The organism is Enterobacter sp. BNK-18, from assembly GCF_047456135.1.
GTDB lineage: Bacteria > Pseudomonadota > Gammaproteobacteria > Enterobacterales > Enterobacteriaceae > Enterobacter > Enterobacter ludwigii.
This window is the reverse complement of sequence record NZ_CP179899.1, coordinates 1,200,074-1,313,958: the sequence shown is the minus strand read 5'-3', so window position 1 is coordinate 1,313,958 and position 113,885 is coordinate 1,200,074. Positions and strand designations below refer to the sequence as shown.

At 55.7% G+C, this 113,885-nt stretch carries 109 protein-coding genes, 3 pseudogenes and 1 riboswitch (2 of these 113 running past the window's edge); of the genes and pseudogenes, 50 read left to right on the top strand and 62 right to left on the bottom strand.

Annotation, left to right across the window (positions count from 1 at the left end):
• Positions 1-338, top strand: partial view of a DUF1348 family protein gene (locus ACMGG3_RS06335; protein WP_014169951.1) — the 3' portion only. Its footprint begins 130 nt before the window's first position; 338 of the gene's 468 nt are visible here — the last part of the coding sequence; the start codon falls outside the window, past its left edge; its stop codon occupies positions 336-338.
• Between the two features lie 110 nt (positions 339-448).
• Here the strand turns inward: ACMGG3_RS06335 and ACMGG3_RS06330 are convergent, their stop codons facing one another.
• From ACMGG3_RS06330 to ACMGG3_RS06320, 3 genes are all read right to left on the bottom strand, one after another.
• Positions 449-988: an ester cyclase gene (locus tag ACMGG3_RS06330; RefSeq protein WP_044868496.1), complete on the bottom strand. Its 540-nt coding sequence runs from the start codon at positions 986-988 to the stop codon at positions 449-451.
• A gap of 72 nt (positions 989-1,060) precedes the next feature.
• Positions 1,061-1,783, bottom strand: a complete 723-nt coding sequence (locus tag ACMGG3_RS06325) for an SDR family oxidoreductase (RefSeq protein ID WP_232946691.1) — start codon at positions 1,781-1,783, stop codon at positions 1,061-1,063.
• The gene (locus tag ACMGG3_RS06320) at positions 1,780-2,892 is read right to left on the bottom strand and encodes an alkene reductase (protein WP_086463402.1); all 1,113 of its coding nucleotides are present in this window, start codon (positions 2,890-2,892) and stop codon (positions 1,780-1,782) included. The genes ACMGG3_RS06325 and ACMGG3_RS06320 overlap by 4 nt, the downstream gene beginning before the upstream one ends.
• Positions 2,893-2,991: 99 nt before the next feature.
• Here ACMGG3_RS06320 and ACMGG3_RS06315 point away from each other — a divergent pair, with 99 nt between their 5' ends.
• Positions 2,992-3,927 (top strand): LysR family transcriptional regulator, encoded by a 936-nt coding sequence (locus ACMGG3_RS06315; RefSeq protein ID WP_414149703.1) that lies wholly within the window; start codon positions 2,992-2,994, stop codon positions 3,925-3,927.
• Positions 3,928-3,963: 36 nt separating this feature from the next.
• Here ACMGG3_RS06315 and ACMGG3_RS06310 read toward each other — a convergent pair whose 3' ends face one another.
• A complete protein-coding gene (locus ACMGG3_RS06310; RefSeq protein WP_414149702.1) occupies positions 3,964-4,332 on the bottom strand; it encodes a MerR family transcriptional regulator in 369 nt (122 codons plus the stop codon).
• A 96-nt stretch (positions 4,333-4,428) separates the two neighbouring features.
• On the opposite strand from ACMGG3_RS06310, the gene ACMGG3_RS06305 reads away from it, so the two are divergent.
• The 4 genes from ACMGG3_RS06305 to ACMGG3_RS06290 all read left to right on the top strand — a co-directional run bounded on the left by ACMGG3_RS06305 (position 4,429) and on the right by ACMGG3_RS06290 (position 10,375).
• Positions 4,429-5,247, top strand: a complete 819-nt coding sequence (locus ACMGG3_RS06305) for an SDR family NAD(P)-dependent oxidoreductase (RefSeq protein WP_414149701.1) — start codon at positions 4,429-4,431, stop codon at positions 5,245-5,247.
• A 273-nt stretch (positions 5,248-5,520) separates the two neighbouring features.
• Complete coding sequence (locus ACMGG3_RS06300; RefSeq protein ID WP_121339714.1) at positions 5,521-6,135, top strand: TetR/AcrR family transcriptional regulator; 615 nt, start codon at positions 5,521-5,523, stop codon at positions 6,133-6,135.
• 74 nt (positions 6,136-6,209) lie between these two features.
• Positions 6,210-7,319, top strand: coding sequence for an efflux RND transporter periplasmic adaptor subunit (locus tag ACMGG3_RS06295; protein WP_059306173.1), 1,110 nt, complete (start codon positions 6,210-6,212; stop codon positions 7,317-7,319).
• Positions 7,316-10,375 (top strand): efflux RND transporter permease subunit, encoded by a 3,060-nt coding sequence (locus ACMGG3_RS06290; RefSeq protein WP_153852398.1) that lies wholly within the window; start codon positions 7,316-7,318, stop codon positions 10,373-10,375. Before ACMGG3_RS06295 ends, ACMGG3_RS06290 begins: the two co-directional genes overlap by 4 nt.
• Here ACMGG3_RS06290 and ACMGG3_RS06285 read toward each other — a convergent pair.
• Positions 10,298-11,278: a LysR family transcriptional regulator gene (locus ACMGG3_RS06285; RefSeq protein ID WP_113656177.1), complete on the bottom strand. Its 981-nt coding sequence runs from the start codon at positions 11,276-11,278 to the stop codon at positions 10,298-10,300. The genes ACMGG3_RS06290 and ACMGG3_RS06285 overlap by 78 nt on opposite strands.
• 128 nt (positions 11,279-11,406) lie before the next feature.
• Between ACMGG3_RS06285 and ACMGG3_RS06280 the strand changes: the two genes are divergently transcribed.
• The gene (locus ACMGG3_RS06280) at positions 11,407-12,801 is read left to right on the top strand and encodes an amidohydrolase family protein (RefSeq protein WP_414149700.1); all 1,395 of its coding nucleotides are present in this window, start codon (positions 11,407-11,409) and stop codon (positions 12,799-12,801) included.
• Here ACMGG3_RS06280 and ACMGG3_RS06275 read toward each other — a convergent pair.
• A complete protein-coding gene (locus ACMGG3_RS06275) occupies positions 12,798-13,085 on the bottom strand; it encodes a DUF1330 domain-containing protein (protein ID WP_221716340.1) in 288 nt (95 codons plus the stop codon). The genes ACMGG3_RS06280 and ACMGG3_RS06275 overlap by 4 nt on opposite strands.
• A gap of 149 nt (positions 13,086-13,234) precedes the next feature.
• Between ACMGG3_RS06275 and ACMGG3_RS06270 the strand changes: the two genes are divergently transcribed.
• Positions 13,235-14,140, top strand: coding sequence for a LysR family transcriptional regulator (locus ACMGG3_RS06270; RefSeq protein WP_014169938.1), 906 nt, complete (start codon positions 13,235-13,237; stop codon positions 14,138-14,140).
• 193 nt (positions 14,141-14,333) lie between these two features.
• A complete protein-coding gene (locus ACMGG3_RS06265; protein ID WP_014169937.1) occupies positions 14,334-15,272 on the top strand; it encodes an omptin family outer membrane protease in 939 nt (312 codons plus the stop codon).
• Positions 15,273-15,366: 94 nt separating this feature from the next.
• Here ACMGG3_RS06265 and paaY read toward each other — a convergent pair whose 3' ends face one another.
• The 13 genes from paaY to paaA form a co-directional block, all read right to left on the bottom strand.
• Positions 15,367-15,963 (bottom strand): phenylacetic acid degradation protein PaaY, encoded by a 597-nt coding sequence (gene paaY, locus ACMGG3_RS06260; protein WP_020884237.1) that lies wholly within the window; start codon positions 15,961-15,963, stop codon positions 15,367-15,369.
• Positions 15,964-15,972: 9 nt separating this feature from the next.
• The gene (gene paaX, locus ACMGG3_RS06255; protein ID WP_014169935.1) at positions 15,973-16,908 is read right to left on the bottom strand and encodes a phenylacetic acid degradation operon negative regulatory protein PaaX; all 936 of its coding nucleotides are present in this window, start codon (positions 16,906-16,908) and stop codon (positions 15,973-15,975) included.
• A 130-nt stretch (positions 16,909-17,038) separates the two neighbouring features.
• Positions 17,039-18,355: a phenylacetate--CoA ligase PaaK gene (gene paaK / locus ACMGG3_RS06250; RefSeq protein WP_014169934.1), complete on the bottom strand. Its 1,317-nt coding sequence runs from the start codon at positions 18,353-18,355 to the stop codon at positions 17,039-17,041.
• A 26-nt stretch (positions 18,356-18,381) separates the two neighbouring features.
• Entirely contained in the window at positions 18,382-19,587 is a 1,206-nt protein-coding gene (pcaF, locus tag ACMGG3_RS06245; protein WP_414149699.1) for a 3-oxoadipyl-CoA thiolase, read from the bottom strand.
• The gene (gene paaI, locus ACMGG3_RS06240) at positions 19,587-20,009 is read right to left on the bottom strand and encodes a hydroxyphenylacetyl-CoA thioesterase PaaI (RefSeq protein WP_020884240.1); all 423 of its coding nucleotides are present in this window, start codon (positions 20,007-20,009) and stop codon (positions 19,587-19,589) included. Before paaI ends, pcaF begins: the two co-directional genes overlap by 1 nt.
• Complete coding sequence (gene paaH, locus ACMGG3_RS06235; RefSeq protein WP_395014606.1) at positions 19,999-21,426, bottom strand: 3-hydroxyacyl-CoA dehydrogenase PaaH; 1,428 nt, start codon at positions 21,424-21,426, stop codon at positions 19,999-20,001. Before paaH ends, paaI begins: the two co-directional genes overlap by 11 nt.
• Position 21,427: 1 nt before the next feature.
• Positions 21,428-22,216: a 2-(1,2-epoxy-1,2-dihydrophenyl)acetyl-CoA isomerase PaaG gene (gene paaG, locus ACMGG3_RS06230; RefSeq protein WP_025204280.1), complete on the bottom strand. Its 789-nt coding sequence runs from the start codon at positions 22,214-22,216 to the stop codon at positions 21,428-21,430.
• Positions 22,216-22,983 (bottom strand): 2,3-dehydroadipyl-CoA hydratase PaaF, encoded by a 768-nt coding sequence (gene paaF / locus ACMGG3_RS06225; protein WP_014169929.1) that lies wholly within the window; start codon positions 22,981-22,983, stop codon positions 22,216-22,218. Before paaF ends, paaG begins: the two co-directional genes overlap by 1 nt.
• Entirely contained in the window at positions 22,980-24,050 is a 1,071-nt protein-coding gene (gene paaE, locus ACMGG3_RS06220; RefSeq protein ID WP_041162586.1) for a 1,2-phenylacetyl-CoA epoxidase subunit PaaE, read from the bottom strand. Before paaE ends, paaF begins: the two co-directional genes overlap by 4 nt.
• A 7-nt stretch (positions 24,051-24,057) precedes the next feature.
• A complete protein-coding gene (gene paaD / locus ACMGG3_RS06215) occupies positions 24,058-24,555 on the bottom strand; it encodes a 1,2-phenylacetyl-CoA epoxidase subunit PaaD (RefSeq protein ID WP_025204283.1) in 498 nt (165 codons plus the stop codon).
• A gap of 14 nt (positions 24,556-24,569) precedes the next feature.
• Positions 24,570-25,316, bottom strand: a complete 747-nt coding sequence (gene paaC / locus ACMGG3_RS06210) for a 1,2-phenylacetyl-CoA epoxidase subunit PaaC (RefSeq protein ID WP_025204284.1) — start codon at positions 25,314-25,316, stop codon at positions 24,570-24,572.
• 8 nt (positions 25,317-25,324) lie between these two features.
• Entirely contained in the window at positions 25,325-25,612 is a 288-nt protein-coding gene (gene paaB / locus ACMGG3_RS06205) for a 1,2-phenylacetyl-CoA epoxidase subunit PaaB (protein WP_003857353.1), read from the bottom strand.
• An 11-nt stretch (positions 25,613-25,623) separates the two neighbouring features.
• Positions 25,624-26,553: a 1,2-phenylacetyl-CoA epoxidase subunit PaaA gene (gene paaA / locus ACMGG3_RS06200; protein ID WP_014169925.1), complete on the bottom strand. Its 930-nt coding sequence runs from the start codon at positions 26,551-26,553 to the stop codon at positions 25,624-25,626.
• Positions 26,554-26,837: 284 nt separating this feature from the next.
• Between paaA and paaZ the strand changes: the two genes are divergently transcribed.
• The 3 genes from paaZ (at position 26,838) to ACMGG3_RS06185 (ending at position 32,675) form a co-directional block, all read left to right on the top strand.
• On the top strand, positions 26,838-28,865 hold the full coding sequence (paaZ, locus tag ACMGG3_RS06195; protein WP_414149698.1) for a phenylacetic acid degradation bifunctional protein PaaZ: 2,028 nt from the start codon (positions 26,838-26,840) through the stop codon (positions 28,863-28,865).
• A gap of 165 nt (positions 28,866-29,030) precedes the next feature.
• Entirely contained in the window at positions 29,031-31,307 is a 2,277-nt protein-coding gene (gene tynA / locus ACMGG3_RS06190) for a primary-amine oxidase (RefSeq protein ID WP_414149697.1), read from the top strand.
• Positions 31,308-31,568: 261 nt separating this feature from the next.
• Positions 31,569-32,675: a GGDEF domain-containing protein gene (locus ACMGG3_RS06185; RefSeq protein WP_410379381.1), complete on the top strand. Its 1,107-nt coding sequence runs from the start codon at positions 31,569-31,571 to the stop codon at positions 32,673-32,675.
• A 41-nt stretch (positions 32,676-32,716) separates the two neighbouring features.
• Here ACMGG3_RS06185 and ACMGG3_RS06180 read toward each other — a convergent pair whose 3' ends face one another.
• On the bottom strand, positions 32,717-34,216 hold the full coding sequence (locus tag ACMGG3_RS06180; protein ID WP_014169921.1) for an aldehyde dehydrogenase family protein: 1,500 nt from the start codon (positions 34,214-34,216) through the stop codon (positions 32,717-32,719).
• Positions 34,217-34,457: 241 nt separating this feature from the next.
• On the opposite strand from ACMGG3_RS06180, the gene feaR reads away from it, so the two are divergent.
• Positions 34,458-35,366, top strand: a complete 909-nt coding sequence (gene feaR, locus ACMGG3_RS06175) for a transcriptional regulator FeaR (RefSeq protein WP_014169920.1) — start codon at positions 34,458-34,460, stop codon at positions 35,364-35,366.
• Here feaR and ACMGG3_RS06170 read toward each other — a convergent pair whose 3' ends face one another.
• The 3 genes from ACMGG3_RS06170 to ACMGG3_RS06160 are packed head-to-tail and all read right to left on the bottom strand — an operon-like array spanning position 35,367 to position 38,519.
• Positions 35,367-35,684, bottom strand: a complete 318-nt coding sequence (locus tag ACMGG3_RS06170; RefSeq protein ID WP_014169919.1) for a YdbL family protein — start codon at positions 35,682-35,684, stop codon at positions 35,367-35,369.
• Between the two features lie 7 nt (positions 35,685-35,691).
• Complete coding sequence (locus tag ACMGG3_RS06165) at positions 35,692-35,883, bottom strand: YnbE family lipoprotein (RefSeq protein WP_414149696.1); 192 nt, start codon at positions 35,881-35,883, stop codon at positions 35,692-35,694.
• On the bottom strand, positions 35,880-38,519 hold the full coding sequence (locus ACMGG3_RS06160) for a YdbH family protein (RefSeq protein WP_410379382.1): 2,640 nt from the start codon (positions 38,517-38,519) through the stop codon (positions 35,880-35,882). Before ACMGG3_RS06160 ends, ACMGG3_RS06165 begins: the two co-directional genes overlap by 4 nt.
• Before the next feature lie 210 nt (positions 38,520-38,729).
• Here ACMGG3_RS06160 and ACMGG3_RS06155 point away from each other — a divergent pair, with 210 nt between their 5' ends.
• Positions 38,730-39,719 (top strand): 2-hydroxyacid dehydrogenase, encoded by a 990-nt coding sequence (locus ACMGG3_RS06155; RefSeq protein WP_014169916.1) that lies wholly within the window; start codon positions 38,730-38,732, stop codon positions 39,717-39,719.
• A 36-nt stretch (positions 39,720-39,755) separates the two neighbouring features.
• Here the strand turns inward: ACMGG3_RS06155 and ACMGG3_RS06150 are convergent, their stop codons facing one another.
• A complete protein-coding gene (locus ACMGG3_RS06150; protein WP_078773997.1) occupies positions 39,756-40,952 on the bottom strand; it encodes an MFS transporter in 1,197 nt (398 codons plus the stop codon).
• Between the two features lie 219 nt (positions 40,953-41,171).
• Here ACMGG3_RS06150 and ACMGG3_RS06145 point away from each other — a divergent pair, with 219 nt between their 5' ends.
• From ACMGG3_RS06145 to iraP, 3 genes are all read left to right on the top strand, one after another.
• Positions 41,172-41,780, top strand: coding sequence for a TetR/AcrR family transcriptional regulator (locus ACMGG3_RS06145; RefSeq protein WP_414149695.1), 609 nt, complete (start codon positions 41,172-41,174; stop codon positions 41,778-41,780).
• A gap of 51 nt (positions 41,781-41,831) precedes the next feature.
• Positions 41,832-42,737, top strand: coding sequence for an alpha/beta fold hydrolase (locus tag ACMGG3_RS06140; RefSeq protein ID WP_020884252.1), 906 nt, complete (start codon positions 41,832-41,834; stop codon positions 42,735-42,737).
• Positions 42,738-42,872: 135 nt separating this feature from the next.
• On the top strand, positions 42,873-43,208 hold the full coding sequence (gene iraP, locus ACMGG3_RS06135; protein WP_014169912.1) for an anti-adapter protein IraP: 336 nt from the start codon (positions 42,873-42,875) through the stop codon (positions 43,206-43,208).
• 88 nt (positions 43,209-43,296) lie between these two features.
• On the opposite strand, the gene asd is transcribed toward iraP, so the two are convergent.
• From asd to ACMGG3_RS06120, 3 genes and pseudogenes are all read right to left on the bottom strand, one after another.
• On the bottom strand, positions 43,297-44,415 hold the full coding sequence (gene asd / locus ACMGG3_RS06130) for an aspartate-semialdehyde dehydrogenase (protein ID WP_414149694.1): 1,119 nt from the start codon (positions 44,413-44,415) through the stop codon (positions 43,297-43,299).
• A gap of 234 nt (positions 44,416-44,649) precedes the next feature.
• Positions 44,650-44,844, bottom strand: a pseudogene (locus ACMGG3_RS06125) (M3 family metallopeptidase); the annotation flags it as partial.
• 37 nt (positions 44,845-44,881) lie between these two features.
• On the bottom strand, positions 44,882-45,334 hold the full coding sequence (locus tag ACMGG3_RS06120) for a cyclophilin-like fold protein (protein ID WP_414149693.1): 453 nt from the start codon (positions 45,332-45,334) through the stop codon (positions 44,882-44,884).
• Between the two features lie 225 nt (positions 45,335-45,559).
• On the opposite strand from ACMGG3_RS06120, the pseudogene ACMGG3_RS06115 reads away from it, so the two are divergent.
• Positions 45,560-45,684: pseudogene (locus ACMGG3_RS06115) on the top strand (LysR family transcriptional regulator); the annotation flags it as partial.
• A 222-nt stretch (positions 45,685-45,906) separates the two neighbouring features.
• Positions 45,907-46,653 (top strand): SDR family oxidoreductase, encoded by a 747-nt coding sequence (locus tag ACMGG3_RS06110; RefSeq protein ID WP_414149692.1) that lies wholly within the window; start codon positions 45,907-45,909, stop codon positions 46,651-46,653.
• A gap of 162 nt (positions 46,654-46,815) precedes the next feature.
• On the opposite strand, the gene ACMGG3_RS06105 is transcribed toward ACMGG3_RS06110, so the two are convergent.
• The 5 genes and pseudogenes from ACMGG3_RS06105 to dcp form a co-directional block, all read right to left on the bottom strand.
• Positions 46,816-47,388: a site-specific integrase gene (locus ACMGG3_RS06105; protein ID WP_414149908.1), complete on the bottom strand. Its 573-nt coding sequence runs from the start codon at positions 47,386-47,388 to the stop codon at positions 46,816-46,818.
• A 334-nt stretch (positions 47,389-47,722) separates the two neighbouring features.
• The gene (locus ACMGG3_RS06100; RefSeq protein WP_138013797.1) at positions 47,723-48,298 is read right to left on the bottom strand and encodes a hypothetical protein; all 576 of its coding nucleotides are present in this window, start codon (positions 48,296-48,298) and stop codon (positions 47,723-47,725) included.
• Positions 48,299-48,552: 254 nt separating this feature from the next.
• Positions 48,553-48,948 carry a VOC family protein gene (locus tag ACMGG3_RS06095; protein ID WP_414149691.1) on the bottom strand — a complete coding sequence of 132 codons (396 nt, stop codon included), beginning with the start codon at positions 48,946-48,948 and terminating at the stop codon, positions 48,553-48,555.
• A 124-nt stretch (positions 48,949-49,072) separates the two neighbouring features.
• Positions 49,073-49,362 (bottom strand): annotated as a pseudogene (locus tag ACMGG3_RS06090) (DUF4113 domain-containing protein); the annotation flags it as partial.
• Between the two features lie 85 nt (positions 49,363-49,447).
• Positions 49,448-51,481 carry a peptidyl-dipeptidase Dcp gene (gene dcp, locus ACMGG3_RS06085; RefSeq protein ID WP_414149690.1) on the bottom strand — a complete coding sequence of 678 codons (2,034 nt, stop codon included), beginning with the start codon at positions 51,479-51,481 and terminating at the stop codon, positions 49,448-49,450.
• A gap of 142 nt (positions 51,482-51,623) precedes the next feature.
• Between dcp and ydfG the strand changes: the two genes are divergently transcribed.
• The gene (gene ydfG / locus ACMGG3_RS06080) at positions 51,624-52,370 is read left to right on the top strand and encodes a bifunctional NADP-dependent 3-hydroxy acid dehydrogenase/3-hydroxypropionate dehydrogenase YdfG (protein ID WP_068794576.1); all 747 of its coding nucleotides are present in this window, start codon (positions 51,624-51,626) and stop codon (positions 52,368-52,370) included.
• A 91-nt stretch (positions 52,371-52,461) separates the two neighbouring features.
• Positions 52,462-53,148, top strand: coding sequence for a GntR family transcriptional regulator (locus tag ACMGG3_RS06075; protein WP_014169893.1), 687 nt, complete (start codon positions 52,462-52,464; stop codon positions 53,146-53,148).
• A gap of 35 nt (positions 53,149-53,183) precedes the next feature.
• On the opposite strand, the gene ACMGG3_RS06070 is transcribed toward ACMGG3_RS06075, so the two are convergent.
• Positions 53,184-53,615: a universal stress protein gene (locus tag ACMGG3_RS06070; protein WP_014169892.1), complete on the bottom strand. Its 432-nt coding sequence runs from the start codon at positions 53,613-53,615 to the stop codon at positions 53,184-53,186.
• A 289-nt stretch (positions 53,616-53,904) separates the two neighbouring features.
• Here ACMGG3_RS06070 and ydfZ point away from each other — a divergent pair, with 289 nt between their 5' ends.
• The gene (gene ydfZ / locus ACMGG3_RS06065; protein WP_013096785.1) at positions 53,905-54,108 is read left to right on the top strand and encodes a putative selenium delivery protein YdfZ; all 204 of its coding nucleotides are present in this window, start codon (positions 53,905-53,907) and stop codon (positions 54,106-54,108) included.
• Between the two features lie 43 nt (positions 54,109-54,151).
• Here ydfZ and ACMGG3_RS06060 read toward each other — a convergent pair whose 3' ends face one another.
• The 5 genes from ACMGG3_RS06060 to ACMGG3_RS06040 form a co-directional block, all read right to left on the bottom strand.
• Entirely contained in the window at positions 54,152-55,615 is a 1,464-nt protein-coding gene (locus ACMGG3_RS06060) for a mannitol dehydrogenase family protein (protein WP_414149689.1), read from the bottom strand.
• 220 nt (positions 55,616-55,835) lie between these two features.
• Positions 55,836-57,215, bottom strand: coding sequence for an MFS transporter (locus ACMGG3_RS06055; protein ID WP_414149688.1), 1,380 nt, complete (start codon positions 57,213-57,215; stop codon positions 55,836-55,838).
• Positions 57,216-57,288: 73 nt separating this feature from the next.
• Positions 57,289-58,308 (bottom strand): Zn-dependent oxidoreductase, encoded by a 1,020-nt coding sequence (locus ACMGG3_RS06050; RefSeq protein ID WP_025204304.1) that lies wholly within the window; start codon positions 58,306-58,308, stop codon positions 57,289-57,291.
• A gap of 14 nt (positions 58,309-58,322) precedes the next feature.
• Positions 58,323-59,537 carry a starvation-sensing protein RspA gene (gene rspA / locus ACMGG3_RS06045; RefSeq protein WP_020884262.1) on the bottom strand — a complete coding sequence of 405 codons (1,215 nt, stop codon included), beginning with the start codon at positions 59,535-59,537 and terminating at the stop codon, positions 58,323-58,325.
• Positions 59,538-59,650: 113 nt separating this feature from the next.
• Complete coding sequence (locus ACMGG3_RS06040; protein ID WP_040017363.1) at positions 59,651-59,977, bottom strand: YnfA family protein; 327 nt, start codon at positions 59,975-59,977, stop codon at positions 59,651-59,653.
• Between the two features lie 152 nt (positions 59,978-60,129).
• Here ACMGG3_RS06040 and ACMGG3_RS06035 point away from each other — a divergent pair, with 152 nt between their 5' ends.
• On the top strand, positions 60,130-60,468 hold the full coding sequence (locus ACMGG3_RS06035; protein WP_020884264.1) for a DUF1283 family protein: 339 nt from the start codon (positions 60,130-60,132) through the stop codon (positions 60,466-60,468).
• Positions 60,468-61,028, top strand: a complete 561-nt coding sequence (speG, locus tag ACMGG3_RS06030; protein ID WP_020884265.1) for a spermidine N1-acetyltransferase — start codon at positions 60,468-60,470, stop codon at positions 61,026-61,028. The genes ACMGG3_RS06035 and speG overlap by 1 nt, the downstream gene beginning before the upstream one ends.
• A 16-nt stretch (positions 61,029-61,044) precedes the next feature.
• Here speG and ACMGG3_RS06025 read toward each other — a convergent pair whose 3' ends face one another.
• A complete protein-coding gene (locus ACMGG3_RS06025) occupies positions 61,045-61,791 on the bottom strand; it encodes a YnfC family lipoprotein (RefSeq protein WP_032670404.1) in 747 nt (248 codons plus the stop codon).
• A 386-nt stretch (positions 61,792-62,177) separates the two neighbouring features.
• On the opposite strand from ACMGG3_RS06025, the gene catA reads away from it, so the two are divergent.
• The 6 genes from catA to dmsD all read left to right on the top strand — a co-directional run bounded on the left by catA (position 62,178) and on the right by dmsD (position 68,062).
• On the top strand, positions 62,178-62,876 hold the full coding sequence (gene catA, locus ACMGG3_RS06020; protein ID WP_414149687.1) for a type A chloramphenicol O-acetyltransferase: 699 nt from the start codon (positions 62,178-62,180) through the stop codon (positions 62,874-62,876).
• Positions 62,877-63,043: 167 nt separating this feature from the next.
• Entirely contained in the window at positions 63,044-63,337 is a 294-nt protein-coding gene (locus ACMGG3_RS06015) for a DUF1161 domain-containing protein (RefSeq protein WP_014169881.1), read from the top strand.
• A gap of 145 nt (positions 63,338-63,482) precedes the next feature.
• On the top strand, positions 63,483-65,921 hold the full coding sequence (gene ynfE, locus ACMGG3_RS06010) for a selenate/tellurate reductase subunit YnfE (protein WP_414149686.1): 2,439 nt from the start codon (positions 63,483-63,485) through the stop codon (positions 65,919-65,921).
• A 10-nt stretch (positions 65,922-65,931) separates the two neighbouring features.
• Positions 65,932-66,549: a DMSO/selenate family reductase complex B subunit gene (locus ACMGG3_RS06005; protein WP_014169373.1), complete on the top strand. Its 618-nt coding sequence runs from the start codon at positions 65,932-65,934 to the stop codon at positions 66,547-66,549.
• Position 66,550: 1 nt separating this feature from the next.
• Positions 66,551-67,405: a dimethyl sulfoxide reductase anchor subunit family protein gene (locus ACMGG3_RS06000; RefSeq protein WP_020884269.1), complete on the top strand. Its 855-nt coding sequence runs from the start codon at positions 66,551-66,553 to the stop codon at positions 67,403-67,405.
• Positions 67,406-67,447: 42 nt separating this feature from the next.
• Positions 67,448-68,062 (top strand): Tat proofreading chaperone DmsD, encoded by a 615-nt coding sequence (gene dmsD / locus ACMGG3_RS05995; protein ID WP_020884270.1) that lies wholly within the window; start codon positions 67,448-67,450, stop codon positions 68,060-68,062.
• 18 nt (positions 68,063-68,080) lie between these two features.
• On the opposite strand, the gene atzF is transcribed toward dmsD, so the two are convergent.
• The 8 genes from atzF to ACMGG3_RS05955 form a co-directional block, all read right to left on the bottom strand.
• The gene (atzF, locus tag ACMGG3_RS05990; RefSeq protein ID WP_047357370.1) at positions 68,081-69,880 is read right to left on the bottom strand and encodes an allophanate hydrolase; all 1,800 of its coding nucleotides are present in this window, start codon (positions 69,878-69,880) and stop codon (positions 68,081-68,083) included.
• Positions 69,877-73,479: an urea carboxylase gene (gene uca, locus ACMGG3_RS05985; protein WP_414149685.1), complete on the bottom strand. Its 3,603-nt coding sequence runs from the start codon at positions 73,477-73,479 to the stop codon at positions 69,877-69,879. Before uca ends, atzF begins: the two co-directional genes overlap by 4 nt.
• Before the next feature lie 152 nt (positions 73,480-73,631).
• Positions 73,632-74,264, bottom strand: coding sequence for an urea amidolyase associated protein UAAP2 (locus tag ACMGG3_RS05980; RefSeq protein ID WP_025204312.1), 633 nt, complete (start codon positions 74,262-74,264; stop codon positions 73,632-73,634).
• Positions 74,265-74,275: 11 nt separating this feature from the next.
• Positions 74,276-74,983 carry an urea amidolyase associated protein UAAP1 gene (locus tag ACMGG3_RS05975; RefSeq protein WP_040019021.1) on the bottom strand — a complete coding sequence of 236 codons (708 nt, stop codon included), beginning with the start codon at positions 74,981-74,983 and terminating at the stop codon, positions 74,276-74,278.
• A 13-nt stretch (positions 74,984-74,996) separates the two neighbouring features.
• Positions 74,997-75,773 carry an ABC transporter ATP-binding protein gene (locus ACMGG3_RS05970; RefSeq protein WP_014169870.1) on the bottom strand — a complete coding sequence of 259 codons (777 nt, stop codon included), beginning with the start codon at positions 75,771-75,773 and terminating at the stop codon, positions 74,997-74,999.
• Positions 75,770-76,585 (bottom strand): ABC transporter permease, encoded by an 816-nt coding sequence (locus ACMGG3_RS05965; RefSeq protein WP_414149684.1) that lies wholly within the window; start codon positions 76,583-76,585, stop codon positions 75,770-75,772. The genes ACMGG3_RS05970 and ACMGG3_RS05965 overlap by 4 nt, the downstream gene beginning before the upstream one ends.
• 17 nt (positions 76,586-76,602) lie before the next feature.
• Positions 76,603-77,661, bottom strand: a complete 1,059-nt coding sequence (locus ACMGG3_RS05960) for a putative urea ABC transporter substrate-binding protein (RefSeq protein ID WP_032681129.1) — start codon at positions 77,659-77,661, stop codon at positions 76,603-76,605.
• Positions 77,662-77,718: 57 nt separating this feature from the next.
• A riboswitch (guanidine-I (ykkC/yxkD leader) is annotated at positions 77,719-77,817 on the bottom strand.
• Positions 77,818-78,033: 216 nt separating this feature from the next.
• A complete protein-coding gene (locus ACMGG3_RS05955; RefSeq protein ID WP_014169866.1) occupies positions 78,034-78,486 on the bottom strand; it encodes a MarR family winged helix-turn-helix transcriptional regulator in 453 nt (150 codons plus the stop codon).
• A gap of 68 nt (positions 78,487-78,554) precedes the next feature.
• On the opposite strand from ACMGG3_RS05955, the gene ACMGG3_RS05950 reads away from it, so the two are divergent.
• From ACMGG3_RS05950 to clcB, 8 genes are all read left to right on the top strand, one after another.
• A complete protein-coding gene (locus tag ACMGG3_RS05950) occupies positions 78,555-78,848 on the top strand; it encodes a DUF1330 domain-containing protein (RefSeq protein ID WP_014169865.1) in 294 nt (97 codons plus the stop codon).
• 106 nt (positions 78,849-78,954) lie between these two features.
• The gene (locus ACMGG3_RS05945) at positions 78,955-79,578 is read left to right on the top strand and encodes a glutathione S-transferase family protein (protein WP_414149683.1); all 624 of its coding nucleotides are present in this window, start codon (positions 78,955-78,957) and stop codon (positions 79,576-79,578) included.
• Positions 79,579-79,734: 156 nt separating this feature from the next.
• Positions 79,735-80,478, top strand: a complete 744-nt coding sequence (locus tag ACMGG3_RS05940) for a YoaK family protein (protein WP_068794564.1) — start codon at positions 79,735-79,737, stop codon at positions 80,476-80,478.
• A gap of 273 nt (positions 80,479-80,751) precedes the next feature.
• The gene (osmY, locus tag ACMGG3_RS05935) at positions 80,752-81,462 is read left to right on the top strand and encodes an osmoprotectant ABC transporter permease OsmY (protein WP_068794563.1); all 711 of its coding nucleotides are present in this window, start codon (positions 80,752-80,754) and stop codon (positions 81,460-81,462) included.
• Positions 81,463-81,480: 18 nt separating this feature from the next.
• Positions 81,481-82,380, top strand: a complete 900-nt coding sequence (osmX, locus tag ACMGG3_RS05930) for an osmoprotectant ABC transporter substrate-binding protein OsmX (protein ID WP_414149682.1) — start codon at positions 81,481-81,483, stop codon at positions 82,378-82,380.
• Positions 82,381-82,388: 8 nt separating this feature from the next.
• Positions 82,389-83,036 carry an osmoprotectant ABC transporter permease OsmW gene (gene osmW, locus ACMGG3_RS05925; protein ID WP_108648367.1) on the top strand — a complete coding sequence of 216 codons (648 nt, stop codon included), beginning with the start codon at positions 82,389-82,391 and terminating at the stop codon, positions 83,034-83,036.
• Complete coding sequence (gene osmV / locus ACMGG3_RS05920) at positions 83,036-84,184, top strand: osmoprotectant ABC transporter ATP-binding protein OsmV (RefSeq protein ID WP_047357361.1); 1,149 nt, start codon at positions 83,036-83,038, stop codon at positions 84,182-84,184. The genes osmW and osmV overlap by 1 nt, the downstream gene beginning before the upstream one ends.
• A 168-nt stretch (positions 84,185-84,352) precedes the next feature.
• A complete protein-coding gene (clcB, locus tag ACMGG3_RS05915; RefSeq protein ID WP_108648369.1) occupies positions 84,353-85,663 on the top strand; it encodes a voltage-gated ClC-type chloride channel ClcB in 1,311 nt (436 codons plus the stop codon).
• Here the strand turns inward: clcB and bioD are convergent.
• The 3 genes from bioD to ACMGG3_RS05900 all read right to left on the bottom strand — a co-directional run bounded on the left by bioD (position 85,598) and on the right by ACMGG3_RS05900 (position 88,671).
• Positions 85,598-86,293, bottom strand: coding sequence for a dethiobiotin synthase (bioD, locus tag ACMGG3_RS05910; protein ID WP_014169857.1), 696 nt, complete (start codon positions 86,291-86,293; stop codon positions 85,598-85,600). The genes clcB and bioD overlap by 66 nt on opposite strands.
• Positions 86,294-86,423: 130 nt before the next feature.
• Positions 86,424-87,644: a sugar metabolism global transcriptional regulator Mlc gene (gene mlc / locus ACMGG3_RS05905; protein ID WP_044857727.1), complete on the bottom strand. Its 1,221-nt coding sequence runs from the start codon at positions 87,642-87,644 to the stop codon at positions 86,424-86,426.
• Positions 87,645-87,738: 94 nt separating this feature from the next.
• Complete coding sequence (locus ACMGG3_RS05900; RefSeq protein WP_414149681.1) at positions 87,739-88,671, bottom strand: LysR family transcriptional regulator; 933 nt, start codon at positions 88,669-88,671, stop codon at positions 87,739-87,741.
• Positions 88,672-88,792: 121 nt separating this feature from the next.
• On the opposite strand from ACMGG3_RS05900, the gene ACMGG3_RS05895 reads away from it, so the two are divergent.
• Positions 88,793-90,046, top strand: coding sequence for an MFS transporter (locus ACMGG3_RS05895; RefSeq protein WP_032681138.1), 1,254 nt, complete (start codon positions 88,793-88,795; stop codon positions 90,044-90,046).
• Between the two features lies 1 nt (position 90,047).
• On the opposite strand, the gene ACMGG3_RS05890 is transcribed toward ACMGG3_RS05895, so the two are convergent.
• Positions 90,048-90,410, bottom strand: coding sequence for a cell envelope integrity protein TolA (locus ACMGG3_RS05890; protein WP_333096642.1), 363 nt, complete (start codon positions 90,408-90,410; stop codon positions 90,048-90,050).
• A gap of 155 nt (positions 90,411-90,565) precedes the next feature.
• Between ACMGG3_RS05890 and ACMGG3_RS05885 the strand changes: the two genes are divergently transcribed.
• From ACMGG3_RS05885 to ACMGG3_RS05875, 3 genes are all read left to right on the top strand, one after another.
• Entirely contained in the window at positions 90,566-92,053 is a 1,488-nt protein-coding gene (locus ACMGG3_RS05885; RefSeq protein ID WP_063925030.1) for a carboxypeptidase M32, read from the top strand.
• A gap of 177 nt (positions 92,054-92,230) precedes the next feature.
• Positions 92,231-92,620 (top strand): acid resistance repetitive basic protein Asr, encoded by a 390-nt coding sequence (gene asr / locus ACMGG3_RS05880; RefSeq protein ID WP_032670412.1) that lies wholly within the window; start codon positions 92,231-92,233, stop codon positions 92,618-92,620.
• 278 nt (positions 92,621-92,898) lie between these two features.
• Positions 92,899-93,720, top strand: coding sequence for a trypsin-like serine peptidase (locus ACMGG3_RS05875; RefSeq protein WP_020884292.1), 822 nt, complete (start codon positions 92,899-92,901; stop codon positions 93,718-93,720).
• A gap of 1 nt (position 93,721) precedes the next feature.
• Here the strand turns inward: ACMGG3_RS05875 and ACMGG3_RS05870 are convergent, their stop codons facing one another.
• The 3 genes from ACMGG3_RS05870 to mdtJ all read right to left on the bottom strand — a co-directional run bounded on the left by ACMGG3_RS05870 (position 93,722) and on the right by mdtJ (position 96,648).
• Positions 93,722-95,884 (bottom strand): bifunctional diguanylate cyclase/phosphodiesterase, encoded by a 2,163-nt coding sequence (locus ACMGG3_RS05870; protein ID WP_020884293.1) that lies wholly within the window; start codon positions 95,882-95,884, stop codon positions 93,722-93,724.
• Positions 95,885-95,969: 85 nt separating this feature from the next.
• Positions 95,970-96,299, bottom strand: a complete 330-nt coding sequence (mdtI, locus tag ACMGG3_RS05865; RefSeq protein ID WP_014169849.1) for a multidrug/spermidine efflux SMR transporter subunit MdtI — start codon at positions 96,297-96,299, stop codon at positions 95,970-95,972.
• Positions 96,286-96,648 carry a multidrug/spermidine efflux SMR transporter subunit MdtJ gene (gene mdtJ, locus ACMGG3_RS05860; RefSeq protein ID WP_032670478.1) on the bottom strand — a complete coding sequence of 121 codons (363 nt, stop codon included), beginning with the start codon at positions 96,646-96,648 and terminating at the stop codon, positions 96,286-96,288. Before mdtJ ends, mdtI begins: the two co-directional genes overlap by 14 nt.
• Before the next feature lie 421 nt (positions 96,649-97,069).
• Here mdtJ and ACMGG3_RS05855 point away from each other — a divergent pair, with 421 nt between their 5' ends.
• Complete coding sequence (locus ACMGG3_RS05855; protein WP_014169847.1) at positions 97,070-98,113, top strand: AI-2E family transporter; 1,044 nt, start codon at positions 97,070-97,072, stop codon at positions 98,111-98,113.
• An 89-nt stretch (positions 98,114-98,202) separates the two neighbouring features.
• On the opposite strand, the gene ACMGG3_RS05850 is transcribed toward ACMGG3_RS05855, so the two are convergent.
• Entirely contained in the window at positions 98,203-99,228 is a 1,026-nt protein-coding gene (locus tag ACMGG3_RS05850) for an LLM class flavin-dependent oxidoreductase (protein WP_014169846.1), read from the bottom strand.
• Positions 99,229-99,406: 178 nt separating this feature from the next.
• On the opposite strand from ACMGG3_RS05850, the gene yajD reads away from it, so the two are divergent.
• Positions 99,407-99,754, top strand: a complete 348-nt coding sequence (yajD, locus tag ACMGG3_RS05845) for an HNH nuclease YajD (RefSeq protein WP_014169845.1) — start codon at positions 99,407-99,409, stop codon at positions 99,752-99,754.
• Between the two features lie 56 nt (positions 99,755-99,810).
• Positions 99,811-100,080 (top strand): hypothetical protein, encoded by a 270-nt coding sequence (locus ACMGG3_RS05840; protein ID WP_014169844.1) that lies wholly within the window; start codon positions 99,811-99,813, stop codon positions 100,078-100,080.
• 120 nt (positions 100,081-100,200) lie between these two features.
• On the opposite strand, the gene ACMGG3_RS05835 is transcribed toward ACMGG3_RS05840, so the two are convergent.
• On the bottom strand, positions 100,201-100,968 hold the full coding sequence (locus ACMGG3_RS05835) for an arylamine N-acetyltransferase family protein (RefSeq protein ID WP_025204325.1): 768 nt from the start codon (positions 100,966-100,968) through the stop codon (positions 100,201-100,203).
• Positions 100,969-101,004: 36 nt separating this feature from the next.
• Here ACMGG3_RS05835 and ACMGG3_RS05830 point away from each other — a divergent pair, with 36 nt between their 5' ends.
• Positions 101,005-102,513, top strand: coding sequence for a PLP-dependent aminotransferase family protein (locus tag ACMGG3_RS05830; protein WP_414149680.1), 1,509 nt, complete (start codon positions 101,005-101,007; stop codon positions 102,511-102,513).
• Positions 102,514-102,579: 66 nt separating this feature from the next.
• On the opposite strand, the gene ACMGG3_RS05825 is transcribed toward ACMGG3_RS05830, so the two are convergent.
• Positions 102,580-103,635, bottom strand: a complete 1,056-nt coding sequence (locus ACMGG3_RS05825; protein ID WP_414149679.1) for an SDR family oxidoreductase — start codon at positions 103,633-103,635, stop codon at positions 102,580-102,582.
• Positions 103,636-103,732: 97 nt separating this feature from the next.
• On the opposite strand from ACMGG3_RS05825, the gene ACMGG3_RS05820 reads away from it, so the two are divergent.
• Complete coding sequence (locus ACMGG3_RS05820; RefSeq protein WP_104440210.1) at positions 103,733-104,614, top strand: LysR family transcriptional regulator; 882 nt, start codon at positions 103,733-103,735, stop codon at positions 104,612-104,614.
• A 7-nt stretch (positions 104,615-104,621) separates the two neighbouring features.
• On the opposite strand, the gene umuC is transcribed toward ACMGG3_RS05820, so the two are convergent.
• The 3 genes from umuC to ACMGG3_RS05805 form a co-directional block, all read right to left on the bottom strand.
• Positions 104,622-105,884 (bottom strand): translesion error-prone DNA polymerase V subunit UmuC, encoded by a 1,263-nt coding sequence (gene umuC / locus ACMGG3_RS05815; RefSeq protein WP_025204329.1) that lies wholly within the window; start codon positions 105,882-105,884, stop codon positions 104,622-104,624.
• Complete coding sequence (gene umuD, locus ACMGG3_RS05810) at positions 105,868-106,302, bottom strand: translesion error-prone DNA polymerase V autoproteolytic subunit (protein ID WP_014169838.1); 435 nt, start codon at positions 106,300-106,302, stop codon at positions 105,868-105,870. Before umuD ends, umuC begins: the two co-directional genes overlap by 17 nt.
• A 233-nt stretch (positions 106,303-106,535) precedes the next feature.
• Entirely contained in the window at positions 106,536-107,402 is an 867-nt protein-coding gene (locus ACMGG3_RS05805; RefSeq protein ID WP_414149678.1) for an aldo/keto reductase family oxidoreductase, read from the bottom strand.
• Positions 107,403-107,546: 144 nt separating this feature from the next.
• Here ACMGG3_RS05805 and tcp point away from each other — a divergent pair, with 144 nt between their 5' ends.
• Complete coding sequence (gene tcp / locus ACMGG3_RS05800) at positions 107,547-109,208, top strand: methyl-accepting chemotaxis citrate transducer (RefSeq protein ID WP_014169836.1); 1,662 nt, start codon at positions 107,547-107,549, stop codon at positions 109,206-109,208.
• Positions 109,209-109,245: 37 nt separating this feature from the next.
• On the opposite strand, the gene smrA is transcribed toward tcp, so the two are convergent.
• Positions 109,246-109,809: a DNA endonuclease SmrA gene (smrA, locus tag ACMGG3_RS05795; protein ID WP_020884302.1), complete on the bottom strand. Its 564-nt coding sequence runs from the start codon at positions 109,807-109,809 to the stop codon at positions 109,246-109,248.
• A 353-nt stretch (positions 109,810-110,162) separates the two neighbouring features.
• Complete coding sequence (locus tag ACMGG3_RS05790; RefSeq protein ID WP_414149677.1) at positions 110,163-111,074, bottom strand: LysR family transcriptional regulator; 912 nt, start codon at positions 111,072-111,074, stop codon at positions 110,163-110,165.
• A 175-nt stretch (positions 111,075-111,249) separates the two neighbouring features.
• Here ACMGG3_RS05790 and ACMGG3_RS05785 point away from each other — a divergent pair, with 175 nt between their 5' ends.
• Complete coding sequence (locus ACMGG3_RS05785) at positions 111,250-112,560, top strand: M20 family metallo-hydrolase (protein ID WP_414149676.1); 1,311 nt, start codon at positions 111,250-111,252, stop codon at positions 112,558-112,560.
• On the top strand, positions 112,560-113,885 hold the 5' portion of the coding sequence (locus tag ACMGG3_RS05780) for a M20 family metallopeptidase (protein WP_414149675.1). 120 nt of this gene lie beyond the right edge of the window; the window shows 1,326 of its 1,446 coding nt (coding positions 1-1,326); its start codon is at positions 112,560-112,562; its stop codon lies off the right edge, out of view. The genes ACMGG3_RS05785 and ACMGG3_RS05780 overlap by 1 nt, the downstream gene beginning before the upstream one ends.

Genomic DNA, 113,885 nt, shown 5'->3' with positions numbered 1-113,885 from the left:
GGCGAAACCGCGCGGAGTTTGCCACTAACCGTCAGGAAGCGCAGGCATTCCTGGAGCGCAAATGGAAAAAAGAGCTGGATTATCGTCTGATCAAAGAGCTGTGGGCATTTACGGAAAACCGTATCGCCGTGCGCTATGCCTATGAATGGCATGATGATTCGGGCAACTGGTATCGCTCTTACGGTAATGAAAACTGGGAATTCGAGCCGGATGGTCTGATGAAGCGCCGCTTCGCCTGCATCAACGATATGCCGATAAAAGCGTCTGAGCGCCTGTTTCACTGGCCGCTGGGCAGACGTCCTGATGACCACCCTTCACTGAGCGACCTGGGGCTGTAGGTTTGTCAGGATCATGCTTCGCCATTACGGGGGGTCATACGCTCCGGGTAACCTTGCGGTTACCCGGGCGGGCTTATCTTTTACATCATGAAAAAGAGGCAGACTATTATTTAAATCACACCCAACTGTTTCATCAGCGTCAGATTATCTTCAATATGCCAGTTGGACACTATTTTACCGTTGCCGATCTCATAGATATCCGTCGCGATAAAATCCACGTTCTGACCCTGCCCTTTTATTTTGCCAAATGTCCCGCTGAAATGACCGTGGAAATGCAAATGGGACACGACACGATTACCCGTAACGATCATTTGTTCCACCTCGCAGCGTAAATCCGGCACCGCGGTGCGAAATACCCTCGAGGCCATAATGGCGCCCTCTGGCCCCTGTTTACGGCCTTCCGGTGGGGTTTTATCCACAAAATTAACCGCCAGCGCTTCCCGCGCCAGAGACTCTTTGCCGGTATCCCAGAACGTGGCATACGTAACGGCCGCATGTTCGCTCGCCGTTAATTGCGTTTGCGACAGCGTGTTATCCACGATTAGAAGATTCGGTTTCACCCGGTCGCTCTGGGCCGAATAAGCCACGCCGGATACGCCAGCCAGAATTAACGCCAGCACAGCTGGACGTGCATATGTTGAATATTGCATAAACGCTTACAACCTGTGATTAAGTTTCCGCCAGCATGTTCACTGCCGGAATCAATTCGGATCAACACGGGGTCAGTTAAGTAATGCCCCGCCCTCAATATCAATCACCGAGCCCGTAACAAAGGCATTATCGATGGCGAAGAGATAGCCCTGAGCAACGTCTTCCGCTCGTCCCCACGCTTTAGCGGGCAACGTCTGTGCTGCAACAGTCAGCATTTTTTCTCGCGCAGCCGCATCCATCCCGGCGTGGGCTTCGGTATCGGTCAGACCCGGGCTGATGACGTTTACGCGACGCGGTGAAAGTTCTTTTGCCAGCACTTTTGTTGCCGCCTCGATGGCGGCGTTCATGGTGGTTTTGACTATGGCACCGGCTACCACGCGGCGTGCAACAAATCCGCTGGTCAGCGTCAGCGTACCGCGGGGCGAAATATTCCCGCTCAGATACCTGGCGACATGCATGCTGCCCCAAAATTTGGTATCAAAAGCCAGTTTCGCCGCGCCAGAGTCGAGGCTGGAAAGCGGCCCTCCCGGTGCCTGAGAGCCGGCCGTGACAATAATATTGTCGACCTCACCCAGCGTTTCGCTTAACGCGATCACCTCTGCTTCATTGCTAATATCGAGGACGAGGGTCTCAACAGAGGCGGGAGATGGACTCAGCCGCGCGCGGGCAGCGTTCAGTTTCTCTTTATTGCGTCCCGCGAGAATAATGGCGTCGCCGCGTGCTGCCAGGGCACGGGCTACAGCAAAACCAATACCGGACGCGCCGCCAATAATTAACGTTTTACGGGTCATCATTTTTCCTCACACAGGTTGTAGGTGGGGTAATCGGTATACCCCACCGCTGTACCACCAAAGAGCGTGGCGGGATCGCTGACGTCATTCAGCGGCCAGTGATGCGCCAGCCGCTGTGGTAAATCGGGGTTGGCAATAAACGGGCGTCCAAACGCAATCAAATCGGCATACCCTGCTGCGAGGATTTTTTCCGCCTTTTCGGGGGTATAATTTCCTGCCACGATCAGGGTGCCACGGAATGTTTCGCGCAGTTTTTTGCGGAAACTCTCCGGAACCTGTGGCGCATCATCCCAGTCGGCTTCCGCCAGGTGAATAAACGCAATGCCTCGTTGCTGGCACCAGGCCGCGAGGGCGAGAATGGCTTCGATGACCTGCGGATCGTTCATTCCCCGCTGTGTAATAAACGGCGAAAGCCGGATACCGGTGCGCTCAGCGCCAATGGCCTCTGCAATGGCATCGAGCACCTCCTGCGCGAAGCGGATCCGGTTCACGAGACTGCCGCCATACTCATCCGTACGGATGTTTGACGTGGATCTCAGGAACTGATCAATCAGATAGCCGTTTCCGCCGTGCACCTCCACGCCATCAAACCCGGCCTGAACGGCATTAAGCGCCGCCTGTCGGTACTGATCGACGACGCGCACGATCTCTTTTCGCGACAGCACGCGTGGCGTCGGGCAGTCAACCATTTGACCTTCGCCATGTTCATTCACCACCCATACTTTCGCATCGGGTGCCAGCGCGGAGGGCGCGACGGGCAGTCCGTCCTCGTGAAAACGGGCATGAGACATCCGCCCCACGTGCCAGAGCTGGGAAAAAATCACCCCTCCCGCCTGATGGACCGCACCGGTAGTGAGTTGCCATCCCGCAACCTGCTCTGGCGTATGGATCCCCGGAGTCCATGAATAGCCCTGGCCCTGAGGCGAAATCTGCGTGGCTTCGGTGATGATTAAGCCCGCACTGGCCCGCTGTCGGTAATATTCAGCCATCAGCGTCGAGGGAATATTTCCCGGCTGATGAGCGCGGGCACGGGTCATGGGTGCCATGACGATGCGATTTTTCAGGTTGAGATCCTCTAACCTGTAGCGTTCAAAAAGTGAGGTCTGGTTCATCTGGACGTCCCTTGTGGTTACGATGAAATCACTTTACAGGCGGCATCTGATTTTGATAATTACACTAAAATCAGATGCACTTTTCGGTAAATATGAATAATGGGTAAACTCGAAGATATGGCGCTGCTGGTTGAAGTGGCCGAGGCTGGCGGGCTTTCCGCCGCTGGCCGCCGCCTGTCACTTTCCCCGGCCACCATGACCGCCCGCCTCAAGGCGATTGAAGAACGCTACCAGACGCGCCTGTTTCACCGTTCCACGCGGGCTATATCCCTCACCCGGGCGGGCGAAGAGTTTTACCATGCGGCACTGCGCGTGCTGGAAGAGATGCATCATGCCGAGTCGTTACTGGCACAAAAAGAGGGCGTGCTCAGCGGCAACATTCGTCTTTCCGCCCCCTCTGACTTTGGCAGGCAGTATCTCAGCCCCGCCGTCATGGCATTTTCCCGCCTGCATCCGGAAATCAAATTTTTCATTTACTTAAGAGAACACGTAGAGGATCTGGTCGCTAACCGGCTGGATATGAGCATTCGCTTCGGCAACCTGCCAGACAGCAGCCTGGTGGTCAGAAATATCCGTCCCAATCACCGGGTGCTGGTCGCGTCAGCAGCGTATCTTAACGACCAGGGTATCCCTGCCTCCTGTGACGCGCTGACGGACCACCGCTGTCTGGTGCTGGAGTCGCAAGGGGTGGTGATGAATGAATGGCGGTTTGAGGTTGAGGGGAAAGAGCGCGTCGTTCGCGTAGAGCCTGCCATGGTCTGTGATGACGGGGCGCTGCTTCGTCAGTGGGCCCTCGACGGGGCTGGCATTGCGGGCAAATCGTGGTGGGACGTGAAGGACGATGTCGAGAAAGGTAGGCTGAAAGTGTTGCTTGCCGGGAGCTTCACCGGCTTTAGCCGGTTTGATCGCAAAGATGTCGGGCTACAGTTTGTCTACCCGCAACGGAAACTCCAGCCGCTTCAGGTCACCGCATTTAGCCAGTTTTTTATCGACTGGCTTAAAAAGACTGAACGCGGTGAGCTGATGACGTCGTGAAGCCGCCGGTTGCGTTAAACGGCCCGCGTCAGCCGGTTAAAATACATCAACACACGTCTGACCGACTTTATGAAGGGCATCGGTCAAGCGGGTCCGAAGTTCATTCAGCACCGCTTCTTTCTCCGCCAGTTGCGCCAGTTTGCGCCGCAAAGCGGCCTGTTTTTCCTCCGCGGTAAAGCGGTCATCAACCCAGACCGCCAGAACATCGGCGATTTCAGCCAGGGTAAACCCCAGCATTTTGGCATGCCCGATCAGCTTCAGCCGTTGTAAATCCACAGCCGAGTAGACTTTGTAGTTATTACTGCCGTTTGGCTGCGGAATTTTTTCCAGCAAGCCCGCCCTTTCATAATAACGCACCGTCTCTTTCGATAACCCCGTTCTGGCACACAGCTCGCCGATCCTCATCGCGTCGTTCTCACCTTGTAAAAATCACGCTTGACCGTGTACCTGAGTACACGGTTTATCCTGTGCCGCACAGACAGGGAAAACGGGATTTATGTTATGAATTCTTTTGATTATACAGGAAAAACAGCACTGGTTACCGGTGCATCCTCGGGCATAGGACGGGAGTTCGCCCGCCAGCTCGCGGCCCGTGGCGTGGGGTTGATCCTGGTTGCCCGCTCCGAGGCAACGCTGCAGGCGCTTGCGGCTGAGCTACACAAAACGCACAGCGTATCACTCACCGTTATCGTGCAGGACTTAACGCTGCCTGAGGCCATTACCCACATTGTGGAACGGCTGGAAGCGTTACGGCTTTATCCCGATATTTTGATTAATAGCGCGGGGTTTGCCACCTACGGGCGATTTGAAAAGCTATCTCTGGCGCGCCAGCGTGAAGAGATCAACGTCAACTGCGTCGCCCCCGTGGCACTCGCGCACGCCCTGCTGCCCGCCATGCTGCGTAAAGGTTCAGGCGTGATGATTAACGTGGCCTCAACCGCTGCCATGCAACCGGATCCGTATATGGCAATTTATGGGGCAACAAAGGCATTTTTACTCTCCTTTTCGAACGCGCTGTGGGGAGAATACCGCGCTCACGGCATCCGCGTGCTGGCGCTTTGCCCCGGCGCAACGGATACCGCCTTTTTTGAGGTGGTGAACGCCGAGGAAGCGTCAGTGGGCAAAAGAATGCCAGCGCAGAACGTGGTCGCGCTGGCGTTACGGGCCGTGGATACGCAACGCAACACGCTGATCCCCGGCTGCGGCAACTGGCTGCTGGGCCAGTTACACCGGTTTGTCACCCGCCGACGTCTGGCGATCATTGCTGAAAAAGTATTACGACCTAAGCCCGCCGGTCAGGGGTCGCGCTCAGACGCATAATCCCGTTCAGGCCAAAGCGTGACGTTTCAGTGCCGCGCAATTGCACTGAAACGCGCGCAATCTCTCGCAAAGACTGACAATATCCCGCGAAAAACAGTGATACACTTAGCCGACCTGGTTGATGATGCAGTCTTAACGGCTCAGGGCTAACGAGTATTATCCCTCGGGTTCCACAGACGACTGTGCATGTGCCATCTGCCCACTCAACCATGTGACCCAATTACCAAATGGTCACACGTTGTCAATCGGAGCCTGTCACGCTAAGCTGAAATAATGACTAAAGACATGAACACCCCATCCACACGTGGTCCACTCGATCACACGGTCCGAGAGCAAATCGTCGACGCTGCGTATGAGCATTTCGGCCATTACGGCTATGAAAAAACCACCGTCGCCGAACTTGCCAAAGCCATCGGTTTTTCAAAAGCCTATATCTATAAATTTTTTGATTCCAAGCAGGCAATCGGCGAGGTCATCTGCGCGAACCGTCTTGATATGATCATGGCGGCGGTCAATGCAGCCATCGCTGATGCGCCATCCGCCAGCGAAAAGCTGCGTCGTCTGTTCAGGGCGCTCACCGAGGCGGGAAGTGAACTGTTTTTCCATGAGCGTAAACTCTACGACATCGCCGCCGTTGCCGCGCGGGACAAGTGGCCTTCAACCGAAAGGTATTCAGAACGTCTGCTGAAGCTGATTGAGAGCATTGTTGTCGAGGGCAGAAAAGCCGGTGAGTTCGAGAGAAAAACCCCTCTGGACGAAGCTACACTGGCGATCTATATGGTGATGTGCCCTTTCATTAACCCTGTTCAGCTGCAGTACAACCTCGAAGCCGCCCCGACCGCGGCGGTTGTCCTCTCCTCTCTGATTTTGCGAAGCCTGGCCCCCTGATTAGTGACCATTGACTTTATTGGTCACTAGAATGAGAATGCGGATACCGTCCTGTTAATGTAATAAGGGTTCCCATGCTCAGGCTTCATTCAGCCCGCCTTGCCGTATGCCTCCTGCCGTTTGCCCTGGTGGCATGCGGCGATAACCACGCCAGTGACGATCCGCGCACGCAGCCACCGCTTGTCAGGTTTGCGTCCGTGATCCCTGCGAACGAGACGTCACGCGCCTTTACCGGCGTGGTGGTGGCAAGAACGCAAAGTGATTTAGGCTTCAGGGTGCAGGGCAAAATTCTCGAACGTCTTGTCGATACGGGTCAAACCGTTAAGCAGGGCCAGCCTTTAATGCGTCTGGATCCTGTTGATCTGAAATTACAGGCGCAGGCCCAGCAGCGAGCGGTGGATGCTGCCCAGGCGCGCGCACGTAAAGCGTCCAGCGATGAGGCGCGTTATCGCGGCCTTGTGGCATCCGGTGCAGTGTCGGCGTCAGAGTACGACCAGATTAAAGCCGCAGCCGACAGCGCCAGAGCGGAGCTCAGCGCTGCCCGGGCACAGGCAGGCGTGGCGCAAAACGCCACCGGTTATGCCGTGCTACTTGCCGATTCAGACGGCGTGGTGATGGAGACGCTTGCCGAGCCTGGACAGGTGGTCAGCGCCGGGCAGGCGGTGATCCGTCTGGCCCGTGCAGGGCAGCGCGAGGCGCTGGTCCAGTTGCCGGAAACCCTGCGCCCTGCCGTGGGAAGTACAGCTCTGGCAACGCTCTACGGTAACGAAAAGCAGCCCGTTAGCGCGAAGCTGCGCCTGCTGTCTGATTCAGCCGATGCGACCACCCGTACCTTTGAGGCCCGATACGTGCTGGATGGCGCGCTGGCGAACGCGCCGCTGGGGGCGACCGTGACGCTGAGCATCGAACACGGCAAAGGCGACAGCCGCGTGATGCAGGTTCCCCTGGCGTCTCTCTACGATGCGGGGAAAGGGCCTGGCGTCTGGCGTATTTCCGCTCAGCCGACAAAAGTCGTCTGGCAGCCTGTCAGGGTGCTTAGCGTAGGGGATGATATCGCCAGAGTGACCGGCGGCGTGCAGCCCGGAGAGAAGATTGTTGCGTTAGGCGTCCATCTTCTGCACGAAGGCGAAGCGGTCCGGCTGGCGGAACAGCGCGATGCCACTCAGGCGGGGATGACACCATGAGTGGAGGTCGTTTCAACCTGTCAGCGCTTGCGGTACGCGAGCGCTCGGTCACGCTGTTCTTGATTATTCTGGTTACCCTTGCCGGTATTTTCTCGTTTTTTGGCCTTGGCCGCGCGGAAGATCCCCCCTTCACGGTTAAGCAAATGACGGTTATCACCGTCTGGCCCGGGGCAACCGCACAGGAAATTCAGGATCAGGTCGCCGAGCCGCTGGAAAAACGTCTGCAGGAACTCAAATGGTATGACCGTACGGAAACGTATACCCGCCCCGGTATGGCGTTTATCACGTTGTCATTGCAGGACAAAACCCCGCCTTCTCAGGTTCAGGAAGAGTTTTACCAGGCGCGAAAGAAACTGGGGGATGAAACCAAAAACCTTCCGGCAGGCGTCATGGGGCCGATGATCAATGATGAGTTTTCCGATGTCACCTTTGCCCTTTTTGCACTGAAAGCGAAAGGCGAACCACAGCGTCTGTTAGTGCGTGACGCCGAAGCCCTGCGCCAGCAGCTTTTGCACGTTCCGGGCGTAAAGAAAGTGAACATCATCGGGGAACAGGCCGAGCGGATTTACATCTCCTTCTCGCATGACCGTCTGGCAACACTGGGACTCTCGCCGCAGGATATTTTCACCACGCTCAACAGCCAGAACGCATTAACCGCGGCGGGCTCGATTGAAACGCGCGGGGCGCAAATCTTTATCCGCCTCGACGGCGCTTTCGATAAATTGCAGAAGATCCGCGATACGCCCCTGATCGCACAGGGCAAAACGCTCCGGCTGTCCGACGTGGCAACGGTTGAACGGGGCTATGAGGACCCACCGACCCTGCAGATCCGTAACCAGCAAGAACCCACCCTCCTGCTCGGTATTGTCATGCGTGAAGGCTGGAACGGCCTGGCGCTGGGTAAAGCGCTGGATGCTGAAACGGCAAACATCAATGCCAATATGCCTCTGGGGATGACCCTGACGAAAGTCACCGATCAGTCGGTGAATATCCGCTCGTCGGTCGATGAGTTTATGATCAAGTTCTTCGTCGCCCTGCTGGTGGTGATGGTGGTGTGTTTTGTCAGTATGGGGTGGCGCGTGGGCATCGTTGTCGCGGCGGCAGTGCCGCTGACGCTGGCGGTCGTTTTTGTCGTGATGGAAGCCTCCGGTATAAACTTCGACCGCGTTACCCTGGGCTCCCTTATTCTTGCCCTCGGCTTACTGGTTGATGATGCCATTATCGCCATCGAAATGATGGTGGTAAAAATGGAGGAAGGCTACGACAGAATCAAAGCCTCCGCCTACGCCTGGAGCCATACCGCCGCGCCAATGCTGGCCGGAACCCTGGTGACAGCCATCGGGTTTATGCCGAATGGTTTTGCGCAGTCAACCGCCGGGGAGTACACCAGCAATATGTTCTGGGTAGTCGGCCTCGCCCTGATAGCTTCGTGGTTTGTGGCGGTGGTGTTCACCCCTTATCTGGGCGTCAAAATTCTGCCGGACATCGCAAAAGTCGAAGGCGGTCATGCCGCCATCTATGACACCCCGCGCTATAACCGTTTTCGTCATACCCTGAGCCGCGTGATCGCCCGAAAATGGATCGTCGCCGCGTCCGTCGTGGCCATCTTCACCCTCGCAGTACTGGGGATGGGGCTGGTTAAGAAACAGTTTTTCCCGACGTCCGACCGCCCCGAGGTGCTGGTGGAAGTGCAGATGCCGTATGGCACATCGATTGAGCAAACCAGCGCCGCCACCGCGAAAATCGAAGCGTGGCTGCGCAAACAGCCTGAAGCCAGCATCGTCACCGCCTACATTGGCCAGGGTTCGCCGCGCTTTTATCTGGCGATGGCCCCTGAGTTGCCCGATCCCTCTTTCGCGAAGGTTGTCGTCATGACGGACAGCGAGAAGTCACGCGAGGCGCTTAAGTTCCGCCTTCGCGAAGCGGTAGCCCGCGGGCTGGCTCCGGAGGCACGCGTGCGGGTCACGCAGCTGGTGTTCGGGCCTTATTCTCCCTTCCCGGTCGCCTGGCGAGTAATGGGACCGGATGTCAATAAACTGCGTGACATTGCAGATAACGTTAAAGGTGTGCTGCAGGCCAGCCCGATGATGAGAACCGTCAATACCGACTGGGGTTCACGCGTACCGACCCTGCATTTCACCCTCGATCAGAACCGCCTGCAGGCTACCGGTTTAACGTCGAACGCCGTTGCCCAGCAGCTTCAGTTCCTGCTGTCGGGCGTTCCCATCACCTCCGTGCGGGAAGATATTCGCTCGGTACAGGTTACGGGGCGCGCCGCGGGTGATATCCGCCTTGATCCGGCGAAGATAGAGGGCTTTACCCTGGTGGGTAACGCCGGGCAACGCGTTCCGCTGTCACAAATCGGGGAGATTGAGATCCGAATGGAAGATCCGCTGTTGCGCCGTCGCGATCGTACGCCCACGATTACCGTGCGGGGAGACATTGCCGAAAACCTTCAGCCCCCGGATGTGTCAACCGCCATCATGAAACAGCTGCAACCCATTATTGATTCGCTTCCACCTGGCTATCGCATCGAAATGGCGGGATCGATTGAGGAATCCGGCAAAGCCACCCAGGCCATGGCCCCGCTGTTCCCCATCATGATTGCCCTGACGCTGCTGATAATTATTCTGCAGGTGCGTTCACTCTCGGCCATGGTCATGGTATTCCTGACCGCACCGCTGGGGCTTATTGGTGTGGTTCCTACGCTGCTGCTTTTCAATCAGCCATTTGGCATCAATGCCCTCGTCGGCCTGATCGCGCTTTCGGGGATCCTGATGCGAAATACGCTGATACTCATTGGTCAAATCGATCACAACCAGAAGGACGGTCTCGATCCGTTCCATGCCGTGGTTGAGGCGACCGTACAGCGCGCGAGGCCGGTCTTACTGACGGCCATGGCCGCCGTGCTGGCGTTCATTCCCCTGACACACTCCGTGTTCTGGGGAACGCTGGCCTACACGCTGATTGGCGGAACGCTAGGGGGAACCATTATTACCCTCGTCTTCCTGCCTGCGATGTATGCGATCTGGTTTCGGATCAAGCCCGCCGCCTGACGGTGCCGGGCTGGCGTCCGGGATAAGCCCGGCAATCCAGTCTGCAAAGGCACGCACTGCGGGAGAGAGAAAACGCTGATGGGGATAAAGCAACGTAACGGGCACCGAAGGCGGTTGCCAGTCAGCCAGAACCTCAACCAGCCTTCCCTCCCGCAGATGCGCTGAGACAATACTCTCAGCCAGCTGCGCCAGCCCGAAACCTTCAAGGCACATGTTGATATAAAGCCCGGTGGCATTTACGGCCGCTTCGCCGCGGACAGGGATGGAGACGGTCTCAGTCCCGCGGACAAAGCGTAACGCATCCGCCCGTCGGGTCTGATCGGAAAAATAGTGTATCGCCCGATGCTGTGATAAGTCGTCTGGCGAGCGGGGAGTACCGAACTTCCTGAGATAGTCCGGTGAGGCACAGGTCACCCAGCGAAACCGGCCCAGAGGACGGGCAACAAGAGTCGAGCTATTCAGATCACCCGTTCGGATCACACAGTCCACCCCCTCCTGCACCAGATCAACCTGCCGATCGTTGACGCCCAACATCAGGTAGATATCCGGATAAAGCCGGTAAAAATCTTTCAGGTGAGGCATCACGATGAAATCCGCGATCCCGCCCGGCATATCCACCCGCAAGCGTCCCTGCGGGCGCCGGACTGACGCCGTCAGGCTCGTTTCCGCATGCTCGATTAACGCCAGTATTTCCTGGCATTGCGCCAGATACTGCACACCTTCAGCGGTGAGGCTCACCCGCCTTGTCGTTCTGTTAAGCAGGCGCACCTGGAGGTAATTCTCCAGATTTTTTATGCTGCTGGTGACCGTTGACGAAGGCAGAGAAAGCGTTTCGGCTGCGCGGACAAAGCTTCCGGCCTGCGCTACCCGCATGAAGATCTGCATTGCCTGAATACGATCCATCTTTTCTCCCCCGACCGTCGCTCACATTATTCTTCGTAGATTATGAATAATGAAAACACGTTAAGCATCTTTTTCGCCGTAATCGGGTCGCGTAATTTCTCACCCATGAAGAGACAAAGGACAAGAAGATGAGCGATTACCTGAGAAATATGATTAACAATCAAAGCATAACTCCACCCGCCACGTTGATTAAGGGCGCAACCCTGCTCAGCATGGATGACAGGGTGGGTAATTTTGAGCGCGGAGATATCTTTATCGAAGGCGCAAAGATCGTCGCCATTGGTGAAAATCTGGCAGCAGAAGGCGCCCGCATAATAGATGCCACACATATGATTGCCATGCCGGGCCTGGTGGATACCCATCGCCATGCCTGGGAGGGACAACTGCGCCGCATTAACCCCGACGCCAAAACGCTTGAAGATTACTGCAACGCCACGCACTTCTCATTCGCCAGGTATTATCGCCCTGCCGATATTTATATCGGCAACCTGCTCACCGCCCTGGGGTGTATTGATGCCGGTATCACCACGGTGATTGATAATTCCCATAACAGCCGCACCGCTGCGCATTCGGACGCGGCCGTTGAGGCCCTGCTGGATGCGGGGATCCGCGCCGTACACGCTTCCGGTGCACCGGTGTCCGGAGAATGGGACCGCGCGCACTGGCCCGGTAACTGGCAGCGCCTGCAAGAAAAGTATTTCCAGAATAATCCTGAGAGTCTTGTTTCGCTGGCAGTCATGGCCCAGCTGGAGCCGGAGAGATGGCTGGAGGCCCGCAGGCTGGGGTTGCCAATCGTGACCGAATTCTTTGGGGGTGAAATGGCGTCGCAGCTTGAGGCACTGCATCAACAGGGGCTTCTGGGACCGGACAATATTTTTAATCACTGCACCGCACTGCCGGACGACGGATGGAAAATCCTGCGGGACGCGGGCGTGCGCGTGAACGTCTGCCCCCGTTCCGATGCGCACTATGGGATTGAAGACGGCATGTTTGCCCTTCAGTCCGCGCTGCGCCACGGCATCAGCCCCGGCCTCAGCGTAGACAATGAAACGTCGTACAGCGGCGACATGTTTATGGAAATGCGCGTGGCTTTTTACCTCCAGCGCGTCATGGGCATGCATCAGCAGCGCTGCTGTGGTTCAGCGCACACCGTAAATACGCTTCATACCCAACAGCTCCTGAAAGCAGCCACCGTCGATGGTGCGGCCTGTGCAGGGTTACAGGAGAGCATCGGCAGCCTGACGCCGGGTAAACAGGCCGACCTGGTGCTTATTAACGCCGGCGATCTCAACCTCTATCCGTCCGGCAATGCATTTGGCACGGTGGTCCATGCGGCAGAGCGCAGCAACATCCATACCGTCATGATTGCCGGACGAATCGTGAAGCAAGACGGCAACGTGCTGGGGGTCGACATCACCCGCCTTCGCGAGGCCATTGATGAATCACGTCATCATCTCTTTACCTCAGCCGGGTATGAGCCGGACATATTTGCTGACGCCTTCCTGCCGCTGGCGCAGGATTAAGCCCCTTCAACCACAACAAATGTCCCGGTTGCCGCCCCCGCGCGCAGCTTTCTGGCGGCCACGTACCCGGGACTGTTATAAAAACGTTTGGCCTCAGCATACGAATCAAACTCTAAAACGACGTGGCGTTCATGCGCCTCCCCTTCGAGATTTTCATATTCCCCGGACCAGACGATGACCCGGGAGTTGAACCCCTGCAGCGCTTCCCCGGCAGCGTTCGCATATTCTGCATAGGCAGCAGGATCTGTGACGGTCACGTGGGCGATTAAATAACCTTTATTCATCTTCTTTATCCTTCCTGAGGACTGTTGCCGGTGGTGTAAAACGCATCAACCTGTTTGACAGCGTTACGCGGTATGAAGACACTCTATTAGTCATCAATAAGGGAATAAATCACCCAAAAAATAACGCACTGTTACCCGGAAGGTGAACAATGAAAAACCTGCATGCACTGACTATTTTTGCGCGCGTCGCAGAAATGCAGAGCTTTACTCAGGCGGCGGAGAGCCTGGGCATTAAGAAAGGCCGTGTTTCAACGGTCGTACGTGAGCTTGAGCATGACCTCGGGACGACGCTGTTGCACCGGACTACCCGCGCGGTACAGCTGACCGAAGACGGTCGGGCTTTTTATTCCCGCGCCCGGGATTTGTTGTCAGATGCAGAAGATCTCCAGTCCATGTTTGCGCCTGGCGGCATGTCACTGCGGGGACGTTTACGCGTCGATATGCCAGCAGTGTTGGCCCAAAGCGTAGTGATTCCCGCCCTGCCACAACTGCTGGACGCGCATCCTGAACTTGAAATAGAACTTTCAAGCACAGACCGGCGAGTCGATCTGGTTCAGGAAGGCTTTGACTGCGTCATTCGTTTTGGGCCCATTGTTGATGAGACCCTCATTGCCCGACCGCTGGGTCAGTTACGGATGATTAACGCCGCCAGCCCACGCTATCTGGAGCGCGTCGGGGTGCCCGAGACGATTGACGACCTGCTTCGTCAGGGACACCGTATGGTGCATTACATGCGAAATTTTGGTGCCAGGCCTGATGGCTGGCAGTACCCGGACGGTGATGGCTACCGGTCCGTCATGTTACCCGGCGCCGCACGGGTCAACAGCGTACCGGCCTATCATGAAGCCGGGCTGGCGGGTCTGGGCTTAATTCAGGGCGGGTATTCCGCGCTGGCGCCCCATATCCAGCGCGGCGCGCTGGTTGAAGTGCTTCCCCATTTGCCTCCTGAACCGCTTAATGCCGCTTTCGTGGTCGCCCATCGGCGTAATTTATCGCAGCGTGTCAGAGCTTTTATGCACTGGACGGAAGTCATTTTAAAACCGTACTTTGATTAATATCCTGCTAAAGATATTCACGCTAATTGTCGGAGGCGGGACGGCAATATTATCTCGGTGAGGGACGTTTCTTGTGAAAGGAATACACAACGCAAATGCGAATAATGACTAAAACTGGCAGTTGATTGTTATTTGTGTGGCTTTTAAAATTTAATTGCAAGGTAATTATTAAATTTTAATTAGGGACATAAAAATGACAAGAAATACGCTTTTACTGACGATGATGGCCGCCTTTTCAGGCACAGTATACGCAGGGGAAACGCAATTTACGCCGAATTTCTCACCTGACAGCGTCACCGTTTCAGCCTCGGGCGGGATGCTCAGCGGGAAATCCCATGAAATGGTGTATGACGACGTCACAGGCAGAAAAATCAGCCAGCTGGACTGGAAAATTAAAAACGTCGCCATCCTGAAAGGCGATATTTCCTGGGATGCGTACCCTTTCCTGACCCTGAACGCACGCGGCTGGACCTCGCTGGCATCCGGCTCGGGTCATATGGATGACTATGACTGGATGAACGAAAGACAATCCAGCTGGACAGATCATTCGACGCATCCGGCAACTAACGTCAATTATGCCAATGAATACGATCTCAATGTAAAAGGCTGGATATTGCAGGGCGAAAGCTATAAAGCGGGCGTGACTGCCGGTTATCAGGAAACCCGTTTTAGCTGGACGGCCACCGGTGGCTCTTATAATTATGATAACGGTACCAACACGGGGAATTTCCCGGCGGGCGAACGCGGCATTGGTTATAGCCAGCGCTTCTCAATGCCTTATATTGGGCTTGTGGGGCAGTATCGTATTAATAATTTCGAATTTAATGGCCTGTTTAAATTCAGTGACTGGGTGCGCGCTCATGATAACGACGAGCACTATATGCGCGACCTGACCTTCCGCGAGAAAACCTCAGACTCTCGCTATTATGGTGCGTCAGTGGATGCAGGATATTACGTCACGCCACACGCCAAAGTTTTTGCCGAGTTCGCGTATAGCCGTTACAAAGAGGGCAAAGGCGGCACGCAGATTATTGATACTAACACGGGCGAATCCGGGTCAATTGGCGGTGATGCGGCGGGCATTTCCAACAAAAACTATACCGTTACCGCCGGTCTGCAATACCGGTTCTGATTTCGCGCAACGCATCAGGCCAGCGTAAACATGCACAGGCCCCTGACGGGGCCTTTTTCGATGCGCTGCTTTACTTCCGCAGGTGCGCGCCCCTTCATGACGCCGATTTTGGTCGCAGATCCTCGTCAAACTCCAGACGTTTTCGACCGGGCTCCACTTCGCGCAGGGGTTCGACCTGATGCAGGGTCAGCTTGCAGCGATCCACCAGCACCTGATACTCACGCGTGCCTTGCTTCTTCCAGGCAATTTCCTGCTCACTCAGCACACGAATCGCTTTTGCCGGACTGCCAATGATCAAATGGTTGGCGGGCATCTCCGCTTTCGCTTTCACAAAGGCCGCCGCGCCGACAATGCTGTTTTCGCCAATCACCGCGCCGTCCATGACCACTGCGTTCATCCCTACCAGGGCGTTACGGCGGATAATACAGCCGTGCAGAATCGCGCTGTGGCCGATATGGCCGTCCTCTTCCACCACCGTGTCCTGCTCCGGGAAACCGTGCATGACGCAGTTATCCTGAATGTTCGCGCCGTCTTTCACCACAATCCGGCCAAAATCGCCGCGCAGGCTGGCATTCGGGCCAACATACACGCCTTTGCCCAGGATCACGTCGCCGATGAGCACCGCCGTCGGGTGAACGTAGCTCTCATCAGGCACCACCGGTGTCAGACCGTCAATTTGATAAACGGGCATCTCCACTCCTTATACGATAGTAAGACCACCAAAGCGTTGATAGTAGAGCGTGCCGGGCACAGGCAGTTCGCCGACGGAGGTTTCACCTTTCTCGCTGACAAACGCCAGCGCCCCTGGTGCCACACGCTGATAAATATTAATGCACAGCTGTCGCGCACTTTGTCCGGCCCAGTGTGCAGGCAATAACTCCTCCGGCAACAGCGGGTCTTTCAGCACCACGCGACGGTAAAAATGGATCAGCAACAGCTGGATCTGGAAGCAGCGTTCCGGCGTTAATTCGTCCGGCGCGGCCTCTTTCAGCAGCGGCAGAAGAGGACGGAACGAGTGGATAAACGTCTCGTACATCGCGTTCTGTTCGGTCAACTGCCAGCACTCCTCGACCCGGGCACGCAGCGCCGCGCGGGACAGCGCCAGCGGCGAATGGGCCTCGAAGAAGATGACGTTTTCCGCCACGCCTGCGTCGTGTAAAAGCGACTGCACATCCGCCAGATGCTGCGACGGGGAGGCCATCAGGCTGGGAGCCAGGGTGCCAAAACCCTGCCAAATCAGCTGCTTTTTGACGTCAGCAAGGGTGGTTTTATCCAGGCCTTCCGAGAGCAGCAACAGCCACTTACCGTCCCATGCCGGGAGTTCTGCGCGGTAGATTTTACTCTCCGCGCGGCGGGTCAAACGCAGCCCTTTGTCGCTCAGCCGGTAAAAGCTGCGTCGTCCGATGCGCGACACATCCAGCCAGCCCTCTTTATTAAGACGAAACAGCGCAGTGCGCACAAAGCGCTCGCCAAACCCCATCCCTTCGAGCAGCGCCGCCAGGCTCCCGAGCCAGATTTCACCGCCCCGATGGGAAAGTGCGTCACCGTATAATGAGGAGATAAGCGACGTTCCGCTAACGGGAACCGAGCTAACCGCGTGCTGGATAAAGGCATCGAGTTTATTCATGTGATTCATTCTGTTGTTATTTTTGGTCTGGATGAATCATAGCATATTCCCCTCACCCCGGCCCTCTCCCAAAGGGAGAGGGAGACAACGTCCCTTCTCCCCTCCGGGGAGAAGGTTAGGATGAGGGGGTGAGGGAAACTCAACCGTTAGCCGCAACTTTACGCAAATCAAACACCCGACAGGCTTTGCCCTCTGAGCGTGGGATACTGCCGCAGTTGACAATCATCACGTCGGTGGAGATCCCGACCATCGATTTAATCCGATGGCGCAGCTGATGGCACACCTGGCAGCGCTGCTCGTGGGTCAGGGTCAGACTGCTCTCTTTGAGCTCCACCTTCACGGAAAGTGAATCAAGATGACCGCGGCGGTTGACCTCCAGCTGGTAGTGCGGGGAGAGGTGTTCGAACTTCACGATCTCCTCTTCCAGCTGGGACGGGAAGACGTTGACGCCGCGGATGATGAGCATATCGTCACTGCGACCGCTGATCCTGTCCATACGACGCATGGTGCGGGCGGTCCCAGGAAGCAGGCGCGTCAGGTCGCGGGTGCGATAACGAATCACCGGCAGCGCCTCCTTGGTCAGCGTGGTGAACAGCAGTTCGCCCTGCTCGCCATCATTAAGCGGCGTGCCGTCATTCGGGTTGACGATCTCCGGATAGAAATGATCTTCCCAGATGGTCGGACCGTCGGCGGTTTCGATACACTCCATCGCCACGCCTGGCCCCATGACCTCGGAAAGCCCATAGATATCCAGCGCGGTGATCCCCAGACGTTTCTCGATTTCGCGGCGCATGGCCTGCGTCCACGGCTCTGCGCCAAACACCCCCACACGCAGGGAGCAGGCGCTGGCATCGCCTCCCATCTGACGTTCCAGCTCTTCGATCAGATTGAGGCAGTAGGATGGCGTCACCATGATCATATCCGGCTGGAAATCGCGGATCAGCTGCGCCTGTTTCTCCGTCTGACCGCCGGACATCGGGATAACGGTCGCCCCTAAACGCTCTGCGCCATAGTGCGCGCCCAGCCCTCCGGTAAACAGGCCATACCCATAGGCCACATGAATTTTGTCTTTCGCACTGCCGCCCGCGGCGCGCAGAGAACGGGCCACCAGATTAGCCCAGTTGTCGATGTCATGCTGGGTATAACCGACGACGGTCGGCTTTCCGGTGGTGCCGGAAGAGGCGTGAATACGCACCACCTGCTCCATCGGTACGGCAAAGGTATCGAACGGATAGTTATCACGCAGGTCCTGCTTGGTGGTGCACGGAAACTTACGGATGTCTTCCAGCGTTTTAAAATCGTCAGGGTGAACGCCCGCGGCGTCAAACTTGCGTTTGTACATCGGAACGTTGTTATAGGCGTGATGCAGCGTCCATTTCAGACGCTCGGTTTGCAGCGCCTGTAATTCGTCAATGGAGGCCGTTTCGATCGGATCAAGCTTTGTTGTATTTGTCATTGTAGGGTACTCACACTGTTATTCGCTCAAACACGCTCAAGGATCATGGCAATGCCCTGACCCACACCGATGCACATCGTACACAGCGCATAGCGCCCGTTGCGTCGATGCAATTCATTGCTCGCGGCCAGCGCCAGCCTGGCACCACTCATGCCCAGCGGGTGGCCCAACGCAATGGCCCCTCCGTTCGGGTTAACGTGTTCAGCGTCATCCGGCAATCCCAGCTGACGTAACACGCCCAGCGCCTGAGAAGCGAAAGCTTCGTTAAGCTCAATCACGTCCATATCGTTGATGTTGAGCCCGGCACGTTCCAGCACTTTGCGGGTGGCTGGCACCGGTCCTAAGCCCATCAGACGTGGCTCCACGCCAGCGGTAGCCATCGCCACGATCCGCGTGCGCGGGACAAGCCCTTGCGCGTGCGCCATCGACTCGCTGGCGATAATCAGCGCCGCAGCGCCATCGTTTACTCCGGAGGCGTTACCCGCCGTCACGACACCGTTCTTGCGAAACGGTGTTTTCAGCGCGGCAAGTTGTTCAAGCGTGGTATCAGCACGGGGATGCTCATCTACCGAAACTTCCGTAACCGTTCCTTTTTTGCCGGGCACCTGCACCGGCACAATCTCCTGCGCCAGAATGCCGTTCTGCTGTGCCTGAGCAGTACGCTGCTGGCTGCGCAGCGCGAAAGCATCCTGATCGTCCCGGCTGATATTTAACAATTCAGCTACATTCTCTGCCGTTTCCGGCATGCTGTCAGTTCCGAATTGCTGATGCATGAGCGGATTCACAAATCGCCAGCCAAGGGTGGTGTCGAAAATCTCCGCCTGACGCTGGAACGCCGCCGTGGCTTTACCCATCACAAACGGCGCCCGGGACATTGACTCGACGCCGCCTGCAAGCAGCATGTCGCCATCACCCGCCCTGATTGCCCGCGCGGCAAAGCCAATCGCGTCCAGACCCGAACCGCACAGGCGGTTCAGCGTGGTGCCCGAGACCGTCTGAGGCAGTCCGGCCAGCAGCAGCGACATACGCGCCACGTTGCGGTTATCTTCCCCCGCCTGGTTGGCGCAGCCGAAGATCACATCATCAATCCGCTCGAGGTCGAGCTGCGGATAACGGGCCAGCAGCGCACGCAGCGGCACCGCGCCGAGATCGTCGGCGCGAACGCTGGCCAGCGCCCCGCCATAGCGCCCCACCGGGGTTCGAACGCCATCACAAATAAAAGCGTCACGCATCAGGCTTCTCCTGTCACACTGCCGCCGATGCGGTGAGATTTTCCGCGAAACAGGGCAACGGTTTTCTGTTGTTGGTTCTGAATTTCAATGTCATACACGCCGGTCAGTTTGCCCTGATGCTTAACCCGCGCGGTGGCGGTCAGCGTGTCGCCGGCAAACCCCGGGCGCAGAAAATCGATTGAACAGCCTGACGCCACTGCCGCCAGCCCCTGGCTGTTGCAGGCGTAGGCAAAGGCGGTATCGGCCAGTGAAAACAGCTGTCCTCCGTGGCAGGTTTTGTGGCCGTTGAGCATCTGTGGGGTGATGGTCATCGTCACTACCGCGTAGCCATCGTCCATGTCGATGATGTCGATCCCCAGCGCCTGGGCGCAGGCGTCCTGTTCATACATGGTGCGGGCGTTATGCCAGGCGTTATGACTCATAGCTACTCTCCAGAAGCGCACGCTGGCGCAGCAGTGAACAAGGGCGATAGCGTTCTTCGCCGTAATGGCGTTGCAAATTTTCAAGCAGCGTTAACAGCCGTTGCCAGCCCAGACGCTCACCCCAGGCAATGGGCCCGTTCGGGTAATTCACGCCGAGGCGCATGGCAGTGTCGATATCCTTCTCGCTGGCCACCCCTTTTTGCAGCGCATCCAGCGCTTCGTTGGCGATCATCGCCACCGTCCGCCAGACCAGCAGGCCGGGGTAATCGGCAATGCGCAGTACCCGGTGTCCCTGCTGCTGCAGGTACCAGACGGCTTTTTGCGTGGCGGTATGCGGGTTATCCGATGCGGCTGCGATCACCGCCACGTCGCGTTCGATGCGGTCAATCACCACGACCGGACAGTTAAAACGCCGGGCCAGCGCCTGAGCGGTCTCCCCCTGGGTTTCAATCAACAGGAGCTCATCTATTTCCGTGACACCGTCACCTCTTCGCTGCACGCGCATGGGTGTAAAGCTGTCGTTTACTGCGTCAAGCCACGGCACAGACGGTTTCTCACCGTGCCAGTCGTAAACGCCCTTCCCGCTTTTTTTGCCCAGTCGCCCCGCCAGCACCAGTTCCTGCTGCACCAGCGACGGCAGGAAACGACGTTCCTGCCAGAAGGCATTGAACACGGAACAGGTCACCGCAAAGTTGACGTCCTGACCAATCATGTCGGTCAGCTCCAGCGGTCCCATCGGGAAACCGCCGCCGTCGCGCAGGGCGGCATCAATCACTTCTGGCGCGGCGACCTGCTCTTCCAGGGCGCGCCAGGCTTCAGAATAGAACGGACGCGCAACGCGGTTGACGATGAACCCTGGCGTTGACTGACAGCGAACGGGCTGTTTCCCCCAGTTCAGCGCCAGCTCGCACAGCGCATCGGCCACTTCGGGCGATGTCGCCAGCCCGCTCACCACCTCGACCAGCTTCATGACCGGTGCAGGATTAAAGAAATGCAGCCCCGCGACGCGTTCCGGATGGTGAACATCCGCCGCAATCGCCGTAACAGAAATGGAGGAGGTATTGCTGGTCAGCAAGGTCTGCGGCGGGCAAATCTGAGCCAGTTGCGCAAACAGCGCTTTTTTGACGTCGATACGCTCAGACGCGGCTTCAATCACCAGATCTGCCGCGGCGAGCGCTTCGATATCCGTTACCGGCAACAGCCTGGCAAGAATCTGGCTGCCAGCATCGGCGGAAAGTTTTCCGCGAGTCACCCGGGAGGCGAGACGCTGGCGGATCCCGTCAATCGCGCGTGAAATCGCGTCTGAAGCAATGTCATACATCAGAACCTGATGCCCATGACTCGCCGCGACCTCCGCAATTCCCGCGCCCATCGTGCCGCTTCCAATGACGGCGACAGTACGAACCGTGATCGCCATCTTATTTCCCCGTGAATGTCGGTGCGCGTTTGGCAAGGAAGGCGCTGACCCCTTCCCGGTAGTCGTCGCTGCGACCGGCCAGACGTTGATAATCGCGCTCCAGGTCAAGCTGGGCGTCGAGGGTGTTGGTCTCTGCCGCGTTAATCGCCTGCTTAATCAGCCCCAGACCAAAGGTGGGCTGAGAAGCAAAGTGCAGCGCCATCTGCTGGGCCGTGGCGGAGAGGTGTTCGTCATCCACCACCTGCCAGATCATCCCCCAGGCGTGTGCCTGTTCGGCGCTGAGTTTGTCTCCGAGTAACGCCAGCCCCATTGCGCGGGCGCGCCCGGCGACGCGCGGCAGGAACCATGTTCCCCCGCAGTCCGGCACTAATCCGAGCTTGCTGAAGGCCATCACAAAGGTGGCAGAACGGGCGGCAATGACCATGTCACACCCCAGTGCCAGCGTGGCCCCGGCCCCGGCGGCCACGCCGTTGACCGCGCAAATCACCGGTTTCGGCAACGTCGCAAGACGGCGAACCAGCGGGTTGTAGAACGTCTCCACGGACATTCCCAGATCCGGCGCCGGACCGTTAGGGTCGACGTTGCGGTCATTAAGATCCTGACCCGCGCAGAAGCCGCGCCCCGCCCCGGTAATAAGCAGACAGCGGATGGTGTCATCGCGCTCGGCCTGCTTCAGGCACTCAGCGAGTTGCTGATGCATCACGTCGTTAAAGCTGTTCAGACGCTCCGGACGGTTCAGCGTCAGGGTCATCACGCCTTGTTCTACATGACTGAGAATAAATTCCACGATTAGCGTCCTTTAAAGTCGGGGGTACGTTTCTGTAAGAATGCGTCGATGCCTTCTCGCCGGTCTTCGGTCGCTGAAAGCAGCGTAAACAGCTGTCGCTCCTGGACCAGTCCGGCCTGCAGGGAAACCTCCTGAGACTGGCGCAGCGCCTGCTTTGCCGCCTGGAGCGCCAGCGGTGAGTGTCGAGCCATCAGCGCCGCCTGTTTCAGGGCATATTCCAGCGTCAATGAAGCCGGGAACACATCGCTGACCAGCCCGGCGCGCTGCGCCTGCTGCGCGGTAATGCTCTCCCCGGTCAGCACCATTTTGCTGGCCAGCGATTTGCCCACGCTACGAATCAGGCGCTGCGTACCGCCCGCCCCGGGCATGATGCCGAGCGTAATTTCCGGCAGACCAAAACGGGCGTTATCCCCGGCAATCACCACGTCGCACAGCAGCGCAAGCTCGCAGCCCGCGCCCAGCGCGAAGCCGTTGACGGCGGCAATCAGGGGTTTGTTGAAGGCGTTGATCCGGGCCCACAGCTGGGGACGGATATCGTTCAGAGTGGCAGGCAGGTCTTTCTCCGCCATTTCGTTGAGATCTGCGCCGGCAGCAAAGCAGCGTGCGTTGCCGTAAATCACGCAAACGGAGAGATCGCGATCGGCCGCAGCGGCGTCGAGCGCGTCAGCAATCTGCTCTAACAGGGCGTTATTCAGCGCGTTGCGTGCCGCCGGACGGTTAAGCGTCAGCTGCAGGACACGACCATGACGGGTGACCATCAGTTCGCTCATGCCATCCCCCTGGAGTCAAAATCGACGATCACGTCAGCGGTTAACGGCAGCGACTGACAGCTCAACACATACCCGGCCGCCAGTTCATCCGGCTCAAGGCTGTAGTTCGTCGCCATATCAACTTTGCCACGCAGCACTTTGCATTTGCAGGTCGCGCATACGCCGCCCTTGCAGGCATAAGGCAGGTCGGCGCCCTGACGCAGGGCGGCATCAAGAATGCTTTCATCGTTTGCCGTGAGGGTAATTTCCCGGTCACGACCGTCCTGACGCACGGTGACTTTCTGCCCTTCAGCCTGCACGCTGACCGTGCGTTTGCCGGTCGAGCCTGGCGTATTAAAACGCTCAAGGTGAATCGATTTCTCTGGCATCCCCAGCGCTTTCAGCGCCGCTTCCGCGTCGTCCATCATGGCGGACGGGCCACAAATAAAAGCTTCATCGTACTGGCGGAAGTTGATCAGGGTTTTCGCCAGCGCCTGCAGCTTCTCACCGTCGATACGTCCATGCAGCAGATCGCTGTCGAGTACCTCCTGGCTGAAGATGGCGACCAGCTGCAGACGCTGCGGGTATTTGTCTTTCAGATCGGCAAGCGCCTCGCGAAACATCATGCTCTGGCTGCTGCGGTTGCCGTAGATCAGGGTGAAATGACTGTTCGGCTCGGTGGCGAGCGTGGCGGATAAGATGGCCAGCATTGGGGTAATGCCTGAACCCGCGGCAATGGCCAGATAGTGTCCTTCCCGGTCGGCGCGCGGCTGGTAACCAAACTGGCCCTGCGGCACCATGACCTCCAGCACCATGCCCTGTTTGATCTCATCCCGGGCATAGCGGGAAAAACGTCCGCCCTCGATGGCTTTCACCGCTACGCTGATCTCACCCGGCGCGGTACTGCGGCAGATAGAGTAGCAGCGACGCAGCTCATCCTCACCCAGCTTCGCTTTCAGGGTCAGGTGTTGTCCGGGACGAAAGCGATAGGCGTCCTGCAACGCCTGCGGTACCGCGAAAGTGATGGTCACCGCGTCGCGGGTTTCGGGTTCCACTTTTGCCACTGTTAATGAATGAAACGTTGTCATGGCAACCTCAAATACATTTGAAATAGTCGAAAGGCTCACGGCAGTCATTGCAGCGATAAAGCGCTTTGCAGGCCGTCGAACCAAATTCACTGATAAGCGAGGTATGTGTGCTGGCACAGCGTGGGCAACTTACCTCGGCCGGGGCATGCGCGTGGCAGCTGTGGCCCACCGGTGGGCTGATGCCATATGCGCGCAGGCGTTCACGCGCATCCGCCGTCATCCAGTCGGTGGTCCAGGCCGGTTCGAGCTGCAGCACAATATGCACTGGCGTAAAGCCGTGTGCGGTCATCGCCTCGCGAATCGCGCCAAGCAAATGTTCCGTCGCCGGGCAGCCTGAATAGGTTGGCGTAAAGCCAATAACCCAGCCTTCGCCCTGCGGCGATACGCTACGCACCATGCCTAAATCGGTGATGGTTAACACCGGCACTTCCGGGTCCGGGATCTGGCTTAACAGCGACCAGATTTGAGGGATCTCCGCGGGTGCAATCCCGGCAAAACGCTGCATCTTCACCTCCGTACTTACCACTGCTGACCCGGATGGGCGCGCTGGAGATACTGCATTTCTGCCAGCATTGGGCCGAGATGTTCGGTATGCAGCCCGCGCTTGCCCCCCGTGCGATACGCCACTTCCGACGGCACGCTCAGGGTGGCCTCCTGCAAACCGGAAAACACTTCCTGCTCCCACGGCTGACGAAGCTCGCGCGGATCAACCGCGACGCCGGAGGCAATCAACGCCAGCTCGACGTCATCGGCTTCAAACAGCTCGGCCGTAAACCGCCACAGGGTGTCGACCGCCTGCTGCATACGCTGTGAAGATGTTTCCGTTCCGTCCCCCAGACGCACCAGCCAGCCACGACTGAAGCGCAGGTGGTAGCGCGCCTCTTTAATGGCTTTCGCGGCTATGGCGGCAAGCTGGCTGTCGCTGCTGTGAGTCAGGCGTTCATACAGCGCTACGTTCCAGGCATCCATAAAGTACTGGCGCGCGAGCGTGTCGGCGAAACTGCCGTTAGGCTGTTCCACCAGCAACACGTTGTGAAACTGGCGTTCATCACGCCCAAACGCCAGGGTGTCTTCATCGCCCTGACCTTCCAGCTCTGCGGCATAGGTCAGGAAATTGCGCGCCTGCCCCAGCAAGTCGAGGCCGATGTTGGCGAGCGCGAGATCGATTTCCAGCTCCGGCGCGTGACCACACCAGGCGCCCAGACGCTGGGAGAGCACCAGACCGTTGTCGCCCAGACGCAGGGCATATGCGGATAATGTTTTCATCCCTGACCTCACATGTGCTCGATGCCATCAGGGATGGTGTAAAACGTAGGATGGCGGTAAACCTTACTTTCCGCCGGGTCGAAGAACTCGCCGCTCTCTTCCGGCTGAGAGGCGACAATCTCGCTCGCCTTCACCACCCAGATAGAGCAGCCTTCACTGCGACGGGTATAGGCATCACGCGCATTTTCCAGCGCCATGCGATCGTCGGCGGCATGAAGACTTCCCACATGGCGGTGGGACAACCCTTGTTTGCTGCGTACGAACACTTCGTACAGCGGCCAGTAGACATTGCTCATCGTGTTTCCTCTTAAGCCACTTTGCGGGCGTGTTGTTTTTCCGCGTGCGCCAGTGCGGCTTCACGCACCCACGCCCCGTCTTCCCAGGCTTTACGTTTGGCAGCCAGACGTTCGTGGTTACAGATACCGCGCCCGTTAATGACCTCATCAAACTCGTGCCAGTCGATCTCGCCAAAGCGGTAGTGACCGCTCTCTTCGTCAAAACGCAGGTCAGGATCCGGAACCGTCATACCCAGCATTTCTACCTGCGGAACCGTGTTGTCGACAAAGCGCTGGCGAAGTTCGTCATTGCCGAAGCGTTTGATTTTCCAGGCGAGGCTGCGGGCGCTGTTCGGCGAGTTGTCATCGTTTGGGCCGAACATCATCAGAGCGGGCCACCAGAAGCGGTTAATGGCGTCCTGCAGCATCTGGCGTTGGGCGTCACTCCCCTGCGCAAGCGCCATACAGGCTTCAAAGCCCTGACGCTGGTGGAAACTCTCTTCTTTACAGATTTTCACCATCGCGCGGGCATAGGGGCCATATGAGGTACGGCAGAGCGCCACCTGGTTGACGATCGCCGCACCGTCCACCAGCCAGCCGATCACCCCGATATCCGCCCAGCTCAGGGTCGGGTAGTTGAAAATGGAGGAGTATTTCATCTTGCCGTCGAGCATCTTCTGGTAGATGTCTTCCCGCGCGCAGCCCAGCGTCTCGGCCGCGCTGTAGAGGTACAAACCGTGCCCGGCTTCGTCCTGCACTTTCGCCAGCAGGATCGCTTTGCGGCGCAGCGTCGGCGCGCGGGTGATCCAGTTTCCTTCCGGCAGCATGCCGACAATTTCGGAGTGCGCGTGCTGACCAATCTGGCGGATCAACGTCTTACGATAGGCATCAGGCATCCAGTCCTGAGGCTCAATCGCCGTCTCCTGCGCTATGCGCTGCTCAAAGCGTTGTTCTTGCGTCACGTCATCACCTTTATGATTCGATTATTTACCACTTAAAGTGAAATGCTGAATCACTTCATTTCTTAAAAGTTACACAAAGGTTAAATATAACCCCAAGAAATGTTTCCCCATTTTGTGATGGTGCTCGCAAGGCTTTTTGCATAAGGCCTGCACAACAGGGCTTCCGGCCTTCCACTTCATTACGCTGGATCACAATGTTAACAATTCATTAAAACTCAGCTTGCTTTTTATGATTCATGATTAAACTATTGATAGTGAAATTACGTAACACTTGGAGATAAGCGATGCAGCAGTTAGCCAGCTTCTTGTCCGGTGCCTGGCAGTCTGGCCGGGGCCGCGAACGTACTATCCATCACGCCATCAGTGGCGAAGCGCTGTGGTCCGTGACCAGCGAAGGGCTGGACATGGCGGATGCACGTCGCTATGCGATCGCGCGTGGCGGCGAAGCCCTGCGCGCCATGACCTTTATCGACCGTGCCGCCATGCTGAAGGCGGTGGCGAAACATCTGCTTAGTGAGAAAGAGACGTTCTATGCCCTGTCTGCCCAGACCGGGGCGACCCGAGCGGACAGCTGGGTGGATATTGAGGGTGGGATCGGGACGCTGTTCACCTATGCCAGCCTCGGGAGCCGCGAGCTGCCTGATGACACACTCTGGCCGGAAGATGAGCTGATCCCGTTGTCGAAGGAAGGCGGCTTTGCTGCGCGTCACGTACTGACGTCAAAATCGGGCGTGGCGGTCCATATCAACGCCTTTAATTTCCCGTGCTGGGGAATGCTGGAAAAACTGGCGCCCACCTGGCTTGCGGGGATGCCTGCCATTATCAAACCCGCCACCGCCACCGCGCAGGTCGCGCAGGCGATGGTGAAAGCGATTGTGGAGAGCGGTCTGGTGCCGGACGGCGCTATCAGCCTTGTCTGCGGCGGCGCGGGCGATCTGCTGAATCATCTCGACAGCCAGGATGTGGTGACCTTTACCGGCTCCGCCAGCACCGGCCAGAGCCTGCGCATTCACCCGAATATCGTGGCGAACTCCATTCCCTTTACCATGGAAGCCGACTCCCTCAACTGCTGCGTTCTGGGTGAGGATGTGACGCCGGAACAGCCAGAATTCGCGCTGTTTATTCGCGAAGTGGTACGCGAAATGACCGCCAAGGCAGGGCAAAAATGTACCGCCATCCGCCGCATAATTGTGCCTCAGGATCGGATGGATGCCGTCAGCCAGGCGCTGATCGCGCGGCTGCAAAACGTGGTCGTCGGCGACCCGGCAGAGGACGGGGTGAAGATGGGCGCGCTGGTGAACGGCGAGCAACGCGCGGACGTGCAGGAGAAAGTCGATCTGTTGATTGCGGCGGGTTGCCAGGTCAGACTCGGCGGAAAGGCTGCGGGGGCATTCTTCCCGCCGACGCTGCTTTTCTGCCCACAGCCAGATGAAACCCCCGCAGTGCATTGCACCGAAGCCTTCGGGCCGGTCGCCACGCTGATGCCCTCCCGCAATTCAGACCACGCGATGCAGCTGGCACGGGCGGGTGGCGGGAGTCTGGCCGGTACGCTGGTCACCGCCGACCCGGCTATCGCCCGCCAGTTTATTGCCGGCGCGGCGCGGGCGCACGGACGAATTCAGATCCTTAACGCCGAATCCGCCAGGGAGTCCACCGGACACGGCTCTCCGCTGCCGCAGCTGGTGCACGGCGGTCCTGGCCGCGCAGGTGGCGGTGAAGAGCTGGGAGGACTGCGTGCGGTGAAGCACTATCTGCAGCGCACCGCCATTCAGGGCAGCCCGACCATGCTTGCCGCCATCGGCAAACAGTGGGTACGGGGTGCTGCGGTTCATGAAGATCGCGTTCATCCGTTCCGGAAATACTTTGAAGAACTGCAGCCGGGCGACAGCCTGCTGACCCCGCGCCGCACCCTGACGGAAGCCGATATCGTTAACTTTGCCTGCCTGAGCGGCGATCACTTCTACGCCCATATGGACAAAATCGGCGCGGCAGAATCCATCTTTGGCGAACGGGTGGTACACGGTTACTTCCTGATCTCTGCCGCGGCGGGTCTGTTTGTTGATGCCGGCGTTGGGCCGGTGATTGCCAACTACGGCATGGAAAACCTGCGCTTTATCGAACCGGTTAAGCCGGGCGATACCATTCAGGTGCGCCTCACCTGTAAACGTAAAACGCTCAAGAAACAACGGACCGCCGATGAGAAGCCAACCGGCGTGGTCGAATGGGCCGTTGAGATCTTTAACCAGCACCAGCAGGCGGTCGCGCTCTACTCCATCCTGACGCTGGTGGCGCGCCAGCACGGCGACTTCTGACACGTTCCTCACTCGCACGTTGACCGGGGTGTGATATTGCCCCGGTCTTTTTTTAACCTGGCAAGACCAACAAATAACCTGGCAGATGCAGGCAAACGCTTTTCTCGGGCGCCTGTCAGGATAAGGCTGTCACAACACAATAAACACAACAAGATGAGGTCTACGATGGGAAGCAATTCTTCTTTTTCTGCCCGTAGAACGGCACTGGCTATGGCCGTTGCGCTGTGTTGCGCCTGGCAATCACCTGTTTTCGCACACGGCAGTGAGGCGCATATGGTCCCGATGGACAAAACGCTGCAGGCGTTTGGCGCCGATGTGCAGTGGGATGATTACGCACAGATGTTTACCCTTGCGAAGGACGGGGCATATGTGAAGGTCAAGCCCGGCGCGAAAACCGCTATTGTGAACGGCAAAACCCTCACGCTGCAGGTGCCGGTGGTCATGAAAGGCAAAAAAGCGTTCATCTCCGAGACCTTCATCAACGACGTATTCCAGTCTGGTCTCGACCAGACCTTCCAGGTTGAAAAACGCCCTCACCCGTTAAATGCGCTAACGGCTGACGAAATTAAGCAAGCCGTAGAGATTGTGAAAGGCTCTGCGGATTTTAAACCGAACACCCGCTTTACCCAGATAGCCCTGGCCGAACCCGAGAAAGCCAAAGTGTGGGACTTTGTGCTCAACGGCACGGCGGTGGACTCTCCCCGCCAGGCGAACATCACCATGCTGGACGGGAAACACGTTATTGAAAGTCTGGTGGACCTGAAGGATAAAAAGATCCTGCGCTGGGACGCCATTAAAGATGCCCACGGCATGGTGCTGCTGGATGATTTTGCGACCGTTCAGCAGATCATCAACGAGAGTGCAGAGTTTGCCGAGATTCTGAAAAAGCGCGGCATTACCGATACGAAGAAAGTGATCACCACGCCACTGACCGTCGGCTATTTCGACGGCAAAGATGGCCTGAAACAGGAAGACCGGCTGCTGAAAGTGGTGAGCTATCTGGACGTGGGCGACGGCAACTACTGGGCGCACCCGATTGAGAACCTGGTGGCAGTGGTCGACCTTGAGCAGAAGAAGATCCAGAAGATTGAAGAAGGTGCCGTTGTGCCGGTGCCGATGACGCCGCGTCCGTATGATGGACGTGACCGCATTAACACGCCGAAAAAGCCGCTCGACATCATTGAGCCGGAAGGCAAAAACTACACCATTACCGGCGATATGATTCACTGGCAGAACTGGGATTTCCATCTGAGTCTGGATTCCCGCATGGGCCCAATGATTTCGACCGTCACTTACAATGACAACGGCAAAAAACGCCAGATTATGTATCAGGGCTCCCTGGGCGGGATGATCGTCCCTTACGGTGACCCTGACGTGGGCTGGTACTTCAAAGCCTATCTGGATTCCGGCGATTACGGCATGGGCACCCTGACCTCTCCGCTGGTGCGCGGCAAAGACGTGCCGTCCAACGCCGTGATGCTCAATGAAACCATTGCCGATTACACCGGTGCGCCGATGGAGATCCCCCGCGCCATCGCCATTTTTGAACGCTACGCAGGACCGGAATATAAACACCAGGAGATGGGTCAGCCTAACGTCAGTACCGAGCGGCGCGAGCTGGTGGTTCGCTGGGTGAGCACCGTTGGCAACTACGACTACATTTTCGACTGGGTATTCCACGAAAATGGCACCATCGGGATTGATGCCGGTGCAACGGGGATTGAGGCGGTGAAAGGCGTACAGGCGAAAACGATGCATGACCCTACTGCCAAAGACGATACCCGATACGGCACATTAATTGATCACAACATCGTCGGGACCACCCACCAGCACATCTATAACTTCCGTCTCGATATGGATGTGGATGGCATCAACAACACGCTGGTGGCAATGGATCCACAAGTGAAACCGAACACCGCTGGCGGCCCGCGAACCAGCACCATGCAGATCAATCAGTACGCTATTGATACCGAGCAGCAGGCGGCGCAGAAATTTGACCCGGGCACCATTCGTCTGCTGAGCAACACCAGCAAAGAGAACCGCATGGGGAACCCAATTTCGTATCAGATAATCCCTTACGCCGGGGGGACGCACCCGGTGGCGACCGGCGCGAAGTTCGCCCCGGACGAGTGGATCTATCACCGCCTGAGCTTTATGGATAAACAGCTGTGGGTGACGCGTTACCATCCGGATGAGATGTACCCGGAGGGCAAATTCCCAAACCGCTCAACCCACGATACGGGGCTTGGCAAATACAGCAAAGATAACGAGTCGCTAAACGATCAGGATGACGTCGTCTGGATGACCACCGGCACAACCCACGTCGCGCGCGCCGAAGAGTGGCCAATCATGCCAACGGAATGGGTGCATACCCTGCTCAAACCGTGGAACTTCTTCGACGAAACGCCGACACTCGGCAGGAAAAAAGACGAGCAGAAATAAAAACAGACCGGGCGTAATGCCCGGTTTTTTATTTGCTGACTGTCTCGTCCTGCTTATCGTTATCTTACTCCAGCCATTCTTTAACACCTTCTGCCGGCTAGTCTTAAGTTCCGTCGTGACAGCGCCCAACGCGATGCCATACTTGGCTGTATGGGTTAGCTCTTATGGTTTAATATTGTGACACCGTAACGGCGATATGTTCGGACGGTTCCTCCGCCCGTTCCTGTCTCACTTGCTCCCAGAAAAGGATAAAGAGCATTTATGGAAAAAAGAAAAAAAACGACGCCAGAGCGGGCTGCCTGGCCGACGCGTCAGGCGATGGTCATGCACGGGCTGGCGATGAACCTGCCGTGGCTGGCATTCGTCAACATCAGCTTCGCCGTGATGATCCTGCTGCGCCACGTCTCGCTTAAGCCCGACGACCCCCTCTACCTCCGGTCGCTTCCTCTGCTGAAGTTTATCGATGCCTCGATGTTCGGCATTATTATTCTGTCAGCTGCGTTAATCATCATGGCCTGGCGACGTATTGCCGGCATCAGCGTGGTGCTCTTTTTCTGTAGCGTCATCTGGTCGATATCCTGTTTCTGGTTTATCACCGATCTGTTGCTGCCTCACGTCTGGCCCCTGTGCGCGATTCTGTTACTCGCCGGGTTGACGGCGCTCTACTTTTACCCCCATGGGTTACTCTCCTTCGTGATCCCGCTCTGGGTCACGCTACCGGTCGCAAGCTGGGTACTCAATGATGGTGTCAACCTTCACTTTGCCGCCGTCTGGACCGTCTTTACGCTGATTTTGCTCTGCGGGCGTTTCATCCTGATAAGCTGGTTTGATGAAGCCTGGCGACGTAACCAGCAAAACCAGCTGTTGATTTCGCGGCTGGAAGCGCTGGCGCATCAGGATCCGTTAACCCAGACCGCCAACCGTCGCAAGATGGAAGTGGTACTGGAGAATGCCGTTGAGCAGAAAAAAGCCTTCTCGCTGATTATGCTGGATATAGATTATTTCAAACTTTACAACGACACCTATGGTCATCAGGCCGGTGACGAATGTTTGACCCGCGTGGCGCAGGTACTCCGGCAGTCGGTGCGAACACCTGACGATGTCGTGTCTCGCTACGGCGGTGAAGAGTTTGTGGTGATCCTCTTTGATTGCCCGGAAAACACAGCCGAAAAAGTTGCCATGCGTATTCAGGACGGCCTGCGCGCGGAGGCAATAGCGCACGATACCTCAAAAGTCAGCGATCACGTCACCGTAAGCATGGGCATTGCAGGAATGGCAGAGGGTCTGGCGGGGACGGAGATTATCGCCCGCGCCGATGAGGCGCTGTACCGGGCGAAAGCGGCCGGACGGGACCGCTGGTCACGATAGCCGTGTCGGGTGGCCGTTGCGCCAGCCCGACACGCTTTGTTTTAATATCGCACACAAACCGATTTGGTTTCACACCAGCCATCCAGCCAGTCCGGGCCGAAATCGCGCCCGGTGCCGGACTGCTTCATGCCACCAAACGGCAGGTTGGCGTCGATCAGCGTATGGCTGTTCACCCAGACGGTTCCCGCCTGCAGCCGGTCGGTGTATTCCAGCGCCTTGCTGATATTTTGCGTCCAGACGCTGGCCGTTAACCCGTATTCGGTGTCGTTGGCCAGCGCCAGCGCTTCTTCGCCATCCGCGACGCGCACCAGGTTGACCACCGGGCCGAACACTTCTTCGCGGGTGAGTCGCAGCGCGGCATCCGGGTTCACCACCAGCGTCGGCGACACGTAATAACCTTTGCCATCCGGCCCCCTGTTACCGGTGATCAACTCCGCATTGCGCGATTTTGCCTCGTCGAGGAAAGTCTGCACTTTATCGCAGTGCGCGCGGGAGACCAGCGGGTTGATGAACGCCTCCGGCGACATGCCCGGCCCGACGCTCAGGGATTTCACCGCCTGTTCAAACCCGCTGACCAGCGTGTCAAACAGCGGCGCTTCAATATAGATACGGGAGCTCGCCGCACAAACCTGCCCCTGATTCAGGAAGCTGCCGGTCATTAGGCCTTCAATTACCCAGGCCGGGTCAGCATCTTTCAGCACGATAGCCGGGTTTTTACCCCCCAGCTCCAGCGTCACCCCCGTGAGCGTATCCGCCGCCGCGCGGGCAATTTGCTTGCCTGTCGCCGTTGAGCCAGTAAAGCTCACTTTGGCAATATGCGGATGTGAGGTCAGCGCGGCACCGCACACCGCACCGCTTCCCGTGACCACATTAAACACCCCGTCGGGGATGCCCGCTTCACTTGCCAGTTCCGCCACGCGCAGCATGGTGAGCGGCGTGGTTTCTGAAGGCTTAATGACAATGGAACACCCCGCCGCCAGCGCAGGCATGACTTTCCACATCCCGATCATCAGCGGGAAGTTCCACGGCACAATCCCGGCCACCACGCCAACCGGCTCTTTGCGCGTCCACGCCTGATAGCGGGCCCCCTGCGGTAAGGGGATGGAGAGGTCGAGGGTTTTACCGGCAATTTTCGTGGTAAGCCCTGCGGTATAGCGCATCCAGTTCAGGGTGCAGCCCACTTCAAAGGCGCGGGAGATATGAATGGATTTCCCCTGCTCCAGCGTCTCAAGCTGGGCCAGCTCTTCGCTGTGCTGCTCAACCAGATCGGCGAAATGCAGCAGGATACGCTCACGCTCTGCCGGTAATTTTCCGGCCCAGCTACGGGCAACAAATGCACGCCAGCCGGACATCACGGCGCGGTCGACATCATCAACGCTGGCATCGGCGGTGGAGGCGATGACGTCGCCCGTAGCCGGATTATAGACATTGAGCCGCTTTTCACTGTCCGACGCGGCCTGACGCCCTTCAATCCACAGGCCATGATGTCGGTCTAAAAACTGCTGTACGGCAGGCTGAACGGCTACCTGTGATTCAGACATAGGGTACTCCTTCGTTTTTATTCGCAGGGTGTTAATGCAGTCTAAGAGGGGTTTTGGATTCTCGCTTTTGTCTCTGTGACATTCGCTTTGCCACCTGTGACAGGCTCCGCAAATCGTGATAATTCCGTCTTATAACGCTGTTACCGGTGAGTGTTCTTTCCTATAGTCAGCCTCATAGCTCTGACAAAATGCAACACAAATGCAACAATGCAAAAACATTGACGGTGCAGCGAGATAAGCGATGGCGTGTGCAAGCGAAGAGGAACAGTATCAACAGTGGCTGGCACAAATTAACCAGGTCTGCGGGCGTTTTAATGCGCGCCCGCTGGAGGGGGAATTCGTCGGCGAGCTGGAAACCAGCTATGCCCGTAGCCTGAAGTTAAGCACCGTAACCGCAGGTGGCGTTAACCTGTTCCGCTCCCGCCATGAGATTAACGACAGTAACGATGCCTGGTTCTACACCGTATTTCAGCTGGAGGGCAGCGCGGAGATTGAACAGGACGACCGCCGCGCGGTGCTGAAGACCGGCGATATCACGCTGCTTGATGCTTCCCGCCCGTGCTCCATTGCCTGGCATGAAAAATCCCGCCAGATTTCGCTGCTGGTTCCGCGCCAGATTATTGAGCAACAGTGTCGTTTTCAGGAGGTAAGCTGCGCGCTCACCCTTTCGCGCACGCTGCCCACCGTTCAGTTAAGCCACCACCTGCTGATGGAAAGTATGGGGAATGCCGATCTGAGTGACCGGGAGAGTGAAGCGGCGCTGGAAGCGATGATCTGTCTGCTTCGGCCCGCGTTCCAGCAGCGCGACGTGGCTCAGCCACGTAAAGAACGCCTGTTCCGCAATGTGCTGTCATTGATTGACGATCATATTCAGTCTGAATCACTGCGACCGGAATGGATTGCCGCACAGAGCGGGATGTCGGTGCGAAGCCTCTACCGCATGTTTGCTGATAAGGGGCTGGTGGTCGCCCAGTACATTAAAAACCGCCGTCTCGACCTGTGCGCACAAGTGTTGCGCTCCGCCAGCGATGATGAAAAGCTGGCGGGCATTGGCTACAGCTGGGGCTTTTCCGACCACAGCCATTTTTCAACCGCTTTTAAGCAACGTTTTGGCGTCTCGCCTGGCGAATATCGTAAGCGCTTTCGCTAACTACTTCTTCAGCCATTTCCCGTTGATGCCTTTCACGTACTCGCCCGGCTGGGCGCGGGCAACCAGCTTTTGCCCTGCCATTTTCGCTACTTCGTCCACCGGCAGATTGTTGCTGTCAGCCAGCTTCTGATAGCTTTCCGTGCGCGCGGCGTTAATGCGATTGACCAGCGCCAGGGTTTCCGCATCCTGTTTGATTGGTGCAAGATAACCGCTCAGGGTTTCCCCCACGCGCCCCTGCGTCCGGGCGTCATTTAAGGTCAGCGTTGCCGCCTGCACGTTCATGCCGAGCGCCAGTAACATCAGAGCTAATCGTTTCATGGCATCCTCAGAACAGATCGCTGCGCGATTTCAGCAGGGTTTCAACGTCTTTATCGACCTTGATGTGGATCTCATGTTCGATTTTGACATTCATATTGATGATAATCGGCTCCTTCGGCGCGGCGACTTCAATGCGCGGCGTACAGCCGGTCAGTAGCGCGGCAACGGCAACGGTGAGCACACCAGCCATCTTTTTCATCGTTGTTCCTCACTTTCCTTGCCAGTCGAACTGCGGATACCAGGTATTGCCGCGTGTTGCTCAAACCAGGTTTGCAGGTTGTCTCCAAAACGCAGGCTACGCCAGAGGGTAAAGACATTCTCTTCATGGGTATAGTTCAGATTAACGTAGCTGCTTTTACCCTCTACCCGGCTGGTTCCCTTAAGGGTCGCCTGCATGGTTAATTCACCCAGATTATCTAAATTGATTCTTGTCCACGAGCGAGAAATTTCCATATAGCGCAGCCAGTTAATTGCGGCGCCCGCCACCATATTATCTTTTACGATAGCGTCCGCCGTGTCTTTATCGATACGCAGCGTCATCGGGCCGGGGTTGGTCAGCCAGCCATCTTTGATGATCCATTTTTCATTGTCCAGCCAGAACGGCAGCGCCCCGCTCACCGGGCCAGACATCGCAAACTGCTTCGGATTAACGGCACTGATCAGCTCGCTGGAGGAGATATTGTCTACCCGCAACAGCGCCGGATCGTGTTGCGGCATCCTCAACTGCTGCATGGTGATTTTTCCGCCGAGGGTTTCCACCTTCACATTGGTGAGCAGAAGCGGGTTCGCCTCACTCCAGGGGTAGTCACCCTGCAGGTCCGCCGTGATATTCCGCGCGGTCACCAGGTTTACCACCTCGCCAATCCGCAAGGTTACCGGGCCGCGCGTTCCCAGCGACCAGGTGCCCTCACTAAACCGGAACGGCAGGACAAAGTCGACGCCGTTGATCTGGTTGTCTGGCATCCAGGCGCTACCGGCTTTCAGCACGCCGTGACCGCCCGCCTCAAAGCCCTGACCCGCGGCGGCCGAGAAGGCCACCTGTGCATACAGTTCGCCGTCACGCAGCGTCATTTTCCAGTCTGGCGGGATCAACGGCTGGAACACGGTGAGGGATTGTTTCGGCCACCAGGCCTGCCCGCGAAGGCGTTCCCCGTCCCAGCGTCCGTTCACCTGTACCGGTCCGATAGCATCAGCATGCAGGTCGCCTTTGAACTGGAACAGTGTCGGGTCTGTTCCGTCTACGCTGAAGGTCAGCACCGACGGCGGCAATACGCTGCCGCCGCTGAAACGGGTTTGCCCGGCATTCAGCGACAGCGCTCCGCTGAACGTCGGCTTGTCAGGATCACGATACCAGCGCACCGGGTTATCCAGCACCAGACGGGGTTTACTGACCTCCATGGCACCGTACTTGAGCTGGTCGAAACCGGTTGAAAGCGCGGTCAGCTCAATAAGTTTGTCGCGCCATTCGCCTTTTCCGGCAACATCCCAGCGCGCATTCATTGGGGTGAAGCCCCCTTTGCCCCAGTAGCGCCACTGCCACAGGCCGTTGTCGGGTAAAAAGTCACTGGCCTGGCCATCCAGATGCAGTTCAAAATCACCCATCTCGTTCTCGTGCGCCCGCAGAATGGCCTGCAGGCGTCCATCGACACCCTTTTGGGTCAGCCTGACGCCCGCCAGCGGCCAGCGAATTTCATCAATATCCAGTGAATCGATAATGCGACCTCGTGAGCGCAGCAGCGCGCCCGGCTCAAAGGAGAGCTGCGGTTCATACAGGCTTCCGGTCAGTTTTGCCGGCAGTCTGGCATAGAGCACCAGGTCGTTATGTTTCGCCTCGCCGCTCAGATGAAGCGGCATGTCGCTTTGTTCCATACTGAGCCTGCCCGGTCCGATATTCAGCACCGCGTTGCCCTTCCCCGCATCCCCTTGAGTGAGCACATTCAGACGCCCGGTCAGGGTCGCTTTCTCAAGCCCCGCCTGCCAGTTATCGACACGAAGGCCAACGCGCCCGCTCAGCGGCATGCCGGAAAGGTTCCAGTTCCAGCGTCCGTCACTGATATTCAGCTGTTCCGCGGTTATTTGCCACGGCAGATCGAGCAGCGGATCGGGGTTATCCCGCGCCATAACCACCAGTTGCCCCTGATTGGCTTCCCAGTCGAGATCGGCATCGACCAGCGAGGTTAACTGTGGCACGTTAAAGGTCGCAACCGCATGGCCTTTAACCGGCACGCCGTCCGGCACCAGCGGCAGGGTGAATTGTCCCACCAGTTTTATCGGCTGTGGCTGGTCGGGAAGTTGTACATCGAACTGGGTGACAGAGAGGGTCTGACCGCGGAGCATCCCTTTAATGCTGACCTGCTCACCTTTGTAGGCAATCTCCTGACGCGCGGGCGTCAGCGACGCCTGAAGTTCTCCCTGCCACTGCTGCCAGGGCGAGAGCGTCAGACGATGGACAGTAAGCCAGGTATTCGGTAACACCGCCTGCCACTGCGCCAGCGTTTTGGGCGCGACCGTGGACGGTGCGGACTGGGGAATTTTATTGAGGCAAACGGAGTTCAGTTCGAGCGCGCCGACATCCAGTTTCCAGCGGCTGGGGTGCGACAGGGTCGCATTATCGACTCGGGCAATTTCGCAGTCATCCACAAGATAGCGAAGATCGGGGATGATCAGGGCATGACGCGTGAGTCTGGGACTTTGTTCAAAGGCGATGCGTGTCCCGACAGGAAGCCAGATCCCGGCAAGGGTTGGTACCCACTGGGCAAGGGTCATCAGCAGCGTCAGCGGCACCAGAATGAACAGCAGTAAGAGCGCGATTGCGGCTTTGTATGTACCCCTCATGGGCAGTTAATATCCTGATTTAGCAAAAGAATTAAGCCGACAGTGCCGATCATTGTCGCATGTTTAGCCAGTCAGTTGAAGAGAATGCTAAATTTAAGGATAGATGCTCTAAAATAATTGATAGAACTTATTGAATTCAATAATATTTCAGAAATTGTAAGATAATTTTAATCATGCTAACGTGAATGCAAAATCACTGGAGAAAGTCTTATGAAACTCGCGGTATATAGCACAAAGCAGTACGACAAAAAGTATCTGCAACATGTTAACGAGGCTTACGGGTTTGAGCTTGAATTTTTCGACTTTCTGCTGTCCGAAAAAACCGCCAAAACGGCGCACGGCTGTGAAGGCGTTTGCATTTTTGTGAATGATGATGGCAGCCGTCCGGTGCTGGAAGAGTTGAAAAAACAGGGCGTGAAATATATCGCCCTGCGCTGCGCTGGCTTCAACAACGTGGATCTTGATGCCGCAAAGGAGCTGGGGCTGAAGGTGGTCCGCGTCCCGGCATATTCTCCGGAAGCGGTCGCGGAACATGCCATCGGTATGATGATGTCGCTGAACCGTCGTATTCACCGCGCTTATCAGCGTACCCGTGACGCCAACTTCTCTCTGGAAGGGCTGACCGGCTTTACCATGTACGGTAAAACCGCGGGCGTTATCGGTACCGGTAAGATTGGCGTCGCCGCCCTGCGCATTCTGAAAGGGTTTGGTATGCGTCTGCTGGCGTTTGATCCGTACCCAAGCGCTGCCGCGCTGGATCTGGGCGTGGAATATGTCGACCTGCCGACGCTGTTTTCACAGTCTGACGTTATCTCCCTGCACTGCCCGCTGACGCCGGAAAACTACCACCTGCTCAACCAGGCGGCGTTTGACCAAATGAAAGATGGCGTGATGATCATCAACACCAGCCGCGGCGGGTTGATTGATTCCCAGGCCGCTATTGAAGCGCTGAAGACCCAGAAGATTGGCGCGCTGGGGATGGACGTGTATGAGAATGAGCGCGATCTGTTCTTTGAAGACAAATCTAATGACGTGATCCAGGACGACGTATTCCGCCGTCTGTCTGCCTGCCATAACGTCCTGTTCACCGGACACCAGGCGTTTCTGACTGCCGAAGCGCTGATCAGCATTTCAGAAACCACGCTGGGGAACTTGCAGCAACTGGAAAAGGGTGAAGAGTGCCCTAACGCTATCGTGTAAACCCGTGTGCCGGGTGTAGCTGCCCTGCCCGGCCAGCTACGCCCGGTCTGGTGTCCAGCGCCGGTGAGCAAAGCGCCACCAGAGCAGGACAGCCAGCAGCGCAATGGCGCTGAGCACACTAAAGGCCGTCGCAAAAGAGTAATGACCGGCAATTGTGCCGGTTAACGCCGGGCTCATTGCTGCCCCGACACCCTGCATCAGCATGACCACACTCTGCCCGGCATTCACGTGCCCACTCCCGCGCAACAGCACCACGATAAACGACGGCACGACAACGCCCAGGATCCCCGCGGCCAGACCATCAAGAATTTGTACCGGGATCATCATCAACGGGGCGTCTGTGGAGGCTGCCAGTGCCGCGCGAACGGGCATGATCAGCAGGGCCAGCATGATGAAACGCCAGTAACCGTAGCGCTCAATTCGACCTGCCACCCCAATGGCAACGGGGATCATCACCGCCTGAGAAATGATGACGGTGGCCGCCGCAAATAATCCGGGATTGATGGTTGCCGGTGCCGCAGCAACCCTCATGCTCAGCATCGGCAGCAGTGCGGCATTGGCCAGATGGAACAGCAGCAGCGTCAGCCCGGTTATCAACAGCGCCCGGTTTTTAATCAGCACCGCGACGCCGGGGACCGGTTGACGGTCTGAAGAGGTCAGCCCCCGCGCCGCATCGTTGTCGATATCTGTATGACGAATGGCAAGCAGCGCGCACAACGTCAGAAGCGTCGTACAGGTCATCAGCAGGAAAATGCCCCCGACGCCCCAGAACCAGGCAATGCCGCCCGCAATCACCGCCGTCAGGAAATTGCCGGCGTGGTTGAACGCCTCGTTCTTCCCCATCTGCGCGCTAAACCCGCTCGGGCCCGTCAGACCCAGCGTAATACCCGCAATCAGTGGCCCCACAAACGCCGCGCAGATACCGGTGATAATTTGCGAGACGGCGACGACGCCGCTCTGCTGACTAAACCAGAGCAGCAGCGTACTCAGCGTAATGGCGATACAAAGCAGTGCCAGAACCGAACGCTTATTACGGGAGGTATCCGTAATAAATCCCGCCGGCAGCGTTGCCAGTAATCCCGCCAGCCCCCCGGCGGTCATCAGGATGCCGATATCATCCGGGGTCCAGTGACGTTCCGTCAGGAAGATGCCGAGAAAGGGCCCGAGGCCATCGCGAACATCAGCAATGAAAAAACTTGTCAGGCACAACGCCCGCAGTGAACGAAGAGACATACTTCCTGCCTTTTGCATATTGGCTGGCTCTGTTAGCGACGGCCTGTACGTTCGACGCCCTGTTAAAATCACGATGCAGTATACCGGAGCGTGTTGAAGCTAAAATGACCTCTCAACTCTTCTGCCGCGGCAAACTCTTTTTATAGAACTTCACGCTTTCCAGATACGCCCATTTATGGGAGTATTTAGGAATCGATTGTTTCCTAAATGATGAGCACAATGTCTGAGAAGCTACAGAACGCACGCGAACGCGGACGTCCGCGGCAATTTGATCTCGATGCGGCCCTGGATCTGGCAATGCCGGTATTCAGAGAAAAGGGTTACCACAGCGCGTCGATAAGTGACCTGAGCGACGCGATGCAGCTCACTGCGGGCAGTATTTATAAAGCCTTTCACGATAAACGTGGCCTGTTCCTGCAGGTATTCGCGCGTTATACCTCCCTGCGCAATCAATCGTTGTGCGAGCGTCTGGCGCGACAACCTGATGGCCGGGCCAAAATAGCCGAGCTGCTGAACTTTTATCTTGAATCGGCCAGCGCTGTCGAAGGGCGCCGCGGCTGCCTGGTGGTCGGCAGCACCCTTGAACTCAGCCAGTTTGACGGCGAAATTGCCGGGCTGGTGCAGAGCGCGCTTGCACGAAATCAGCACGCGATCCTCCAGCTGATTGAACAGGGTATGCAGGACGGTTCAGTTAATTCGCGACACGACGCGCAGGCATTGAGCGGCGTTCTGCTGTGCCTGGTCCTGGGCATGCGTGTGGCGGGCAAAGCCGGAGAATTACCGGCACGCGAACGGCTGGTAGAGACGGTGATGGCGCTACTCGCCTAAAAAATTTATCCATAAAGGAAATGATCATTTCCTAAATAGCTGGAGGTAATAATGTCTGAGAATTCAATCCCCCTTCCGTGGTCGCAGCCTGTCGCGGGCTTGCCCGGTTTTGCGCACTATTACTCAACGGTCGATGGGGTTCGTCTGCACTATGTCAGAGGCGGACAGACGCAAGGTGAAACAATCGTGCTGCTTGCAGGCTTCCCGCAAAGCGGGTTTGCCTGGCATAAGGTGATGGCTCTTTTAGCCGATCGTTACGATATCATCGCACTCGACCTCCCGGGCCAGGGCGACTCCGATAAGCCACAGTCTGGCTACGATACCCTTACGCTTGCCAGTTCGGTTTTTGGGCTGGTGCAGACACTTGGGATCACAAGACATTACCTGGCCGCCCACGATGTAGGTGCATGGGTTGCCTGGCCGTATGCCCTGCGTTATGAACAGCAGGTAATCAAGCTGGCTCTGCTTGATGCCGGTATCCCGGGTATTACTTTGCCGGACGCCCTGCCCGCGACGCCAGAAAAAGCCTGGAAAACCTGGCACTTCGCGTTTCATCTTCTCCCCGACCTGCCGGAAGCCTTAATTAGCGGGCGTGAAGAGATTTACCTCGAATGGTTCCTGCGGCGAAAAACCGCCAGTCCGATGGCCTTTAGCGATGCGGATATCGCCCGATATGTCCGCCTGATGCAGCAAAACGGCGCGCTGCGTGCCGGGCTGGCCCCTTACAGAGAAGCGGCGGTCTCCGCTGTTCAGAACCGGACGCTGGCTGAAACGCAAAAACTTCGGGTGCCGCTGCTGGCCGTCAGTGCCGATCAGGGTTCGATTGCCGATATGGCTGCCCCGCTTCGCCAGTTTGCAGAGACGGTGAGTGGCATTACGCTTGCTCATTGCGGTCATTTCATTCCGGATGAACAACCTCAGGCCCTGAGTGAGGCCCTGGCAGACTTCTTCCGTTAACAGGAAGCGCACGGTGTTGATCACTGCTGGCACCGTGCCCTGCTTCATCAACAAAGACAATTGCTGTCGCCATAAAATAAACCTCGCTCAAAATTTATTAAGGAGTTAATCTCGCAAAGAAAATAAGGGGGCATTATGAAAAACTTGATACTCAGTGTTATCGCAAAAATTTCCAAAATGGACGCTGAAGCTAAAGAGCTGGCGGCCAAAGTAGAAGCACAGTCTTTGTTGATAGGCGCGTTGTTACTGACCATTGGTAAAAATGGCGGTATGAACGAAATGCTCGAGAATGTCAGAAAAGCGATCAACGCGGCGCTTGAAGCAGCAGATACGCCGCTCAAATCCGACGCTGAAATGTTACTGAACGAATTCAATAACCTGATTTTATTAACCCAGCTACTCGAAACTAATGACTCAGAGATAAGTATCGAGTCGTTAAAGGAAGCCCCAGGCGAAACGGCCTCAGATTGAAACCCATTCCTAGAGGCTGGAGTTCAGTCTCCAGCTTCTCGTTAAACCCACGCCTTACGCGCAGCGCGCCATGACCGTGTGAGCGTGATTAGACTTTACCAAGCAGAATATTCAACATCCGTCGCAAGGGTTCCGCAGCGCCCCACAACAGCTGATCGCCGACCGTCAGAACCGAGTAAATAGGGTCATTGTTAAGCGACATTTTCTTGTAACGGCCAATGCCCACCTGCAGCGAACCGCTAATGTTAGCGGGAGTCAATTTACTGACACTGTCATCCTTATTATTGGGCACATAGTTAACCCATGGATGGGAATGCGTCACAAGCTCTGCAAATTCTTCTTCGCTGACTTCACGCTTGAGCTTCAGGGTTATTGCAGCACTATGGCAACGGATCACACCGACCCGAATACACAAGCCATTTACTGCAATCGTACCCGGAGAGAGACCAAGAATTTTGTTCGTTTCTGCCTCACCCTTCCATTCTTCTCTGCTATTACCATCCCCTAAATCGCTGTCAATCCATGGAATAATACTGCCCATTAAAGGCGCGCCGAAATTCTGGATGGGCATGTTAGCACTGTTAATTAATTCACTCACTTTATTGACTAAAGGAAGCACTGAACCTGAGGATTCCAGCTCATCAGAAGATAAATGTTTACTGATATAAGCGCTTTGAGCAATTAATTCCCGGACATATTTAGCACCCGCTCCGGATGCAGACTGATAGGTCATCACACTCATCCATTCTATCAGGTCAGCTTTAATTAACCCTGACAGTCCCATAAGACTCAGCGTAATGGAACAGTTGCCCCCAACAAAAAGTTTAATTCCCTCTTTGATGGCACGATCGATATTTTTGCGGTTAACCGGGTCGAGAATAATGCAGGCTTTTTCATCCATCCGTAGCGCTGAGGCCGCATCAATCCAGTAGCCTTGCCAGCCATGGCTAATCAACTTAGGATAAATTGCTTTGGTATAATCCCCGCCCTGACAGGTTATGATGATATCCATTTCGGCCAGGGCACTAATAGAATTAGCATCTTTGAGTGTGTGGTTGACGCCACCAATGACGGGACCAGCGGCACCTGCACTGGAAGTACTGTAAAAATGCGCGGAAATATTGTCGAAGTCGTTCTCTTCGACCATTCTTTGTAACAAAACAGAGCCCACCATTCCTCGCCAACCAACAATACCAACCTGCTTCATTTGCTTAACCTTAATGACGTTATGAGAATGTTAATTTTTCAAAACATGTTATATCTCATCCCACATTAATGGTCATTACGAATTGCATCACATTCGGCCATTATTAAAATGTTTCATACGGCATCAGCAATATTTATACCTTTTACACGGCATAAATAATTAAAATTGTGGGTAAGACATAATCAAACAAAAACCGGGCCTCACGCCCGGTTTTGTGACTAATCTGAATCAGCGCTACGCACTCAACCCGCGATTCTCCAGCATCGGTTCAATCCTCGGATCGCGGCCGCGCCAGTTCCGGTAAAGTTCAGCTCAATCACTACTGCTCCCGCGCGACAGAATCACCTCGCGGAATGTCTGTCCGTTTTCGCGGGTCAAACCACCCTGCTCGACAAGCCACTGATAGCCATCGTCTGCCAGCATTTGCGTCTATAGGTAATCCAGATTCAGTGTTTGATAATACAGATCAACCTTTTTTATCTGTGGTAAACCTTGCTATTACTTCTTTTTCATCTGCAATTTTACCAAGATTTTCTGGCGCTATTATTCTGCCAACGGGTGTGTATCCGTAGTTTGTCTGAAAGGTCTCATAAAAAAGTACCAGGGTACGATGGCCATATAACATGAGATCGCCCTGATTAATGGTTCCAGGTTTGACCTGGTGGGTCGGTAAGGGACGGGGCAGATCAGCAAATTTCTCGTTCCCGTTAAGTTCCTCCATCGTTAGAGTCAGGGGAAGCTGTTCAATAAATGCCTGTGCGGCTGGATTATTCTTAAGTTCAATATAAAAAGTTTGCTGATTGATAGTCATTTTAATGGTCACGGCTTCTTCCTTGCCTGGCTGCAAAGAATTACTGGCACGAACCGGGAATAAAAAGCTCGCGATGATAATAAATAACAAGAATAATATTTTTTTCATCCAGATTCTCTCCCGCAAATGTGCTGCATCTTTCAGGTGCAGCATCAATGATTATTTTAGATAAGCTTTGAAAAAGAAGTCAATTTATCAAATGGGTTCAGAACCATATGCTTATCTCCGGACTCCTCTCTTACTGGAAATTCTACACGATAGATGTATGCTGACTAGCTAATGATTGCTTAATGGGCTTATAAGCTATAGTTATGTTTTGTGAGTATTTCACTGATGAAACGTAATCTGAATGACCTCCTTTATTTCATTACCGTCACCCGCGAAGGGAGTTTAACCCGTGCGGAGGCTCAACCAGGGGGGCGCAACCGGCTCTCAGCCAGGCAATATCGACGCGGGAATAACGGCTGCAGATCCCCCTGCTCACACGAACTACCCGTAACCTAACTCCAATTAATGAGCTGTACTCATAATCAATATAAGTTTATACGCATTATCGAATTAATGCTCTACTGCTAAGATTATCCCTGTTCAGGAATGTGTCACTGAAGTCTGAAGAGATTGAACCTGATCTCAGTCTGATAGTGGTGACAACAGCCCATCTCCTATCAGGAATAGTAAAAATGACAGATAACATCATAGGCAAAGTAATTGTAATCACGGGCGCATCAAGCGGTATGGGTGAAGCGGCTGCACGTTATCTTGCTGAAAAAGGAGCAAAGGTTGTGATGGCTGCGCGGAGAATAGACCGCATTGAGGCCATTGCGAGTGAGCTCCAAAAGCAGAATAAAGAAGCCATCGCCGTCGCAACCGATGTGACGAAACTTGATGACGTAAACAACCTCATTGAGACTGCGGTCAACAAATTCGATCGTGTAGATGTTCTTATCAATAATGCCGGCCTGATGCCACTTTCCCGCCTTGAACAGGGAAATGTCGATGAATGGAATCAGATGATTGATGTCAATCTGCGCGGGGTTCTACACGGGATTGCTGCGGTGTTGCCTTATATGAAATCACAAAAAACAGGTCATATCATTAACACCGCATCTGTTGCTGCACACCTTATCTTCCAGAGTTCTGCTGTCTATTCGGCGACAAAATTTGCTGTTCGAGCATTAACCGACGGTTTGCGCCAGGAAATGGCGGCGCATAACATTCGCGTCACGTTAGTCTCCCCCGGTGCTGTTAAAACAGAACTGCTGGAGCATATAACGGATAAAGATGTTAAGGCTGCAAACCAGGATTACGTTGAAAATGTTGGCGTGCCAGCAGAAACCTTTGCACGCATGGTAGCCTTCGCAATTAATGAACCAGAAGATGTTGGTGTGAGTGAAATTATTTTCAGACCCACGGCTCAGGAATTGTAATTAGTTTAGTGGCGGCAACTGGAGAAAACTATCAGGATTTAGGCTTTCAGATTCGGCATACCCCTATGCCTTTTCCTAAGCCTAAAAACACGATTTTTCCTGCACCTAACAGCGAGAAATGTCCGCTTCTGGCACAGGCCTGCTGTTGCAGCCCTGACAACCTTAGACTTCAATCGATTCAGAGATCTCTAACGCATCATCTACTTCAATGCCCAGATATCGGACTGTGCTTTCCAGTTTCTTATGGCCCAACAGAAGTTGGATCACCCGAAGATTCTTGGTTTTCTTGTAGATCAGGTAAGGTTTTGTTCTTCTCATGGAATGTGTGCTGTAAAGCGAATCTTCGAGACCAAGCTTTTCTACCCCCCCATGAAAGATTCGGTTGTATTGTCGGGTTGATATGTGCTGATTAGTTCCGACCCGAGACCGGAACAAGAAGTCTTTACTGTGCAAATTGCCAAGTTTTATCAATGCAGCAACAGCTTCTCTTGTTCCTTTGGTTATCTCAAATTGCACAGGACTACCGGTTTTCTGTTGCAACACCGTTGCTCTGCTTGAAAACAAGCTACCATATGCCACATCAGATACTTTGAGTTTAACCAGATCACAGCCTCGAAGCTTACTGTCCAGGGCCATATTGAACAGAGCTAAATCGCGCGTTTTACCTTCCAGTTCAAGCCGGATTCGGATCCCCCAGATATGAGATATCTGAAGTGGTCTTTTTTGGCCAATGATACAGTCTTTGTTCCACGGTTACGTGTTCATACTCAAATCTCCTGCAATGTGGGAGATTTGAGTATGGTTGTCCCTTATGAGCGAGGAGTGGACATAAGTTTTACTTAACTGGTTTATTGGTTACGGTTCAACAATATCCCATATTGAATGTAATAAAAATAATTGGTATAAAAATTAATACTTGGTTTTTATGGTTTCACTTTTAGTTTTCCATTTCAACTATGTGCAGCCTAATAATGATAATGAAAGCCAAAAACTTTAGCGAGGTCTTTTAAAGGGGGATTAACTAGAATTTTCAAAAAGAAAAAGGAAAGAGCTTACATTAATTTAGCTATCAATGTTTACTATACTTCTCGTAGATCTCAGCATAAAAATGAGCTATCCATTCTTCATAGCTACTGAGATGTACAACTAACCCACGAATGTCTGCCACATCGAAAATAACATAAGCAGCAATATCAGCATTAATTTTCCCTCCAAAAACTTTTTTATAATCGTGGGCATCACTTGCAAAAAAAATCATTCCATCTTCATTAGGTATTCTTTTTGCAGCCCAATGTGCAAAGATATTTCTATAATCTCTGCGATATTTTATTTCTTGTAGTTTTCCTGTAACCTCATCAACTTTAGAAGACTCAATAAGGTCTTCACTCACTAACGCTATGAGCTTACCTAAAATATATGGAATGTTCACCTTATCCTTTGGTTTTGTTTTAATAATTCCCGTTGACTCAAGTTTATTAAACAATCTATGCATATTTAGCTCTATAAAACAATACATCTGTATATATTGACCTAAGAGCGTAAAATCCTCGTTTGTTAGGTTCCACAATTCATGTGCTTGATATTTATTTGCTTCTTGCTCTAAATATTCTACTCTTTCATTTCTGTATTCAATCGGCAATGCCATTATAATATCCTTGCTTTATCTCGGATGACTTAGGTAAGAATAGCATACTTCAAGAAGCCATGCATTTCTCTATGCTTATATAGTGCTTGCGCGAGCTATATACGTAAATATAAAATATAGATCTTTATAATCAGTTCCAAATAAGTACTTTTTAAGTCTACTTCTGGCGTGAAGGGTCTGCTTCGAGCGAAAAGAAGACGTAACAACAGTTACCGGCTACATCCTGACAAAGTAGCCGGAAGACAGTTTTAGTCTTACTTGTTCTGATAAAGATCCCAACGGTTGCCGTACACATCCTCAAATACGACAACTGTACCGTATACCTCGTTACGAGGTTCTTCAGAAAACTCTACGTCTTTTGATTTCATAACGTTGTAGTCGCGCCAGAAATCATCAGTCTGGAGGAAAAGAAATACCCTACCGCCGCATTGGTTGCCGATGAAATCTTCCTGCCTCTCATTGGAAACTCGTGCCAGAAGAAGATTGCAATCGCTTTCTGGGTTTGGGGAAACTACTACCCAGCGTTTTCCTGGCTGTGGGATGTCCTCAACTAGGATAAACCCCAATTTTTCCGTGTAATATTCTATTGCCCGGTCATAGTCATCAACCACTATGGCAACATATCCCATACATCGTTTCTGCGTTCGCATTTCCACTCCTGTTAAAGCTTAAATCATAACTAAAGGTAACATCTTTTTAACACATGCAGTCGTGATGTGTCGTCATGCGTAGAGGTCCGCTTCTGGCACATAACGGCCCTGGAAATTGGGAAAATCACCGGACACTTAGCAGATCTGAATATCTGGTCGTATATCTCGGCGACAGCATTTCACGTTTCATCTGCCAATACTGCTATATGCCCTGCCCTGCAAAGTAAAGCGTGCCTTTCCCGTCTTTCGCATTCAGGTGATCGAGCACCCCAATCAACTTTTCGCTGCCAGCATACGGTGCGTTCTCATCGAAAAGGTTGAGCTGGGCCCCCCCTGGCTGAAGAAGCCACCCAACATGATTCCGGCTTTCTGGTAACGATGGCCATCCTTCCAGATTTTATCCAGGCACTTTATGCGGCGTTAATGATTTTGGGGAAGAAAAATCGGTCAAAAAAAACCGGGCATCGCGCCCGGTTCTGTTCCCATACTAAAAAAGCCCTTAAGCATTCAATCCACGATTCTCCAGCATCGGTTCAATCCTCGGATCGTGCCCACGCCACTGGCGGTAAAGTTCAGCTAAATCAGTACTATTCCCGCGCGACAAAATGGCCTCGCGGAATTTCTGTCCGTTTTCGCGAGTCAAACCACCCTGCTCGACAAACCACTGATAGCCATCGTCTGCCAGCATCTGGGTCCACAGGTAGGCGTAATACCCCGCCGCATAGCCGCCGCCGAAGATATGGGCGAAGTAGCTGCTGCGATAGCGCGGTGGAACGGCGGGCAGATCCAGCCCCTCTTTGTGCAGTGCTGCCGCTTCAAAGGCGTCTACATCGTCCACGGGTTCACTGATGCCGTGCCAGTTCATATCCAGCAGCGCAGCGCTAAGCAGCTCGGTCATGTCATAACCTTTATTAAACTGCGTCGCGTTAAGCATTTTATCGCGCAGCGCCTCGGGCATCGGCTCTCCTGTCTGATAGTGGCGGGCATAGTGGGCAAACACCTGCGGATGGCTCGCCCAGTGCTCGTTGATTTGCGATGGGAACTCGACAAAATCACGCGGCGTATTGGTGCCGGAGAGGGAGGCGTAGCGCTGGCTGGCAAACAGACCGTGCAGCGTATGACCAAACTCGTGGAACAGGGTAACCACATCGTCCCAGGAGATCAGCGCCGTCTGACCGTTAGCCGGTTTTTGATAGTTGCAGACATTGTAGATAACCGGGCGCGAGGCAAACTCATACGATTGCTCGACGAAATTCCCCATCCACGCCCCACCGGCTTTCGATTCGCGGGCAAAGAAATCACCATAGAACAGCGCCATCCCTTCGCCGGTGTGGTCGAAAATTTCCCACACGCGGACATCAGGATGGTAAACCGGAATATCGAAACGCTCGACAAAGCGGAGGCCAAACAGCTGGCTTGCAGCCCAGAATACGCCATCCTGCAACACGGTGTTGAGCGCAAAGTACGGCTTAATTTGCGACTCGTCGAGGGCATATTTCGCCTGGCGCACGCGCTCGGCATAAAAGGCCCAGTCCCATGCCTGCACGGTGAACCCGCCCTGCTCGTCATCAATCACTTTTTGGATATCGGCTTGCTCAAGCATCGCTCGGGTGCGTGCGGCGGGCACAATTCCGCGCATAAAAGCCAACGCGGCGGCAGGTGTTTTCGCCATTTGATCGGCGATACTCCAGCTTGCGTAGTCCTCAAACCCCAACAATTTTGCCTGACGCGCGCGCAACGCGGTGAGACGCAGGATCAGTGCCCGGGTATCGTTTTCATCCCCTTTCTGGGTACGCGTCCAGCCCGCGTTAAACAAATTTTCCCGCGTCTGACGGTCACGCAGCGCGGAAAGTGCGGGTTGTTGAGTGGTATTCAGCAGCGGAATCAACCAGCGATCGTTCAGCCCTTTCTCCGCGGCGGCATGGGCAGCCGTCGCAATCTCGTCAGGACTGAGTCCATCAAGCTGATGAGCATAATCCACGACCAGCCCACCGGCTTTGGTGGCGGCCAGCAGACGCTGATTATACTGGCTGGTGAGGGTAGCCGCCTCGGTATTCAGCGCTTTCAGCTCCGCTTTTTCTGCATCATTCAGCCGCGCACCGGCCAGCACAAAGTGCTGGTACGTCTCTTCTGCCAGCCGACGGGATTCGGCGTCCAGCGCAGCACAATCCTGCCAGACGCTCTCCACGCGAGAGAACAGCGTGTCGTTAAGCCAGATATCGTTCGCCAGGGCAGCAAGCTCGGTAGAGATCTGCTCTTCAAGCGCCTGTAAGTCATCATTGGTGTGCGCAGAGGTCATGGCGAAGAAAACGCTGCTGACACGCGAGAGCATGGCACCACTTTTTTCGAGCGCCAGCACGGTATTGTTGAAATCGGGGGCGGCCGTTTGCGCGACAATCGCGTCAATCTCGGCTCGCTTCTGGCGTATCGCTTCATCGAATGCCGGGCGGTAGTGACCGTCGTTGATTTCGTCGAATCGGGGTGCCTGATAAGGCAACAGGCTGCTTTCAAAAAAGGGATTAGTGGCCGACATCTTTCACTCCTGAGTACGGTTATCTTCCCAGAGTAGGCCAGGCCGCCACTGCCTGCAATGCCGTCATACAAATGTTGCCTTAACGCATCCTTCGCGGCCGTGCTATGTTAGTACAACACAAAAAGCGTTGAGGAACAGTGAGATGATTATTTTAGTTACCGGGGCAACGGCAGGTTTTGGTGAAAGCATCACGCGTCGCTTCGTCGCCAACGGGCATAAGGTGATTGCGACGGGTCGTCGTCAGGAGCGTCTGCAGGAGCTGAAAGATGAGCTGGGTGACAGCATCCTGACCGCGCAGCTTGATGTCCGTAACCGTGCCGCCATCGAAGAAATGATTGCTAACCTGCCGGCCGAATGGCGTGCCATTGACCTGCTGGTCAACAATGCCGGTCTGGCGCTCGGTATGGAGCCTGCCCATAAAGCCAGCGTTGAAGACTGGGAAAACATGATCGACACGAACAACAAAGGGCTGGTGTACATGACCCGCGCCGTGCTGCCAGGCATGGTTGAGCGCAATCGCGGCCACATTATTAACATCGGCTCGACCGCAGGAAGCTGGCCTTATGCGGGCGGTAATGTTTATGGCGCGACCAAAGCCTTCGTGCGTCAGTTCAGCCTTAACCTGCGTACCGATCTGCACGGCACCGCCATTCGCGTGACCGATATTGAGCCGGGCCTGGTAGGCGGAACCGAATTTTCCAACGTTCGGTTTAAAGGTGATGACGCGAAAGCAGGCAAAACCTACGAGAATGCGAACGCCCTGACGCCGGAAGATGTCACCGAAGCGGTCTGGTGGGTGGCAACGCTGCCAAAACACGTCAACATTAACACGGTAGAAATGATGCCAGTCAGCCAGAGTTTTGGCGGACTTAGCGTCCATCGTGGCTAACATTGCCCTTCCCGGCCTGCGGGCCGGGTCTGTTTCAGGCCATAAAAGAATGGTAGTATGTTCAGGCTAACTCTCTGAGAAATGACAACTCATGGCCGCTGAATCGCAACTCAATCCTACCCAGCCCGTAAACCAGCAAATCTATCGCATTTTGCGACGTGATATTGTCCATTGCCTGATCCCACCCGGAACGCCGCTCTCTGAAAAAGAGGTGTCCGTGCGGTTTGACGTGTCCCGCCAGCCCGTGCGTGAGGCGTTTATCAAGCTTGCAGAAAACGGTCTGATTCAGATCCGCCCGCAGCGCGGCAGCTATGTGAACAAAATCTCGCTCTCCCAGGTGCGTAACGGGTGTTTTGTCCGTCAGGCCATTGAGTGCGCGGTGGCGCGCCGGGCCGCATCCTTGATTGATGACAACCAGTGCTACCTGCTGGAGCAAAACCTGCATCAGCAGCGTATTGCGATTGACCGCAAACAGCTCAACGACTTCTTCCAGCTTGATGACGAGTTTCACCAGAAGCTGGCGCAAATTGCAGACTGTCAACTGGCCTGGGACACGATTGAAAACATCAAAGCCACCATCGACCGCGTGCGCTATATGAGCCTCGACCACGTCTCACCACCGGAAATGTTGCTACGACAGCATCATGATATTTTCAGTGCGCTGGAAAAACGCGATCAGGACGGTGTAGAAAAAGCGATGACGCTGCACCTGCAGGAAATCAGCGAATCCGTACAGTTAATTCGTCAGGAAAACAGCGACTGGTTTAGCGAAGAGTAAAATACGCCGCCCCCGTTTCGGTTGCGGCGAAGAGATTAGCGAACCACCAGCACCGGAATACTCGCATAGCGCAGGATAGATTCCGCATTTGAACCGAGCAGATGGGTGCTGATGCTCGGGTTTTTCGACCCGATGACGATCACGTCATATTCCCCTTCTTTGCTCAGTTTGATAATTTCGTCACGCACGTTGCCAAAGCAGACCAGGCTGTGGATATTCTCCCCGGGGAGATCAAACAGCCTTTTTAGCTCGTTCATTTTCTTCCCGGATTCTGCGGTCATAAACGCTTCAAACTTTTTGATATCGGCGTTGAATCCGCGCAGCAACGAGCGGCTGCTGTTGGGGAGAATGTTCACCAGCGTAATCGACGCGCCTTCCGCCTTTGCAAGGTTGGCCGCGTGGCGAACCGCTTTGTCGCTCAATTCCATTTCAAATACATCAACAGGCATTAAAATCTTCTTATACATAAGCCTGACTCCTTATTCCTGTGAAAGGGGTATTCCCTGCTTCAAGAATGGCAGCCGGAATATAAACAAACCCTAAACGCTTGCCTGCAGAAACTATCAATAAAGGAAAATAAATGTGGGCTTTGTAAATTGCTGTCGTGAACCGTCAGCACCCACCAATATTGAGAAAAAAGTGTGAGTTTGATCAAAAACAAAAAAATGAGATGCAGACAGGCGTATTTATAGTGCCCCGTGAACGGTGAAACCTGAAATAGCGCCGTAACGGATAAGTGAGAGAGGAGAAAATACCATGATGACATACGACCGTAACCGTAACGCAATTACCACCGGCAGCCGTGTAATGATCAATGGCACAGGACACACCGGCGTGATTAAAGCGATTCACAGCGAAGGGCTGGATGCCGCGCAGGTGCGTCGCAGCAAAACGGTAGAAGTGGAAGGTTGCGAAGGTAAGTTCGAACCGATTGAACTGATTCGCCTGGGTATGCACTGATTCATGCGACATCATGCCGCCGCACGCGGCGGCATGTGATGACTTAGCCGTTCGCCGCGTACTCTGCGACCGTGGCTTTTGCACCTTTTTGCAGTAACGTCTGGTAAGCACGCATTACCGCATCCACAAAGACGGTTTCATGCGGGAGTTCTTTGCCAAAAATGGCCTCAATGCCCAGCAGCGCCTTCACCCGGTCTTCGCCCTCAGCACTTCCCTTCACCGCCGCCTGAATGACCGCCAGCTGCGGGTCGCTCACGTCGATAGCGTTGCCCTGCTCATCGACACCACCGACATACCGCATCCAGCCTGCAATACCTAATGCCAGCAGCGGGAAGCTTTTTTGATGCACCAGATGCCAGCGCACGGAATCGAGCATACGCTGCGGGAGCTTCTGGCTGCCGTCCATTGCGATTTGCCAGGTACGGTGACGTAACGCCGGGTTGCTGTAGCGGGCAATCAACAGGTCTGCATAGTGGCCTAAATCAACGCCTTTCACTTTTAAGGTCGGCGCCTGCTCGTTCAGCATCAGCGCATGGGCGGCAGTACGGTAGTGCGCGTCTTCCATGCAGTCGTTGATATGCGGGTACCCCGCCAGATAGCCAAGATACGCGAGGAAAGAGTGACTGCCGTTAAGCATGCGCAGCTTCATCTCTTCAAACGGAATGACGTCTGAAACCAGCTCCGCCCCGGCCTTTTCCCACTGCGGACGGCCTGCAACAAAGTTGTCCTCAATCACCCACTGACGGAACGGTTCGCACGCCACGCCTGCCGGGTCACGAACGCCGGTCAGCTGTTCAATTTTATCCAGCGTCTCCGGTGTAACCGCGGGAACAATGCGATCCACCATGGTGGACGGGAAAGTGACGCTGGATTCAATCCAGTCTGCCAGCTCGCCGTCAACCGCGCGGGCATAAGCGCAGGTCACATTACGCATGACGTGACCGTTCTCCGGCATATTGTCACAGGACATGACGCTAAACGCGGGCAGCCCGGCAGCTTTGCGTCGCGCGAGTGCTTCCACCACCACACCCGGCGCAGATTTCGGCTGATGCGGGTTTTGCAGGTCGGCGGCGATTAACGGGTGATCGAGCATCAGTTTCCCGGTCGCCGGCGAGTGGCAATATCCCTTTTCAGTAATGGTGAGCGAGACAATCGCCACCTGCGGCTCACACAGTGCGGCCAGCACGCGTTCCAGCCCGTCAACCTGTGCATGCAGTGCGTTCCTGACCACGCCCACCACCCGCGATGTCCACGCATCGGCAGACATTTCCGCCACGCTGTAGAGATGATCCTGTGCGTTCAGATCGGCAATCTGCTTTTCACCGCCAATCAGGTTTACCTCACAGTAACCCCAGTCGCTATTGTGCTCCGCGGCGAGAATGTCGGCGTACACCGCCTGATGCGCACGGTGAAATGCGCCAAACCCTAAATGAACAATGCGTGCCTTGAGGCGTTCGCGATCGTACTGAGGAAGCGTCGCTTTCGCCTGTAATAACCGGTTTTCCATGATTAAGACTCGTTAAGTTATGTACGCTGGGATTCGCTGCCGCTCTAAACGAGCAGCAGCGCCTGCTGACTACACCAACTAGAATGGCAGTCGGGGTAAAAAAGAACTGCCATTAACCATACTGATCCTGCAGTTTGAGATTTTGATTTATATTAACTTTTACGCATGTGGTGTGACATGAACATAAAGTTGTGTGACAGGTCACTCAAGATATAAACCATTACCGCCGCGATGAAACCGCCCCATAGCCAACGGAATCACGTGCCGGCCCCTCCGCCGCATCTTCCGCCACGCTCAAATCACGATCGCAGACCTCTGGCATGCAGATGGCGGCGATCAGCCCAATCACGGAGTAAGCGATCATCATGGCGACAATTGGCCACCAGGAACCGGTCATATTGCAGAAGATTCCGGCGAGCACTGGCCCAAAGCCTACCGCCACCAGCCCGCCCGCCTCTTTTGAGATAGCCATCCGGGTAAAGCGGTTACGCGAGCCAAACATCTCCGCCATCGTGATGTTTTCCAGGGCAAACAGTCCTAGTACGGCGAAATTATGGATAACGATGATGGAAAGCATGATCACGCCCGGCGCATAGCTCTTATCAACGATAATCGACAGCATCGGGTACGCCAGAATAATGGCGGAGATATTGAGCAGTATGTACGGCAGACGACGCCCCACTTTATCGGAGAGCCAGCCCAACAGCGGGATAGAGATAAACCCGAGGATTGAGCTTATCATCAGTGCATCGGTGGGGATCGCTTTATCGAACAGCAGCGTCTGAACCAGATACCCGGCAAGAAACGTCTGGATCAGTCCCGAATTCCCCGCCTGACCAAAACGCAGCCCGGTTGCCAGCCAGAAGGACTTACTCTTCACCATCGCTGCAAATGATAAATCGTGTTTTGTCACCGGTGCGGTTGTCTCAGCCTCGTTCACTTTTTCAAATACCGGGCTCTCCTTGAGGTTCATTCGCAGCCAGATGGCGAAGATCATTACCACCACGCTTGCAAGAAACGGTACACGCCAGCCCCAGGCAACCAACTGTTCGCGGTCGAGGGCGAAGAACATAATTGCCCAGATAGCCGTTGCACTTAGCGTCCCGCAGTTGGTGCCCATCGCCACCAGCGAGGAGATAATGCCGCGTTTCCCTTTAGGGGCGTACTCCGCCAGCATGGTGCCGGCGCCGGAGATTTCAGCCCCTGCCCCCAGCCCCTGGATAATACGCAGCGTCACTAACAGGACGGGCGCGAAAATCCCAATCTGCGCGTAGGTCGGCAAGACCCCGATCAGGGTCGTGCAGATCCCCATCATAGTAATGGTGATAAACAGCACCTTTTTACGGCCAATGCTGTCGCCCATTCGCCCGAAGATAAAGGCGCCGACAATGCGCGCGATATAGCCTGCGCCGTACGTCCCCATCGCCAGAATCAGCGCCATTGCGGCCGATTGTTCCGGGAAGAAGATCTCATGGAATACCAGGGCGGCCCCCAGCGAATAGAGCTGGAAATCCATAAACTCCAGTGCGGTACCCAGCCAGCCGGAAACGGCGGCTTTCACCAGATCTGAAGTCGTTCTTTGTGGTTGTGTTTGCTTCATAATGGCTATCTCTGCAAGGTAAGATGCGTACCACTCAGAGCCTGTCTGCGCAGGCTCTTAACCGCGTGAATTATTATTGCCCGAACGTGAGTAAGACTTTGCAGCACTGCCGCTGATCTTTTTCAAACCGTTCGATGGCGTCTGTTACGTGGTGATAGTCAAAAGTGTGGGTGATCAGTTTGTCCGGGTCGATCAACCCCTTTTCCAGCCAGTCGATGACGACGGGGAATTTGTTGGCATTCAGCCGTGATGAGAATATCGCCAGCTCTTTTCCGGTGATCCCCTGCTGAACAATCTGGCTTGGGTCGCTGGAAAACCCCATCAGCACGATGCGTGCCGCCGGAGAGGCAATGGTGATGGCTTCCTGTAAAATTGTCGGATGACAGGCTGCGTCAATAATAAGCGTCGGTTTGATCCCTTTTTCTTCCAGCGCCGCCTGTAACGACAGCTCCGCGTTGTTGAACACCCAGTCCGCGCCGCTGCGTTGCGCCATCGCCAGCCGTTCATTGATCCGATCCACAACGATAACCTGCTTCACCTTATAGACACCTTTCAGCGCCTGGACGGTGACAAGGCCCATGGGACCTGCGCCGTAGATCAGGGCGATATCCTGCCCGGTGGGTTGTGCGTGGCCCGTCACGTTAGCGGCAATCGTAAACGGCTCGATCATTACCGCGTGTTTATCTGGAATAGCGTCCGGAACAACCCAGGCATTTTTTGCCGGTACGACGGCATACTCACTAAAGCCTCCGTCGCGATGAACGCCCAGCACCACCAGAGAGGTACAGACATTGGGTTTGCCCACGGAGCACGGATAGCAGTGTCCGCAGCTGATCACCGGGTCAACCGAGACGCGCTCGCCCACGCGGGCCGGGTCAACTCCCTCACCAACGGCATCAATCTCACCAAAAAATTCATGGCCAATCACGCGCGGGTATCGCGCAAACGGATTATGCCCGCGGTAAATATGGCTGTCTGAACCGCAAATACCGGCCAGTTTGACGTTGACGCGCACTTCACCTGCCGCGGGTTCCGGGAGTGGACGATCTTCAATCACCAGTGCATTGGGTTGTTGAATCACTACGCTTTTCATCGTTCGCTCCTCGTTTACCAGTTCCACAACGTGCCATCTTCGAGACGGGCAACCGGAAGATAGGCAGGATCGTACGGGTATTTCGCCGCCAGTTTTTCGTCAAATTCAATGCCCAGCCCGGGTTTGTCGCCCGGGTGCATATAGCCATTATCAAAGCGCCAGCTGTGCGGGAAGACCTCCAGCATTTGTTCGGAGTAACCCATATATTCCTGTACACCAAAGTTTGGCACCCACAGGTCAAAATGCAGCGCGGCGGCGTGGCAAACAGGCGACAGATCCGACGGTCCATGTGAACCGGTACGCACCTGATAAAGCGAGGCGAAGTCCGCGATGCGCCGCATGCCGGTGATGCCGCCCGCGTGGGTAATGGTGGTGCGGATATAGTCGATAAGCTGCTCTTCAATAAGCTGCTTGCAGTCCCAGATGCTGTTAAACACTTCCCCAACCGCAATCGGCGTGACCGTGTGCTGACGGATCAGACGGAAGCAGGCCTGGTTTTCCGCAGGCGTAGGATCTTCCATCCAGAACATACGGAATGCTTCAATGCTCTTACCGAATCGCGCCGCCTCAATCGGGGTCAAACGGTGGTGCATGTCGTGCAAAAGATGCTCATTAAAGCCAAATTTACTGCGCACCGCATCGAACAGCTTCGGTGTGAAATCGAGGTATTTTTCAGTGGACCAGAGCTGCTCTTCCGGCCAGTCACCTTTAGTGGCGGGCTCGTAGGCCAGCCCTTTACCTTTCGACATGCCATAGGTGGTTTTCATACCCGGCACGCCGCACTGGACGCGGATTGCCTTAAAGCCCATCTCTTTATGCCGGGCGTAATCTTCCAGCACGTCATCGATGGAGTGCCCGGTGGTATGACAATAGACCATCACCCCTTCCCGGGATGCGCCGCCCAACAGCTGGTAGAGCGGCATATTGGCCGCTTTGGCTTTGATATCCCACAGTGCCATATCCACGGCGGAAATGGCCGACATGGTGACCGGACCACGACGCCAGTAGGCGCCTTTATAGAAGAACTGCCAGATATCCTCAATGCGGTGCGCATCACGGCCGATCAACTGCGGGCAAAGGTGATCTTTCAGATAAGAGGCCACCGAAAGTTCACGTCCGTTGAGGGTGGCATCACCCAGGCCGACGATGCCCTCGTCGGTGGTAATTTTAAGGGTGACAAAGTTACGCCCCGGGCAGGTAACAAAGACTTCAGCCCCGACAATCTTCATAATCCATTTCCTTACATCGCTCATTGTGATGCTGGAAACTTACCCCTCTGCACTACTACCATACAAGTATAATGATCATAAAATCAGCGAGGGGTCACAAAAAAATCGGGCGCTCAGGCGCGCCCCCATCCGGCAACAATAATCAACATGCCGCACAGCGCAACCAGCGCCCCGGCCCAGTCATACGCGCTGAGCTTCACACCATCCACCACGCGTAACCACAGCAGCGCGGTACAGACATAAACGCCCCCATAAGCGGCGTAGACGCGCCCGCTGGCCGCCGGGTGCAGCGTCAACAGCCAGACAAACAGGGCCAGCGCAATGCCCGCCGGGATCAGCAGGAAGATGGTTGCCCCCTTCTTTAGCCAGAGCCACGGAAGGAAGCAGCCGATGATTTCACACAGCGCGGTGGCAAAAAAAAGCAGAGTGGTTTTGAGCATATTTACGGTCATGTGATGATTTATTTAGACATCATACCTGATGATATCGTTTACTTTTCCATACCCGTGTCGCGGGTATGCCGTTATTTCTCTTTGGTGTAGAATCTGAACGGGATAACTTAATTATCTGCGCCCATTTAAAAGGAAACGCTATGACTACATTAAGCAAACGCCTTTGTCTGACAGCCCTGCTGGCGCTGTCATCGTTCGCCTTTGCCGCCTCTGCCACCGCCGAAACCAGCAAACTCATTATTGAGTCTGGCGACAGCGCGCAAAGCCGTCAGAACGCCGCCATGGACAAAGAACAATGGAATGACACCCGTAGCCTTCGTCAGAAGGTGAACAAACGTGTTGAAAAAGAGTGGGACAAAGAAGATGTCGCTTTCGACGCGCGCGATAAGTGTCAGCAAAGTGCCAACGTTAACGCCTACTGGGAGCCAAATACCCTGCGCTGCCTGGATCGTCGTACTGGCCGCACGGTCGCGCCATAATGTCAGTGCAGTGTGACGTTAAGCTCCGCCCGCTGGAGCGTGAAGACCTGCGCTTCGTCCACCAACTCGACAATAACGCCAGCGTGATGCGCTACTGGTTCGAAGAGCCTTACGAGGCGTTTGTTGAGCTGTCGGATCTCTACGACAAGCACATTCACGATCAAAGCGAACGCCGTTTTGTCGTGGAGTGTGAAGGTGAAAAAGCCGGTCTGGTGGAACTGGTTGAGATCAACCACGTTCATCGTCGGGCAGAATTTCAGATTATCATTTCACCTGAGCATCAGGGGAAAGGTCTTGCCACGCGGGCGGCGAAGCTGGCGATGGATTACGGATTCAACGTCCTCAATCTCTACAAGCTTTATCTCATCGTGGATAAAGAAAACGAGAAAGCGATCCATATCTACCGCAAGCTGGGCTTTATGGTGGAAGGCGAACTGGTTCACGAGTTCTTTATCAACGGTGAATACCGCAACACCATTCGCATGTGCATCTTCCAGCATCAGCACCTGGCCGGACACAAACCGTCAGGCGCCAGCCTGCTGAAACCCACCGCGCAGTAACCTGCGCGGCTTTTTCTCAGTAGTATTCAATACTGTTCTTAATGGTGTACTTGCGCTCAACGGCGGGCTTCACGCTGTTGTCCGTGATTGTCAGATCGCAACTCACCGGATTATTGTGTCGATCGTAATCGCAGCTCTGATTGACGTTGCCCAGCGGCTTGTCATTCAGCATGCTCACGGCGGAGTAATCCATTCTTTTGCGAAGGTCTTTAGACGGCGTCGACTGGACGGATAAATGCTGGTCCCCGGAGACGGTGGTTTTCCCCAGCGGATAGCCATCCGCATCATAGCGGTACTTCACTTCCATCTCTTTGCCGTGCGCCGCCACCACAAACCCGTTATCGTCGGTATCCCACGTTACGCCCGCCGACGGCAATTCAGCCAGCTGGCATTTCCCCTGCAGTTTCACTTTTCGCTGCTGGGTTTCCGCATCAAGGTAGTAATTAGCATCCAGTACCAGCGCCACGCCGGTATTGGCCTCGAGGTCGTGCAGTTCGAGGGTATCGAAACACCCTTCCGTCGACATCGTGCCGGTTACCCGTTTGGAGACTTCACCTTTGTCGTTGAACAGTGTCTGGGTAAAGTCTTTTACCGGGCCGCGCAGAGGGTCAAAATCAAATTCATTGGAGAAGCTCGCCATCTCGGGCGTAAACGACAGCGGCGCGGAAGGGTTGTCGCACCCCACCAGTGTTGCTGCCAGTAGCGTTATCGCTGCGTAGTTCTTCACATCATTTACCGAATCAGGGAGAGTATTCCCGATCATATTAGCAAATACCGTTGTTCACACGATAGCAAAATGTCAGGCGAAAAGAGACGTACAATCAATACATTAATCTCTCTTACCCTCTGCAAAACCTCGCCAGAACGAGAAGGCGCTGTGCCCGCTGTTGAACAGGAAACACACCTGCTTTGAGCGCATGACGGATATTCTGTGACATATTAACAACATGAAAGCGCCGGCAGATGGCGCCATCTAACTTTATTCTTTGATATATTAAATGTTTACCATCCCCTTTCTTCCTCTATAAGGATGCGCTACCCTCACAAATGCGTTCGCGTCCAAAACCGCCTGGAATCTCTATGCTTTCTTTATTCATGAAAAAAAGTAGGCAAAACGCTGATTTTTGATTGCTCATCAAAGGTTAAAAAATGAAAAAAACAATCCCAGAATATACGCCTGTTGACTTATCACGTTGGGCCAGAAAAGAACATTTCGAGGTATTTCAGTCCTTTGCTCAATCTACATTTAATCAAACTGTTCAAATAGACATCACCGCATTGCTCAAGGATATAAAAGAACTGGGCTGGAAATTTTATCCGACGATGATTTCCCTCCTTTCTAAAATCGTCAACAACCATTCGGAATTCCGTATGGCCATGAACAACAATGAACTTGTCATATGGAATGAAATTCATCCAAGCTATACCATTTTCCATAATGAAACGGAGACCTTTTCTTCATTATGGAGTCACTTCGATGGCAATATTGATCATTTCCAGAACGTTTATTCGGAAGATGTTGCTCGCTATGGTAATAGCCTTTCTTATTGGCCGAAGGAAGAGTCACGGGAAAATGTATTTTTCGTGTCGGCGATCCCCTGGTCAAGTTTTACCAGTTTTAATATCAACGTAGCCAATATGCAGAACTTTTTTGCCCCCATGTTCACTATGGGGAAATACGTCAACCAGGGTGGAAAAGTATTGTTGCCCCTCGCCGTGCAGGTCCATCATTCCGTGTGCGATGGTTTCCATGTGGCAAGATTGTTCAATGAGTTACAGGCGATGTGTGATGACTTACGGCATCACTCCGGCGAACGCCAGGTGCAGAGCAAAACGCACCGCGCTTAGCGTCGCGATGCCGGGCGGGTATCACCGCCCGCAGGACGTGTTGATGGTAATTGGGGAAAATGAGCGCAGGAAGCCTGTATAAGATTGTTCAGAAAGTTATCCCCAATAACAAAAGCTTACACGAACCCTGCTAAGCTTAACCGACACACAGAGAAAAGGAGCTACAGATGAAACGGTTACCCTGGATTACCGCCCTGCTGTTAATGAGCGCTTCTACAGCGGCTCTGGCTGCCCCGGATTCCTGCGAGCGCGTAAAAAGCGACATTCAGCAGAAAATCATCAATAACGGCGTGCCCGAGTCCGGCTTTACGTTGAATATTGTGCCAAACGATCAGGCTGATCAGCCGGATGCACAGGTAGTCGGTCATTGTGCGAACGATACTTTTAAAATTCTCTATACCCGCACCGGTAGCGGTGCCGCATCAGGGATGCAGGATAATGGTCAGGGCGAACCTCAGTGATTTTAATCACTTTCTCGCGGCCAATTCCCTTTGACTTGATGAGGATTAATATTTAATACCTCCAAATAAGTAACATTCACCCCATCATTAGCCCAGTTGTAATCACGGGCGAAAATAATACGCAATTAAAATGATGGGGTGAGTTATGTCCGATGTCGAAAATCACGGCGGGATCAGCCGTCGAACGTTGGTTAAATCCACTGCAATAAGCTCTCTGGCACTTGCCGCCGGGGGGATTTCACTGCCTTTTGGCCTCAAACGCGCCGCTGCCGCGGTACAAAACGCCGTAAAGCCCGCTGAAGACAAAGTGGTCTGGGGTGCCTGCTCGGTCAACTGCGGGAGCCGTTGTGCGCTGCGTCTTCACGTCCGTGATGAAGAAGTTTACTGGGTCGAAACGGATAACACCGGTGAGGATATTTATGGCAATCATCAGGTTCGTGCCTGCCTGCGCGGGCGTTCTATTCGCCGTCGGATCAACCACCCCGATCGTCTGAACTACCCCATGAAGCGTGTAGGGAAACGCGGTGAAGGCAAATTCGAGCGTATCTCATGGGATGAAGCCCTGGACACCCTTACCCGCAGCCTGAAAGATGTCGTGGAAAAATACGGCAACGAAGCGGTCTACATTAACTACTCCTCCGGCATTGTGGGCGGCAATATCACCCGCTCCTCCCCTTATGCTTCGCTGGTCGCGCGTCTGATGAACTGCTACGGCGGCTTTTTAAGCCACTATGGCACCTACAGCACCGCGCAAATAGCCTGTGCAATGCCCTACACCTACGGCAGCAACGACGGCAACAGCACCTCAGATATTGAAAACACGAAGCTGGTGGTGATGTTCGGCAATAACCCGGCAGAGACGCGAATGAGCGGCGGCGGGATAACCTATTATCTCGAGCAGGCCCGCGAGCGCTCTCACGCGCGCATGATCGTCATCGATCCGCGGTATACCGACACCGCCGCCGGGCGCGAAGACGAGTGGATCCCGATTCGCCCGGGGACGGACGCCGCGCTGGTCGCGGGTATCGCCTGGGTACTGATCGACGAAAACCTTGTCGATCAGCCGTTCCTCGACACGTACTGCGTCGGCTATGACGAAAAAACGCTGCCGGAAGGTGCGCCTGCTAACGGACATTACAAAGCGTATATTCTCGGTCAGGGTGATGATGCCACCGCCAAAACGCCGGAATGGGCCTCGCGCATCACAGGCATACCGGCCGATCGCATCATCAAGCTTGCACGAGAAATTGGCAGTACCAAACCGGCTTACATCTGTCAGGGCTGGGGCCCCCAGCGCCAGGCCAACGGCGAGCTGACCTCCCGCGCCATTGCCATGTTGCCGATTTTGACCGGAAACGTCGGTATCAACGGCGGGAACAGCGGCGCACGTGAATCGACCTACACGATCACCATTGAGCGTATGCCACTGCCGGATAACCCGGTGAAAACGCAAATCTCATGCTTTAGCTGGACCGACGCCATCGCGCGCGGCCCCGAAATGACCGCCCTGCGCGACGGCGTGCGGGGAAAAGAGAAGCTGGATGTGCCGATCAAATTCATCTGGAACTACGCCGGCAACACCATCATCAACCAGCATTCCGACATCAACAAAACCCACGATATTCTGCAGGACGAGAGTAAATGCGAAACCATCGTGGTGATCGACAACTTTATGACCTCGTCGGCGAAATATGCTGACATCCTGCTGCCCGATTTAATGACCGTTGAGCAGGAAGACATTATTCCTAACGATTATGCAGGCAACATGGGCTACCTGATTTTCCTTCAGCCCGTGACCGCACCGAAGTTTGAGCGCAAACCGATCTACTGGATCATGAGTGAAGTGGCGAAACGCCTCGGCCCGGATATTCATCAGCGATTTACCGAAGGACGTACCCAGGCGCAGTGGCTGCAGTATCTGTATGCCAAAATGCTCGAAAAAGATCCGCAGTTGCCGTCCTATGACGAACTGAAAGAGAGGGGTATTTATAAGCGTAAAGATCCGGCCGGGCACTTCGTAGCCTATAAAAAATTCCGCGATGATCCGCAGGCTCATCCCCTCAACACCCCCTCGGGCAAGATTGAAATTTACTCCAGCAAGCTGGCAGAGATTGCGGCTACCTGGGAGCTCGCCGACGACGAAACCATCAGCCCGCTGCCGGTCTACGCCTCGACCTTCGACGGCTGGGACGCCCCGGAACGTCATAAATTCCCGCTGCAGCTCTTCGGCTTCCACTTCAAAGCCCGCACCCACTCCAGCTACGGCAATGTCGACGTGCTGAAAGCCGCCTGCCGTCAGGAGGTCTGGCTTAACCCCGTGGACGCGGCGCAACGCGGCATCAAAAATGGCGATACGGTGCGCGTGTTTAACGATCGCGGCGAGGTACGCATCGAAGCGAAAGTCACACCGCGCATCATGCCCGGTGTGAGCGCGATGGGCCAGGGAGCCTGGCATGACGCCAATATGAACGGCGATCGTGTCGACCACGGTTCATGCATCAACACCCTGACCACGCACCGCCCGTCACCGCTGGCCAAAGGTAACCCGCAGCACACCAATCTGGTGCAGATCGAGAAGGCGTAAGGAGTAACCGATGACAACCCAGTATGGATTTTTTATTGATTCCAGCCGCTGCACCGGGTGCAAAACCTGCGAGCTCGCCTGCAAGGATTACAAAGATTTAACCCCGGACGTCAGCTTCCGCCGTATTTACGAATACGCGGGCGGTGACTGGCAGGAAGACAACGGTGTCTGGCACCAGAACGTGTTTGCCTACTACCTGTCGATTGCCTGCAACCACTGCGAAGACCCGGCCTGCACCAAGGTCTGCCCAAGCGGAGCGATGCACAAGCGTGACGACGGGTTCGTGGTGGTGGATGAAGATGTCTGCATCGGCTGTCGCTACTGCCACATGGCCTGTCCGTACGGTGCCCCGCAGTACAACGCCGCCAAAGGGCATATGACCAAGTGCGACGGCTGCCACACTCGTGTGGCGGACGGCAAAAAGCCGATCTGCGTGGAGTCCTGCCCGCTGCGCGCGCTGGACTTCGGTCCCATCGACGAGCTGCGTAAAAAACATGGTCAGCTGGCGGCCGTCGCGCCGCTGCCGTCCGCGCACTTCACGAAGCCAAGCATCGTGATTAAACCTAACGCCAACAGCCGCCCGACAGGGGATACCACCGGCTACCTGGCAAACCCGAAAGAGGTGTGAGATGGGAAGTGGATGGCATGAATGGCCGCTGGTGATCTTCACCGTCTTCGGACAGTGCGTCGCCGGGGCATTGATCGTTATGGGGCTCGTCTGGCTTACTGAAAAAGACGACGCGGTGAAAACACGCCTTGTCCGCAGTATGTTCTTTCTGTGGCTGGTGATGGGCATCGGATTTTTGGCGTCCGTGCTGCACCTTGGCTCCCCGCTCCGGGCCTTTAACTCGCTCAACCGCGTGGGTGCTTCGGCGCTCAGTAACGAAATTGCCGCGGGATCCATTTTCTTTGCCGTTGGCGGTTTCTGGTGGCTGGTATCCGTTATCGGTAAAATGCCCCCGGCACTGGGTAAAATCTGGCTGGTCGTTAGCCAGATCCTGGGCGTTGTCTTTGTCTGGGCGATGACCCGGGTTTATCAAATTGATACCGTACCGACCTGGTACACGGGTTACACCACGCTGGCCTTTTTCCTGACGCTGGTATTGGGAGGGCCGCTGTTTGCAGCCCTGTTGCTGCGCGTGGCAAACACGACATATAAAAGCACATTCGCGGCCTCTGTCAGCGTGCTGGCACTCCTGGCCTGCGTGGCGGTCATCGTGCTGCAGAGCAATGACCTGGCGACAATCCACAGTTCCGTTCAACAGGCGAGTGCCCTGCTGCCTGACTATGGCGCACTGCAAATCTGGCGTATCGTACTGCTTGCCGCCGGACTCGGCTGCTGGTTGTGCCCGCTGATGCGTCGGCAGGAGCCTAAAGCCCTCGCTCTTTTTGCAGGCGTGATACTGGTCGTCGTGGGTGAACTGATTGGCCGTGGTCTTTTCTATGGTCTGCACATGACCGCAGGTATGGCGATTGCGGGTTAACACAGTCGCGCGGGCTACTCCGCGCGAGCAAGGAAGGTAGTCATGAAAGAAGTCTCACAGCGTGATTCGTTCGCGTTCAGCGCCCGGGTACTGGGCGCGCTGTTTTATTTTGCTCCGGATAGCGAGCAGACTGCGCCACTGGTGCAGGCACTCACCGCAGGCGACTGGATTCAGGACTGGCCGCTGGCGCCGGAAACGCTGCAGCCTGTTGCAGATGCGTTCAAAACGCCATCCGATGAAGCGTTGAAAGATGCCTGGCAACGTCTGTTTATTGGCCCTTACGCCCTGCCGTCACCGCCGTGGGGTTCCGTCTGGCTGGATCGGGAATCCGTGCTCTTCGGCGACTCCACCCTCGCGCTGCGCCAGTGGATGCGTGAAAACAACATTGCCTTCGAGATGAAGCAGAACGAACCGGAAGATCACATCGGTACCCTGCTGTTACTGGCCGCGTGGCTGGCAGAAAATGGCCGCGACGCTGAACGCGACCAGCTTCTGGCATGGCACCTGCTGCCGTGGAGTACCCGCTTCCTGTCCGTGTTTGTTGAAAACGCCGGGCACCCGTTCTACACCGCACTGGGCAAACTCGCACAGCTGACGCTCGCGGACTGGCAGGACACGTTAATTATTCCGGTCGCGGAAAAAACGCTGTACCGCTAACGCCAGCACCTGGCTTGCTCACCGTTTCCGGGCAAGCCAGGCTCTCCAGCCACCAAATTCGGTGATATCCCGTGCCCCCTCCAGGCCATACGCCTCGCAGATAAACCCGGTCAACCACCGTCCATCCTGCAGCTCGATTTTTCCCAGCCCCAGAGGTGCGGGGATCCCGGCGAGAAACGACCCCACTTCGCTGTGCGGTAGCTCCCAGACCTCGACCGCAATCCCGGCCCCCTGGTCTGCCACCCGAACCATTCCGGGACGTTTACCGTCCGCCAGCGCATACAGACGGTAATAAGGTGCGCTGGTGGTCGCGTCGACAAGGCGTGCTCCGCGCTCACGTAACTGAACATTGAGCGCCAGACCGTCCATATGCGCACCGCAGACCACTATCCGCAGGCGGTCATGGGTTGCAGTGCAGGTCGGCGCGTCGTCCAGCATGGCACGATTGCCCGGTAACGTTAATTTTGTGTGACGTTGTAACGCATCGGCCAGACTGAGCAGATACTGATCGGTAAACGCGCGGCCAAATAGCGTGACGCCGGATGGCAGCCCATTGTTCATTTCACCGACCGGGACCGCTACGGCGGCATAGTCGAGCAGGTTCATAAAGTTGGTATAGATGCCCAGCGCCGAGTTGCTTTTAACCGGTTCATCGGCCAGCTCAGCCAGACTCACCGGGCGGGGATACGTCGGGATTAATACGCAATCCAGGTCGGCCATCATGGCATCGCACTCGGCTTTATACCGCTGGAGTTTGTACTGCGCGTCAAACGCCGCCACCGCAGTGGCTGCAGGCGCGTTTTGCAGGACATCACGGATAACCGGCAACACCGCGTCGGGCTGGCGTTCAATCAGCGCACCCGCGAGGTGATAACGCTCGGCGACCCACGGGCCGTCATAGAGCAGTTTCGCAGCCGCCAGAAACGGTGCAAAGTCGAGAGTCACGGGCACGCCACCCAGCGCGATAAGCCCCGTCTTCGCGCGGTGATACAGCGCCTCGCTTTCTGCACAGCCGAGAAACTCCAGCGTCTCCGGCACGCCAAAGCGAAAGCCCGCAGCAGGGGCACCAAAAGCCTGAGGGCCGTTCCACGTCGGGTTGGACCGGCTGTATTCGTCACGCGGATCCTGTCGCGCCGTGAGTGCCAGCAGCTGGCTGGCCTCTGCTGCTGTCGCGGTGAAAAACGTGACGCAGTCCAGCGTGCGGCAGGCAGGCACAACCCCTGCCGTGGAGATGAGTCCTTTGGTTGCCTTGAGGCCGACCAGATTATTCAGCGAGGCCGGTACGCGCCCGCTACCGGCCGTGTCCGTTCCCAGCGCGAAGCTCGCCAGACCCAGGGCGACCGCCAGCGACGACCCCGCGCTGGAGCCACCGGACGGGTAATCCGGATGAACGCTGTTACGACATGGGCCATACGGCGAGCGCGTACCGTTTAAGCCGGTTGCGAACTGATCGAGGTTAGTTTTCCCCAGAGGAATCGCCCCCAGCGCAATCAGCTGCGAAACTATCGTTGCATCCTGTTCTGCCCGATACGCAAATGCCGGACAGGCGGCGGTGGTGTCGATACCTGCCAGATCGATATTGTCTTTGATGGCAAAGGGCACACCGAACAGCGGCAGCGCGTCCGGCGCTACGCCCTCCAGCGCAGCAAGGTACGGCTCCAGCTCTTCAGGGGTGAGCAGATAAATAAAAGCGTTAAATGACGGGTTCAGCGCCAGCGCGCGCTCGCGTAATGCCGTTATCACCTCACGCGGGGCGATCTGGCCTTCACGGTATGCCTCTGCCAGCACAGAGAGACGTAAATCATAAAGAGGCTTCATGCTGTTTTCTCCAGAACGACCACGCACTGGCCCGCCCGCACCGACGACCCCGGCTGGACACGGACCTGACTGACCACGCCGTCCTGAGTGGCAACTAACGGGATTTCCATTTTCATCGACTCCAGCACCACCAGCACATCGCCTTCGCGCACGGTGTTGCCGACCACAACGTTCACCTGCCACAGGTTGCCGGCAACCGGGCTTTCAACACCGGATTCTCCCGACCGTAACGGCACGTCGTCACCGTCATCCGTCGTTTCGTCGCTGCTGTCAAAATGCGCCTGCCCGCCCGCTATCCAGCGCTCACGCTCGGCGTTAAACGCCGCCTGCTGATGCGCACGGAATGCCTCAATCTCAGGTGCTTCGTCAGCCAGAAACTGCTGATACTCCGCCAGTTTCAGCGTGGTGTGTTCAATACGCAGCGGATAACGCCCCAGCGGGAAATCCCGGCGGATGGTTTGCAACTCCCCGGCAGAGACCGGATAAAAGCGAATTTGATCGAAGAAACGCAGCAGCCAGGGCTTGCCGCCGAAATCCTCTACCGTGCGATAGCGATTCCACATCTGTAGGGTTCGCCCCACAAACTGATACCCGCCCGGCCCTTCCATACCGTAGATGCAGAGGTATGCCCCGCCAATGCCCACCGAGTTCTCCGCCGTCCAGGTACGCGCCGGGTTGTATTTGGTGGTCACCAGACGGTGTCGCGGGTCGAGCGGCGTGGCCACCGGCGCGCCGAGGTAGACATCCCCCAGCCCCATCACCAGATAACGGGCGTCGAACACCGTTTTATACACTTCATCGATGTTAGCCAGATCGTTTATGCGACGGATAAACTCCAGGTTGCTCGGGCACCACGGCGCATCGCGGCGCACGGTGGTCATGTATTTGTCGATGGCTTTCTGACACGCCGGATCGTCCCAGGAGAGCGGCAGCCAGACGATGCGCGACGGCACGTCCAGCGAGTCCTGGTCACAAACGCCCTGCCACAGCCCGGCGATCACCTCCAGCAGGCTATCCAGGCGCAGCGTTTCCGGCTGATAATGAATTTGCAGGGAGCGGATCCCCGGCGTGAGATCGATAACGCCTTTCAGCGCCCGGCCCTCCAGCGCCTGCATCAGCGCGTGGCCGCGAAAACGCAGCACCAGATCCAGCTCAGGCTCGCCAATCTCCAGCAGCAGATGGGTATCACCCGACACTCTCGCCACCAGACGTTTATCGTCCGTCCCCTGCGTCAGCACAATCGGTGAGTCCAGAACAGCAGGTTGCCACGTGACTGATTGCGGGGTCAGGCTGGCGATTTGGCGCGCCTGCGCCTGCGCCAGCCGTCGCGCGGTGGCAATATCCACCGGCACAAAGCGAACGTAATCTCCCGCCTTCAGTTGCCCTACCGCGTGCAGATCGGCCTCGATGATGGTGACCGGACAGACAAACCCGCCCAGGCTTGGGCCATCCGGGCCGAGGATCACCGGCATATCGCCGGTAAAATCCACCGCGCCGATAGCATACGGATTGTCATGAATGTTCGACGGATGCAGGCCCGCCTCGCCGCCGCTGTCGCGAACCCACTCCGGTTTCGGGCCAATCAGGCGAACCCCCGTCCGGCTGGAGTTGAAATGCACCTCCCATTCGGTGGCGAAAAACGTCGCGATGTAATCCGGCGTGAAATACTCCGGCGCACCGTGCGGGCCGTAAATCACCCGCAGTTCGCGCACCGCGTCCAGCCTCGTGTGCAGCGCCTGCGGCAGCGGCGCATCCGCAACCGGCTCGGTTAACGGCGCCAGGTGCAAAATGTCACCTGTGCGGAGCGCCCGTCCGGCGTGCCCCCCGAACTGCCCCAGCGTGAAGGTACTTTTACTGCCCAGATATTCCGGCACGTTAAACCCGCCGCGCAGGCAAAGATAGCTGCGCACGCCCGCACCGCGGATCTCTCCCATACGCAGCGTCATGCCCGCACGTACGCGAAAAACGTGATTATTGGCCAGCGGTTCACCGTCCAGCGTGAGCGCAATTTCAGCGCCCGTCACCACCAGCTGCGCATCGCAGTTGAATTTCAGCGTCGGGCCGCTGAGGGTGATCTCAAGCGCGGCGGCATCGTCTTTATTGCCCAGCAGACGGTTACCCAGACGCAGCGCCAGGCTGTCCATTGGCCCGGATGGCGGAACGCCAACCGCCCAGTAGCCTGTGCGTCCCGGGTAATCCTGTACCGTGGTCTGCGTACCGGCGCTGAGCACCTCCAGCGTGGACGCCTGGTACATCAGGTGCTCAAGACAGCGGGTCCAGGGCTCACCTGCGGCAAACGGTGCGAAGGTCATGATCTGCTGCAGATAGCTGCGGTTGGTTTCAACGCCATAAAGACGGGTCTCCCCCAGCGCGGAATGCAGCACGCGGATGGCGGCTTCGCGTGTCGGCTGCCAGGCGATCATTTTGGCTAACATGGGGTCAAAAAACGGCGGGACTTCGCATCCGGCCTCAACCCAGCTGTCGATGCGCAGCGTAACGCGGTCATCGGGCGGGAAAGCCACGTCGGTGAGCAGTCCCGGTGAAGGCTGGAACTGACGGCCCGGATTCTCGGCATAGATCCTGGCCTGAATGGCATGCCCCTTCGGTTTCAGGGTGTCACGCAGTGTCGTCAATGGCGGCAACGTTCCGGCGGCAAGTTCGATCATCCAGCGTACCAGATCCACGCCCCACACCTGTTCGGTCACGCCGTGCTCCACCTGCAAACGGGTATTCACCTCAAGGAAGTAAAAGCGGGCGGCGTCGCTGTCATAGACGAATTCAACGGTGCCCGCGCTGCGGTAGTTGACCGCTTTACCGAGCGTTATCGCCGCCTCGCACAGTGCCTGCGCCATGCCCGCCGGCAGGTTTGGCGCGGGCGTCTCCTCCAGCACTTTCTGGTTACGCCGCTGCACAGAGCAGTCGCGCACGCCGAGGGCAATCACCTCGCCCTTGCCGTCGCCAAACAGCTGTACTTCCAGATGACGCGCCCGCTCGATGTACTTTTCGATAAATACACCCGCGTCGCTGAAGTTATTTTTCCCCAGACGCACTACCGCATCGAACGCGTCACGCAGCGCTTCTGCGTCATAGCAGACGCGCATACCGATACCGCCGCCTCCCGCCGTGCTTTTCAGCATCACCGGATATCCCACCCCGGCGGCAGCGTTGACGGCCTGGTTAACATCGGCCAGCAGGTCGGTGCCCTCCAGCATCGGAACCCCGTGCGTTTTCGCCAGCGCGCGAGCGGTATGCTTTAGCCCAAACAGACGCAGCTGTTCCGGCGTGGGGCCCACAAAGGCAATCCCCGCGGCGTCACACGCTTCGGCGAACGCGGCGTTTTCCGAGAGAAAACCGTACCCCGGATGAATGGCCTGTGCGCCGCTGGCTTTCGCGGCGGCGATGATCTTCGAGCTATCCAGATAGGTATTCGCCGCCGGGCCATCGCCCAGACTCAGCGCTTCATCGGCCTCGCGAATATGCAGGCTGCTGATATCCGCCTCGGAATAGACTGCCACACCACGGATTTTCATGGTGCGCAGGGTGCGTAAAATGCGGCAGGCTATCGCCCCGCGGTTCGCAATCAGGAGTGTCGTCAACATAGGTCAGACTCAATCGTGGCGGGTCGTCCCGCCGAAAATCGGCTCACCCATGGTCGTCCATGGGGGAAAAAGCGGTTACGGCAGAATGCGTCCGGCACGAACTTCAAACAGGCGGTACAGCGCCTGGCGCAGTCGCTGCCAGCGGGTGGGCGTCAGTTCCATACCAGCACCTCAGCAGGCGTTGGGTTCCAGCCGTTGCAGGGGTTATTCAGCTGTGGACAGTTGGAGATCAAGACAATGACGTTGCACTCGGCGCGCAGGTCGACGTATTTCCCCGGCGCGGAGATGCCATCTTCAAACGTCAGCCCACCCTCTGGCGTCACCGGCACGTTCATAAAGAAATTGATGTTGGCCGTGATGTCGCGTTTTTGCAGACGGCCATCGTGCAGACAGGCGCAGAGGAAGTTATCGCGGCAGCTGTGCATATGGCGTTTATCGAGGGCGTATCGCACGGTGTTGCTCTCCTGGGCGCAGGCCCCGCCGAGGGTATCGTGACGCCCGCAGGTATCGTCGATAATGGTCAGCAGGGGGTTACCGAGGCTGGAGTACAGGACGCTGCCCCGCGTGAGATAGGCGTTGTTCTGACGGCGCAATGTGCGCTGCGCATCGTAACGTTCACGCGGGTTATCGGCATTGTAGAACAGCGTGTCGACCGCCTGGTTACCTTCCAGGTCGAGCAGGCGCAACGTCTGCCCTTGTTTCACCTCGAACAGGTACGGTTCACCTGCCGGGATCACGTGGCGAAATACCGCGTCTTGCACATGCTTTTCAGAGATCATGGTCATTTTACTGCTCCTTACAGGGCGAAAAGCCGGGTATTGGTCATGGCGCGTTCGTTTTCCGGGCGCGTCAGAAGCGCGTTAACGGCCCCCTCTTCATCCTCAGCCTGTCGCCAGCTCAGCGCGACCGGTCGTGGGGCATATTCCCGGGACGGATCCATCGGATGCTGCAGCGCGGTCATCACCACAAGCGTGTCCATGGGGGCGTACAGCTCCACGTAACTGCCCGGCTGCGAATAACCGCCGTGGAAGGTGAACTGACCGCGGTCATCGACGGTGACTTTGCTGAAGAAGTTGACCACCATCAGCAGATCTTCGAGGTTGAGATCCCACTTACCCATCTCCACCAGCAGGTTGTCCGTTCCGTTTCGGTAAAACCCGTTACGCAGTTCCTGATAGCGTCCCTGGCCATACTTTTCAGTCACCTCGGCGGCGTTCAGTACGCCGCCAAACGGGTCATGCCAGCCGCAGGTATCTGCGGTGATGCCTGCCAGCACGCGTCCCATGTCGGAGTAAAAGCAGTGTCCGGCGGTCAGACGCGCGGTGTGCTGACCTTTCAGGGTGTCGGGAAGGTTCAGACGTTCACTTTTCTCGTGCGGATTCAGCATCAGCAGGCTGACGTTTGCTCCACCTTCAATGTCGGTCATACGCAGGATCTGCCCGCGCTTAAGCACAAACGAGAGGTGACCGCCGCCGGGCAGGATCTCTTCGCGTAACATGGTCATGGTATTCACGGTGTTAACCCCTTAATGCATAAACGTTATCGGGAGCCGTTCCACTCAGCGCGGAGAGCCGCGTCTCGTTGAGCGGAATGTCGTAGGTAATACGGGCGCCAAAGGCGTTGGGCGCCTGCGGGTCGAGGCGTACTTTGTCGAACACCAGTAAGCGGGTGCCGAGGTTAAAGCCTTCCGAAAGATCGTGGGTGACCATAAAGACGGTCATGCGGGTCTCCCCCCACAGCTGAAGCAACAAGGCGTGCATATCTTTACGGATACCCGGGTCCAGGGCGCCAAACGGCTCATCCAGCAGCAACACGCGCGGCTGCATGATGAAGGCCTGCGCAATGGCTAAACGTTGCTGCATACCCCCGGAAAGCTGGGCCGGGTATTTGTGCATCGCATGCCCGAGACCAACTTTTTCCAGCATCCCGGTGGCCCGCTCACGCGCCGCGCGTTTCTTTGCCCCAAACAGGCGCCCGAACAGCGGCGCTTGCGGCAGTTCGAGCCCTATGGTGACGTTATCCAGCACGCTGAGATGCGGGAAAACGGAGTAGCGCTGAAACACCACGCCCCGGCTGCTGTCCGGCTCGGCGCGCAACGGTTTACCGTCGAGCGTAATGGACCCTCGGCTGGGCGCTTCCTGACCGAGCAGCAGGCGCAAAAACGTGGATTTTCCGCAGCCAGAGGCCCCCACCATTGAGCAGAACTCGCCCTCTTTCACCTGCAGATTGAGGCGCTCCAGCACCACGTGGTCGCCGTACTCCTGCCAGATATTGTTGATGGTGATAAAGCTCATGCCTTCCCTCCTTCCGCCCAGGGAAACCAGGTTTTATGTAACTGGCGCAGGGCCAGATCCATCAGCCAGGCCAGCAGCGTGATCCACAGGACGTACGGAATGATCACATCCATCGCCATATAGCGGCGCACGAGGAAAATGCGATAGCCCAGCCCGGCGGTTGAGGAGATGGCCTCTGCCGAAATGAGAAACAACCATGCCGACCCCAGCAGCAGACGCAGCGAGGTCAGCAGCCGCGATAGCAGCTGCGGAAGTACCACGCGCAACACCAGCGTCCAGCTGTTGGCACCCAGCGTCTGGGTTTTGATCAGAATCTCCGGGGGGATTTCGCACGCGCGATGCTCCAGATCGCGCGCCAGCATCGGCGTGATGCCGATGACAATCAGCATCACTTTCGACAGTTCATCCAGCCCGAAAACGATAAATAGCACCGGCAGGATCGCCAGCGGCGGGATCATCGACAGCACCGTCATCAGCGGCGAGAGCGACGCGCGCCACAGCGGGAAAACACCGGCGGTGACGCCAACACAGAGGCCGATGATCGAGGCGATGACCAGCCCCGTCAGAAGACGGGCAAGGCTCACCAGCGTATCCACCCAGAACAGATAGTCACCGCTGCGTTTATCCGGGGTCAACGCCATGCGTGATAGCGCGTCCAGCATCTGCTGCAGGCCAGGCAGCAGCTTGTCCTGCGGGTTAGCCTCCAGCCTGACCGCGGAACCGAAAAAGTACGCGGCCAGCAGCAGGACGAAAGGCAGCATCACGAGCATCAGCCGCATGCCGGGCGTGGGATGGCGATTAATTTGTCGCATGGATGTTCCGTCCGTTATTACAGCGTGCCGGCAGCGGCCATTTTCACGAAGCTGTCATCAAAGCGCAGCTTCACGTTGCTGGCATCGCCCTGGGTGACATTGCCCGGGAAGCGCATGCCGATGAAATCCGCGCTTTGCGCCCCATCGCCCAGCAGCCCTTTATCGAACGAAAACGTGGCCACGCGCTGCATGGTTTTCGCCAGCTCCGGCGACGTTAAAAAGGCAATATTGTCCTGCGGGGTATAGAACAGGTGGGTTGTTTTCAGCTGCGCCTGATAACCGGCCAGATCGGTACCGGAGGCGGCGGCCATTGCATTGAGCACGGTGGCATCCTGCGCTTTCATCAGCCCCATCATCTCGTACCATGCGCCGGTTAATGCTTTGCCAAGCGCCGGGTTGTCTTTCAGGGTTTCGCTGTTGACCACCATCATGTCGATAAGCTCACCCGGTACCTGAGAGGAGCTGAACACTTCAGTCGTTTTTGGTGTGCCTTTGATGACCGACAGCTGCGGGTTCCAGGCTACCGCCGCCTGCACATTTGCCGTGCCAAAGGCAGAGACGATGTCCGCGTCAGACGTGTTTACCACGGTGACGTCTTTTTCGGCCAGGCCGGCTTTTTCCAGGCCGCGCACCAGCAGATAGTGGGAAACAGAGAGCTCAGGCAGGTAGACTTTCATCCCTTTCAGGTCGTTGAGCGTTTTGCCCTCGCCCTTCATCACCACGCCGTCGTTGCCTTCTGAATAGCTGCCAAGGATCAGCGCCGTGGTATCAACGCCGCCAGCGGCCGGTATGGTCAGCGCATCCATATTGGTCATGGTGCAGCCGTCAAACTGGCCCGCAGTGTACTGGTTGATGGATTCGATATAGTCGTTGAGCTGAACAACATTGATTTTGATGCCGTATTTATCGGCCCATTTATCGATGATTTTGCTACTGCTGAGGGTGCCCCAGGGCATCCAGCCGGCGTAGATGGTCCAGCAGACGTTGAACTCTTTCTTCACCGCAGCAAAGGTGGGGAGACTGACCAGCATCGCCAGGGAGAGTACCAGGGTGCGGAATAATGGCGTTTTCTTCATGCTTGACCTCTGAGTGGCACAAAATTAGGGGGCAGCGCGACACCTTCAGGTGCTGCTGTCTCCCGGGCTTTTGTCCCGCCGTGTAACCTCTCAGAGGTCGCCAGCTCTTGGACCAGCCATTCACCGCAGTGAACCGGAACCCTAGCCAGCTATTTTTCAAATTGTGGTGTGCTGCCCTTCAGTGTTAAGCGTTGCAAGGGATATGCCAGAATTTTTTATGTTAATTATTAAACTGTTAAGTCTGCCTGTGCAGGCTGTTTCACCGTTTTGGTGAGACAAGGCGAGTTAAGTGCACCGTGCTGGTGCTCTTTGGGATGACGCGTGGTGCTGACGGCGTTGCCCACAGAACGTGTCTGCGACAGCAGGAAAGGCTCAAAATGATGTGCTGGTTTTTGCCAGGTCTTTCATCATCGTCGTCGTCAGGCTGAGCTGCTCGCTTCCCATTTTACGTGACAATTCCTCTCTCGCGGACTGCCATACGGGGATCACGGATGTCAGAAGCGCCCACCCCTGCGCGGTCAGGCTAAGTTGTTTTCCACGGCGTCCGCGCCCCCCCGTTGATTCAATAACCCCACGGGACTCCATAATCCGTATGTTTCGGCTCAGTGTGGTTGCATCCACCCCGGCCTTTGATGCAAGCCCTGCCACCGTTTCATTTACGCCACCGCCGATCCCCACCAGCAGGCTGAACTGTTCTGCCGTCAATTCATAAGGTCTGAAGCAGGCGTTGTAATAACGCGTAATAGCCCGTGCTGTTGCACGTGCCTGATACGCCGGACAGGTCTCGGGGATGGTTTTTAGTAACGCCAGATCAACAGTGTTCATACTTTACGCTCGACAGATACGGTGAGATAAAATAGTGTATATACACTATTAACGCTATTCAAGGTATCATGATGCCCGCATTTATCCATATCAATTTACGTGTTATCGACCCTGCACGGCAGGCCAATCTTGCCCCTCGCTTCAGACTGGCACTTGAAGAGGCCGGCGGCAAAATTCTGCATTTTGGTCCTGTTGTCGAACTCCTTGAAGGCGATGAAGAACCGCTACCCTTTGCTGGCATTTTTGAGTTCCCTTCACTGCAGCAGGCGCTGGCGTTTTACCATTCGGAAAAGTATGCCCCGATCAAAGCTGAACGCCAGCTGGCACAGCAGGCAAAAATGTTCGTTGTCACCACTGACTAAGCGTTTCGTTTCCTTGCCTGCGATATCGTTTCCAGATTTCTCCACCCGTTCGCCAGAACCGGTGTAGAGTTTTTAAACACTGCATCTCTAAAAGGACACCGGCATCATGTTAAGCATCCTGGGCAAGACAACCTCGATCAACGTGCGTAAAGTGCTCTGGACCTGCGAAGAAACGGGTATCGAGTATCACCAGGAAGACTACGGCAGCGGTTTTGCCTCCACGCAAACCGCTGCCTTCCGCGCTCTGAATCCCAACGCCATGGTTCCCGTACTGCTCGATGACGAGTTCGTCCTCTGGGAATCTAACGCAATCTGCCGTTATCTGGCACGTAAAGCCGGCCGTGAGGATCTCCTGCCAACGGAACCGCAGGCCTGCGCCAACGTCGAACGCTGGATGGACTGGCAGGCAAGCGAATTCAACAATGCCTGGCGGTATGTCTTTCCGGCACTGGGACGCAATAACCCGGACTATAACGACCCGGAGCGTATTGCCGCCGGAATTAAAGCGTGGAACCACTGCATCGCTATTCTGGAGGAGCAGTTGCAACGCACTGCAGCCTATACGGCGGGCGAGGTGTTTACCCTTGCAGACGTGGTACTTGGTCTTTCGGTGAACCGCTGGAAAATGACGCCATTTGATAAGCCTGATGTGCCGGCAATTAACGCCTGGTTCGAACGACTTAATCAGCGACCGGCATTTTTACGTCACGGGAATAACGGTATGGTGTAAGTTTTTCAGCCCACACACATTCAGCAAGGATATTTTATTTAATTACAAAACCCTGAATGCCGTTATCAGGAATAATAATTAAGCAATATCCTGGACAGCCCCTTGCACCGCTTTGCTAGCCTGAATAGTCAGGCAAAGCTCAACCCGGAGGTATTCTTGCTGATTAAACTCAAAAAAGAACGAACGCATCAGGAGGATCGCCTGCTCGCACTCTGGCTGGCGACCTCTGCAGGCTTGCTCAACGCCATCGCCCTCGGGGCATTTGGCTTTTTTCCCTCCCATATGACCGGCAATACCTCCCAATTATCCAGCGAAGTTTCCTCTACCGATCTGAATGATATTTTGTTCTTTGGCACCCTTATTCTGTCTTTTGTTGCCGGCGCAATCATGGCCCGTATCATCGTGTTATGGGGGATTATCCATAATATCAGGCTGGTTTTTTGCCAGATACTGTTGGTCGAGGGATTATTACTGACCGGCGTTTCCTGTTACGAGATGTATTTCCATGCCCTCACGACTAACCGTGAAATTATTATCTTTCTTTGTGGTCTGATGGGGATTCATAATTCAACATCGACCCAGCTTTCCGGCGGCCGGGTAAGATCAACCCATATTACCGGCACGCTGACGGACGCGGGAATATCCCTGGCCTCGGTCCTGGTGGCGATGCTCCGCCGGGATTATTCCAAAGATACGGCAGCGCAAAAAAGTCAGCTTAAAACCCACTTAACCACCATTTTCTCGTTTATTACCGGCGGTATCGCCGGGCTGCTCCTGTTCAGGTGGATTGGGTTTAACGCCATGCTGGCGCTTGGGGTAATGCTCGTCGTTGTCGCCGCCTTTTCCATCATCAGCACCTCAGTGCGCGTTCGCCGGGTGCGCGCCGCCTTCAGCCGATAATGAGGGTCGCAGGCGTGAGGAGACGCTCACGCCATGTGACACTGTCACATTTTAAATTACGCTTTAGGACAATTCTGTCTGCCCCACAGCCAGCCCTTGCTCCATAAGGCTTAACCTAAGGTTGTCACTAATTTCATAGGGTTACTGATTTTCCCCCTTCGCTGGAACCCATCCCAAACGCTTGCTATAGGTCAACTACCCCTGCCGAAACATGGCATAACAACAGGCAACCCGTGGTTGCTATAACGCATGCGCACAGGGAGACACATCGCAATGCACCCATTACTCAAACGTTCGCTGCTTTTTGTCGGCGCCATTATTGTGGTCGTTGCCCTCCTCACCTGGGGAATTGGGCTGGATACAATTAAGGCGCGTCAGGTTGACCTGATTTACCTCGGGCAACAGCATTTAATCCTGGTATTCTCATCCATGTTCTTTGCCCTGCTGATAGGTATTCCCAGCGGCATTTTGTTGAGCCGCCCGTCAGCACGCGGTATCGCTGAATACGTGATGCAGATCTTTAACGTCGGTAATACCCTGCCGCCGCTGGCCGTTCTGGCGCTGGCAATGGTGGTGATTGGTATCGGTGATACGCCTGCGATTATCGCCCTGTTCCTCGCCTCGCTGCTGCCGATAGTGCGAAACACCTATGCCGGACTGTGCTCGGTTCCGGCGTCGTTACTGGAAGCGGCTAATGGCATTGGGATGACGAAATGGCAGCGTCTGCGCCAGGTCGAACTTCCCAACGCCTGGCCGGTAATGCTCTCCGGGATCCGCATTGCCACCGCCATCAACGTGGGTACCGCCCCGCTGGCCTTCCTGATTGGTGCCAGCAGCTACGGCGAACTGATTTTTCCCGGTATCTACCTCAACGACTTCCCGACGCTGATCCTCGGCGCGGCGGCCACCGCCCTGTTTGCTCTGATCCTCGACACCCTGCTGGCTGCGCTGGGTCGCGTGATGAGTCCACATCTCGCTCGATAACAATAACAAGGAGCTTTTATGAGACTGATATCCAGCCTGACGGCGCTGTGTGCCGCGGCACTGTTCACCAGCCAGGCGATAGCGGCCCCGCTGATCCTGGCGACCAAGAGCTTTACCGAGCAGCACATTCTCTCGGCCATGACCGTCCAGTATCTGCAAAAGAAGGGATTTCAGGTCCAGCCACAGACCAATATTGCCACGGTCATTTCCCGCAACGCGATGATCAACAAACAAATTGATATGACCTGGGAGTACACCGGCACGTCGTTAATCATTTTTAACCACATCAACAAGCGCATGTCGCCACAGGAGTCTTACGAGACGGTGAAACGCCTGGACGCGAAGCACGGTCTGGTATGGCTCAACCCCGCCAATATGAACAATACCTACGCCTTCGCCATGCAGCGTAAACGCGCCGAAGCGGAACACATCAACACCATGTCTGAAATGGTCGCAAAGATTGAGCAGATCCGTAAAACCGATCCGGATAAAAACTGGCTGCTGGGTCTGGACCTCGAATTTGCCGGACGCAGCGACGGGATGAAACCGCTGCAGGCGGCATACAACATGGAACTGGATCGCCCGCAGATCCGCCAGATGGACCCGGGCCTGGTCTATAACGCGGTGCGGGACGGTTTCGTCGATGCCGGGCTTATCTATACCACCGACGGGCGGGTAAAAGGTTTCGACCTGAAGGTGCTGGAAGATGATAAAGGCTTCTTCCCGAGCTATGCGGTCACTCCCGTGGTGCGTAAAGACACCCTTGACGCCAATCCGGGTCTGAAAGAGGCGCTGAATACTCTCTCCGCCCAGCTCAATAACGACGTTATCACCGAACTGAATAAGAAGGTGGATATCGACCATCAGTCACCGCAGCAGGTCGCCCGTGATTTCCTGCGTAGCAAACAGTTGCTGTAGGAGGCGCTATGGAGACGATTCACTACATTCTGGATAACTGGGACTATCTGTTAACCCTGACGCTGCAACACCTGTGGCTGGTGGCGCTGGCGGTTGGGCTAGCCATACTCATCGGCGTCCCTGTGGGGATTTTGATTGTCCGCCACAAATGGCTGGCGACGCCGGTGCTGGGGATTGCCACCATCGTGCTGACAATACCGTCCATTGCGCTGTTTGGCCTGATGATCCCGCTCTTTTCGCTGATCGGTCAGGGCATTGGTGCCCTGCCCGCTATCACGGCGGTGTTTCTCTACTCGTTGCTGCCAATTGTGCGTAATACCCATACCGCGCTGGACAGCCTGCCGCCGGGCCTGCGTGAAGCCGGACGCGGTATCGGGATGACCTTCTGGCAGCGTTTGCGCTGGGTTGAAATCCCGATGGCACTGCCGGTGATTTTTGGCGGTATCCGCACCGCCGTCGTGATGAACATCGGCGTGATGGCCATTGCCGCAGTGATTGGCGCTGGCGGTCTTGGCCTGCTGCTGCTTAACGGCATCGGCGGTAGCGATATTCGTATGTTAATTGCGGGTGCGCTGATGATCTGTCTTTTAGCGATTGTGCTCGACTGGCTGCTGCATCGTCTGCAGGTCGTTCTGACTCCAAAGGGGATACGATAATGATAAAACTGGAAAACCTCACCAAACAATTTTCGCAGAAACACGGCCAGAGCGTTAAGGCCGTCGACAACGTCAACCTCAACGTGCCTGAAGGGGAAATGTGCGTCCTGCTCGGCCCGTCAGGCTGTGGGAAAACCACCACCCTGAAGATGATTAACCGTCTGATCGCACCAAGCAGCGGCACGATCCTGATTAACGGTGAAGACACCAGCGGGATGGATACCGTGACCCTGCGCCGCAATATTGGCTACGTTATTCAGCAGATTGGTCTGTTCCCGAACATGACCATTGAGGAAAACATCACCGTGGTGCCGCGCATGCTGGGCTGGGATAAAGCCCGATGTAAAACCCGCGCTGAAGAGCTGATGGATATGGTGGCCATGGACCCGCATAAATTTCTCAACCGCTATCCGCGTGAAATGTCCGGCGGTCAGCAGCAGCGTATCGGCGTGATCCGCGCCCTGGCGGCGGATCCTCCGGTACTGCTGATGGATGAACCGTTCGGTGCGGTGGACCCGATAAACCGCGAGGTGATCCAGAACCAGTTCCTGGAGATGCAGCGTAAACTGAAAAAGACCGTGATGCTGGTCAGCCATGACATCGACGAGGCCCTGAAGCTTGGGGATCGTATCGCCGTCTTCCGCCAGGGGCGTATTGTCCAGTGCGCCAGCCCGGACGAACTGCTGGCAAAACCGGCGAACGAGTTCGTCGGCTCGTTTGTCGGCCAGGACCGTACGCTCAAGCGTTTGCTGCTGGTATCGGCAGGTGATGTCACCGACCAGCAACCGACCCTCACCGTGCGGGGCTCTACCCTGCTTTCTGAGGCCTTTGCAACCATGGATGACAACGATATTCGCGCCATTACCGTCGTGGACGATCGGGGTAAACCGCTGGGCTTTGTGAAGCGTCGGGAAGCGCGTAATGCCAGCGGCACCTGTGCCGATATCCTGCATCCGTTCCGTATGACCGGCAAAGCGGAGGATAACCTGCGCGTGGTGCTTTCACGGTTGTATGAGAGCAACACCAGCTGGATGCCGATTGTCGACGAAGAGGGCCGCTATAACGGTGAGATCTCGCAGGATTATATTGCCGAGTATCTCAGCTCCGGCCGTACGCGCCGGGCGCTGAATATTCACAGCGAGAGTTAAGCGAAAACACTCCGCCGGGCGGGCCAGACGTATGGCGCTGACCTGCCCGGCGACACGCTCCCCCACAGCGCATTTGCTCAGGCCGACACGGTTCATCGCACGCATACCTTTTGCTAACCCCGCGATTTCCCCTCACAATATTGTATCTCCCACGTTTAATTGCGGCCCATGCAACGTCTTCACGCTTATCCCGACATCCGCGCGATGTTTCGCAGACTTCTGATTGCCACCCTTACCGGCATACTGGCCGCGCTGGCCGTCGCGGTGTTCCGCCACAGCATGTATCTGCTGGAGTGGCTGTTTCTCAGTAACAACAGCGGCAGTCTGGTGAATGCCGCGGCGGCGTTATCTCCGTGGCGTCGCGCGTTGACGCCCGCGCTGGGAGGGCTGGCGGCGGGGTTACTGTTGTGGGGATGGCAGCGGCTTACGGCGCAACGTCCTCATGCGCCGACAGATTATATGGAAGCACTGGAGACGGGCGACGGCCAGTTTGATTATGGCTCGAGCCTCGTAAAATCCCTTGCGTCACTGCTGGTTGTCTCCAGCGGGAGCGCCATCGGCCGCGAAGGTGCCATGATCCTGCTTGCGGCGCTGGCCGCCTCCTTTTTCGCCCAACGCTTTACGCCGAAATCCGAATGGAAATTATGGATTGCCTGCGGAGCCGCGGCCGGGATGGCCAGCGCCTATCACGCGCCCCTGGCCGGCAGCCTGTTTATTGCCGAAATTCTGTTTGGCACGCTGATGCTGGCCTCGCTCGGGCCGGTGGTGATTGCGGCGGTGGTAGCCCTGCTTACCACGCGACTCTTAGCGCCCGGTGCCGGTACGCTCTATGACGTCCATCTGAGTGGCCTACTCAGTGCGACAGATTATGGCCTGCTTGTCGTGACAGGCCTGCTGGCGGGACTGTGCGGACCGCTGCTGATGTGGCTTATGGCGTTCAGCCATTCGTTATTTCTGCGTCTCCGGCTCTCGCCGCCCTGGCAACTGGCGCTCGGCGGAGCGATCGTCGGGCTGCTGTCGCTCCTGACGCCTGACGTGTGGGGGAATGGCTACAGCGTGGTTCAGGCTTTTCTGCTCGCCCCACCGCTGCTGTCCGTGATAGCAGGTGTATTTATCTGTAAATTGCTGGCGGTACTGGCAAGCAGCGGTTCTGGCGCGCCGGGCGGGGTTTTCACACCGACGTTGTTTGTCGGCATGGCCACAGGAATGCTGTTTGCACAACTCTTCGGGCTGTGGTTTCCGGGGTCTGAAACGGTGATTTTGCTGGGGCTGGCAGGCATGGCGACGTTACTCGCCGCGACGACCCACGCGCCCATTATGTCTGCGTTGATGGTCTGTGAAATGACCGGGCAGTATTTTTTGCTGCCCGGTTTGCTGATTGCCTGCGTGATCGCGTCCGTCTTGTCGCGGACGTTACGCCACGACTCTATCTACGGACAACATGCGACCGAGGGAAGAGAGATCGATGTACTGCGCTAATTCACGCTGTTCGGCACGTGGCAGATAAGGCAGCTCACCCACCAACGGTCCCGGCAGTTTTTTGCTGAGCACGTCGATGATTTCCGCGTAGTGCGCCAGGCCCGGGTTGATACGGTTTGCGACCCAGCCAATCAACGGCAATCCGTCATTGGCAATCGCCTGCGCCGTCAGAAGCGCATGGTTGATGCACCCTTCCTGAATACCGACCACCATGATCACCGGCAGTTGCTCCTGCACCACCCACTCAGAAAGCGGGCGCAGATCGTTCATCAGGCTGCGCCATCCGCCGGTACCTTCCACCACGACATGATCGGCCATCTCGCTCAGGTTCGCCAGACCGTCGGACAACAGGGTGTAATTAATCAGACCGCTGTGCGCCACGCTGCTTTCATCTTCGCTTAAGGCAATGGGATTGATCGCGTGATATGGCAGTTCCAGTGACGAGACGCTTTGTAACACCAGGGCGTCTTTATTCCGCAATCCTTCGGGCGTCTCTTTACTGCCTTTTGCGACCGGTTTGTACCCTGCAACGCGTTTACCGCTTGCTGCCAGAGCCTGTAGCAACGCGCGGGATACAACGGTCTTGCCGACAGAGGTATCTGTACCCGTAACAAAGAAACGCTTAAGCATGACTCATTCCACCTCTTGGGTATGCTTCGAAAATATAAACCAGAGAAATAATTCAGTGGGGGAAGTCTACGGGATGCGTGCGCTACCCAGCTTGAGATAGCGCAATTTTTCGTACATCTGCGGAAAAGAGTTAACCCTGTAACAGGCGGATCAGCAGCGAGCCGTTATACATGGCGTCCTTGACCAGGGCTGCACCAGCCATGGTGCCCTGATTGGAAAACTGGGTGCTTTCCACGGCAATATTTTTGCTGTAGGCCGGGAGCGCCTGTTGATGAATACAGGCCGAGATAGCCGGGAAGAGGATTTCCGCCGCCTGACTCAGCGGTGAGCCAATCAGGATTTTTTGCGGGTTGAAGAGATTCACCATAATGGCCAGAATGCGGCCAACGTTATTCCCCACTCCGGTAATAATATCCTTTGCCAGCAGATCCCCCTGACGCGCTGCGGCGCAGAGTGAATCGACGGTCAACGGTTGTCCGTGTAGCGAAGAGCTCATGGACTGGCTGAGCCTGACCTGCGCCAGCTCCAGCACGCTTTCCACGCTGGCGATGGTTTCCAGACAGCCATGGTTGCCGCAGTAACAGCGCTTGCCGTAGGGATCGACCTGCGTGTGGCCGATTTCGACCAGGCTACTGCTTCCGGCATGCAGAAGGCGTCCGTCGGTGATGACGCCCGCCCCGACGTTATGGTCAATCACCACCTGAATCACGTCCCTTGCGCCGCGGGATGCGCCAAACAGCGCCTCCGCCATCGTCCAGGCGCTGATGTCATGCTGAATATAGACCGGCACGCCGGTGTGATTTTTCAGCACCTCGCCCAGCGGCATCTCTTTAACATCGTCGTAGAACGGCATGCGGTGCACGATTCCATTTTCGGTATCAATAATACCCGGCATGGTGATCGCAATGGCCGTTAAGCGTTCAAGGCGTTGCTGATGGCGAATAAAGAAGTGATCGATATGGGTGACAATGACATCGAGGAGCGATTGTTCAGCCTTGAGCGGCAGTTCCAGCCGGTCTTCTACCACCAGCTTGCTGCTTAAATCGCGCAGGGCAAGGAAGATCTCTCCCCGGCTAATGCGCAGTGACAGGTAGTGCCACGCTTCGGTCTCCACCACCAGGCCGACCGCCGGACGGCCGCGGCTGCCCGGCTCCTGAATTTCCGTCTCCTGGACCAGGTGGGCTTCCAGCATTTCACGAACAATCTTGGTAATACTGGCAGGTGCCAGTTGTGCCAGGCGCGAAAGATCGATACGCGAAACCGGGCCAAGCTGATCAATCAGGCGATAAACCGCGCCAGCGTTGGTCTGCTTAATCTGATCAATGTGCCCTGGCTGACTATCAGCAACCACCTCGTACTCCCTTATTTTCGAGCATCGAAATAAACTGTGGGCTATGGTGAAGCACTTCAATGGCCGTCGTCAAATATTTACTTAGCCATGTGATTTACTGCACATTTTTACCCACTTTTCCCTCTAAATATCGTTCTGCAGAGGCGCTTAACAGCTGTGCTTTAAACCGCTGCGCTGCATGGCTCTGCTCATGATGTTTCGACCATACCAGCCACATTTCCGAAACAGCATCGTCTTCGGCGATAGCAACCCAGCGCATTTCACGCAATTGTACCCGTTTAAACGAGGCCGGAAGAATAGAGACACCCAGCCCCGCCGCGACAAGCCCAATGATGGTCATCGCTTCCCCGACTTCCTGCGTAATGATCGGGGCAAGATCGTAGCGTCGTAACAGGCCCAGAATATCGTCGTACAGACCGGTACCTACCTGCGGGTCGAAAAAAACAAACGGCTCTTTTGCCAGCTCTGCCAGCGTGACCGCCGAACGCGAGGCGAGCGGATGATCGTGCGGGATCATTGCCATTAACGGTTCGCGCAGAATAACCTGCCACGCCAGCGTATCCGGGAGATGGGTGTTACGCATCAGACCTAAATCAAGAGAACCTTCATTCAGCGGAGCGATTTGCTCGCGGGTATTAATTTCGCGCGTCTGAATATGCACATCCGGAAAATGCCGGCGAAACGACGACAGGGTCTGCGAAACAGCGCTGATAAACGGTGCAGACGAGGTAAACCCAATACGCAACTCTCCGGTTTCCCCGAGATAAAGCCGCTCTGCCCGGGCTGCCGCCTCATCCACCATACTGAGAATTTGTCGGCTGTCGGCCAGAAATTGCTTCCCGGCCGCCGTCAGGCTCACGCTGCGGTTGGTCCGTGCCAGAAGGCGCGCCCCGACCTGTTGCTCAAGGATCTGGATCTGCTGGCTTAGCGGGGGTTGTGAGATATTCAGTCTTGCCGCCGCGCGGCCAAAATGAAGCTCTTCAGCGACGGCGACAAAGTAGCGCAGATGACGCAGTTCGATATTCATATTTTTAAAGTATCATTTGAGATTATTAATATATTAGACAGAATATTTACATTTTCCTACTCTGATCGTGTGGTCATACCCGTCACCCGAAACCACGGGGATGTTTAAGCAAGGACATTGTGTGAGTCGTACATCTACCATTGATATCGATCCGGCCAGAGATATTGATGATTTACCCGCAGCATCGCAGCCGGTTCAGTTCATTAAACGTGGTACCCCCCAGTTCATGCGTGTCACGCTGGCGCTTTTCTCAGCGGGTCTGGCAACCTTCGCCCTGCTCTATTGCGTTCAGCCGATCCTGCCCGTTCTTTCCCATGAATTTGGCGTATCGCCTGCCAGCAGCAGTATTTCGCTCTCCATCTCTACCGGCATGCTGGCGATTGGTCTGCTTTTCACCGGGCCACTTTCCGACGCCATTGGCCGTAAACAGGTGATGGTTACCGCCCTGATGCTGGCTTCGATTTGTACGTTACTCTCCACGATGATGACCAGCTGGCACGGTATCCTGGTGATGCGCGCGCTGATTGGGTTATCCCTGAGCGGCGTGGCGGCGGTCGGGATGACCTATCTCAGCGAAGAGATCCACCCGAGCTTTGTCGCCTTCTCTATGGGGCTGTACATCAGCGGGAACTCGATTGGCGGAATGAGTGGACGTCTGCTGAGCGGGGTGTTTACGGACTTCTTTAACTGGCGTATTGCGCTGGCGGTGATCGGCTGCTTTGCCCTTGCGTCTGCGCTGATGTTCTGGAAAATCCTTCCGGAATCACGTCATTTTCGTTCCACCTCCCTGCGCCCGAAAACGCTGTTTATCAACTTCCGTCTGCACTGGCGTGACAAAGGGTTGCCGCTGCTGTTCCTGACCGGCTTTCTGCTGATGGGCTCATTCGTTACGTTGTTTAACTATATCGGCTATCGCCTGATGCTCTCCCCGTGGCACCTGAGCCAGGCGGTGGTAGGTCTGCTCTCTGTTGCGTATCTCACCGGTACGTGGAGTTCACCTAAAGCCGGAGCGATGACGGCCCGCTTTGGACGCGGTCCGGTTATGCTGGTCTCTACCGCCGTCATGCTGCTCGGCCTGTTGATGACCCTTTTCGCCTCCCTGTGGCTTATCTTCGCCGGGATGCTGCTTTTCTCTGCCGGTTTCTTCGCCGCTCACTCGGTGGCCAGCAGCTGGATTGGGCCACGCGCTCGCCGGGCCAAAGGCCAGGCGTCATCTTTGTATCTGTTCAGCTATTACCTCGGCTCCAGCTTTGCGGGGACGCTGGGTGGGGTGTTCTGGCATAACTATGGCTGGAACGGCGTGGGCGGTTTTATTGCGCTGATGCTCTGCGGGGCGCTGCTGGTAGGGACCCGTTTACACCAGCGGCTGCACTGATTCAGGGTTTGAAATCGAGCGTGTAGTTTTCCCCGATACGCTCATCAGGTACCACTGGGAGCACATGATCGTCACTGGCAGACTGTAAGGCCGCAATGGCGGCCTTACACAGTTCAGGATCGCTGCCTTTTACCACCTGAATGTTGGTCACATAGGTCGCGCCTTTGGGCTGGTGAATCTTTAACGAGCAGAGCTTCCCTTCATACTGCTCTGTGGTCGTCATCCTTTGTTTCACTGTTTCCACATACGCAAACGCCCATGCGTGCGCAGAGTCTTCTTCGGTGTTGAACGGAATCACCTCATGATGATGTGTCTGGCACCCCGTCAGCAACACTGCAATCCCTACACTCACAACCTTGTTCATTTTCCATCCGGCAGTCGTTTTTTTTAGGGTTATAACACAGCGTTACTGAACGAAATAGCACCAAACTCTAAGGGGTAATGGCTTGGATTCAGGCGGGAATTTTGATACTACTCACTCTTCATGCCTGAAACATCGCCTTGCAAAGAGAAAACGAAATGAGCGAAAACAGCCACTACCAACAACTCACCCGCACCTTCCAGCGCCTCTCCCGTTTCTCCCACCTCTCCTCCATCGCCAGCTGGGATATGTTTACCATGATGCCGCCGGGCGGCAGTGCCGCGCGCGGTGAAGCGCTGGCCGAAATGAGCGTTCTGCAACACCAGATCCTTACCGATAAAAAGGTGGGTGAATGGCTGTCCGCCGCGGCCGGTGAGGACCTGAATGATATTGAACAAGCCAACCTGCGTGAAATGACGCGTCATTACCAGCAGGCGTCGCTGTTGCCGGAAGCGCTGGTGGAAGCCAAATCGCTGGCAGGCAGCAAATGTGAGCACGCCTGGCGTACTCAGCGTCCGGCCAATGACTGGCAGGGGTTTGCCGCCAACCTGAAAGAGGTCGTCAAACTGAGCCGCGAGGAGGCTCGTCTGCGTGCTGAAGCCAAAGGCTGCAGCCCTTACGACGCGCTGCTGGATATTTTCGAGCCGGACATGACCAGTGCGCGTCTGGACGTACTGTTCGCGGATATGAAATCCTGGCTGCCGGACCTGCTGGCAAACGTTGTGGAAAAACAGGCTCAGCAGTCGTTCGTTCCGCCGCAGGGCCCCTTCCCGACGGCAACGCAGCGTGAACTTGGGCTTGAAGCCATGAAGATGCTCGGCTTTGATTTTAACGGCGGTCGCCTGGACGTCAGTGCACACCCGTTCTGCGGTGGCGTGCCGGAAGATGTGCGCATCACCACGCGTTATGATGAGGACGAGCTGCTCAGCGCGCTGTTTGGCGTGATCCACGAAACTGGACACGCGCGCTACGAGCAAAACCTGCCGCGAACGTGGGCCGGTCAACCTGTCGCGCTGGCCCGTTCAACGGCGATCCACGAATCCCAGAGCCTGTTCTTTGAGATGCAGCTGGGGCGCAGCGACGCTTTCCTTAAACATCTCCTCCCTGCGGTTCACGCCCGTTTTGGCAGTCAGGCGGCGTTCAGTGAAGAGAACTTTATTGCCTGGAACCAGCGCGTGAAGCCGGGCTATATCCGCGTCGATGCCGACGAAGTCAGCTACCCGGCACATGTGGTGCTGCGCTATGAAATTGAGCGTGCGCTGATCAATGGCGATATCGAGGTGGATGACATTCCGGCACTGTGGGATGAGAAAATGCAGGCCTGGCTCGGGTTATCAACCAAAGATAACTACCGCAACGGCTGTATGCAGGACATTCACTGGACCGACGGCGGTTTTGGCTACTTCCCGTCCTACACGCTCGGCGCGATGTACGCCGCGCAATTGTTCCATGCGGCCAAAACGGCGCTGCCGGGTCTGCAGTCCTCCATCGCTGAGGGCGATTTCTCCGCCCTGTTTGACTGGCTGCGTCAGAACATCTGGCAGCACGGTAGCCGCTTCACCACTTCGCAACTGATTACCCAGGCGACGGGTGAAGACCTGAATATCCGTTACTTCCGCGAGCATTTGACGTCCCGTTATCTGTAATCCAGCGGCCGGAGTACACTCCGGCCGTTTTCCTTTTGCGCACCCTTTACCGCCCTTTGTACATTCCGTTACACGCCGATACCAATCACTCACGGAAACCCCGAATTTACAGGGATATAGTTCTTTCAACGGCCCCGCAGTGGGGTTAAATGAAAAACCAAATTCGAGGGTATGAACATGAAAAAAGTATTAGCTCTGGTTGTTGCCGCTGCTATGGGTCTGTCTTCTGCTGCGTTTGCTGCTGAAACCACTGCTGCACCGGCTGCTGCTGCGCCAGCTGCAACGACGACTGCTGCTCCGGCAAAAACCGTACACCACAAGAAACACCATAAAGCCGCTAAACCTGCTGCAGAGCAAAAAGCCCAGGCTGCTAAAAAACACCACAAAAAAGCCGTTAAACAAGATGCCGCTAAACCGGCTGTAGAGCAGAAAGCGCAGGCCGCTAAAAAGCACCACAAAAAAGCGACCAAACCTGCTGTAGAACAGAAAGCCCAGGCGGCTAAAAAGCATCACAAAAAAGCAGTAAAACACGAAGCTGCTAAACCAGCTGCACAGCCAGCTGCGTAAGAGTACAAGCTTAACCGTGCCTTTCGGGGCACGTTGGTAAACCGGCGCTGAACCGGAAAGGTCCAGCGCCGTTTTTTTTATCCGGAGGGCGTATGCTGCGGCGCTATCGGTTTGAGCTGATTCTTATCCTGCTTATTTTATGCGCGCTCATCGCAAGCCATTTTTATCTTTCCTGATCGTAGCACGCTGATTTTACTCCCACTTTAGCGCTGTCCCGTCTATAGTATTTTCATAGGGTTCACTTTTAATAATCATAATTGCCCCCACCAGAGTGTGATATGCGTAAATCTGTTGTGTTGTTACTGGGAACGTTTGGTCTTTTTTCTGGATTCTCACATGCGGATGATGGCGGTGATGAAACCATTAGCGCGAAAGAGCTTAAAACGCTGTTTTTCGGTCATGACGATCGTACGCGCGTCGCCGATCCTACCCAGGCACCCTGGGACGCTATCGGGCAACTGGAAACCGCCAGCGGTAATTTATGTACCGCTACGCTGATTACCCCGCAACTTGCCCTGACGGCAGGCCACTGCCTGCTGACACCGCCAGACGGCAAGCCAGACAAAGCCGTTGCCCTGCGATTTGTGTCGCAAAAAGGGATGTGGCGTTATGAAATTCACGGTATTGAGGGACGGGTTGATGCTTCCCTCGGCAAACGTCTGAAGCCTGACGGTGACGGCTGGATAGTGCCTCCGTCAGCGGCATCCTGGGATTTTGGCCTGATCATTTTGCGCTACCCGCCCTCTGGCATTACCCCGCTTCCGTTATTTGACGGAGACAAAGCCGCGCTCACTGCCGCACTGAAAGCCGCCGACCGTAAGGTGACGCAATCAGGCTACCCTGTCGATCATCTAGACGCGCTTTACACCCACACGGACTGTATTGTCACAGGATGGGCGCAAAACAGCGTGCTCTCGCATCAGTGCGATACGTTACCCGGTGACAGCGGCTCGCCGCTGATGTTAAAAACGGATAACGGCTGGCAGCTGATTGGTGTTCAAAGCTCTGCGCCAGCGGCAAAAGACAGATGGCGTGCAGATAACCGGGCCTTAGCCGTGACCGGTTTTCGTGACAAGCTGGAAGCACTGGCGCAGCAGTAATTCAGCACTGTCTGACCTGACGTAACGCCCTGATTGATTCAATCGGCATCGGCTGGCTGAACCAGAATCCCTGCAGCTGATCGCAGCCAGCCAGCCGTAACAATTTCATCTGCTTTTCGTTTTCCACCCCTTCAGCGACCACCGCCATGCCCAGGGCATTGGCGATCCTCACCGTCCCGCTCACCAGCGCCGCTGCCTGCTCATCGTTGTCCACCAGCCCGGCCAGTGATTTATCAATCTTAATGGTGTCGAAATTAAAACGCCGCAAATAGCCAATACTCGAATAGCCCGTGCCAAAATCATCCAGCGCCACCGCGGTGCCCAGCGCTTTAAGGTTGGCAATCGCCGTGCGGGCACGCTCGGGGTTTTCCAGCACATAGGTCTCCGTGACTTCGAGCTGGAGTCGCCTGGCCGGGAAACGGGTGCTTTCCAGAACCCAGGCCACTTTTTCTTCGAATTCAGGGTCGCGAAACTGCGCCGGGGAGATATTAACGGAGAGCTTTAATTCGCTGTACGGCTCCAGATCCTGGCAGGCACGCTGCAAAACAAACTGGCCCAGTTTGTAAATCAGCCCACTCGTTTCCGCAATGGAAATGAAGGTATCTGGACCGAGTTCGCCTTCCGGACGACGCGGCCAGCGAACCAGCGCTTCCACACTGCTCATTTTCTGACTGCGGGCGTCAATAATCGGCTGGTACCAGACCTCAAACTCGTCTCGCTCCAGTCCGTTACGGATCTGGTTTTCAATCGCAAGCTTGCGTTCCCGGGCGTTATTCAGCGCCGCGTCATAGTGGGTGACACGCCCTTTCCCGCTAATTTTGGAATGGTACATGGCGATATCGGCGCGGCGAAACAGCTCGGAACTGGTGCATTCAATCAGGGTTCCGCTGGCAATCCCGATGCTGGCGCCGATATGAATGGTGCGCTCCCCCAGACGAATAGGGGTATTGAGAAAATCCAGTACGGATTCAGCAAAGGTGGTCGCCAGCGCTTCTGCCCCTTCACCGCCGATGGTCATGGCAAACTCATCGCCTCCCATGCGCGCCAGCATCCCGCCCGGTGGAACGCATTCATTCAGCGTTTTGGCAATGGTCACAATGAGATCGTCACCGACGCTGTGGCCGTAGATATCGTTGACGTCCTTGAAGCCATCCAGATCGATAAACACCACGCTTTTGACGTCAATATCGCCACGCAAACTCACGCGGTCCAGCGCTTCAATGAGTGCGCGGCGGTTCGGCAGATGGCTTAGCCAGTCCGTTCTGGCGACCAGACGCGCCTGGCTTTCTCCGCGGGCCAGTTTGTACAGGCCCACGCAGCTCACCATAATGAACAGCAGGATCAGCACCGATGCCAGCACCACTATCTGCGTGATATCAGATGATGCGGCCCGGGCCGCCTGCGCGCCAGGAAGGCGTGCCTGCCAGTTGAGGTAACCCAGTAACTCCCCAGCAGAACTGCGCAGCGGCATACTCAGACTGTTGATTTTATCCGGGGTAAAGTTGAGGTTATCAATCTGAAAGGTCTGCCCCAGATCGGATAATATGCCGCTATTCAAATGGCGGGTAATCACCAGATAGCGGCGTGTACCGTCGTTAACCTGCAATCGCCCGATCATCGGTCGGATCAGCCCTATTCCGACAAACGCGACGCCGTGACGCGTTCGGGTGATCCCGGCATAAATATTCTTCTGGCTAGGTAACTCACGTCCGTGCTGCTGAATAAGCGCTTGCAGGCCTTTGCCAAAAAAGTCGAGATTCGTCTCCGCAAAAGGCTGGCTTTGAAACGATCCCCAGATAACGTTGAAATGCTCATCCAGCACGAAAGTGCCGTCATAGAGGTTATTGACTTTAAAGCCCGCTCCCCAGGTGTTGTATAACCATTCGGTATCGAGCTTTGGGCGGTAGACCTCGCGTACCGCATCGTCCCAGACGGCATTATCTATCACCAGGGTCGAGACACGGTTAACCGACGTTTGTATCGCACCCTGCACGGAAAGCGTGGTGCGGTGCTCGTCAATTTCATTGGTTTTGGTGCTGATCAGGTGCAGAGATAAATAGAGCAGCGCGACAATGGAGATGATTAAGCCGATCCCCGCCATGAAGATCATGGCAAACAATGTTCTCGCGGTGGGAATATTGCGCCAGCTTAATGTGCGATACATTAGCCATCCTCTTCAATGTTTTGCTTTTTTTAAGAGTAATACAGGCAGCGAATTTCGCTGCCTGTAAATAATGGCTTAACGTGTATCAGGCGAGTTTTATCATGATCATGCCGGCAAGCAGCAATATCAGTCCAATCCAACCTTTGTTATTTAAACGCTGACCGAACAGCACCCAGCCGGCTGCCAGGGTGGCGGCAATACCAAACCCGCCCCACAGCGCATAGGCCACGGACAGATCGATACCCTTCACCGCCTGTGACAGGGCGCTGAACGCCCCCAGTACGGCGGCAATCGACAACAGTCCGTAAATTTTACGACGAAAACCGTCAGAGAATTTTAGCAGGACGTTCGCTAAAATCTCCAACACGATGGCAAACCCCAACCAGGCCGCGTGGATCCATTCAAACTGCTGCATGGGTCTGCTCCTTCGGCTGCTTAGTCGGTTTGCGTGTACCCGATTTAATCAGCACGATACCTGCTACCAGCGTCGTTAACCCGGCAATCTTCATTGTTGATAATGTTTCGTCAAATAATAAGACGCTGAACAGGGTGATCAACAAAATACCGATCCCTTCCCACAGCGCATAGGCCACACCCAGCGCAATTTTCTTCACTGCAAACGACAGGAAAATATAGGAAAGTGAAATCATCACCAGCATTAAAATAAAGCCGGTATTGCCATCGCTGACGCTTGCCCATTTCATAGACAGCGTGCCGGTAATTTCAGCGACAATAGCAAGGGCTAATAAAATCCAGTAAAACATGTTTTTCTCCTGCTTGAGAATATAATCCATCGTGGCCTGCTGCGTGCAGCAAACCAAAAAATATGAAATTAAATCAGACAGCTAAGCGCGTAGCGCCAGCTCAGGCAGAAGATGTGACTATAGCGCGTTGCGCCAGTGTTGCTCACCAGAAAGAAGGCAGAAGGAAGTGAAAAATACAGCGGTGTTGTTTGAAGAATACGTCCTGAACAAATTGTCCATAAAATTACAATTATCCGCGTTGTTGCTTCTCGTCTTTGCGGATGAAAATTGTCCTCGGTAGTTGAACACGCCAAATTTGTACCATAAGTAAGCCTTTTACTCAAAGTCTTTTCAATTCTTTACCCATCCCGTTTGATTTTGGTTAGTTTATTGAAACGGCTTTCGCCTTTATTATAAATAAAAATATTATTCAGGAACCCCCATGGCTAAACCCATCATTACCCTGAACGGGCTAAAAATTGTCATCATGCTGGGCATGCTGGTGATCATACTGACGGGCGTTCGTTTTGCCGCCGACATCATCGTGCCGTTTATTCTGGCCCTGTTTATTGCGGTGATCCTTAACCCGCTCATACAGCGCATGACGCGGTTCCGCATCCCGCGCGTGCTGGCAATCACGATGCTTATCAGCATCATTATTATTGCCATGGTGCTGCTGGTCGCTTATCTCGGCACCTCCCTGAATGAACTGACGCGAACGTTACCGAAATACCGCTCGTCGCTGGCGATACCGCTGTTGCAGCTTGAACCCTGGCTGCAGCGTGCGGGAATCGAAGTGTCCGTTGAGGAGTTGCTGAAGTACATTGATCCGAATGCCGCCATGACCCTCGTCACCGGCCTGCTGGCGCAGCTCTCTAACGCCATGACCTCGATTTTCCTGCTGTTTTTAACGGTGGTGTTCATGCTGCTGGAAGTGCCGCAACTGCCCGCAAAACTGCAGCAAATAATGGTCCGTCCGGTTGAAGGCATGGGAGCGATTCAACGCGCGCTGGATAGCGTCTCCCGCTATCTGGTCCTGAAAACCGCCATTAGCCTGGTCACCGGGGCCGTGGTCTGGGGAATGCTGATGGCGCTGGATGTCCGGTTTGCGTTCGTCTGGGGATTACTGGCCTTTGCGCTCAACTATATCCCCAACATCGGTTCGGTGCTGGCCGCCATTCCCCCTATTCTGCAGGTGCTGGTGTTCAGTGGGTTCTATGATGCGCTGATTCTGCTGGCCGGGTATCTGGTGATTAACCTGGTGTTCGGGAACATTCTTGAGCCACGCATGATGGGGCGTGGTCTGGGATTGTCCACGCTGGTGGTATTTCTGTCCCTTATCTTTTGGGGATGGCTGCTCGGCCCGGTCGGCATGTTGCTCTCCGTTCCGCTGACCATCATTGTGAAGATTGGCCTCGAACAGACGGCAGGCGGGCAAAGTATCGCCGTGCTGCTGAGCGATATGAGCCATAAGCCAGTCGAATAACCTCCGCAGATGCCTGCCTCGTCCCCCTTACCGGGGGTGACGAGACAGGCAGGCGTTACGGCCTTCGCGCTCGGCGCACAACAAAATAGCTACTCGCGCCATCCCATTGCCGGTGCAACATGCTTCAGAATGGATTCGATAACATGCGCGTTGTAATCCACTCCGAGCTGGTTCGGCACGGTGAGCAATAAGGTGTCCGCTTCGGCAATCGCTTCGTCCTGTTTCAACTGCTCAATCAGCTTTTCAGGCTCAGCGGCATAGCTGCGTCCGAAAATGGCGCGCGTTTTCTCATCAAGGTAACCCACGCTATCGCTGTCATTCCGGCTTGCGCCGAAGTACATACGGTCACGATCGTCCATCAGCGCGAAAATACTGCGGCTGACCGAGACGCGCGGCTGACGAGTATGCCCGGCTTCCGCCCAGGCCTGTCGGTAGGCGCGGATCTGTTTTGCCTGCTGAATATGGAATGGCTCACCGGTTTCATCATCTTTCAGGGTTGAGCTTTGCAGGTTCATCCCCAGTTTTGCAGCCCATACCGCTGTCGCGTTCGACCCTGCGCCCCACCAGATGCGCTCACGTAAACCTTCGGAATGTGGCTCCAGGCGCAGCAGTCCCGGTGGATTTGGGAACATGGGTTGTGGGTTCGGTTTTGCAAACCCTTCTCCGCGCAGCACCTCAAGCAGTACCTCGGTGTGTCGGCGTGCCATATCTGATTCATTTTCCCCTTCCTGCGGGACATAACCAAAATGACGCCAGCCATCAATGACCTGCTCCGGAGAGCCCCGGCTGATCCCCAGCTGCAAACGTCCGCCGGAGATTAAATCCGCCGCGCCCGCATCTTCCGCCATGTACATCGGATTTTCATAGCGCATATCAATCACACCAGTACCGATTTCGATGCTTTTCGTTTTGGCACCGATCGCCGCCAGTAAGGGGAACGGAGAGCTGAGTTGACGGGCAAAATGATGCACACGGAAATAGGCACCATCTGCGCCCAGCTCTTCAGCGGCGACGGCCAGGTCGATGGATTGCAACAGGGTGTCCGCCGCGGAACGCGTGCCGGACTGAGGTGACGGTGTCCAGTGACCAAATGACAAAAAGCCGATCTTTTTCATAACGAGATATCCTGATGATGCTTTGCGTTATCTCTACTTTACGCATTACCCGGGGAGAATAAATGCCCTTTATTTAACGGAATAATTCAAATAAATTGACAGAATTGAGCGGATCGCAATGACGCCCCATAATGAGATATAGTGCGTCTTTCTTTTTCCCTGGCAGGTAAAACCGGCAATGGCTCTGATCCCTAAAAACTACGCGCGACTGGAAAGTGGCTACCGTGAAAAGGCATTAAAAATCTATCCCTGGGTCTGTGGACGCTGCTCACGCGAGTTCGTCTATTCAAACCTGCGCGAGCTCACGGTTCACCATATCGATCACGATCATACTAATAACCCGGAAGATGGCAGCAACTGGGAGCTGTTGTGCCTGTTTTGCCACGACCATGAACACTCGAAATACACCGAAGCAGATCAGTACGGTACTACCGTTGTGGCGGGTGAAGACGCGCAAAAAGACATGGGCGTGGCCACTTTCAACCCGTTTGCCGATCTAAAAGCGATGATGAATAAGAAAAAATAATTCCCTAATATTGCCCCTCTTCGTCATATGGGCCTCACAGTTACAGGTAAAAGGATATGGATACACTCCGTTGCTACTGGGACGTTTTTTTCAATGCTTATGGCTCACTGCTCACGAAAACCGTGCTGGTATTACTGCTGGTGTGGTGGTGTCATCAAACCCTGCAGCGCTTCAGAAAAGAAGCCCCTGACGCTACCGGCCCCATTGCCGAGGCCAATGCCAGAGAACGCTACCAGTGGCGCTACTTGCGGTGGGCTTTAAGTAGCATCCAGGGCATCCTTTCCCTGTATATTATAGGGTTGATTATTACGACGCTTTTTACGTAGCGGATACGGTTTCTGCCCTGAAGACGTCTCAGGTAGCCTCTGTATTTAACAGTCCGCATTGTCGATGATAAGCCGGGGACGCATGCGCAGACTCGTTACAGTCCAGCGTCCCCCTGCGGATCACTCAACCGTCAGCGCGAAACAATTTTTCAGTACAGAGGCAATGTCATCTTCTGCCAGCTGCTGCGTTTCAACGCCCTGCGCGGTGATCGTTTTCAGCACGTTACCCAGCAAAATCTGGCGTCCTTCCGGGCGATGCTGTACGACGAGCAGCTTCTGCACAAAAATGGCGTCCGGGTGCGTGGAGTTAAGGTAGTTGGCAGGCACAAAATCAATCCACTCCTGAGGAGAGAGGTCAAAGCCGTACTGACTGGCCCATTTACCCTCCACCCGTGCCTGAAGCAGATACTCACCCTCCGCGTTACGGGTCAGCCGGAACGTGTCGAAATCCTGCCGGATATCCGTATCAAGCATGTCTAACGCCATCGGCGCACGGATGCCGTAGCTACCGAACCCGAGGTCACAAAGCCACTGACGACCGTCAATCTCAGCAATGAGTGCCATATGGGTTTTAGGCCGACGCACCGGGTAGAACATCGGGCGCGCCGCGACAAAACGCCAGCGAATGCCCAATGCCTCCAGCGCCATCGCAAATAGCCCATTCACCTCATAGCAATAGCCGCCGCGCTTCTGCCTCAACAGCTTATCGGCAATGTCTTCGGGTACCAGCGAGACAACTTTACCCGCCTGTACATCCCCATTTTCAAAGGGTATCGAAAAGAGCTGATGGCGCATAAGCGCATGCAGGGTTGCAGTATCGGCAGCCGCAGGGCCGGTATAGTTTATGCGCCTGAAATAGGCAGAAATATCGAAATTGTCGCTGTGCATAGTGCCTCCTTGTCTGGAACATGCCGGACACTATAGATGGGGCACTTCATTGGCTGTATAGTCAGTTTTATCGAAAATTTGACTGCACAGATCCCCATGGCCGCCCCGTCCCCCCATTACCGTCGGATTGCTGAGATGCTGCGTCTTACGCTGGCTTCAGGCGCGTTGCAAATCGGCGACCGGATGATCTCTGCACGTAAACTGGCCGAGCGCGAACAGGTCAGTCTCCCGACGGCACTGGAAGCACTCCGCTGCCTTGAGGCCGAAGGCCTGATCGTTGCGCGTCCGCGTTCGGGCTACTACGTCCGTCAGACCCGCCTGTCCCGATGCGTGCAGCCCAACCGTTCCCTGCCCGGCCCCGTGCCTGTGACAATGTCAGCCGTCGCGCGCTCGTTATTCAGTAGTGCAGAAGCCCGGCTGGTACCGCTGGGGGCTGCCTTGCCCGACCCCGCGTGGCTACCAGGCGATACCCTGCAACGTGCGCTGCAGTCTGCAGGTCGACGTCTGGAAGCGCGTGGGCAAAGCTATAGCCTGCCTCCGGGGCGGGTTGATTTGCGCAGTAAGATTGCCGCCCGGGCAGCGCAGTGGGGCGGCCGTTTTGGTGCAGAGGATCTCATCATCACCGCTGGCGCGACACAGGCGCTTCGTCTGGCGTTGCGGGCTGTGTGCCAGCCTGGCGACGTGGTGGCGATAGAACAACCCGCCTATTTCGGTACGCTGTTGCTGCTGGAAGATTTGGGCCTGAAGGCGCTGGAAATCCCAACCGATCCTCAAGAAGGGTTGTTGCTGGCGCCGCTCGCCGATGCTATTCGGTGCCATCATCCAGCGGCCGTTCTGGCCTCGCCCACCGTGCAAAATCCGCTGGGCGCCAGTATGTCCGTCCCCCGCAAGCAGGAACTTGTTGCCCTGCTGGAAGATGCAGGCATCCCGTTAATTGAGGACGATGTTTATGGCGATCTGGTCGGCGAAGGGCAACGTCCTCCGGCCTGTAAAGCGTTCGACCAGAGCGGGAATGTCATTTACTGCAGTTCATTGTCTAAAACGCTTGCGCCCGGATGGCGCATCGGCTGGATTGCGGCCGGACGTTACCACGCCCAGGTCCTGCAGGCGCGTATGGCCGGAGACTGGGCAGGCGCGCCGCTGTTTGAAGCCGCAACGAGCGAAATCCTGGCCAGTGGCGACTACGATCGTCATCTGCGGCGGCTAAAGCGGCGCATCGCAGAAGGGATTGGTGCCGTCATTGCGCGCGTCAAGGCAAGCTTCCCTCCCGGCACGCGCGTTAACGTGCCGGCTGCCGGTTTCCTGTTGTGGGTTGAACTTCCACACCAGGTGAATGCACTGGAGGTGCACCGCCGCGCGCTGGCACTGAACATTGGCGTTAGCCCCGGGCCGCTGTTCTCCCCCCGCGCACACTTAACGAATTACCTGCGATTAAATTGTGCCAACGAACCCACGCCCCTCCTGCTGAATGCGGTGGATCGGATTGGCGCGCTTTGTCATGAACTGGCCAGCTCCTCTGGCCTTATTCCAGAAAGTGAACATTGAGCGCTCTTTACTCCCTGCATCCGGGTTCGCGTTTTTTACTGCTGTCAGAAACGCACTCCCCTTTTTTTACGGAATAATACGTGCCGCTCTTAGCTGCGAGAACAGGCTGAAAAACATCTCATCGGTTGCCTGCATTCGCGTGAACCCTGACCGGCGGAGCTTACTGCCGTCGCCAAACATGTCGTAATTCCAGCTAAAGACAAAATCGGCAAAATGCCCGTCGTTCAGCTGCAAAATATCCGCCTCCACCAACCGCTCCCCGGCAATGTCGCGCCATAACGCACGATAGTCCTTAAACAGCTGATGGAATGACAATCTGACCGGCGGCGCAGAGTCCAGTTCAAACCAGCGTGCGATGCGCGGCCACAGCTCGCTCCAGCGCCAGATGTCCCCATTATTCACGTTGAAAGCCTGGTTGTTAGCCCTACGTGATGTGGCTGCCCACAGCGTTGCCTCCGCCAGCAATCCGGCGTCAGTATGATCAACAATGCTGTGCCAGGTCTGTTCCGAACCGGGAAAACGCAGAGGTAAACCCAGAGCCTTACACAGGGACGCATACAGTGCGATGCTCAGCGCAAGGTTCATGGTATTGCCTGGCACCGAACTGCCCACCACGCCTGGCCTGATGGCATTCCAGTGCCAGCGTTTTCCCCGCTGAAAATCACGGAGCCACGCGAGCTGAGCGGCGTTAAATTCTGCCCCGGGTACGCCCGGATCGCTTTCGCGTGCCGGGGTTTTGAACGGTCCCAGGTGCGCGCCATACACTTTGTATCCCTGCATCAGGCTTACCGTCTGCAAAGGCGCCGTTTTTTCAATATTGCTGACCAGGTTACGCAACATCGTGACGTTCGGTTCAACCATTTTCGCCCAGCTCCCGGCATTCATCCAGGCGCTGTAAAAAATATGGGTGATCTCGCCAGCGGCTTGCAAAGCCCTGGCGCTATCCTCCGCATCCAGTAAATCCACGTTGATCAGCGAAATAGCATCAGGATGGGATAAGGCATGGCGGCTCAGGCCAATCACCTGCCATTTGTTGTCCAGGAGCGTTTTGACGAGCTGTCTGCCTACGATCCCGCTGGCGCCAGCGACCAGCGCGACGTTTTGTGGCTGCATCTTATTCACGGTGTTTCTCCAGTTAGGGTGACAGACACAGTGTGATATATTATTTTTTCCCTACATATCCCCTGAATTCGATGGCACTTATAAGAAAAAACATTAAATGAACAATAAGCTCAACGCCATTTCCACCTTTCTGCGCGTCGCAGAAGCGGGTTCCTTTTCGGCAGCCGCTCGCCAGAGCGGAATGAAGCAGTCTGCCGTCAGCCAGCAGATTGCCGCCCTGGAACAGGAGCTCGGGGTGGTATTACTGCATCGGACAACGCGAATGATGAAGCTCACCGAGCAGGGTGAACGTTATCGCCGTGATATGCAGCTTTTGCTGGATGCCATGCAGGAAGCGGAGAGACGGTTGAACCCTGCCGATCATCAGTTTCAGGGCAGCGTCCATGTTCAGTTGCCAAGCGGTCTGGGGCAGATCGTTTTGCCCCCTCTGCTGGCGCTTCAGCGCCAGCATCCGGCGTTGCACCTGACGTTGTCCCTGGATGACCGCATCGCCGACCTGGTGAGCGAAGGGGTGGATGTCGCGCTACGCCTTAGCGCTGAGCCTCCGCAATCGCATGCGGCACGTCTGCTGATGCGGATTGAAACCGCGCTGTTCGCTGCTCCCGGCTTTCAGGCGGTACACTCCGTCAGCGAACTGGCGGCACATCCCCATGTGCGATTTAGCGGCATCCCGCGGGATGCGCCTCTACGGTTGATCGCCGGTGAGGAAACAATTGACGTGAAAGTGCATACCGTTTTTCGTGCCAACACCAGTGACGCCCTGTTACAGGCGCTGGAGTCAGGCCTCGGGATTGGCGGCATGCAGCTGCCGCTTGCGGCAAAGGCGTTGCAAGCCGGCACGCTGGTGCCGGTATTACCGGCCTGGCGGTTACCTGACCGGTATCTCTATGCCGTCTACCCCGACGCCCGCTTTATCCCACAACGCGTCAGAAGCGTGATACAGGTGATCGAACAAATCCTGCCGACGCTTGCCAAATAACCGGCGTCTACTTCGCTACCGGCAAATCCGCGTACCGCGTCGTATAAGCCGGTGACAACATCTCGCGCTTCATCGCCCAGGATTTCTCAATCCCCTGCCCGGCAAACCATATCTTCCCTTTCCCGGAATGATTCACGCTGTCGATCAACTCCATCAGCGCCGCGCTGTTGGCGCGCAAACGGTTATCGTCAAATAAATTCAGCTGGGCGACGCCGCTACTGAAAAAGTCCGCCAGCATCACCCCCGCTTTCATGTAGCGATAGCCGTCAAGCCATATGCGCCCCAGCGCATCGGTGGCGGCACGGATGATATCGCGCGAGTCATTGGTGGGCGTCATCAGGGTGACAGACGCCTGATTGCCGTAATAAACCTCGTTGTCCGCATGCGGGCTGGTACGTAAAAACACGCTGATAAAGCGACAATATTGATGCTCGCTGCGCAGCTTTTCCGCAGCCCGTTCAGCGTAGGCGCAAATGGCCTGGTGCATCTCCTCGTATTGCGTAATACGGTGTCCAAACGAGCGGCTACAGATAATCTGCTGCTTCGTGGGCGTAAACTCTTCCAGATCAAGACAGGGCTCGCCGCGCAGCTCGCGCGCCGTGCGCTCCAGGACAACGTTAAAATGTTTGCGGATGACCCACGAGGAAGCTTGTGCCAGATCCAGCGCCGTGGTGACGCCCATCGCATTAAGTTTTTTGGTAATGCGCCGCCCGACGCCCCACACCTCCTCTACCGGTACGCGCGCCAGCAGTTTACGCTGCCGCTCGCGATCCGATAAATCCACTACGCCTCCCGTGCTGCTCCACCGCTTTGCCGCATAGTTGGCCAGCTTCGCCAGCGTTTTCGTGGGGGCAATGCCTACGCCAACGGTTAATCCCGTATTTTTAAACACCTGCGTGCGCATATGATGACCAAACGCCTCCAGCGCCATGCAGTTGCTGACGCCAGCAACGTTCACAAACGCCTCATCAATGGAGTAAATCTCTATGGCCGGGGCAAAGTCGGTCAGCGTCTGCATCACCCGGCTGCTGAGATCGGCATAAAGCGCATAGTTTGAGCTAAAGACGTAAACCCGCGCGGGAAAGCGCTTCTCTTTGAATTTGAAATACGGCTCGCCCATTTTTATATCGAACTGCTTTGCCTCCCGCGACAGCGAAATAATGCAGCCGTCGTTATTGGAGACCACCACCACGGGTTTGCCCCGCAGATCGGGCCGAAACACCGTCTCGCAGGAGGCATAAAAGCTGTTCACATCAACCAGCGCGAACATGTTTATGCGTTTTGAGTGTGTGGGTGACAACACCGAAGATCTGCAGTTCCTCTTCGGACTGAAACGTGATCGGCTGATAGCGAACGTTATGCGGCACTAACCTCAGGATCGGGCGGGTCTGCAGCTCTTTGACCGTAAACTCACCCGCGACGGATGCCACCACAATATCCCCGTGCACGGCGTTTAACGAACGATCGACGACCAGCAGATCGCCATCGCCGATCCCAACGCCGATCATCGAGTCTCCGCTCACCTTCACAAAGTAGGTCGCGCTGGGATGCCTGACGGCCAGGCGGTTAAGATCGAGACGATCTTCCACATAATCCTGTGCCGGGCTTGGAAAACCACACGCTACGCGTTCTACAAATAACGGTAATTCAAGAGGTTGCTTTGGATAATAAGAAAAGAGAGTGTCCATAAATGCCTTTCTCGCCAGATACTGTATATAAATACAGTATTACGGATTATGGACAAGGATCAAGGTCCTTTACGGGGGTCACCCCAAACGCATTGAAGTGTGAGCGGATTTAATTCAGCCGTATCCTGCGCATCGGCGAAAGAATAGCCAGATAACGCCTGCGGCAGCGACATTCAGGTTTCAAGAGGGACAAAAAAGCCCAAAGTACTGCTTTGGGCTTATGCCTGTCTGGCTTAATCCGCCAGCGAATCGAGCATTTCCAGCGCGTCAGCCGGCAGCACCAGCTCCGCCGCCGCAAGATTTTGTCGCAGATGCGCCACGGAGGAGGTGCCGGGGATCAGCAGGATGTTCGGCGAACGTTGCAGCAACCACGCCAGCGCGACCTGCATTGCCGTTACGCCCAGCGAATCAGCGACCGCCTGCAGCCCGGATGATTGCAGGGGTGTAAAACCGCCCAGCGGGAAGAACGGCACATACGCAATCCCCTGCTGCGCCAGCGAATCCACCAGCACATCATCGCCACGGTTCACGATGTTGTACATGTTCTGCACACACACCACCTGCACCATCTTCTGCGCTTCCGCAACCTGGGTGGCCGTGACGTTGCTCAGGCCAATATGGCGCACCAAACCTTGCTGTTGTAACTCGGCCAGCGTGGCGAGAGGTTCAGCAATTGAGCCTTCTGCTGGCCCGTGTGCGCTGAACATGATGCGCAGATTAACCACGTCCAGCACATCCAGCTGCAGATTACGCAGGTTGTCATGTACCGCCTGCGTCAGTTCCTGCGCGGAGAAGGCCGACAGCCAGGAGGCATCACTGCCGCGACGGGCACCGATCTTGGTGACGAGCGTCAGATCGTCGCGGTACGGATGAAGCGCCTCGCGGATCAGCTGGTTGGTGATATGCGGCCCGTAAAAATCGCTGGTATCAATGTGATTCACCCCAGCAGCCACCGCTTCGCGGAGCACATCCAGCGCGGCATTTTTGTCCTTTGGAGGACCAAACACGCCCGGCCCGGCAAGTTGCATCGCGCCATAGCCAAGCCGTTTAACCGTCCGCGATCCCAGTGCGTACGTCCCGCATTTATCAATGCTGCTCATGTCGACCTTCCTCATAAAAATGATCCGGATTTACAACGAGTTCCTTAACAGACCCCGTAGTTAAGCGCGAGTTAAATTAAAGTTTAATTTCTCTACGACGATAGTATTTGTGTAACCCTGCATCTTCTCTAACGGACGACCGCTATGCTGAAAAATCTGCACGTGATTACCGGTATTATCTTTGCTCTCACCATATTCTGTCTGTTGCAAGTTGTCACGGGAGGGTTGTTCTACTCTGCCGTCAGCAACGACCGCCATAACTTCCAGAACTCCGGGGTGCTCAATGCCCAGCAGGAGAGCCTGAGCGACAGCGTGAACACGCTGATCAAAACGCGCGTCACCGTCACCCGCGTGGCGATCCGCTACCTGAAAAACCAGCGCGACCCGGCGTCCCTTGCGGCGATCAACAAACTGCTTGGCACCGCGGCTGATTCTCTGGCTAAAGCGGAAGCCTATAACAAAGAGTGGCAGAAAATGCCGCAGGTTAACGGCCAGAACGCGGCATTAACCGACGAAATGCAGAAATCATGGAGCCAGATGCATGAAGTGATGCGTCTCTCCATTGCGTATCTGCGTGCCGACAACTACCAGGCCTATGGCGATCTGGATGCCCAACAGGCCCAGGACGATATGGAAGGGGTGTATAACCGCTGGCGCGCCGAAAACAACACCCTGCTGAAAGCCGCAACCGAAGAGAACCAGAGCAGCTTTACCCAGATGCAATGGACGCTGGCAGCGATCTTCCTGGCCGTTATCGCGGTGCTGGTGGTGATCTGGCAGGGTTTACAACACCTGCTGTTAAAACCGCTCCACATGATTATGAACCATATTCGCGCCATTGCGGGCGGCGATCTGACGCAGGATATCGCCCTGTCTGGCCGCAATGAGATGGGCCAACTGGCGGCGGGTCTGCATGAAATGCAGCAGTCGCTGGTGACCACCGTCAGCGCCGTGCGTGGTAGCACCGACTCCATTTACACAGGCGCAGGTGAAATTGCCGCCGGAAGCAACGATCTGTCTGCCCGCACCGAGCAACAGGCGGCTTCGCTGGAGGAGACGGCTGCCAGCATGGAAGAGCTGACCGCAACGGTTAAACAGAACTCCGACAACGCCCGTCAGGCTACGCTACTGGCGAAGAACGCTTCAGAAACGGCGGCCCGTGGCGGTCACGTGGTGGATAACGTTGTCCGTACCATGACCGAAATCGCCGACAGCTCGCAGCAAATTGCGCACATTACCGGCGTGATTGACAGCATTGCCTTCCAGACAAACATTCTGGCGCTTAACGCGGCGGTGGAAGCTGCGCGTGCCGGGGAGCAAGGTCGTGGCTTTGCGGTCGTCGCAGGTGAAGTCCGCACGCTGGCCAGCCGCAGTGCGCAGGCGGCGAAAGAGATCAAAGGGCTGATTGAGAACTCCGTCAGCCGGGTGAATACCGGTTCAGAGCAGGTCAGCGAAGCGGGCGCAACCATGAAGGAGATTGTCGCCGCCGTGACCCGCGTGACCGATATCATGGGCGAGATTTCGTCGGCGTCCGATGAACAGAGCCGCGGCATTGAACAGGTGAGCCTGGCCGTTTCGCAGATGGACAGCGTCACACAGCAAAACGCCGCGCTGGTACAGCAATCCGCCACGGCGGCGGCGGCCCTGGAAGATCAGTCGGAACAACTGCGCCAGGCTGTGGCAGCGTTTCGCCTGAACGGAAAGGAAAAAGCCACCGCGCCCCGCCCGGCCACGGTGAAAACCCCACAGCTGTTACGCCCGGCAACGGCCAACACCGCCACCGACAGCAACTGGGAAACCTTCTGAGTGACAGGCGGGCGAACGTCTCGCCCGCCAGAAGCGCTTAACGGCTGCGCTTAGCGTGCCGTTCCCAGTTCTCCTGTTTCGCTTCGTCAGACTTTCGTAGCGAAACATAGCATGCTCCGCTGCCGCCGTGATGCGGCAGCGCCACGCAAAAGGCCTGCACTTCCTCGAACTCGGTTAACCAGCGCGCCAGATAGCTGCGTACCACGTTGGGATGGGCGTTCTGCTCCCGCCCTTTTCCATGAATGATCACCAGGTTACGTAATCCATCGCGTCCAGCCTGGCGGATAAAGGAAAACAGCATCTGCCGGCAACGCTCGGCAGGCTGGCGTAACAGATTTAAGCTGGCCTGGCGGGAATATTTACCCGAGCGGAGCTTATCAATAACGCCCTGTTGCACCCCTTCCCGTCTGAACGCCAGCGGCTCCTCCAGGGGCAGAAGTTCCAGGAAGCCCAGGGTCAGGAAGTTATCCAGTTGCTCGGTATCAATCTCCTGACGCGTCCGCGTGTTGCGGCTCGGCTGCCAGTGAATATCCGTGCAGCGCTTCAGGGGCTGGATACCCTCCATGGCGTCAAGAAAAAGTGATTTGTCGTCAGGGTTCATGGACATCCTCCCGCTACATCTGAGCCTGTACTATACCTGCGCCAGGCATGGGCCTCAATAACCGCCCCCCAGGATGAGGGCATAAATATTAACCTGATGAATATAAAAATTATTTCTTCGCAAAAGTTAAACGCGACTTAACTTAAATTTCAGCACACATAAAACAGAAAGTTTAGGTTAAAAAATGTGGAATCAATGATGCTAAAACATATCTTTTTGAGGGTGAGCTGTTATAATTAAATAAACCTGCTTCACGGATATAACATTCAGGATCTGCGAAGGGAAGCATTGCTGTGTGTTGTAGGGTCTGTCTGATGTCGGACAGGCTCTGTTTTTTTATTTTACTCCCCGCTTCACTCCGATACTATTTTCCGCGCCTCTCTTCTGAATTGCGTAATTAACGATTCGGTCAGGGGTGTCTGACGAGAATCACGGCGCTGAATTAAATAATAGGCCGCTTTAGGTAGCGATTCGACAACGGGCAGCATAACCAGACGGTGCGCCAGCAGCGGGTCACAGCCCAGTTCCTTTGGCAGGATACTTAAAAAATCACTTTGTGCAACAAGGCTAATGCAGGAAGAAAACGTTTCGCAGACAACGTCAATGCGCGGTATTTGCGAGCGATGAGTAAAAACATCTTCTAATTGCTTATAATAACTCCCGCGTGGCGTCGGCATTGTCCAGTTATAATTCAGCAATTCGGTAATGGATGTCGCGCCCGTCGCCGGATGCCCTTGCCGACAAAATACGGCGAAAGGCTTTTCGAACAATTTTTCAAACGTAAACTCATGATCGTACGGCCCCTGATAATAGGTATTGATGGTGAAATCCAGCTCGCCCTGGCGTAATTCATTGATCATCGACACCAGTTGCCCTTCCATAATCCGGACTTTTACCTGCGGATGTCGTGCATGAAAGCGGGTGATCACCGCGGGCATAAGGCTTCGCGAAATACTGGCTCCCATTCCAATGTTAATCTGCCCGGCCAGTTCCCCCTGGCGCTGGCGGATATCATCCTGCGCCGCGCGTAACTCTTCCAGAATCAGCCTGGCGCGCGAGTAAAACCCTTCCCCACATTCGGTCAATGCGACGCCTTTACTCCTGCGCACAAACAGCTGCGCCGCCATCCCCTCTTCCAGCTCTTTGATCGATTTGGTCAGCGCCGGTTGCGAAAGATTAAGCGTCCTGCTGGCACCGCGGATACTGCCCTGACGCGCGACTTCAACAAACGCCCGGATTTGATGAAATTTAATCTGAAATGACATAGCCCGACCGATAACCGTTGTTTATCAGAGTAAAGAAACTGTCATCTACTTTAATGGAAATGGATGTGCGAGGGTAATTCCTGAACGGTTAAAACTGTGAAAAAACGGTTAGTGATAAGTAAAAACTATCACAGCGTGAAGCAGTTCACATATTTTAATGATGACAGGAACAGATATGGAATCACTGGCGCAGTACATCCAGACATTAGCCCCACAACTGAGCGCATGGCGTCGCGATTTTCACCATTTCGCGGAGTCCGGATGGCTCGAATTTCGCACGGCGGCGAAAGTCGCGGAAATCTTAGACCAACTGGGTTATTCGCTGGCGATGGGCCGCGACGTGGTGGACGCCGAAAGCCGTATGGGATTACCCAATGACGCCACGCTGGCGCGAGAGTTTGCCCGCGCCCGGGCGCAAGGCGCACCAGAGAAATGGCTGGCCCCGTTTGAAGGGGGATTTACCGGCATTGTGGCGACCCTGAATACCGGCCGGCCAGGCCCGACGCTGGCGTTTCGCGTGGATATGGACGCGCTGGATTTAAGCGAAGCACTCGATGACAGCCATCGCCCGTTCCGCGACGGGTTTGCCTCCTGCAACCCGGGGATGATGCACGCCTGCGGCCACGATGGCCACACCACCATTGGTCTGGGGCTGGCGCACGTGCTTAAGCAGAATGAATCGCAACTCAATGGCACCATCAAACTGATCTTCCAGCCTGCCGAGGAAGGCACCCGAGGCGCTCGCGCCATGGTGGCCGCTGGGGCGCTCGACGACGCGGACTACTTCACCGCGATTCACATTGGCACCGGTGTGCCCGCCGGTGTGGTGATCTGCGGCAGCGATAACTTTATGGCCACCACCAAGTTCGATGTGCATTTTACCGGGGTTGCCGCACACGCCGGCGGTAAACCGGAGGACGGCCGTAATGCCCTGCTCGCCGCAGCTCAGGCCGCTATCGCGCTTCACAGCATTGCCCCACACAGCGAAGGTGCATCGCGGGTGAATGTCGGCGTGATGCAGGCCGGCAGCGGACGCAACGTCGTGCCGGCTAACGCCCTGCTCAAGGTTGAAACCCGCGGCGTAAGCGAAGCCATTAACCAGTACGTCTTTGAACGCGCGCAGGCCGTGATTACCGGTGCGGCGGCACTCTACGGCGTGAGCGTCGAGATGCGTCTGATGGGCGCCGCCACCGCCAGTGCCCCTACACCGGCCTGGGTAGATTATCTGCGCCAGCAGGCAAGCCAGGTGACCGGCGTGGTGCAGGCCATTGACAGAGTCAACGCCCCCGCAGGTTCCGAAGACGCGACGCTGATGATGGCCCGCGTGCAACAGAACGGCGGAATGGCGTCGTATATGGTGTTCGGTACCGAGTTAAGCGCAGGTCATCACAATGAAAAATTTGATTTCGATGAGCAGGTCATGAACCTCGCTATCGAAACGCTGGCGCGCACTGCGCTTAATTTCCCGTGGACGCGAGGTGTGTAATGCAGGAGAACTACGCTTTTATTGCCGATGCCATCGACACGCGATGTCAGCTGTTAACCGACATTGCCGACGACATCTGGGATCACCCTGAAACGCGTTTTGAAGAGTTTTGGTCCGCGGAACGGATTGCCGGCGCGCTGGAAGCGGAAGGTTTCACCCTGACCCGTGAAGCCGGCGGGATTCCGAATGCCTTTATCGCCAGCTTCGGCAGCGGTAAACCCGTTATCGCCCTGCTGGGGGAATATGATGCTCTGGCCGGATTGAGCCAGCAGGCACATTGCGCGATGGCACAGTCCGCCACGCCGGGTGCCAACGGCCACGGCTGTGGCCACAATTTGCTGGGAACGGCAGCGCTGGCGGGTGCCATTGCGGTGAAAAGCTGGCTGGAGCAGCACGGGGGGAGCGGCACCGTGCGTTTCTACGGCTGTCCTGGTGAAGAAGGCGGTTCAGGGAAAACCTTTATGGTGCGCGAAGGTTTGTTTGATGACGTTGATGCAGCCGTCACCTGGCACCCTGAAGCATTTGCCGGCATGTTTAACGTCAGCACGCTGGCCAATATTCAGGCCGCCTGGCGGTTTCACGGCGTGGCGGCACATGCTGCTAACTCGCCACATCTGGGGCGTAGCGCGCTGGATGCCGTAACGCTGATGACCACCGGCACCAATTTCCTCAACGAACACATCATTGAGAAAGCGCGCGTTCATTACGCTATCACCGATACCGGTGGAATCTCACCCAACGTGGTGCAGGCGCAGGCTGAAGTGCTGTACCTGATCCGCGCGCCGGAAATGGCCGATGCGCAGCAGATCTACGAACGTATCGAGAAAATCGCTCAGGGCGCGGCAATGATGACCGAAACCACCGTTGCGTGTCGCTTTGATAAAGCCTGCTCCAGCTACCTGCCCAACCGCACGCTCGAAGCGGCGATGTATCGCGCCCTGCAGCATTACGGCACACCGGAGTGGACGGAAGAGGAGTGCCAGTTTGCGCAGGATATTCGTGCCACGCTAACGCCAAATGACCTGCAAAACAGCCTGAAGAACATTGCCGCGACGGGGGGAGAAGCCGGTAACGCTTTTGCGCGCCGTCAGCAGGAGATGTTACTGACAGATGAGGTCGCACCTTACGCCATTACCGATAACGTACTGGCCGGGTCAACCGATGTGGGCGATGTCAGCTGGAAAATGCCGGTGGCACAGTGCTTCAGCCCCTGCTTTACCATCGGAACGCCTTTGCATACCTGGCAACTCGTGGCTCAGGGGCGAACCTCCATTGCTCATAAAGGCATGCTGCTGGCCGGAAAAGTGATGGGCGCAACCGCGCTA

Coding starts and splice junctions, on each gene's coding strand:
- ACMGG3_RS05980 (WP_025204312.1), bottom strand. CDS start 74,264: ATGACCATGATCTCTGAAAAGCATGTGCAAGACGCGGTATTTCGCCAC.
- ACMGG3_RS05955 (WP_014169866.1), bottom strand. CDS start 78,486: ATGAACACTGTTGATCTGGCGTTACTAAAAACCATCCCCGAGACCTGT.
- ACMGG3_RS05835 (WP_025204325.1), bottom strand. CDS start 100,968: ATGCACAGCGACAATTTCGATATTTCTGCCTATTTCAGGCGCATAAAC.
- ACMGG3_RS06025 (WP_032670404.1), bottom strand. CDS start 61,791: ATGATCGGGAATACTCTCCCTGATTCGGTAAATGATGTGAAGAACTAC.
- paaK (WP_014169934.1), bottom strand. CDS start 18,355: ATGACAAATACAACAAAGCTTGATCCGATCGAAACGGCCTCCATTGAC.
- ACMGG3_RS06270 (WP_014169938.1), top strand. CDS start 13,235: ATGAAAAACCTGCATGCACTGACTATTTTTGCGCGCGTCGCAGAAATG.
- ACMGG3_RS06055 (WP_414149688.1), bottom strand. CDS start 57,215: ATGAAGCAAACACAACCACAAAGAACGACTTCAGATCTGGTGAAAGCC.
- ACMGG3_RS05960 (WP_032681129.1), bottom strand. CDS start 77,661: ATGAAGAAAACGCCATTATTCCGCACCCTGGTACTCTCCCTGGCGATG.
- ACMGG3_RS06300 (WP_121339714.1), top strand. CDS start 5,521: ATGACTAAAGACATGAACACCCCATCCACACGTGGTCCACTCGATCAC.
- ACMGG3_RS06325 (WP_232946691.1), bottom strand. CDS start 1,783: ATGATGACCCGTAAAACGTTAATTATTGGCGGCGCGTCCGGTATTGGT.
- ACMGG3_RS06070 (WP_014169892.1), bottom strand. CDS start 53,615: ATGTATAAGAAGATTTTAATGCCTGTTGATGTATTTGAAATGGAATTG.
- ydfG (WP_068794576.1), top strand. CDS start 51,624: ATGATTATTTTAGTTACCGGGGCAACGGCAGGTTTTGGTGAAAGCATC.
- paaI (WP_020884240.1), bottom strand. CDS start 20,009: ATGAGTCATAACGCCTGGCATAACGCCCGCACCATGTATGAACAGGAC.
- ACMGG3_RS06185 (WP_410379381.1), top strand. CDS start 31,569: ATGGAAAAAAGAAAAAAAACGACGCCAGAGCGGGCTGCCTGGCCGACG.
- ACMGG3_RS06285 (WP_113656177.1), bottom strand. CDS start 11,278: ATGGATCGTATTCAGGCAATGCAGATCTTCATGCGGGTAGCGCAGGCC.
- ACMGG3_RS05900 (WP_414149681.1), bottom strand. CDS start 88,671: ATGAATATCGAACTGCGTCATCTGCGCTACTTTGTCGCCGTCGCTGAA.
- dmsD (WP_020884270.1), top strand. CDS start 67,448: ATGAAAGAAGTCTCACAGCGTGATTCGTTCGCGTTCAGCGCCCGGGTA.
- feaR (WP_014169920.1), top strand. CDS start 34,458: ATGGCGTGTGCAAGCGAAGAGGAACAGTATCAACAGTGGCTGGCACAA.
- ACMGG3_RS05855 (WP_014169847.1), top strand. CDS start 97,070: ATGGCTAAACCCATCATTACCCTGAACGGGCTAAAAATTGTCATCATG.
- ACMGG3_RS06310 (WP_414149702.1), bottom strand. CDS start 4,332: ATGAGGATCGGCGAGCTGTGTGCCAGAACGGGGTTATCGAAAGAGACG.
- osmX (WP_414149682.1), top strand. CDS start 81,481: ATGAGACTGATATCCAGCCTGACGGCGCTGTGTGCCGCGGCACTGTTC.
- ACMGG3_RS05790 (WP_414149677.1), bottom strand. CDS start 111,074: ATGTCATTTCAGATTAAATTTCATCAAATCCGGGCGTTTGTTGAAGTC.
- asd (WP_414149694.1), bottom strand. CDS start 44,415: ATGAAGCAGGTTGGTATTGTTGGTTGGCGAGGAATGGTGGGCTCTGTT.
- ACMGG3_RS06060 (WP_414149689.1), bottom strand. CDS start 55,615: ATGGAAAACCGGTTATTACAGGCGAAAGCGACGCTTCCTCAGTACGAT.
- ACMGG3_RS05830 (WP_414149680.1), top strand. CDS start 101,005: ATGGGGCACTTCATTGGCTGTATAGTCAGTTTTATCGAAAATTTGACT.
- ACMGG3_RS06035 (WP_020884264.1), top strand. CDS start 60,130: ATGACTACATTAAGCAAACGCCTTTGTCTGACAGCCCTGCTGGCGCTG.
- ACMGG3_RS06280 (WP_414149700.1), top strand. CDS start 11,407: ATGAGCGATTACCTGAGAAATATGATTAACAATCAAAGCATAACTCCA.
- ACMGG3_RS06170 (WP_014169919.1), bottom strand. CDS start 35,684: ATGAAACGATTAGCTCTGATGTTACTGGCGCTCGGCATGAACGTGCAG.
- mdtJ (WP_032670478.1), bottom strand. CDS start 96,648: ATGTTTTACTGGATTTTATTAGCCCTTGCTATTGTCGCTGAAATTACC.
- paaE (WP_041162586.1), bottom strand. CDS start 24,050: ATGACAACGTTTCATTCATTAACAGTGGCAAAAGTGGAACCCGAAACC.
- ACMGG3_RS06015 (WP_014169881.1), top strand. CDS start 63,044: ATGAAACGGTTACCCTGGATTACCGCCCTGCTGTTAATGAGCGCTTCT.
- ACMGG3_RS06155 (WP_014169916.1), top strand. CDS start 38,730: ATGAAACTCGCGGTATATAGCACAAAGCAGTACGACAAAAAGTATCTG.
- ACMGG3_RS06075 (WP_014169893.1), top strand. CDS start 52,462: ATGGCCGCTGAATCGCAACTCAATCCTACCCAGCCCGTAAACCAGCAA.
- paaH (WP_395014606.1), bottom strand. CDS start 21,426: ATGGCGATCACGGTTCGTACTGTCGCCGTCATTGGAAGCGGCACGATG.
- ACMGG3_RS05950 (WP_014169865.1), top strand. CDS start 78,555: ATGATGCCCGCATTTATCCATATCAATTTACGTGTTATCGACCCTGCA.
- osmV (WP_047357361.1), top strand. CDS start 83,036: ATGATAAAACTGGAAAACCTCACCAAACAATTTTCGCAGAAACACGGC.
- ACMGG3_RS05820 (WP_104440210.1), top strand. CDS start 103,733: ATGAACAATAAGCTCAACGCCATTTCCACCTTTCTGCGCGTCGCAGAA.
- rspA (WP_020884262.1), bottom strand. CDS start 59,537: ATGAAGATTGTCGGGGCTGAAGTCTTTGTTACCTGCCCGGGGCGTAAC.
- umuC (WP_025204329.1), bottom strand. CDS start 105,884: ATGTTCGCGCTGGTTGATGTGAACAGCTTTTATGCCTCCTGCGAGACG.
- ACMGG3_RS06110 (WP_414149692.1), top strand. CDS start 45,907: ATGACAGATAACATCATAGGCAAAGTAATTGTAATCACGGGCGCATCA.
- ACMGG3_RS05975 (WP_040019021.1), bottom strand. CDS start 74,983: ATGACCATGTTACGCGAAGAGATCCTGCCCGGCGGCGGTCACCTCTCG.
- ACMGG3_RS05840 (WP_014169844.1), top strand. CDS start 99,811: ATGGATACACTCCGTTGCTACTGGGACGTTTTTTTCAATGCTTATGGC.
- atzF (WP_047357370.1), bottom strand. CDS start 69,880: ATGAAGCCTCTTTATGATTTACGTCTCTCTGTGCTGGCAGAGGCATAC.
- ACMGG3_RS05785 (WP_414149676.1), top strand. CDS start 111,250: ATGGAATCACTGGCGCAGTACATCCAGACATTAGCCCCACAACTGAGC.
- ACMGG3_RS06295 (WP_059306173.1), top strand. CDS start 6,210: ATGCTCAGGCTTCATTCAGCCCGCCTTGCCGTATGCCTCCTGCCGTTT.
- ACMGG3_RS05970 (WP_014169870.1), bottom strand. CDS start 75,773: ATGAGCTTTATCACCATCAACAATATCTGGCAGGAGTACGGCGACCAC.
- ACMGG3_RS06145 (WP_414149695.1), top strand. CDS start 41,172: ATGTCTGAGAAGCTACAGAACGCACGCGAACGCGGACGTCCGCGGCAA.
- ACMGG3_RS06180 (WP_014169921.1), bottom strand. CDS start 34,216: ATGTCTGAATCACAGGTAGCCGTTCAGCCTGCCGTACAGCAGTTTTTA.
- ACMGG3_RS05805 (WP_414149678.1), bottom strand. CDS start 107,402: ATGAGCAGCATTGATAAATGCGGGACGTACGCACTGGGATCGCGGACG.
- ACMGG3_RS06005 (WP_014169373.1), top strand. CDS start 65,932: ATGACAACCCAGTATGGATTTTTTATTGATTCCAGCCGCTGCACCGGG.
- osmW (WP_108648367.1), top strand. CDS start 82,389: ATGGAGACGATTCACTACATTCTGGATAACTGGGACTATCTGTTAACC.
- ACMGG3_RS06050 (WP_025204304.1), bottom strand. CDS start 58,308: ATGAAAAGCGTAGTGATTCAACAACCCAATGCACTGGTGATTGAAGAT.
- dcp (WP_414149690.1), bottom strand. CDS start 51,481: ATGTCGGCCACTAATCCCTTTTTTGAAAGCAGCCTGTTGCCTTATCAG.
- ACMGG3_RS06265 (WP_014169937.1), top strand. CDS start 14,334: ATGACAAGAAATACGCTTTTACTGACGATGATGGCCGCCTTTTCAGGC.
- tcp (WP_014169836.1), top strand. CDS start 107,547: ATGCTGAAAAATCTGCACGTGATTACCGGTATTATCTTTGCTCTCACC.
- ACMGG3_RS06305 (WP_414149701.1), top strand. CDS start 4,429: ATGAATTCTTTTGATTATACAGGAAAAACAGCACTGGTTACCGGTGCA.
- paaX (WP_014169935.1), bottom strand. CDS start 16,908: ATGAATCACATGAATAAACTCGATGCCTTTATCCAGCACGCGGTTAGC.
- ACMGG3_RS05885 (WP_063925030.1), top strand. CDS start 90,566: ATGAGCGAAAACAGCCACTACCAACAACTCACCCGCACCTTCCAGCGC.
- paaB (WP_003857353.1), bottom strand. CDS start 25,612: ATGAGCAATGTCTACTGGCCGCTGTACGAAGTGTTCGTACGCAGCAAA.
- ACMGG3_RS06150 (WP_078773997.1), bottom strand. CDS start 40,952: ATGTCTCTTCGTTCACTGCGGGCGTTGTGCCTGACAAGTTTTTTCATT.
- iraP (WP_014169912.1), top strand. CDS start 42,873: ATGAAAAACTTGATACTCAGTGTTATCGCAAAAATTTCCAAAATGGAC.
- paaZ (WP_414149698.1), top strand. CDS start 26,838: ATGCAGCAGTTAGCCAGCTTCTTGTCCGGTGCCTGGCAGTCTGGCCGG.
- catA (WP_414149687.1), top strand. CDS start 62,178: ATGAAAAAAACAATCCCAGAATATACGCCTGTTGACTTATCACGTTGG.
- ACMGG3_RS06330 (WP_044868496.1), bottom strand. CDS start 988: ATGCAATATTCAACATATGCACGTCCAGCTGTGCTGGCGTTAATTCTG.
- ACMGG3_RS06040 (WP_040017363.1), bottom strand. CDS start 59,977: ATGCTCAAAACCACTCTGCTTTTTTTTGCCACCGCGCTGTGTGAAATC.
- smrA (WP_020884302.1), bottom strand. CDS start 109,809: ATGAACCCTGACGACAAATCACTTTTTCTTGACGCCATGGAGGGTATC.
- ACMGG3_RS06315 (WP_414149703.1), top strand. CDS start 2,992: ATGGGTAAACTCGAAGATATGGCGCTGCTGGTTGAAGTGGCCGAGGCT.
- paaD (WP_025204283.1), bottom strand. CDS start 24,555: ATGCAGCGTTTTGCCGGGATTGCACCCGCGGAGATCCCTCAAATCTGG.
- ACMGG3_RS06100 (WP_138013797.1), bottom strand. CDS start 48,298: ATGGCATTGCCGATTGAATACAGAAATGAAAGAGTAGAATATTTAGAG.
- ynfE (WP_414149686.1), top strand. CDS start 63,483: ATGTCCGATGTCGAAAATCACGGCGGGATCAGCCGTCGAACGTTGGTT.
- clcB (WP_108648369.1), top strand. CDS start 84,353: ATGCAACGTCTTCACGCTTATCCCGACATCCGCGCGATGTTTCGCAGA.
- ACMGG3_RS05965 (WP_414149684.1), bottom strand. CDS start 76,585: ATGCGACAAATTAATCGCCATCCCACGCCCGGCATGCGGCTGATGCTC.
- bioD (WP_014169857.1), bottom strand. CDS start 86,293: ATGCTTAAGCGTTTCTTTGTTACGGGTACAGATACCTCTGTCGGCAAG.
- ACMGG3_RS06275 (WP_221716340.1), bottom strand. CDS start 13,085: ATGAATAAAGGTTATTTAATCGCCCACGTGACCGTCACAGATCCTGCT.
- ACMGG3_RS05890 (WP_333096642.1), bottom strand. CDS start 90,410: ATGAACAAGGTTGTGAGTGTAGGGATTGCAGTGTTGCTGACGGGGTGC.
- ydfZ (WP_013096785.1), top strand. CDS start 53,905: ATGATGACATACGACCGTAACCGTAACGCAATTACCACCGGCAGCCGT.
- ACMGG3_RS05875 (WP_020884292.1), top strand. CDS start 92,899: ATGCGTAAATCTGTTGTGTTGTTACTGGGAACGTTTGGTCTTTTTTCT.
- ACMGG3_RS06140 (WP_020884252.1), top strand. CDS start 41,832: ATGTCTGAGAATTCAATCCCCCTTCCGTGGTCGCAGCCTGTCGCGGGC.
- ACMGG3_RS05945 (WP_414149683.1), top strand. CDS start 78,955: ATGTTAAGCATCCTGGGCAAGACAACCTCGATCAACGTGCGTAAAGTG.
- mdtI (WP_014169849.1), bottom strand. CDS start 96,299: ATGCAGCAGTTTGAATGGATCCACGCGGCCTGGTTGGGGTTTGCCATC.
- uca (WP_414149685.1), bottom strand. CDS start 73,479: ATGTTGACGACACTCCTGATTGCGAACCGCGGGGCGATAGCCTGCCGC.
- paaY (WP_020884237.1), bottom strand. CDS start 15,963: ATGCCCGTTTATCAAATTGACGGTCTGACACCGGTGGTGCCTGATGAG.
- speG (WP_020884265.1), top strand. CDS start 60,468: ATGTCAGTGCAGTGTGACGTTAAGCTCCGCCCGCTGGAGCGTGAAGAC.
- asr (WP_032670412.1), top strand. CDS start 92,231: ATGAAAAAAGTATTAGCTCTGGTTGTTGCCGCTGCTATGGGTCTGTCT.
- ACMGG3_RS06000 (WP_020884269.1), top strand. CDS start 66,551: ATGGGAAGTGGATGGCATGAATGGCCGCTGGTGATCTTCACCGTCTTC.
- ACMGG3_RS06095 (WP_414149691.1), bottom strand. CDS start 48,948: ATGCGAACGCAGAAACGATGTATGGGATATGTTGCCATAGTGGTTGAT.
- ACMGG3_RS06320 (WP_086463402.1), bottom strand. CDS start 2,892: ATGAACCAGACCTCACTTTTTGAACGCTACAGGTTAGAGGATCTCAAC.
- ACMGG3_RS05870 (WP_020884293.1), bottom strand. CDS start 95,884: ATGTATCGCACATTAAGCTGGCGCAATATTCCCACCGCGAGAACATTG.
- ACMGG3_RS06160 (WP_410379382.1), bottom strand. CDS start 38,519: ATGAGGGGTACATACAAAGCCGCAATCGCGCTCTTACTGCTGTTCATT.
- umuD (WP_014169838.1), bottom strand. CDS start 106,302: ATGGACACTCTCTTTTCTTATTATCCAAAGCAACCTCTTGAATTACCG.
- tynA (WP_414149697.1), top strand. CDS start 29,031: ATGGGAAGCAATTCTTCTTTTTCTGCCCGTAGAACGGCACTGGCTATG.
- paaC (WP_025204284.1), bottom strand. CDS start 25,316: ATGAAAACATTATCCGCATATGCCCTGCGTCTGGGCGACAACGGTCTG.
- ACMGG3_RS06165 (WP_414149696.1), bottom strand. CDS start 35,883: ATGAAAAAGATGGCTGGTGTGCTCACCGTTGCCGTTGCCGCGCTACTG.
- paaF (WP_014169929.1), bottom strand. CDS start 22,983: ATGAGCGAACTGATGGTCACCCGTCATGGTCGTGTCCTGCAGCTGACG.
- yajD (WP_014169845.1), top strand. CDS start 99,407: ATGGCTCTGATCCCTAAAAACTACGCGCGACTGGAAAGTGGCTACCGT.
- ACMGG3_RS05850 (WP_014169846.1), bottom strand. CDS start 99,228: ATGAAAAAGATCGGCTTTTTGTCATTTGGTCACTGGACACCGTCACCT.
- ACMGG3_RS06290 (WP_153852398.1), top strand. CDS start 7,316: ATGAGTGGAGGTCGTTTCAACCTGTCAGCGCTTGCGGTACGCGAGCGC.
- osmY (WP_068794563.1), top strand. CDS start 80,752: ATGCACCCATTACTCAAACGTTCGCTGCTTTTTGTCGGCGCCATTATT.
- ACMGG3_RS06120 (WP_414149693.1), bottom strand. CDS start 45,334: ATGAAAAAAATATTATTCTTGTTATTTATTATCATCGCGAGCTTTTTA.
- pcaF (WP_414149699.1), bottom strand. CDS start 19,587: ATGCGTGACGCTTTTATTTGTGATGGCGTTCGAACCCCGGTGGGGCGC.